Source organism: Paenibacillus macerans, assembly GCF_050565405.1.
Taxonomy (GTDB): Bacteria; Bacillota; Bacilli; order Paenibacillales; family Paenibacillaceae; genus Fontibacillus; species Fontibacillus macerans_B.
Map to the genome: position 1 here is coordinate 1 of NZ_JBNYYG010000011.1, position 115043 is coordinate 115043.

At 54.8% G+C, this 115043-nt stretch carries 108 protein-coding genes, 1 pseudogene and 1 riboswitch (1 of these 110 running past the window's edge); of the genes and pseudogenes, 87 read left to right on the plus strand and 22 right to left on the minus strand.

Annotated features, from left to right (window positions below; all coding sequences use genetic code 11):
- From ACQ4N8_RS09445 to ACQ4N8_RS09505, 13 genes and pseudogenes are all read left to right on the plus strand, one after another.
- Nucleotides 1–818 (plus strand): annotated as a pseudogene (locus ACQ4N8_RS09445) (DNA mismatch repair endonuclease MutL); the annotation flags it as partial.
- 25 nt (nt 819–843) lie between these two features.
- Nucleotides 844–1626 (plus strand): class I SAM-dependent methyltransferase, encoded by a 783-nt coding sequence (locus ACQ4N8_RS09450; protein ID WP_430704101.1) that lies wholly within the window; start codon nt 844–846, stop codon nt 1624–1626.
- Nucleotides 1613–2587, plus strand: a complete 975-nt coding sequence (gene miaA / locus ACQ4N8_RS09455; RefSeq protein WP_430704102.1) for a tRNA (adenosine(37)-N6)-dimethylallyltransferase MiaA — start codon at nt 1613–1615, stop codon at nt 2585–2587. The genes ACQ4N8_RS09450 and miaA overlap by 14 nt, the downstream gene beginning before the upstream one ends.
- A gap of 24 nt (nt 2588–2611) precedes the next feature.
- Nucleotides 2612–2851: an RNA chaperone Hfq gene (gene hfq, locus ACQ4N8_RS09460; protein WP_430704103.1), complete on the plus strand. Its 240-nt coding sequence runs from the start codon at nt 2612–2614 to the stop codon at nt 2849–2851.
- A gap of 285 nt (nt 2852–3136) precedes the next feature.
- On the plus strand, nt 3137–5743 hold the full coding sequence (locus tag ACQ4N8_RS09465; protein WP_430704104.1) for a PBP1A family penicillin-binding protein: 2607 nt from the start codon (nt 3137–3139) through the stop codon (nt 5741–5743).
- A gap of 147 nt (nt 5744–5890) precedes the next feature.
- Nucleotides 5891–6451: a DUF402 domain-containing protein gene (locus tag ACQ4N8_RS09470; protein WP_430704105.1), complete on the plus strand. Its 561-nt coding sequence runs from the start codon at nt 5891–5893 to the stop codon at nt 6449–6451.
- Nucleotides 6452–6456: 5 nt separating this feature from the next.
- Nucleotides 6457–7137, plus strand: a complete 681-nt coding sequence (locus ACQ4N8_RS09475; RefSeq protein ID WP_430704106.1) for a YdcF family protein — start codon at nt 6457–6459, stop codon at nt 7135–7137.
- A gap of 157 nt (nt 7138–7294) precedes the next feature.
- A complete protein-coding gene (locus ACQ4N8_RS09480) occupies nt 7295–8275 on the plus strand; it encodes an AAA family ATPase (RefSeq protein ID WP_430704107.1) in 981 nt (326 codons plus the stop codon).
- Between the two features lie 303 nt (nt 8276–8578).
- Nucleotides 8579–9895 (plus strand): GTPase HflX, encoded by a 1317-nt coding sequence (hflX, locus tag ACQ4N8_RS09485; protein WP_430704108.1) that lies wholly within the window; start codon nt 8579–8581, stop codon nt 9893–9895.
- Nucleotides 9896–9922: 27 nt separating this feature from the next.
- On the plus strand, nt 9923–11176 hold the full coding sequence (locus ACQ4N8_RS09490) for an aminotransferase class I/II-fold pyridoxal phosphate-dependent enzyme (protein WP_430704109.1): 1254 nt from the start codon (nt 9923–9925) through the stop codon (nt 11174–11176).
- A gap of 82 nt (nt 11177–11258) precedes the next feature.
- A complete protein-coding gene (locus ACQ4N8_RS09495) occupies nt 11259–11672 on the plus strand; it encodes a MerR family transcriptional regulator (protein ID WP_430704110.1) in 414 nt (137 codons plus the stop codon).
- A gap of 5 nt (nt 11673–11677) precedes the next feature.
- Nucleotides 11678–13033 carry a type I glutamate--ammonia ligase gene (glnA, locus tag ACQ4N8_RS09500; RefSeq protein WP_430704111.1) on the plus strand — a complete coding sequence of 452 codons (1356 nt, stop codon included), beginning with the start codon at nt 11678–11680 and terminating at the stop codon, nt 13031–13033.
- 158 nt (nt 13034–13191) lie between these two features.
- Nucleotides 13192–13344, plus strand: a complete 153-nt coding sequence (locus ACQ4N8_RS09505) for a hypothetical protein (protein ID WP_430704112.1) — start codon at nt 13192–13194, stop codon at nt 13342–13344.
- 102 nt (nt 13345–13446) lie between these two features.
- On the opposite strand, the gene lexA is transcribed toward ACQ4N8_RS09505, so the two are convergent.
- Nucleotides 13447–14073 (minus strand): transcriptional repressor LexA, encoded by a 627-nt coding sequence (gene lexA, locus ACQ4N8_RS09510; protein WP_430704113.1) that lies wholly within the window; start codon nt 14071–14073, stop codon nt 13447–13449.
- A gap of 267 nt (nt 14074–14340) precedes the next feature.
- Between lexA and ACQ4N8_RS09515 the strand changes: the two genes are divergently transcribed.
- The 21 genes from ACQ4N8_RS09515 to ACQ4N8_RS09615 all read left to right on the plus strand — a co-directional run bounded on the left by ACQ4N8_RS09515 (nt 14341) and on the right by ACQ4N8_RS09615 (nt 36655).
- Entirely contained in the window at nt 14341–14631 is a 291-nt protein-coding gene (locus tag ACQ4N8_RS09515; RefSeq protein WP_430704114.1) for a LysM peptidoglycan-binding domain-containing protein, read from the plus strand.
- Nucleotides 14632–14916: 285 nt separating this feature from the next.
- A complete protein-coding gene (locus ACQ4N8_RS09520) occupies nt 14917–15090 on the plus strand; it encodes a DUF896 domain-containing protein (RefSeq protein WP_430704115.1) in 174 nt (57 codons plus the stop codon).
- Nucleotides 15091–15103: 13 nt separating this feature from the next.
- The gene (locus ACQ4N8_RS09525; RefSeq protein ID WP_430704116.1) at nt 15104–15640 is read left to right on the plus strand and encodes a hypothetical protein; all 537 of its coding nucleotides are present in this window, start codon (nt 15104–15106) and stop codon (nt 15638–15640) included.
- 38 nt (nt 15641–15678) lie between these two features.
- Complete coding sequence (locus ACQ4N8_RS09530; protein WP_430704117.1) at nt 15679–16476, plus strand: HAD family hydrolase; 798 nt, start codon at nt 15679–15681, stop codon at nt 16474–16476.
- 64 nt (nt 16477–16540) lie between these two features.
- Nucleotides 16541–16945: a FixH family protein gene (locus ACQ4N8_RS09535; protein WP_430704118.1), complete on the plus strand. Its 405-nt coding sequence runs from the start codon at nt 16541–16543 to the stop codon at nt 16943–16945.
- A gap of 314 nt (nt 16946–17259) precedes the next feature.
- Nucleotides 17260–20697: a methionine synthase gene (gene metH, locus ACQ4N8_RS09540; protein ID WP_430704119.1), complete on the plus strand. Its 3438-nt coding sequence runs from the start codon at nt 17260–17262 to the stop codon at nt 20695–20697.
- A gap of 87 nt (nt 20698–20784) precedes the next feature.
- Nucleotides 20785–21723, plus strand: a complete 939-nt coding sequence (gene rnz, locus ACQ4N8_RS09545) for a ribonuclease Z (protein ID WP_430704120.1) — start codon at nt 20785–20787, stop codon at nt 21721–21723.
- 224 nt (nt 21724–21947) lie between these two features.
- Nucleotides 21948–22742 carry a TIGR01457 family HAD-type hydrolase gene (locus ACQ4N8_RS09550; protein ID WP_430704121.1) on the plus strand — a complete coding sequence of 265 codons (795 nt, stop codon included), beginning with the start codon at nt 21948–21950 and terminating at the stop codon, nt 22740–22742.
- Between the two features lie 55 nt (nt 22743–22797).
- Complete coding sequence (locus ACQ4N8_RS09555; protein WP_430704122.1) at nt 22798–23616, plus strand: Fpg/Nei family DNA glycosylase; 819 nt, start codon at nt 22798–22800, stop codon at nt 23614–23616.
- A complete protein-coding gene (locus ACQ4N8_RS09560) occupies nt 23606–24460 on the plus strand; it encodes a deoxyribonuclease IV (RefSeq protein ID WP_430704123.1) in 855 nt (284 codons plus the stop codon). Before ACQ4N8_RS09555 ends, ACQ4N8_RS09560 begins: the two co-directional genes overlap by 11 nt.
- 34 nt (nt 24461–24494) lie before the next feature.
- A complete protein-coding gene (locus ACQ4N8_RS09565) occupies nt 24495–25874 on the plus strand; it encodes a cyclic-phosphate processing receiver domain-containing protein (RefSeq protein ID WP_430704124.1) in 1380 nt (459 codons plus the stop codon).
- Between the two features lie 188 nt (nt 25875–26062).
- Complete coding sequence (locus ACQ4N8_RS09570) at nt 26063–27586, plus strand: protein kinase domain-containing protein (protein WP_430704125.1); 1524 nt, start codon at nt 26063–26065, stop codon at nt 27584–27586.
- Between the two features lie 15 nt (nt 27587–27601).
- Complete coding sequence (locus tag ACQ4N8_RS09575) at nt 27602–28573, plus strand: SAF domain-containing protein (RefSeq protein ID WP_430704126.1); 972 nt, start codon at nt 27602–27604, stop codon at nt 28571–28573.
- Between the two features lie 14 nt (nt 28574–28587).
- Nucleotides 28588–29304: a hypothetical protein gene (locus tag ACQ4N8_RS09580; RefSeq protein WP_430704127.1), complete on the plus strand. Its 717-nt coding sequence runs from the start codon at nt 28588–28590 to the stop codon at nt 29302–29304.
- Nucleotides 29301–30143, plus strand: a complete 843-nt coding sequence (locus ACQ4N8_RS09585) for a hypothetical protein (protein ID WP_430704128.1) — start codon at nt 29301–29303, stop codon at nt 30141–30143. Before ACQ4N8_RS09580 ends, ACQ4N8_RS09585 begins: the two co-directional genes overlap by 4 nt.
- A 2-nt stretch (nt 30144–30145) precedes the next feature.
- Nucleotides 30146–32023, plus strand: a complete 1878-nt coding sequence (locus ACQ4N8_RS09590) for an ATPase, T2SS/T4P/T4SS family (protein WP_430704129.1) — start codon at nt 30146–30148, stop codon at nt 32021–32023.
- Nucleotides 32013–34103 carry a hypothetical protein gene (locus ACQ4N8_RS09595; protein ID WP_430704130.1) on the plus strand — a complete coding sequence of 697 codons (2091 nt, stop codon included), beginning with the start codon at nt 32013–32015 and terminating at the stop codon, nt 34101–34103. The genes ACQ4N8_RS09590 and ACQ4N8_RS09595 overlap by 11 nt, the downstream gene beginning before the upstream one ends.
- Before the next feature lie 21 nt (nt 34104–34124).
- Nucleotides 34125–34616: an ABC transporter permease gene (locus ACQ4N8_RS09600; protein WP_430704131.1), complete on the plus strand. Its 492-nt coding sequence runs from the start codon at nt 34125–34127 to the stop codon at nt 34614–34616.
- A 27-nt stretch (nt 34617–34643) separates the two neighbouring features.
- Nucleotides 34644–35102, plus strand: coding sequence for a hypothetical protein (locus tag ACQ4N8_RS09605; protein WP_430704132.1), 459 nt, complete (start codon nt 34644–34646; stop codon nt 35100–35102).
- 19 nt (nt 35103–35121) lie between these two features.
- Nucleotides 35122–35664 carry a hypothetical protein gene (locus ACQ4N8_RS09610; protein WP_430704206.1) on the plus strand — a complete coding sequence of 181 codons (543 nt, stop codon included), beginning with the start codon at nt 35122–35124 and terminating at the stop codon, nt 35662–35664.
- A complete protein-coding gene (locus ACQ4N8_RS09615; RefSeq protein ID WP_430704133.1) occupies nt 35651–36655 on the plus strand; it encodes a hypothetical protein in 1005 nt (334 codons plus the stop codon). Before ACQ4N8_RS09610 ends, ACQ4N8_RS09615 begins: the two co-directional genes overlap by 14 nt.
- A 47-nt stretch (nt 36656–36702) precedes the next feature.
- On the opposite strand, the gene ACQ4N8_RS09620 is transcribed toward ACQ4N8_RS09615, so the two are convergent.
- Nucleotides 36703–37452 (minus strand): SDR family NAD(P)-dependent oxidoreductase, encoded by a 750-nt coding sequence (locus tag ACQ4N8_RS09620; protein ID WP_430704134.1) that lies wholly within the window; start codon nt 37450–37452, stop codon nt 36703–36705.
- Between the two features lie 145 nt (nt 37453–37597).
- Here ACQ4N8_RS09620 and ACQ4N8_RS09625 point away from each other — a divergent pair, with 145 nt between their 5' ends.
- From ACQ4N8_RS09625 to ACQ4N8_RS09635, 3 genes are all read left to right on the plus strand, one after another.
- Nucleotides 37598–38485, plus strand: coding sequence for a LysR family transcriptional regulator (locus ACQ4N8_RS09625; protein WP_430704135.1), 888 nt, complete (start codon nt 37598–37600; stop codon nt 38483–38485).
- A 205-nt stretch (nt 38486–38690) separates the two neighbouring features.
- The gene (locus ACQ4N8_RS09630; protein WP_430704136.1) at nt 38691–39725 is read left to right on the plus strand and encodes a MoeB/ThiF family adenylyltransferase; all 1035 of its coding nucleotides are present in this window, start codon (nt 38691–38693) and stop codon (nt 39723–39725) included.
- A 91-nt stretch (nt 39726–39816) separates the two neighbouring features.
- On the plus strand, nt 39817–40494 hold the full coding sequence (locus ACQ4N8_RS09635; protein WP_430704137.1) for a winged helix-turn-helix transcriptional regulator: 678 nt from the start codon (nt 39817–39819) through the stop codon (nt 40492–40494).
- A 138-nt stretch (nt 40495–40632) separates the two neighbouring features.
- Here the strand turns inward: ACQ4N8_RS09635 and ACQ4N8_RS09640 are convergent, their stop codons facing one another.
- Together ACQ4N8_RS09640 and ACQ4N8_RS09645 are read right to left on the minus strand one after the other, a co-directional pair.
- On the minus strand, nt 40633–41142 hold the full coding sequence (locus tag ACQ4N8_RS09640) for a C40 family peptidase (RefSeq protein WP_430704138.1): 510 nt from the start codon (nt 41140–41142) through the stop codon (nt 40633–40635).
- Nucleotides 41143–41420: 278 nt separating this feature from the next.
- Nucleotides 41421–42062 (minus strand): thiamine diphosphokinase, encoded by a 642-nt coding sequence (locus tag ACQ4N8_RS09645; RefSeq protein WP_430704139.1) that lies wholly within the window; start codon nt 42060–42062, stop codon nt 41421–41423.
- A 139-nt stretch (nt 42063–42201) separates the two neighbouring features.
- On the opposite strand from ACQ4N8_RS09645, the gene ACQ4N8_RS09650 reads away from it, so the two are divergent.
- Nucleotides 42202–42870: a trimeric intracellular cation channel family protein gene (locus ACQ4N8_RS09650; protein WP_430704140.1), complete on the plus strand. Its 669-nt coding sequence runs from the start codon at nt 42202–42204 to the stop codon at nt 42868–42870.
- Between the two features lie 91 nt (nt 42871–42961).
- Here the strand turns inward: ACQ4N8_RS09650 and ACQ4N8_RS09655 are convergent, their stop codons facing one another.
- Nucleotides 42962–43690, minus strand: coding sequence for an alpha/beta hydrolase (locus ACQ4N8_RS09655; RefSeq protein ID WP_430704141.1), 729 nt, complete (start codon nt 43688–43690; stop codon nt 42962–42964).
- A 255-nt stretch (nt 43691–43945) separates the two neighbouring features.
- Between ACQ4N8_RS09655 and pdhA the strand changes: the two genes are divergently transcribed.
- The 5 genes from pdhA to ACQ4N8_RS09680 all read left to right on the plus strand — a co-directional run bounded on the left by pdhA (nt 43946) and on the right by ACQ4N8_RS09680 (nt 49317).
- Nucleotides 43946–45013, plus strand: coding sequence for a pyruvate dehydrogenase (acetyl-transferring) E1 component subunit alpha (pdhA, locus tag ACQ4N8_RS09660; RefSeq protein ID WP_430704142.1), 1068 nt, complete (start codon nt 43946–43948; stop codon nt 45011–45013).
- A gap of 49 nt (nt 45014–45062) precedes the next feature.
- Nucleotides 45063–46043 carry an alpha-ketoacid dehydrogenase subunit beta gene (locus ACQ4N8_RS09665; protein WP_430704143.1) on the plus strand — a complete coding sequence of 327 codons (981 nt, stop codon included), beginning with the start codon at nt 45063–45065 and terminating at the stop codon, nt 46041–46043.
- A 28-nt stretch (nt 46044–46071) separates the two neighbouring features.
- The gene (locus tag ACQ4N8_RS09670) at nt 46072–47373 is read left to right on the plus strand and encodes a dihydrolipoamide acetyltransferase family protein (RefSeq protein ID WP_430704144.1); all 1302 of its coding nucleotides are present in this window, start codon (nt 46072–46074) and stop codon (nt 47371–47373) included.
- A gap of 3 nt (nt 47374–47376) precedes the next feature.
- Nucleotides 47377–48792, plus strand: coding sequence for a dihydrolipoyl dehydrogenase (lpdA, locus tag ACQ4N8_RS09675; RefSeq protein WP_430704145.1), 1416 nt, complete (start codon nt 47377–47379; stop codon nt 48790–48792).
- A 330-nt stretch (nt 48793–49122) separates the two neighbouring features.
- On the plus strand, nt 49123–49317 hold the full coding sequence (locus ACQ4N8_RS09680; protein ID WP_430704146.1) for a hypothetical protein: 195 nt from the start codon (nt 49123–49125) through the stop codon (nt 49315–49317).
- A 399-nt stretch (nt 49318–49716) separates the two neighbouring features.
- On the opposite strand, the gene ACQ4N8_RS09685 is transcribed toward ACQ4N8_RS09680, so the two are convergent.
- From ACQ4N8_RS09685 to ACQ4N8_RS09710, 6 genes are all read right to left on the minus strand, one after another.
- A complete protein-coding gene (locus ACQ4N8_RS09685) occupies nt 49717–50550 on the minus strand; it encodes a class I SAM-dependent methyltransferase (protein WP_430704147.1) in 834 nt (277 codons plus the stop codon).
- Nucleotides 50551–50669: 119 nt separating this feature from the next.
- Nucleotides 50670–51485, minus strand: coding sequence for a hypothetical protein (locus tag ACQ4N8_RS09690; protein WP_430704148.1), 816 nt, complete (start codon nt 51483–51485; stop codon nt 50670–50672).
- A 33-nt stretch (nt 51486–51518) separates the two neighbouring features.
- Nucleotides 51519–52262 carry a helix-turn-helix domain-containing protein gene (locus ACQ4N8_RS09695; protein ID WP_430704149.1) on the minus strand — a complete coding sequence of 248 codons (744 nt, stop codon included), beginning with the start codon at nt 52260–52262 and terminating at the stop codon, nt 51519–51521.
- 26 nt (nt 52263–52288) lie between these two features.
- Entirely contained in the window at nt 52289–53290 is a 1002-nt protein-coding gene (locus ACQ4N8_RS09700; RefSeq protein ID WP_430704207.1) for an ABC transporter substrate-binding protein, read from the minus strand.
- Between the two features lie 178 nt (nt 53291–53468).
- Nucleotides 53469–55985 (minus strand): FAD-dependent oxidoreductase, encoded by a 2517-nt coding sequence (locus ACQ4N8_RS09705; RefSeq protein WP_430704150.1) that lies wholly within the window; start codon nt 55983–55985, stop codon nt 53469–53471.
- Between the two features lie 4 nt (nt 55986–55989).
- Nucleotides 55990–56277, minus strand: coding sequence for an ArsR/SmtB family transcription factor (locus ACQ4N8_RS09710; RefSeq protein ID WP_430704151.1), 288 nt, complete (start codon nt 56275–56277; stop codon nt 55990–55992).
- Nucleotides 56278–56462: 185 nt separating this feature from the next.
- On the opposite strand from ACQ4N8_RS09710, the gene ACQ4N8_RS09715 reads away from it, so the two are divergent.
- A complete protein-coding gene (locus ACQ4N8_RS09715) occupies nt 56463–57401 on the plus strand; it encodes a hypothetical protein (protein ID WP_430704152.1) in 939 nt (312 codons plus the stop codon).
- Nucleotides 57402–57461: 60 nt separating this feature from the next.
- On the opposite strand, the gene ACQ4N8_RS09720 is transcribed toward ACQ4N8_RS09715, so the two are convergent.
- Nucleotides 57462–58235, minus strand: coding sequence for a hypothetical protein (locus ACQ4N8_RS09720; protein WP_430704153.1), 774 nt, complete (start codon nt 58233–58235; stop codon nt 57462–57464).
- Nucleotides 58236–58603: 368 nt separating this feature from the next.
- Between ACQ4N8_RS09720 and ACQ4N8_RS09725 the strand changes: the two genes are divergently transcribed.
- The 11 genes from ACQ4N8_RS09725 (at nt 58604) to ACQ4N8_RS09775 (ending at nt 72317) form a co-directional block, all read left to right on the plus strand.
- Complete coding sequence (locus tag ACQ4N8_RS09725) at nt 58604–60211, plus strand: alkaline phosphatase family protein (protein ID WP_430704154.1); 1608 nt, start codon at nt 58604–58606, stop codon at nt 60209–60211.
- 99 nt (nt 60212–60310) lie between these two features.
- Nucleotides 60311–61105, plus strand: a complete 795-nt coding sequence (gene thyA, locus ACQ4N8_RS09730) for a thymidylate synthase (protein WP_430704155.1) — start codon at nt 60311–60313, stop codon at nt 61103–61105.
- Between the two features lie 26 nt (nt 61106–61131).
- On the plus strand, nt 61132–61620 hold the full coding sequence (locus ACQ4N8_RS09735) for a dihydrofolate reductase (protein ID WP_430704156.1): 489 nt from the start codon (nt 61132–61134) through the stop codon (nt 61618–61620).
- A 169-nt stretch (nt 61621–61789) separates the two neighbouring features.
- Nucleotides 61790–63277 (plus strand): glutamate synthase subunit beta, encoded by a 1488-nt coding sequence (locus ACQ4N8_RS09740; protein ID WP_430704157.1) that lies wholly within the window; start codon nt 61790–61792, stop codon nt 63275–63277.
- 190 nt (nt 63278–63467) lie between these two features.
- On the plus strand, nt 63468–65750 hold the full coding sequence (locus tag ACQ4N8_RS09745) for a DNA topoisomerase 3 (RefSeq protein ID WP_430704158.1): 2283 nt from the start codon (nt 63468–63470) through the stop codon (nt 65748–65750).
- 150 nt (nt 65751–65900) lie between these two features.
- A complete protein-coding gene (locus ACQ4N8_RS09750; RefSeq protein ID WP_430704159.1) occupies nt 65901–66578 on the plus strand; it encodes a response regulator transcription factor in 678 nt (225 codons plus the stop codon).
- Entirely contained in the window at nt 66575–68404 is a 1830-nt protein-coding gene (locus ACQ4N8_RS09755) for a sensor histidine kinase (RefSeq protein WP_430704160.1), read from the plus strand. Before ACQ4N8_RS09750 ends, ACQ4N8_RS09755 begins: the two co-directional genes overlap by 4 nt.
- A 121-nt stretch (nt 68405–68525) precedes the next feature.
- Nucleotides 68526–69206: a GDSL-type esterase/lipase family protein gene (locus ACQ4N8_RS09760; protein ID WP_430704161.1), complete on the plus strand. Its 681-nt coding sequence runs from the start codon at nt 68526–68528 to the stop codon at nt 69204–69206.
- A gap of 49 nt (nt 69207–69255) precedes the next feature.
- A complete protein-coding gene (locus ACQ4N8_RS09765) occupies nt 69256–70662 on the plus strand; it encodes an MBOAT family O-acyltransferase (protein WP_430704162.1) in 1407 nt (468 codons plus the stop codon).
- Nucleotides 70663–70686: 24 nt separating this feature from the next.
- Nucleotides 70687–71823, plus strand: coding sequence for a DHHW family protein (locus ACQ4N8_RS09770; RefSeq protein ID WP_430704163.1), 1137 nt, complete (start codon nt 70687–70689; stop codon nt 71821–71823).
- Nucleotides 71824–71852: 29 nt separating this feature from the next.
- On the plus strand, nt 71853–72317 hold the full coding sequence (locus tag ACQ4N8_RS09775; RefSeq protein ID WP_430704164.1) for a DUF4358 domain-containing protein: 465 nt from the start codon (nt 71853–71855) through the stop codon (nt 72315–72317).
- A gap of 253 nt (nt 72318–72570) precedes the next feature.
- Here ACQ4N8_RS09775 and ACQ4N8_RS09780 read toward each other — a convergent pair whose 3' ends face one another.
- Entirely contained in the window at nt 72571–73338 is a 768-nt protein-coding gene (locus tag ACQ4N8_RS09780) for an HAD family hydrolase (RefSeq protein ID WP_430704165.1), read from the minus strand.
- Nucleotides 73339–73432: 94 nt separating this feature from the next.
- Nucleotides 73433–74350, minus strand: coding sequence for an ArsR/SmtB family transcription factor (locus ACQ4N8_RS09785; RefSeq protein ID WP_430704166.1), 918 nt, complete (start codon nt 74348–74350; stop codon nt 73433–73435).
- A 223-nt stretch (nt 74351–74573) separates the two neighbouring features.
- Here ACQ4N8_RS09785 and ACQ4N8_RS09790 point away from each other — a divergent pair, with 223 nt between their 5' ends.
- The 6 genes from ACQ4N8_RS09790 (at nt 74574) to ACQ4N8_RS09815 (ending at nt 80707) form a co-directional block, all read left to right on the plus strand.
- Entirely contained in the window at nt 74574–75713 is a 1140-nt protein-coding gene (locus tag ACQ4N8_RS09790) for an MFS transporter (RefSeq protein WP_430704208.1), read from the plus strand.
- Between the two features lie 259 nt (nt 75714–75972).
- Nucleotides 75973–76707, plus strand: coding sequence for a phosphonate ABC transporter ATP-binding protein (locus ACQ4N8_RS09795; RefSeq protein ID WP_430704167.1), 735 nt, complete (start codon nt 75973–75975; stop codon nt 76705–76707).
- Between the two features lie 19 nt (nt 76708–76726).
- On the plus strand, nt 76727–77977 hold the full coding sequence (locus ACQ4N8_RS09800) for a hypothetical protein (protein ID WP_430704168.1): 1251 nt from the start codon (nt 76727–76729) through the stop codon (nt 77975–77977).
- Between the two features lie 28 nt (nt 77978–78005).
- On the plus strand, nt 78006–78704 hold the full coding sequence (locus ACQ4N8_RS09805) for a response regulator transcription factor (protein WP_430704169.1): 699 nt from the start codon (nt 78006–78008) through the stop codon (nt 78702–78704).
- Nucleotides 78701–80131 (plus strand): sensor histidine kinase, encoded by a 1431-nt coding sequence (locus ACQ4N8_RS09810; RefSeq protein WP_430704170.1) that lies wholly within the window; start codon nt 78701–78703, stop codon nt 80129–80131. Before ACQ4N8_RS09805 ends, ACQ4N8_RS09810 begins: the two co-directional genes overlap by 4 nt.
- A 33-nt stretch (nt 80132–80164) precedes the next feature.
- Nucleotides 80165–80707: a GNAT family N-acetyltransferase gene (locus ACQ4N8_RS09815; RefSeq protein WP_430704171.1), complete on the plus strand. Its 543-nt coding sequence runs from the start codon at nt 80165–80167 to the stop codon at nt 80705–80707.
- Nucleotides 80708–80783: 76 nt separating this feature from the next.
- On the opposite strand, the gene ACQ4N8_RS09820 is transcribed toward ACQ4N8_RS09815, so the two are convergent.
- Entirely contained in the window at nt 80784–82004 is a 1221-nt protein-coding gene (locus tag ACQ4N8_RS09820; protein WP_430704172.1) for a glucose-1-phosphate adenylyltransferase, read from the minus strand.
- 184 nt (nt 82005–82188) lie between these two features.
- Between ACQ4N8_RS09820 and glgB the strand changes: the two genes are divergently transcribed.
- Nucleotides 82189–84108: a 1,4-alpha-glucan branching protein GlgB gene (glgB, locus tag ACQ4N8_RS09825; RefSeq protein ID WP_430704173.1), complete on the plus strand. Its 1920-nt coding sequence runs from the start codon at nt 82189–82191 to the stop codon at nt 84106–84108.
- Nucleotides 84105–85541, plus strand: coding sequence for a glycogen synthase GlgA (glgA, locus tag ACQ4N8_RS09830; RefSeq protein WP_430704174.1), 1437 nt, complete (start codon nt 84105–84107; stop codon nt 85539–85541). Before glgB ends, glgA begins: the two co-directional genes overlap by 4 nt.
- Before the next feature lie 20 nt (nt 85542–85561).
- On the opposite strand, the gene ACQ4N8_RS09835 is transcribed toward glgA, so the two are convergent.
- Complete coding sequence (locus tag ACQ4N8_RS09835; RefSeq protein WP_430704175.1) at nt 85562–87313, minus strand: alpha-glycosidase; 1752 nt, start codon at nt 87311–87313, stop codon at nt 85562–85564.
- A 276-nt stretch (nt 87314–87589) separates the two neighbouring features.
- Between ACQ4N8_RS09835 and ACQ4N8_RS09840 the strand changes: the two genes are divergently transcribed.
- From ACQ4N8_RS09840 to ACQ4N8_RS09855, 4 genes are all read left to right on the plus strand, one after another.
- Nucleotides 87590–88444: a transporter substrate-binding domain-containing protein gene (locus ACQ4N8_RS09840; protein ID WP_430704176.1), complete on the plus strand. Its 855-nt coding sequence runs from the start codon at nt 87590–87592 to the stop codon at nt 88442–88444.
- Between the two features lie 96 nt (nt 88445–88540).
- The gene (locus tag ACQ4N8_RS09845; RefSeq protein WP_430704177.1) at nt 88541–89203 is read left to right on the plus strand and encodes an amino acid ABC transporter permease; all 663 of its coding nucleotides are present in this window, start codon (nt 88541–88543) and stop codon (nt 89201–89203) included.
- Nucleotides 89190–89912, plus strand: a complete 723-nt coding sequence (locus tag ACQ4N8_RS09850) for an amino acid ABC transporter ATP-binding protein (protein ID WP_430704178.1) — start codon at nt 89190–89192, stop codon at nt 89910–89912. Before ACQ4N8_RS09845 ends, ACQ4N8_RS09850 begins: the two co-directional genes overlap by 14 nt.
- Nucleotides 89913–90090: 178 nt before the next feature.
- Nucleotides 90091–90263, plus strand: a riboswitch (cyclic di-AMP (ydaO/yuaA leader).
- A gap of 9 nt (nt 90264–90272) precedes the next feature.
- A complete protein-coding gene (locus tag ACQ4N8_RS09855) occupies nt 90273–90968 on the plus strand; it encodes a 3D domain-containing protein (protein ID WP_430704179.1) in 696 nt (231 codons plus the stop codon).
- Nucleotides 90969–91016: 48 nt separating this feature from the next.
- Here ACQ4N8_RS09855 and ACQ4N8_RS09860 read toward each other — a convergent pair whose 3' ends face one another.
- Nucleotides 91017–91853, minus strand: a complete 837-nt coding sequence (locus ACQ4N8_RS09860) for a polysaccharide deacetylase family protein (RefSeq protein WP_430704180.1) — start codon at nt 91851–91853, stop codon at nt 91017–91019.
- Nucleotides 91854–92039: 186 nt separating this feature from the next.
- Here ACQ4N8_RS09860 and ACQ4N8_RS09865 point away from each other — a divergent pair, with 186 nt between their 5' ends.
- From ACQ4N8_RS09865 to mobB, 5 genes are read left to right on the plus strand one after another with little or no spacing between them, the layout of a single operon-like run.
- A complete protein-coding gene (locus ACQ4N8_RS09865; RefSeq protein ID WP_430704181.1) occupies nt 92040–92735 on the plus strand; it encodes a dihydroorotate dehydrogenase electron transfer subunit in 696 nt (231 codons plus the stop codon).
- Nucleotides 92732–93664 carry a dihydroorotate dehydrogenase gene (locus ACQ4N8_RS09870; protein WP_430704182.1) on the plus strand — a complete coding sequence of 311 codons (933 nt, stop codon included), beginning with the start codon at nt 92732–92734 and terminating at the stop codon, nt 93662–93664. The genes ACQ4N8_RS09865 and ACQ4N8_RS09870 overlap by 4 nt, the downstream gene beginning before the upstream one ends.
- Nucleotides 93665–93696: 32 nt before the next feature.
- Nucleotides 93697–94044 carry a hypothetical protein gene (locus tag ACQ4N8_RS09875; protein WP_430704183.1) on the plus strand — a complete coding sequence of 116 codons (348 nt, stop codon included), beginning with the start codon at nt 93697–93699 and terminating at the stop codon, nt 94042–94044.
- Nucleotides 94041–95312 carry a molybdopterin molybdotransferase MoeA gene (locus ACQ4N8_RS09880; protein ID WP_430704184.1) on the plus strand — a complete coding sequence of 424 codons (1272 nt, stop codon included), beginning with the start codon at nt 94041–94043 and terminating at the stop codon, nt 95310–95312. The genes ACQ4N8_RS09875 and ACQ4N8_RS09880 overlap by 4 nt, the downstream gene beginning before the upstream one ends.
- A 31-nt stretch (nt 95313–95343) precedes the next feature.
- On the plus strand, nt 95344–95850 hold the full coding sequence (gene mobB / locus ACQ4N8_RS09885) for a molybdopterin-guanine dinucleotide biosynthesis protein B (protein ID WP_430704185.1): 507 nt from the start codon (nt 95344–95346) through the stop codon (nt 95848–95850).
- A gap of 76 nt (nt 95851–95926) precedes the next feature.
- On the opposite strand, the gene xerS is transcribed toward mobB, so the two are convergent.
- The 3 genes from xerS to ACQ4N8_RS09900 are packed head-to-tail and all read right to left on the minus strand — an operon-like array spanning nt 95927 to nt 98194.
- A complete protein-coding gene (gene xerS, locus ACQ4N8_RS09890; RefSeq protein ID WP_430704186.1) occupies nt 95927–97009 on the minus strand; it encodes a tyrosine recombinase XerS in 1083 nt (360 codons plus the stop codon).
- A 33-nt stretch (nt 97010–97042) separates the two neighbouring features.
- On the minus strand, nt 97043–97702 hold the full coding sequence (locus ACQ4N8_RS09895) for a spermine/spermidine synthase (protein ID WP_430704187.1): 660 nt from the start codon (nt 97700–97702) through the stop codon (nt 97043–97045).
- Between the two features lie 54 nt (nt 97703–97756).
- On the minus strand, nt 97757–98194 hold the full coding sequence (locus ACQ4N8_RS09900; RefSeq protein WP_430704188.1) for a MarR family winged helix-turn-helix transcriptional regulator: 438 nt from the start codon (nt 98192–98194) through the stop codon (nt 97757–97759).
- A gap of 165 nt (nt 98195–98359) precedes the next feature.
- Here ACQ4N8_RS09900 and ACQ4N8_RS09905 point away from each other — a divergent pair, with 165 nt between their 5' ends.
- Genes ACQ4N8_RS09905 through ACQ4N8_RS09915 form a run of 3 tightly spaced genes read left to right on the plus strand, consistent with a single transcriptional unit; the run spans nt 98360 to nt 100325 of the window.
- Entirely contained in the window at nt 98360–98815 is a 456-nt protein-coding gene (locus tag ACQ4N8_RS09905) for a CBS domain-containing protein (RefSeq protein ID WP_430704189.1), read from the plus strand.
- Between the two features lie 18 nt (nt 98816–98833).
- Entirely contained in the window at nt 98834–100093 is a 1260-nt protein-coding gene (locus tag ACQ4N8_RS09910) for an MFS transporter (RefSeq protein ID WP_430704190.1), read from the plus strand.
- 55 nt (nt 100094–100148) lie between these two features.
- Nucleotides 100149–100325: a DUF3898 domain-containing protein gene (locus ACQ4N8_RS09915; protein ID WP_430704209.1), complete on the plus strand. Its 177-nt coding sequence runs from the start codon at nt 100149–100151 to the stop codon at nt 100323–100325.
- A 126-nt stretch (nt 100326–100451) separates the two neighbouring features.
- Here ACQ4N8_RS09915 and ACQ4N8_RS09920 read toward each other — a convergent pair whose 3' ends face one another.
- Nucleotides 100452–101378, minus strand: coding sequence for an L-lactate dehydrogenase (locus ACQ4N8_RS09920; RefSeq protein WP_430704191.1), 927 nt, complete (start codon nt 101376–101378; stop codon nt 100452–100454).
- Between the two features lie 310 nt (nt 101379–101688).
- Between ACQ4N8_RS09920 and ACQ4N8_RS09925 the strand changes: the two genes are divergently transcribed.
- The 11 genes from ACQ4N8_RS09925 (at nt 101689) to ACQ4N8_RS09975 (ending at nt 113180) form a co-directional block, all read left to right on the plus strand.
- Complete coding sequence (locus tag ACQ4N8_RS09925) at nt 101689–102516, plus strand: carbohydrate ABC transporter permease (RefSeq protein ID WP_430704210.1); 828 nt, start codon at nt 101689–101691, stop codon at nt 102514–102516.
- A gap of 24 nt (nt 102517–102540) precedes the next feature.
- Nucleotides 102541–103425 carry a carbohydrate ABC transporter permease gene (locus ACQ4N8_RS09930; protein ID WP_430704192.1) on the plus strand — a complete coding sequence of 295 codons (885 nt, stop codon included), beginning with the start codon at nt 102541–102543 and terminating at the stop codon, nt 103423–103425.
- Nucleotides 103426–103442: 17 nt separating this feature from the next.
- Entirely contained in the window at nt 103443–104636 is a 1194-nt protein-coding gene (locus ACQ4N8_RS09935) for an efflux RND transporter periplasmic adaptor subunit (RefSeq protein WP_430704193.1), read from the plus strand.
- Between the two features lie 3 nt (nt 104637–104639).
- Nucleotides 104640–106031: an ABC transporter permease gene (locus ACQ4N8_RS09940; RefSeq protein WP_430704194.1), complete on the plus strand. Its 1392-nt coding sequence runs from the start codon at nt 104640–104642 to the stop codon at nt 106029–106031.
- Nucleotides 106028–107464, plus strand: a complete 1437-nt coding sequence (locus ACQ4N8_RS09945; RefSeq protein ID WP_430704195.1) for an ABC transporter substrate-binding protein — start codon at nt 106028–106030, stop codon at nt 107462–107464. The genes ACQ4N8_RS09940 and ACQ4N8_RS09945 overlap by 4 nt, the downstream gene beginning before the upstream one ends.
- A gap of 138 nt (nt 107465–107602) precedes the next feature.
- Nucleotides 107603–108313, plus strand: a complete 711-nt coding sequence (locus ACQ4N8_RS09950) for a response regulator transcription factor (protein ID WP_430704196.1) — start codon at nt 107603–107605, stop codon at nt 108311–108313.
- The gene (locus ACQ4N8_RS09955) at nt 108286–109653 is read left to right on the plus strand and encodes a sensor histidine kinase (RefSeq protein ID WP_430704197.1); all 1368 of its coding nucleotides are present in this window, start codon (nt 108286–108288) and stop codon (nt 109651–109653) included. Before ACQ4N8_RS09950 ends, ACQ4N8_RS09955 begins: the two co-directional genes overlap by 28 nt.
- Before the next feature lie 162 nt (nt 109654–109815).
- Nucleotides 109816–110787: a polysaccharide deacetylase family protein gene (locus ACQ4N8_RS09960; protein ID WP_430704211.1), complete on the plus strand. Its 972-nt coding sequence runs from the start codon at nt 109816–109818 to the stop codon at nt 110785–110787.
- 69 nt (nt 110788–110856) lie between these two features.
- Nucleotides 110857–112134: a WD40/YVTN/BNR-like repeat-containing protein gene (locus ACQ4N8_RS09965; RefSeq protein WP_430704212.1), complete on the plus strand. Its 1278-nt coding sequence runs from the start codon at nt 110857–110859 to the stop codon at nt 112132–112134.
- Nucleotides 112135–112357: 223 nt separating this feature from the next.
- On the plus strand, nt 112358–112552 hold the full coding sequence (locus ACQ4N8_RS09970; RefSeq protein ID WP_430704198.1) for a hypothetical protein: 195 nt from the start codon (nt 112358–112360) through the stop codon (nt 112550–112552).
- A 208-nt stretch (nt 112553–112760) separates the two neighbouring features.
- Nucleotides 112761–113180, plus strand: coding sequence for a DUF2500 domain-containing protein (locus tag ACQ4N8_RS09975; RefSeq protein ID WP_430704199.1), 420 nt, complete (start codon nt 112761–112763; stop codon nt 113178–113180).
- A gap of 152 nt (nt 113181–113332) precedes the next feature.
- Here the strand turns inward: ACQ4N8_RS09975 and ACQ4N8_RS09980 are convergent, their stop codons facing one another.
- Nucleotides 113333–114658, minus strand: coding sequence for an FAD-dependent oxidoreductase (locus tag ACQ4N8_RS09980; protein WP_430704200.1), 1326 nt, complete (start codon nt 114656–114658; stop codon nt 113333–113335).
- 268 nt (nt 114659–114926) lie between these two features.
- Here ACQ4N8_RS09980 and ACQ4N8_RS09985 point away from each other — a divergent pair, with 268 nt between their 5' ends.
- Nucleotides 114927–115043: the 5' portion of a cell wall hydrolase gene (locus ACQ4N8_RS09985; RefSeq protein ID WP_430704201.1), read on the plus strand. 306 nt of this gene lie beyond the right edge of the window; 117 of the gene's 423 nt are visible here — the first part of the coding sequence; it begins with the start codon at nt 114927–114929; its stop codon lies beyond the right edge, outside the window.

Below are 115043 nucleotides of genomic sequence, written 5' to 3' on the forward strand. Positions count from 1 at the left end.
GATCCGGGGGTCAAGCTTTCGGGCACGCAGAAACGATGCCCGCCTTCGGCCAGCTTCACCCCGGTGATGAAGCCGGTCCAATCAAGCCCGTGGCCAAGCCGCCTAGCGGGCTTGGCCAAAGCGCCGCCGCGTATCACGCCGGCGGCGCAGCCTCGCAGCAGCCGCTGCCGGCGGCGCGGCTGCAGGAGATGCCGGAAGCGCTGTACGGCACGCCTGCGGCGCCGCCGGAGCTTCCGGCGTTTCCCGAGCTGTCCTTGATCGGACAGCATCACGGCACGTACCTGATCGCCCAGAACGAGCAGGGTTTGTATCTGATCGACCAGCACGCCGCGCACGAGCGGGTCAATTACGAATATTATTATGAGAAATTCGGGCATCCGGCCGATGCCTCGCAGGAGCTGCTGCTGCCGATCACGCTGGAATTCACGCCCTCGGACGCCGACAAGCTGCAGGAACGCCTGCATTGGTTCGAGCAGGCCGGCGTCGTTCTCGAGCATTTCGGCGGCGGCACTTTCCGCGTCATCGCCCATCCGTATTGGTTCCCGCAAGGGGAGGAGACGGCGATCATCGAGGAAATGGCCGAATGGGTGCTCAGCGAACGCGCGATCGACCTTGCCAAGCTGCGCGAGGCCTCGTCGACGATGGTATCCTGCAAGGCGTCCATCAAAGCCAATCAGAAGCTGACGCCGGAGGAGGCGAACACGCTGATCCATCGGCTGGCCGCCTGCAAACAGCCGTACACGTGCCCGCACGGACGACCGATTATCGTGTCGTTCTCCACTTACGATTTGGAGAAGCTCTTTAAACGGGTGATGTAACGGCAGCAAACTGGAGGAATTCATCATGTTAATTACTACGGGAGACCACGAGACACCCGTTGCGGTAAAGCGGGCGCGCGAGTTGGCGGGGTTGGCTGGCGCGCCTTACGTTCCGCGCAACCGGACGGCGTTGCCCCGGCTGGCGGAACGCCACGGGGACGGCGACATTCTGGTCGTATTGGAGCAGGGAGCCCGGCTGCACCGCACGGGCCAAGAGCCGATGGCCTTTCACCCGAGCATGGCCTTCGTCCGTGCGAAGCGCTTGTTCAAAGGCGAAAGCGATGCCATGCTTGAGGCGGCGAAGGCCGCTCCCGGGGATGTCATCATCGACGGGACGGCCGGCCTCGGCTCGGACGCCATGGTGTTTGCGATCGCCGCCGGCGCGCAGGGCAAAGTCCTGGCGCTGGAGGATTCGCTTCCGCTGTGGGCGCTCCTGCATGAGGGGCTGGGCCATTACGTTTCCGGTCTGCCGGCATTCGACGAGGCGATGCGCCGCATCGAGACGCTGCATGCCCATCATTTGGACGCGCTGCGGGCCATGCCCGACGACAGCGCGGATATCGTATACTTTGACCCGATGTTTCGCGACCCGATCCAGGAATCCTCTTCGATCTCGCCGCTGCGGGCGTTCGCCAACCCGAACCGTCTGCACCCGGACGCGGTGAAGGAGGCTTGCCGGGTAGCCCGAAAGTCGGTCGTTCTGAAGGAGCAGCGCGGCAGCGGCGAATTCGATCGCCTCGGTTTCGCCGCGAGCGTCCGCTCCCATACCAAAATTGCCTACGGAGTGATTTCGCTTGACCATGAATGAAAAACCGAAGCTGCTGGTGCTGGTCGGACCGACGGCGGTCGGCAAAACGAAACTCAGCATTGAGCTGGCCCGAAGGTTGTCCTGCGAAATCATCTCCGGCGATTCCATGCAGGTGTACCGGGGAATGGACATCGGGACGGCCAAAATTACGGCCGAGGAAATGGACGGCGTTCCCCATCATTTGATCGATGTGCTGGATCCCGGCACGCCATTTTCCGTGGCGTTGTTTCAGGAATGGTGCCGCAAGCTGATTCCGGAGATCCGAGAACGGGGGCATCTTCCCTTTATCGTTGGAGGCACGGGGCTGTACGTCGAATCGGTCTGCTACGAATTCCAATTTACGGAAGCGGGTGCGGACGAGGCGTTTCGAACCCGCGAGCTGGCCTTTGCGGAGGAGAACGGAGCGGAGGCGCTGCATGCCAAACTCGCGGCGGTCGACCCGAAGTCCGCAGGCCGGCTGCATCCGAACGACGTTCGCAGGGTCGTGCGGGCGTTGGAAATCTACCATCTGACGGGAACGACGCTGTCGGATCAACTGGACCGGCAAACCAGGCAATCTCCCTACGAGCTTTGCTTGATCGGTTTGACAATGGACCGTCAAATGCTTTATAACCGTATTGAACGGCGAATCGACGAGATGCTGCGGCTGGGGCTCGTAGAGGAGGTGCGCGGACTTCTCCGCCAAGGATATACCCGCGACCTGGTCTCCATGCAGGGTCTCGGTTACAAAGAAATCGCCGAACACCTGGAGGATGGGCTTCCGCTTCAGGAGGCCGTGGACAAATTGAAAAGGGACACGCGTCGTTTTGCCAAAAGACAGCTCTCCTGGTTCCGCCACATGCAGGATATCCAATGGATCGACGTGGGCGACGGAGAAAATTTTTCCGGGATTTTGGCGGCGGCCCATGCTATAATAGCAGGAAAGTTTCCCGAAGATCTTGAATATAATTCAGAACACTAATTGATTCCTATTGGGGGTACGGCTATGAATAAGACCATTAACATCCAGGATACATTTTTGAACCAATTGCGAAAAGAGAGCATTCCGGTCACCGTATTTTTAACGAACGGCTTTCAAATCCGGGGAACGATCAAGGCATTTGACAACTTTACCATCGTGATCGACAGCGACGGCCGCCAACAAATGGTGTACAAGCACGCGATTTCGACGTTCCAGCCGCAGCGCAACGTCTCGCTGATGCAGGAATCGCAAAACGAGGAGTAAGCCGGTTTGAAACTTTTTTGATTTCGATACGTTAAAGGTATAGGATGGGGAACGGAGCAACCTGAGCAAAGGTTGTTCTTTCTCTTTCCGGGCACTTTTTGCGAGTGCATCAACCCTTAGATGAAGGTTAAATGAAAGTTCAAAAAGTCAGCTTTTCAGCACCAAGAAGGGATGAATTCAAGATTCGATGCCGAAATCCCTCTTCGTGGTTCTACTTCGTGATGGGAAGATGACTTTTTGAACCACCTTTTAAGGCAGACTGGCAGGAAGGGAGTCAGAAAAACCATGGCTAGCAAAAGTCCTTCAAGACTGCAGAGAAGCAGCAAAACGGACAAACACGGAAAATCGCCGAAAGGACCCAAAAAGAGAAGGCTGACGGCCAAGAGAGTCCTCTGGACTTCGTTTTTCACGATTGCGTTTGCGATATTCTGCGCGATCGCCGGTTACATGTACATCACGGTCAGCGGGGAGAAGATCCTGACGGAAAACAAGGATAAGCTGACGGTGTACGAAACGACGAAAGTTTATGACCGAGCCGGGGTATTGATGGGAGAACTCTCCATCGACAAAAGCGAGCCGGTGGAATCGGACCAGATCCCGAAGCTGCTCAAAGAAGCTTTCGTCGCCACCGAAGATAAACGTTTCATGGAGCATAACGGCGTCGATTTATGGTCGATCGGCCGGGCGGCGGTCAAGGATATCGTAGCCCGCTCCCTGGTCGAGGGCGGCAGTACGATTACGCAGCAGCTCGCCAAAAATATTTTCCTGAGCGCGGACAAAACCTTCTTCCGCAAAGCGACGGAAATGTCGATTGCCATGGCGCTGGAGCGCCACAACACGAAAGATGAAATTATAACGTTATATTTGAACCGGATTCCTTTCGGCGGTACGGTATACGGGATCAAAGCGGCTTCGATCCGTTATTTCGGCAAAAGCGATTTGAACCAGCTCGACATTTGGGAAATCGCCACGTTGGCGGCGATGCCCAAAGCGCCTTCGAGATACAATCCGCTCAAAAATCCGGACCTCTCCAAAGAACGGCGCGCCGTCGTGCTCGACCTGATGTATCAGGAGGGCTACATTACGGCGGAGGAGCGGGACGAAGCCAAAGCGGTGGATTACGATTACGAGCCGCCGGAGAAAAACCAAAACTATCTGGCCTTCAAGGATTACGTCGTGGAAGAAGCCGAGGAGAAATTCGGGATGACGGAAGACGAATTGAACCGCGGCGGCTATAAAATCTACACGACGATGGATGCGCAAGCGCAAAAAGCGCTGGAAAAGGCGTTCGCCAACGACGAGTTCTTCGAAAAAAGCAAGGATGACCAGCAGGTACAGGCGTCCATGGTCATCATGAACCATGAGAACGGCAGCCTCGTCGCTTTGCTCGGGGGCCGCGATTACCAGCGCAAGGGCTTCAGCCGGCTGGATAGCCGCCGGCAGCCGGGGTCGGCGTTCAAGCCGATCGTCTCCTACGCGCCGGCGCTGGAGTCGGGGAAATTCGCGCCGAATTCGCAGATCAGCAACGAGAAGCAATGCTTCGGCGAGTATTGTCCGACGAACCTGCACGGGTATTCTCACACGATCAACCTGACGGATGCCTTGACGAAGTCGGAGAATATCCCGGCCGTCTGGCTGCTAAATGAGGTTGGGGTGGGCACCGGCGTGAAGTACGCCAAGGAAATGGGCATCACCATGGACAAGGACGACCGTAACCTGGCAATTGCCCTCGGCGGTCTGACTTACGGCACGAATACGCTGGAAATGGCCGGCGCGTTTAGCGTGTTTGCCAATGGCGGGTCGTATAATCCGCCCTATTCCATCAAATCGATCGTCGATCATGACGGCGTCGAGAAATACAAATACAAAGCACCGAAGCCGAAGCGCGTTCTCAGCGAGCAGACCGCTTATTATATGACTTCGATGATGCAAAATGTCGTTAACGACGGGACCGGGAAACGGGCCAAGCTGGATCGTCCGGTTGCCGGCAAGACGGGGACGACCCAGCACGGGATCCCGGGACTGAAGAGCAGCAAAAACCGCGACGTCTGGTTCGTCGGCTATACGCCGGAATGGACGGGCGCAGTATGGATGGGATATGACAAAGCCGATAAGGACCATCTGCTGAACGGCAGCAGTGGCCAAACGGCCGCTTTGTTCGCCGCAGTCATGAAAGAGGCGCTCAAAGGCGTGCCGGTGAAGCAGTTCCCGGTTCCGCAAAACCTGCAGGACGAGAAGCCGGCAGACGAAACCCCGACCGCGGCGCCGACCGGATTAAGCGCGTCCTATAACGCGGATACGGGAAGCGTATCGCTGAGCTGGAGCGGCGTCGAGCAGACCGATGCGGTGTATCGAATCTACCGCAGGGAAGCTTCCGAGAAGGATTTCACCCATATCATGGATTCCGTCGTGGCGCAGGCGGAGGATATCGGCGTCACGCCGGGTACGGGATATGTCTACTATATTACGGCTTATGATCCGGTGAACGACACCGAAAGCGAACCGTCCAACAACGCCCAGGTGATGATCGATGCTGCGGAGCCGCCTCCGGACAATGAACCATCGGATCCGGGCAACGGCGGTACCCCGGTTGATCCGACTAATCCCGGATTCCCTGGCGACGACGGGCAAAATGGAGGCGGCGGTTCAGGTACTCTGCCGGGCAATGGCCAAGGAAACGGCAACGGCCAAGGCAATGGCAACGGAAACGGCGGCAACAATGGGAACGGCCAAGGAAACGGCGCCGGGAATGACACGGAGCTTCCGCCGATGGACGAGGATGACGGCAGCGGAGGAACCGTGACCCCGCCGATCGAAGACGGCGACGGAGCCGGAAACGGCAGCAACGTTCCGGCCGGTACGACGGATGGGAGCCAGGGCATAGGCGGCTAAAATTTTGTGATCGGATAACACGGATAGGGACCCTCAGTACCGCAAACCGCGGTGTTGAGGGTTCTTTTTACGTCGTTAAAATGACTTTTGTGACTCTCTTTCAAATATGGTAAGCTGGTAGTACATTGTGTTGAAAGGGAACATTTTATGAAGCGAAAATTCGGAGACCGCGCGAATTGGCGCCGCGTGACCCAGCGTCAATTCAAGTCCAAGTATGTGGAGAACGACGTTTTTACGGGTTATGTCACTTCGTACAGCATCTACGCTTTGCGCGACCCGCTATGGAAAACGTACGGGTCGCATACGTTCCGTATCGCCGACAAGGGATTCACCTGGCTGCAGTACTACCCCAAAGGGGCGCATTACGTGGTCACGGCGATGTTTGACGATCAAGGCGAGATCGTGGAATGGTACATCGATATTTGCAAGACGCAAGGGATTACGGATCAGGGAGTTCCCTGGTTTGATGATTTGTATTTGGACATCGTTGTGCTGAAGAACCGCGAGGTGTTTCTGCTGGATGAAGACGAGCTCGATGAAGCGTTGACCAAAGGCCTTATTACGGTAAAAGATTTTGATTTGGCTACGGAGACCGCCCAGGAACTGCTTCATGCCATTAAGGAGCAACGTTTTCCTTACTTTCAGTTGTCTCTGGGACATTTTCGTACCGGGTATATGACTTCGGAGCCATTTCAACCTGGAGGTTAAGGAATATGGTGTTTGCCAAACGGAATCGGACGATCCATTTTGGAGAACCGCGGCGTAAACGATCCGGCATACGGAAGCGTTTGTTTCGCTGGGCATCCATCCTCGTCCTGCTGGGCTTGGGCTGGATGCTGTTTGCGCTTGCGCAAATCGGGAGCATCGAACGAAATCCGTCCGTCGTCACGGAGCTGGCGCAGCCGGCCGACGTCGGCATCGTCCTGGGGGCGGCGATGTGGGGAGACGCTCCCAGCCCGGGACTTCGGGAACGGTTGGAGCAAAGCTTGCAGGACTACGAATCGGGCAAATTCAAGCTGTTTTTGTTAACCGGCGGCCTGGACACGCCAAAATCGAATTTTACCGAAGCGGAGGGCATGGCGATTTATCTGGAGCAACACGGGGTTCCGCGGGACAAGATGCTCCTGGAGAACAAAGCTACCAGCACCTATGAAAATTTAAAATTCAGTCAGGCTATCATGAACGAGCGGGGCTTGACGTCCGCGCTTATCATCACCCACACCTATCACGGCAACCGGTCGCTGGAAATCGCGAAATCGCTCAATTACGCGGATCCCAAGCTTTCCTTGAAGAAATCGGAGGTGTTGAAGCCGATTCCGAATACGTTCCGGGAAATTCTGGCGTATTCCAAATGGAAGCTGGACCAGCTTGCTTTGGCCCTTGGCCTGGAATGATAAAACTTCTAATAAAGGACGGGGAGAGAGAATACATTTAAAAGTGTGTTTTGATGATGGCTTTCTTTTTCAGCCCTATCCCCTTAATAAGATCAAAAACATCGGGTTTTCAGCACCCGAATTTTTTTGATTACCTTTGTAAAGAGGTGATAACTCTATGTCTGGGCGCGTCATGGCTAGAAGCGGCTCCCCCGAGGAGAGACCGTCGCGGCAAATCAACGTGATTCTTCGCAATACCGAACCGCCGGTCGTCTCGCAGACGGTTCCCGATAGCGAACCGCAACCCTCGGCAAAAAGTTTGCCGCAGCAGGGCCTTTTTGCCGAAATTCAAAAGGAATTGGATCATCTGATCGGCTTGGATCATATCAAAGAGTTAATGTACGAGATATATGCGCTTCTGCAAATCGCTTCGATGCGCTCGGAGGCGGGGCTGCTGTCCGGCTCGCAGGTCTATCATATGGTGTTCAAGGGCAACCCGGGGACCGGCAAAACGACGGTAGCGCGTATCGTCGCCAAGATGTTTCAGCGGATGGGCGTGCTTAGCAAAGGGCATTTGATTGAAGTGGAACGGGCCGATTTGGTAGGCGAATACATCGGTCATACGGCGCAAAAGACGCGCGATCTGGTCAAGAAGGCGCTGGGCGGCATTTTGTTCATCGACGAAGCGTACAGCTTGGCCCGCGGCGGCGAGAAGGACTTCGGCAAGGAAGCGATCGATACGTTGGTCAAAGCGATGGAGGATCAGAAAAACCAGTTTATTCTCATCCTCGCCGGGTACTCCGATGAAATGGACTTTTTTCTATCCACCAATCCGGGGCTGCCGTCCCGTTTTCCGATCCAGATGGATTTCCCCGACTATTCGATCGATCAATTGATTCAAATCGCCGAAGGTATGGCCAAGGAACGCGACTATATCCTGATGCCGCAGGCGATACTCAAATTAAAGCAGCATTTGCTGCGGGAGAAGTGCGAAAGCGAGCACGTGTTCAGCAACGCCCGGTATGTCCGCAACGTGATCGAGCGATCCGTCCGCCAACAGGCGGTCCGGCTGCTAAGCCAATACGGCGGCGGTTCTCCGGGCAAGCTGGAGTTAATGACGATCCGTACCGAAGATTTGAAGCTCGACAAAAAGCCGTAGAATCAGGGACAGAGCAGCGGAGGGCCCGGCTGAGTTCAAGATTCGACGTCGACTAAGCTTCATGGAACCGCATCGTGCTGGAAAGCCGTGTTTTTTGATTACCGAATCCAATAAAGATCAAAAAATCGGGTTTTCAGCACCGAGAAGGTTGGATGAAGATTAGGGACAGAGCAGCGGAACGTAGGTAATCCTACGTGAGTAGCGGAGGGCCCGGCTGAGTTCAAGATTCGACGTCGAATAAGCTTCATGGAACCGCATCGTGCTGGAAAGCCGTGTTTTTTGATTACTTTTAAGGAGCAGTGATTGTCGTTGCATGAGACTAGTAACCAACAACCGGACCTAGCCGTATTGGTCAGCCTGATTACCCCGGACACGAAGCAAAGCGGAGTCGACCCGGACTATTCCTTGGCCGAGTTGGTCCAATTGGCGGAGACGGCGGGGGTCGAGGTGGCCGAAACGGTCGTGCAAAACCGCGATAAACCCGATCCGAGATGGTTCGTCGGCAAAGGGAAGGTGCTCGAGCTTCGGAAGATGATCGACGAAATGGGGGCGAATACCGCCATTTTCGATCAGGAGCTATCGGGCGCGCAAGTGCGCAACCTCGAGGAACTGCTGGATGCCAAAATCATCGATCGTACCCAATTGATCCTCGACATTTTTGCTCAGCGGGCCAAGACGCGGGAAGGCATCATCCAGGTGGAACTGGCGCAGCTGACTTATTTGCTGCCGCGTTTAGCCGGGCATGGGAAAAATTTGTCCCGCCTCGGCGGCGGCATCGGGACGCGGGGGCCGGGGGAAAGCAAGCTGGAAACCGACCGCCGGCATATCCGCCGCCGGATCGGCGAGCTGAAGCGCCAGCTGGAGGAGGTTACGCGGCACCGCCAGCTGCATCGGTCGCGCCGGAAGGAAACCGGCGTGGTGCAGATTGCCCTGGTCGGCTACACTAACGCCGGCAAATCGACGCTGCTGAAAGCTTTGACGGCAGCGGACGTGTATATCGAGAACCAACTGTTCGCCACCCTGGATCCGACGACTCGCGTGCTGCCGCTTCCGGGCGGCAGAGAGGTCGTGTTGACCGATACGGTCGGGTTCATTCAGAACCTGCCGCACGACCTCATTGCCGCCTTCCGCGCGACGTTGGAGGAAGCAAATGAGGCAGACCTGATTTTGCATGTCGTCGACGCGTCTTCGCCGATGCGCGAGGAACAGATGGCGGTAGTCGATCGCATCCTGAATGATTTGGGGGCCGGGGGAAAACCGCAAATCACTTTGTTTAACAAAAAGGATATATGTCCGCCCGAAAGGCTGCAGATGCTGCCTTCGGGCGAAGCGTATCTAAAGATCAGCGCGTTCGACGAGCGGGATCTTGCGGCGATTCGCGAAGCCGTTCAGCGAAAGCTGTCGGGGGGTACGAAATCGTTCCGGATTCCTGCCGAACGCGGCGATCTGACCCCTGTTTTGTATCGCGTTGGGGAAGTGGTGGACAAGCAAATGGACGAGGAAGACATGATTTACGAGATCGACGTAAACCAAGCGGATTTCGTCAAGTACGGCTATCCGCTGGCTCCCTTTGCGGTTCGGAAGCAGAACGCCTTCAGCGAAGACACCAAAAGCGAATGATCAGCATAAGGGAGAGGTAACGTAACGATGGTAGTATTTTCGGAAGAAATCGTACATTGGCTGGAAGCAGCCGAAAAGCAAGCGGAAGGCCGGTTTCGGGAGATCGACCGGATCGTTGATCTCAATCAGTGGAAAGTGATCGAAGCCTTTCAACGCCACCAGGTGAGCGATTACCATTTTGCCGGGTCGACGGGGTATGCGTATAACGACCGGGGACGCGAGGTGCTGGATCTCGTATATGCCGATGTATTCGGCGCTGAGGCGGCGCTGGTGCGCCCTCATTTCGCCTCCGGCACGCATACTATTGCGACGGCTTTGTTCGGGGTTTTGCGCCCGGGAGACGAACTGCTCTATATCACGGGCCGTCCATATGATACACTACATAAAGTGATAGGTAAACCGGGGGACGGCAGCGGCTCGCTGCAGGATTTCGGCATTGCCTATAACGAGGTGGCGCTGCTGGCCGATGGAGCGGTAGACTGGGAGGCGGTGAGGGCGAAAATTACCGATAGGACCAAGGTGATCGGCATTCAACGTTCGCGGGGGTATGACTGGAGGGATTCTTTCTCCGTTGCGCAAATCGGCGAGATGGTGCAGCTGGTGAAAGCGATAAAGCCGGATGTCCTCGTGTTCGTCGACAATTGCTACGGCGAATTCACCGAGGAGCGGGAGCCGACGGAGGTCGGGGCGGATTTGATTGCCGGTTCCCTGATCAAAAATCCTGGAGGCGGTTTGGCCGAAACCGGGGGATATATATGCGGACGCGAGGAAATGGTCAAGCTGGCTTCCTATCGGTTGACCGCACCCGGAATCGGAGGCGAAGTCGGGGCCATGCTGGGGACGACCCGGGGAATCTATCAGGGCTTGTTCTTGGCGCCGACGATCGTAGGACAAGCGGTGAAAGGCAGCGTACTGGCTGCGGCATTGTTTGAACGCGCCGGATTTCAGAGCCGGCCCGGTTGGCAAGACAAACGGACGGATTTGATCCAGGCGATCTCGTTCAGCGGCCCTGAGCAGCTGATTGCGTTCGTTCAGGGCATTCAGAGGGCGGCTGCGGTAGACGGGCACGTCGTACCGGAAGCATGGGATATGCCGGGATATGAGCATCCGGTGATCATGGCCGCCGGCACCTTTATCCAAGGCGGTAGCCTGGAGTTGTCCGCCGATGCACCGATCCGCGCGCCGTATATCGCGTATATGCAAGGCGGATTAACGTATTCTCATGTGAAATTCGGCCTTCTCACCGCGCTGCAGACTATGAAGGACCGTAACTTGTTGTGAGTTATCCTAACATATCTATTGACATGTTAGGATAACTCACATATCATAAGGTCATGATAATTAAACTGGAAGGTTGAGAGCGATGAGTGACGAAATTCGCAGAAATATGGCCTTGTTTCCTATTGGTATCGTTATGAAACTTACGGATTTAACGGCAAGACAAATTAGATATTACGAGCAGCATGAATTGATCGTGCCCGCCCGTACTTCGGGAAACCAGCGTATGTTTTCTTTCAATGACGTAGAGCGTTTGCTAGAGATCAAAGGGCTCATCGACAAGGGCGTCAATATCGCGGGCATCAAGCAAGTGATGAATCCGATGACCCGGGAATCGCAAGAAGCGACGGTCATTACGAAGGACACGGAAGAGAAGCGCAAGGAAATGACGGATTCCCAGCTCTACCGCATGCTGAAGCAGCAGTTGGTCACAGGGAGCAATAAGCCGGGTCAAGTTTCTTTGATTCAGGGCGAGTTGTCCCGTTTTTTCAAAAAATAATTTGAATGTTGGGAGAGGTTATCGTGAGCTATACAAGTTACACCAAAGAAGACATTTTGCGTATCGCCAAGGAACAGAACGTTCGTTTCATTCGTTTGCAGTTCACGGACTTGCTGGGTACGATCAAAAACGTGGAAATTCCCGTCAGCCAGCTGGAAAAAGCGCTCGATAACAAGATGATGTTCGACGGTTCCTCCATCGAGGGTTATGTCCGCATTGAGGAATCCGATATGTATCTGTTCCCGGATCTGGATACCTGGGTGATCTTCCCTTGGGTCACCGAGGATCGCGTCGCGCGCCTGATTTGCGACGTCTACATGCCTGACGGCACGCCGTTTGCCGGCGATCCGCGCGGGATTTTGAAAAGGGTGCTGAAGGAAGCCGAAGAAATGGGCTATACGTCGATGAACGTGGGACCGGAACCGGAGTTTTTCCTGTTCAAAACCGATGAAAAAGGCAATCCGACGACCGAACTCAACGACCAAGGCGGATACTTCGACCTGGCGCCGACGGACCTTGGCGAGAACTGCCGCCGCGAAATCGTATTGACGTTGGAGGAAATGGGCTTTGAAATCGAAGCCTCCCACCATGAAGTGGCTCCCGGCCAACACGAGATCGACTTCAAATACGCCAATGCGATCAAAGCGGCCGACCAAATCCAGACGTTCAAGCTGGTCGTCAAAACGATTGCCCGTCAGCACGGTCTGCATGCCACCTTTATGCCGAAACCGTTGTTCGGCGTGAACGGCTCGGGGATGCACTGCCACCAATCGTTGTTCAGAGGCGACGTCAACGCGTTCTATGAAGAAAGCGATGAGCTTGGCTTGAGCCAGGAAGCCCGTTACTATATGGCCGGCATTTTGAAGCATGCCCGCGCATTTGCGGCTATCACGAATCCGACGGTCAATTCTTACAAACGTCTCGTACCCGGTTACGAAGCGCCATGCTACGTGGCTTGGTCTTCGAGCAACCGCAGTCCGATGATCCGCATTCCGGCTTCCCGCGGGCTCAGCACCCGCGTCGAGGTTCGCAACCCGGACCCGGCAGCGAATCCGTACCTGGCTTTGGCGGTTATGTTGAAAGCCGGCCTTGACGGAATCAAAAAGGAGCTGCCGCTCGTTGATCCGGTGGACCGGAACATTTATGTCATGTCCGAAGAGGAGCGGGTGGAAGAAGGCATTCCAAGCCTGCCATCCGATCTGAAGGAAGCGCTTGGCGAACTGCTCCGCAGTGAAATCATCACCGAAGCGTTGGGCGATCATGCCCTGACCCATTTCTTCGAACTGAAGGAAATCGAATGGGACATCTTCCGCACCCAAGTACATCCGTGGGAACGCGATCAATACATGACTTTGTACTAAGCTAGCAACAGCAAAAGCCGCAGGCGCGACGGAGAGTTCTCCGGCCCTGCGGTTTTTTTGCGTCGTACCCGTCCGGTGTGGGATATTTTGGATTCCTGAAAACGCCATGATTTATTCAGATATGGACACCTTATAAAATGATAAGGAGGCTGAATGAGATGGTAACCGAATTGAAAAGATACCAACGTCGGCGGTACCGCATGAAGCAGTGGTGGATATCGGAGCGCGCCGGATTTGGTTGGGGCACCCGCGGGCGTCGGGAAAAAACCGGCTACAACACCATGAAGTTCCCGGATCTCAAATGGGATTAATGAAGATGCTGTCTTGGAAAGCCCAAACAAACAGGACGAAGTTAGTGAGAAAATCACGCTTCGTCCTGTTTGCTTAAGCAGCTATGGAGTTACGGAAGGTAATCAGTGCAAGTCACGGAATAGGCCGACGACTTTGCCAAGAATGCTCACGTGCTTCAAGCGTAAAGGTTCCATGGTTGAATTCTCGGGTTGCAGGCGGATGTGGTCTTTCTCTTTGTAAAAAGTCTTGACCGTCGCCTCGTCGTCTTCCGTCATGGCGACGACGATATCTCCGTTGTTGGCCGTCTGCTGTTGGCGGACGATCACGTAATCCCCGCTATGTATTCCGGCTTCGATCATGCTGTCGCCGACAACGGAAAGCATAAAGATCTCTCCGTCTCCCGCATAATGTTGCGGCAGCGGGAAGTAATCCTCGATATTCTCCGTCGCCGTAATCGGTACGCCTGCGGTTACTTTCCCGACGACGGGAACGCGAGCGACGGTATGCGAAAACAAATTGTAGCTCTCCGACTCTTCTTGGCCGAGCAGCTCGATGGCCCGCGGCTTCGTAGGGTCGCGGCGGATAAAACCCTTCTTCTCCAACCGGTCCAGGTGACCGTGTACGGTAGAACTGGAGGCTAGACCGACGGCTTCGCCGATTTCCCGAACCGAAGGGGGGTAGCCCTTGGCGCGTACTTCATTACGTATGAATTCAAGAATGGCCTGCTGCCTACTTGATACCTTTGACATTGTTCGGATCATCCCCATTTAGTAAGGTTTGGAAAAATTATAACATAGAACTGCCGTTCGTACAAACATTAGTTCTAAAATCGAGCCGCGAACAAAAAAACAGGAACAACCGTTCGAAAAAGTATTGAATCAAACAAGTGTTCGTGTTATATTGAAAACATCAATAAGAACATTTGTTTGGAGTGATGTGAAATGTTAAAGTATGGTACCTATCAAAGCATCTACGATAAACCTTCTTTTCGTCATCCTGCCGGGAGAAGATTACATATGAACGCGTTACAGAGCCGTTTCTCCAAAATCGTCGTATTGCTGGTCATTTTAAGCGTAACCTGCACCGGCATGGTGACGGCATTCGCCGCGTCCTCCGAAGATAAGACACAACCATTGCAGCAGGCGTACGTGGTTGTGATGCCCGGCGATACCCTGTGGGAAATCGCGGTCGCCAATAAGCCGAAGGGACAGGATACGCGGGTTTACGTTCAGAAGCTGATGCGGGCGAACGGGCTGAGCGCAAGCGCGATTCAGGCAGGGGAGACTTTAGTGCTGCCCGCCAAATAAGCCCGAGCCGGTACCTTTATTTAATATGAGCTTAAGAGCTTGTCCGAGGATCAACGACGGAAATCTCCGCCGCCTTGACAAGCTCTTTTTCTCATGTCAAAGTAAGAATTAATGCCCTGTGCAAGGCTTGTTCCGCCCTGCAGGGGTTTACTAGGAATTCAGGTTGCATAGTGTGAGCGTAAGTGCGTGTTCAAAAAGTCGGCTTATCAGCACCGAGAAGGTTGGATGAAGCTAGGGACGAGAGGCTTTTTGAACGACCTCTAAAAGATGAAGCAGGAGGAATTTATGGATATCGATGCTTTGGTAAAGCGGATTAACGAACTGGCCCGCAAGGCTAAATCGGACGGGTTGACGCAGGACGAGATGCTGGAAAGAGCCCAGCTTCGGGAGACGTATCTGCAAAATGTCCGCAAAAATTTTCGTCAGCAGCTCGAATCGATCGAGATTGTAGATAAATAGGGGAGGAACAGGCATGGCTTCGTTTGATCGGAAAGTAGAGCGGAATCAAATCAGAATGAATAAGAAAGGAAAAGGCCCGAATGTGGGTCGGGGGCAAGGCAGCAAAAACCCTCGGGCTACACTTGGCGCCAACGGCGACGGTGATACCTTCAAGGGACGCAACATCATTTTGCCCGCTGCACTCTTTTTACTGGCCTTGTTGTATGCCAGCGTGGGGATCATAGGCAATCCGGAGGAAGTGAACTCCATATTGTATTGGGCGACCATCATCTTGTATATGGTGTTGGCGTTGGCGATTTTTCTCCGCAAGCCATATTTGCGCGTGAACAAGAGCTGGCTGTACACATCGAAGTTCAATCGGGATAAAATGCTCGATGCCGGCAACATTAGCAAAATCCGCATCAGCCGCAGCAAAATCGTGATCGAACCCAAGAGCAGAGAACCTAAATGGGTGTTCTACCGGATGCGCAACCGCTTTGATATTGAAGCGATGGCTACCCGGCTCGAAACGTATGCGTATACCCATCAAGTGAAATTGGAAAAAGAATAAAGCTTCAAAATTTGAGACGAATGGAGAGGGCGGGGACGATGACGATCAAAGCGGTATGTTTTGACCTGGACGATACGTTGCTCTGGGATGAGCGAAGCGTGAGAGAATCTTTTGCGGCCACTTGCGAGAACGCAGCGCGGAAAGCGAACGGGCTCGACCCGGAGAAGCTGGAAGAAGCCGTCCGCCGGGAAGCCAGGGGGTTGTACGAATCGTATGAGACTTACCCTTTTACGACGATGATTGGAATCAATCCGTTCGAAGGGTTGTGGGCGACGTTTGCATCCGGCGAACAACCGGAGTTTCGCCTATTGGAGCAGCTTGCCCCCGTGTATCGCAAGGAATCCTGGCTACGGGGGCTACAGGCCGTGGGCATCGACGATGAGTCGCTGGCCGGGGAATTGGCAGAGCAGTTCGCCCGCGAACGCCGCTCGCGCCCCCATGTGTACGAAGAAACATTTCAGGTGCTTAAGGAACTGCAAGGCAACGTGAAGCTGCTGCTGCTGACGAACGGCTGCCCAGCCCTGCAGCAGGAGAAGCTGGACGGAGTGCCTGAGTTATCGCCTTATTTCGATGAGATCGTCATCTCCGGCAAATTCGGTAAAGGCAAACCGGATCCGTCCATCTTCCGGCATGCCCTGGAGCTCCTGGATATCGAGCCAAGCGAAGGCATCATGGTCGGCGATAAACTGACAACCGACATCAAAGGAGCGCTTAGCGTCGGCATGACGGCCGTTTGGGTCAATCGCGACGGCAAAACGCGCAGCGATGAGATCGTGCCGGATTATGAAATTGCCCATTTATCCGAGCTGCATAGCTTATTGGCTCGGCTAGGTTAAGCTTATACCCGCACTAAGTCGCGAATTTCCGGCCGATGCGCCGCGGAGGGAGGGCTATTTGGTAATGAAGGGAAAAGATTGGCTCGTTGCCGTTTTCGTACTGGCGATTGCCGCACTCGGCGGCTGCGGCCGCAGTGAAACGACTGCCACCCATGACGTGCCGCTGGAACCGATCAAGGTTGTCCTGGAGGTAATGCCCACAACGGTGCCAAGCGGCAGCCCGGTGACGTTCACCGCCAAAGTTACCCATCAGGGCGAAAACGTGGACGATGCGCAAGAGGTCATGTTCGAATTTTGGAATATTGCGGACGAAACAGCCGAACACAGTAAAGTGAAGGTCAAAAGCGCCGGTGACGGCACCTACGTGCTGGAGCACAAGTTTGACGAGCCGGGAACGTACGAAGTGATTTCCCACGTCACAGCCCGCGATCAGCATTCCATGCCGTCCAAGCCGTTTACGGTGGAGTGAACCGGTTATAATAATCGATAAAGCTGCGTGCCCTCGCAATGGGACATGCAGCTTTTTGGTTTAACTTTGGGGGGGGCGAGCGGCCATACCATACTCTAGCGGTCCTATCTTAAGTCGCTTTGGAATGGATCGGAAATTTCCGAACTTTATCAGCGTGCATGACCATTTCGTTCGTGTTTTTAAATCTTATTTCAACCATTGGAATACTACATTTAAAACGTGGTTCATCTCGGTATGTAATTCATAAATTCTCTTTCCATCACCGCTTTATTCTGTTAAACTAAAACTTAACGTTTTACGGGAGGGACATGATCATGAGTAAACCAAGCCTACTCGAAAGAATGAAAGAACGAATATTGATCCTCGACGGGGCCATGGGCACCATGATTCAGCAAGTAGACCTGTCCGCGGCAGATTTCGGCGGCGAGGATCTTGACGGCTGCAACGAAATGCTCGTGCTCACCCGTCCGGATGTGATTCAAGGCATTCATGAGCAGTATCTGGCGGCCGGTGCCGACCTGATCGAGACGAATACGTTTGGCGCGACATCCGTCGTGCTGGCTGAATACGACATCCCGCACAAAGCGCGTGAAATCAATCTTGCCGCAGCCAAGCTGGCGATGGAAGCCGCAGAAAAGTACAGTACGCCGGACCAGCCGAGATACGTGGTTGGCGTGCTCGGGCCAACGACCAAAACGCTGTCCGTCACCGGCGGCGTCACCTTTGACGGATTAACGGAGAGCTACGAAGAGCAAGCCGTTGCCTTGATCGAAGCGGGCGTGGACGCCCTGATGCTGGAAACGTCACAAGATACGCTGAACGTGAAGGCGGGGAGCATCGGGATTACCCGTGCATTCCAACGTACGGGGAGCACGTTGCCGCTGATGATTTCAGGCACGATCGAGCCGATGGGCACGACGCTGGCCGGCCAGAATATCGAAGCTTTTTATATTTCGCTGGAGCATTTGAAGCCGGTCTCCATCGGCTTGAACTGTGCTACCGGCCCCGAATTTATGCGCGACCACATCCGCACGCTGTCCGGCATCGCCAAAGCGGCGGTAAGCTGCCATCCGAATGCCGGTCTCCCGGACGAGAACGGGAACTACCACGAATCCCCGGATTCGCTTGCCCAGAAAATGTCCGCGTTCGCCGAACAAGGGTGGTTGAACATCGCCGGGGGCTGCTGCGGAACGACCCCTGCGCATATCGCCGCTTTGGCGAACACGTTGCGGGCGTATCGGCCGCGAGAGCTTAACGGTGAACATCTTCCCGCGCTGTCGGGGATCGAGCCGGTATATATCGAAGCAGCCAACCGTCCTTATCTGGTCGGGGAGAGAACGAACGTTCTGGGTTCGCGCAAATTCAAACGATTGATCGTGGAAGGCAAATATGAAGAGGCTTCGGAGATCGCCCGGTCCCAGGTGAAGAATGGGGCGCAGGTGGTCGACGTTTGCGTGCAGGATCCGGACCGCGATGAAGCGGAGGATATCCAAAAGTTCCTGGAGTTGGTCGTGAAGAAAGTGAAAGTACCGCTGATGATCGATACGACCGATCCGAAGGTGCTGGATTTGGCATTGACGTATTGTCAGGGCAAATCGATCATTAACTCCATTAACCTTGAGGATGGGGAAGAGAAATTCGAGCGCGTTACGCCGCTCATTCATAAATACGGGGCCGCGGTCGTCGTCGGAACGATCGACGAGCGGGGTCAAGCGATCACGCGGGAGGATAAGCTGGAGGTCGCCAAGCGTTCGCATGAACTGCTCGTGCATAAATACGGCTTAAATCCGGAAGACCTGATTTTTGATCCGCTCGTTTTTCCGGTGGGGACGGGGGACGAACAGTATATCGGTTCCGCCAAGGAAACGATCGAGGGCATTCGCCTGATCAAAGAGGCGCTGCCGGCGGTTCATACCGTGCTGGGCATCAGCAACGTTTCGTTCGGCTTGCCGGAAGCCGGTCGCGAGGTCTTGAATTCGGTGTTCTTGTATGAATGCACGAAAGCTGGTCTCGACTACGCCATCGTGAACACGGAGAAGCTGGAGCGGTACGCGAAAATTCCGGAGGGGGAACGCCGCCTTGCGGAGGAACTGATCTACAATACGAATGACGAGACTTTGGCGGCGTTCGTAGCCGCATTCCGCAATAAAAAGGTGGAGAAGACGGAGAAAGCCGTTCATCTCTCCCTAGAGGAGCGCCTGGCCTCCTATGTAGTGGAAGGCACGAAGGAAGGGCTGCTCCCCGATCTGGAGGAAGCGTTGAAACGGTACAGCGCGCTGGAGATTATCAACGGACCGTTAATGGCCGGGATGGAAGAGGTCGGCCGACTGTTTAACAACAACGAGCTGATCGTCGCCGAGGTGCTGCAAAGCGCCGAGGTCATGAAAGCGTCGGTGGCGTACCTCGAACCGTTCATGGAGAAGAACGAGACCAGCGTCAAAGGGAAGATCTTGCTGGCTACGGTGAAGGGCGATGTCCATGATATCGGCAAAAACCTGGTCGAGATCATTCTGTCCAACAACGGTTACCGGATCGTCAATTTGGGCATAAAAGTACCACCGGAGCGCATCATCGAGGCTTATCGGGAAGAGAAAGCCGATGCGATCGGACTCTCCGGCCTGCTGGTCAAATCGGCGCAGCAGATGGTCATGACGGCGCAGGATTTGCGCAATGCCGGCATCGACGTACCGATTCTCGTGGGGGGGGCCGCTCTCACGCGCAAATTCACGAAAACGCGCATTCGGCCCGAATACGACGGAATGGTGGTTTATGCCAAAGACGCGATGGATGGCCTGGATTTGGCCAACAAGCTCATGGACCCGGCCAGCCGGGAGAAGATGCGCCGGGAGATGGAGGCGGAGAGGGAAGCCGACATCGCGGTCGCCGTCTCCGAGCCGTTGCCGGAGATCACCCGCGTCGAGCGGTCGAACATATCGGCGGATGCGCCGGTTTATCTTCCTCCCGATTTGGATCGGCACGTACTCCGCGATTATCCGATAGGGCACATTACGCCTTATATCAATATGCAAATGCTGCTCGGCCACCATTTGGGCCTGCGCGGTTCGGTGGAACAACTGCTCGCGGCAAAGGACGACAAGGCGATGCAGTTGAAGGAAACCGTGGATCAAATTTTGCTAGAAGCGGTAACAGACGGAATCATCCGCACGCAAGCGACGTATCGCTTCTTCCCGGCGCAATCGTCCGGCAACGATATTTTGATTTACGATCCGGCTGAACCCGGCAAAGTGATCAAACGCTTCAGCTTCCCGAGACAGAAGGTCGAGCCTTACCTTTGCCTGGCGGACTTCCTGAAATCCGTGGACAGCGGGGAGATGGACTACGTCGGTTTCCTGGTCGTCACGGCCGGGCAAGGGGTGCGCGAGCTGTCGGAGAAGTGGAAGGATCAAGGCGACTACCTGCGTTCCCATGTTCTTCAGGCGGTAGCTCTGGAGCTGGCGGAGGCGCTGGCGGAACGGGTGCATCACATCATGCGGGATACGTGGGGATTTCCGGACCCGGCGGATATGACGATGAAGCAGCGGCATGGTGCCCGTTACCAAGGGATACGCGTTTCGTTCGGCTACCCGGCTTGCCCGGATCTCGAGGATCAGCAACTGCTGTTCGACTTAATGCAGCCGGAAGACATCGGCATTGCGCTGACGGAAGGCTTCATGATGGAGCCGGAGGCTTCCGTATCGGCGATGGTGTTTGCTCACCCGCAAGCCCAATATTTTAATGTGGATAAAGCTTAGGAAGCTCCTTGGAAAACCCTCCGAACTTCGGAGGGTTTTGGCAACTCCGTGAGTAAAGCGATTGAAACTAGCGGAAGGACGATAAGCATGGAACTTTATTTCTTGGGAACGAATGCGGGGGTTCCGTCCCTGGAACGAAACGTGACCTCGGTGGCTTTGCGGCTGCTTGAGGAAAGGCGTTCCATTTGGCTGTTCGATTGCGGCGAAGGCACCCAGCATCAGATTCTTAGATCGCCGCTAAAATTAAGCAAACTGGAATATATCTTTATCACGCATTTGCACGGCGACCATTTGTTTGGCCTCCCCGGGCTGATTTCCAGCCGGGCGTACCAGGGCGGTGATTCGCCGCTCGTAATTTACGGGCCGAAAGGGCTGAAAGCCTTCGTGGATACGTCGCTTGCACTCAGCGAATCGCGGATCAATTATAAGCTGGATATCGTGGAGCATAGCGGCGGGGTGCTGTTCGAGGATGATACCTTTCGGGTAGAATCGGCCTTGCTGGAGCACCGGATCGACAGCTACGGATACCGGGTGATCGAAAAGGATTTGCCGGGGAGGCTGGACGCGGCGGTGCTGGAGCGATTCGGCATTCGCCCCGGGCCGCTGTACGGCAAACTCAAACGCGGCGAAAGCGTGGTGACGCCGGGAGGAGAAACGCTGCATGCCAAAGACGTACTCGGAGAACCGAAGGCGGGGCGCATCGTAACGATCCTTGGCGATACGCGTCCTTGCGCGGCCGTGGGAGTGTTAGCCAAGCAGGCCGATGCGCTCGTTCATGAGTCCACATTTTTGCATGAGTTGGCCAAGACGGCGCACGACTACCATCACAGCACGGCAAAGCAAGCGGCGGAAGCCGCCAAGGAGGCCGGCGCGCAGGAGCTGTTGCTGACCCATTTCAGCTCGCGGTACAAGGCGGAAGACCAACTGCAGCGTCTGCAGGAGGAAGCCTCGTCGGTGTTCCCGAACGCGAAGTTGGCCCGCGAGCATGTGCTATATCCCGTGAACCGCCGCTGTCTCCGGAAATAAATTATTTTCCGGGAAAGCGCAGGAAGTGACAGGCCGTTTCAAAGTTTGGCATGCTGAAAAACGGCCGAATACTCACGTTTCGCGAAGGTTCGACGCTTTGCGGCGCTTAGATACACAATTTTGACAAATTTGCGAAGCCGGGCACGGGAAAATTTGCCTGACCTTGTGTTCAGTATGTACAATAATAGGGACATGGCGGAATGGAAAGGATGAATATATTGGCAATGGCTTGGAAGGCCTTTCTAATCGATTTGGACGGGACGCTCTATCATGGCCCCCGGATCATTCCCGGGGCGGATCGGCTAATATCCGCATTGCGGGACGAACGCATCCCTTTTTTGTTCGTGACGAACAATTCCTCCCGTACGCCCGAAGAGGTGGCGCATCATTTGCAGGCGATGGGCATATCGGCCGCAGCCGAAGAGGTGTGCACCTCGGCGGTGGCGGCGGCCGAATACATAGCGCAAGAGCTGCCTGCCTGCCGGGTAGCGGCCATCGGGGAGAACGGCCTGCTGGAGGCGATCAAAGGGGCCGGCCTGACACTGGTTGTGGAACGGCCGGACGTCGTGGTTCAAGGCATCGACCGCAATTTTACATACGCAACATTAACCCGGGCCGCCCGCTGGATTCGAGGCGGTGCCCGTTACGTGCTGACGAACCCCGATTTGCTGCTGCCCTCGCAGGAGGGACTTATGCCGGGGGCGGGTACACTCTCCGCTGCGATCCAAGCGGCGACGGGAACCAAACCCGTCGTGATCGGCAAACCGGCGGCGCCGCTAATGAATTACGCCATTGCCCGTTTGGGTCTGGCCCATTCGGACGTGGCCGTGATCGGGGATAATATGCACACGGACATCGCCGCGGGGGCCCATGCCGGTTGCGGCACGATTTTGGCGCTGACCGGCGTGACGACGGAGGATAATCTGCCGGATTATGTGCACTCCTCCGGGGTAAATCCGGACGTCGTCTGCCGGACGCTTGACGAAGTCACGAATCTGATTAAGCTTCGACATAAATAATAGCCATCTCAAAGGAATGCAGGATCGAACCACATGGACGAAGGGAAGATGAACCATGCCGGAACTGCCGGAAATGGAAAACTATCGAATACAGCTATCGCAACATATTTTGGACATCCCGATGACGGACATCGTCATAAACCGGGAGAAATCGGTCAATTTGGAACCCGAAGCGTTTAGCAGGGAACTGATCGGGCGACAGGTCATTTTTGTGGAGCGGCGGGGCAAACATCTGCTGTTCCATCTCGACAACGGCAAAAGATTACTGCTTCACCTGATGCTGGGCGGGCTTCTGTATCTCGGCTCCAAGGAGGACCGTCCGGATCGCAGCACGCAGGTCGAAATCACTTTCGGGCAAGATTTGACGCTCTATTTCATCGGGCTGCGCCTTGGACACCTGCATTTGCATAGCGCCAAGGAAGCGGAAGAACTGCTGTCCCACCTCGGGCCGGAGCTGCTGGACCGCCGGATGAACGAAGCGCGGTTTATTGCGCTGCTGCGCAAGCGCCGCGGCAGCCTGAAGACGACGCTCGTCAACCAGGACGTCATCGCCGGAATCGGCAACTGTTACGCCGACGAGATCGCTTTCGCCGCGGAACTGCTGCCGATGGCCAAGCTGCACAACCTCAGCGGCGAAGATTTCTCCCGCCTGTATAAGGCGGCGCGTGAGGTGCTTATCGAAGCGACGGAGGCCGGCGGCTATATGGAAATGCCGTTCACCAAGGACGACCGGTTGACCGGCGGAGCAAACGAAACATGCCGGGTGTACGACCGGGAGGGAGAGGTTTGTCCGCGCTGCGGCGATCGCATCGTCAAGTCGGAGATGAACGGGCGCAAGGTGTTTTACAGCCCGGGCTGCCAACATGACCGCTAAGCTGAAGGTTGGGGGACACATGAGCATTCGCGGCGGTTATTTCGGCGCGGCGAAAGCGGCTTTTCAGCTTGGAGCCGGGGCGTTTCAGTATTTTCCCAAAAATCCGCGCAGCCTTGCCGTAAAAAGCTTTGACGCGAGGGATGCGGCGAACTGCCGGGCGTTTTGCGCCGAGCATGGCCTGGTATCGATCGCGCATACGCCGTATCCCAGCAACCTGGCCGTTAGCCAAAGCGCGGAAGCCGAGGCTTACCGGCGGGTGGTGGATTCGCTGCGCAACGATCTGGAGATCGCCGAAGCCTGCGGATCGATGGGAATCGTTGTTCATTTTGGCACATTTAAGTCAGGAAACCCCTTACAAGGTTATCAAAATATTATACAATGTATTAATGATGTGCTCTCCGGCTGGCAGGGCTCGGCTAAGCTGCTGATCGAAAACCAGGCCGGGGATCACGGCGATATGGGCATGACGATCGAAGAGCTGGTGCAGATTCGCAAGTTGTGCCGGGATTCACGGTATATCGGGTTTTGCCTCGATACGTGCCATGCTTTTGCGGCGGGCATGTGGCGGGGCGAAGGGGATGCCGACTTCGCGGCCAAAGCCGAGCAGCTTGGGTTTTGGGATGGCCTTCGCGCCATCCATCTGAACGATTCAAAATACCCGGTATTCTCACGCAAGGACCGTCACGCCCGTGTCGGCCAGGGATATATCGGCGAATCCGGTTTTCGCTGGCTGCTGCAGATCGGCGCTGTCCGGAAGTCACCGCTTATTTTCGAAAGCGAAACCGGGGAAGATGGGACCTATAAAGATGATTTGGAGCAAGTGAGGCGGTGGGTGGAAGCCTAGGCAGCTGAAATACCGCGGGAAAGGAAGAACACTATTGATTCATGTATATATGGACGACTTTCGCCGGTGTCCGCTGGGGTTTACCTTGGCGCGCACCGTCGACGAGTGTCTGGAACTGCTGCGCATGACAGAGGTTGACATCCTATCGCTCGACTACGATATGGGGCCCGATGAACCGACCGGGACGGATGTAGCCGCGGCCATGGTCCGGGAAGGACTCTACCCGCGCGAAATTTATCTCCATACCTCAAGCATATACGGCAAAAAAAGCATGTACGAAATTCTGTATCCGAATCTACCGGAGCAGGTTCAACTAAATAACGGGCCGATTCCGTTCGAACGGCTGGATGACATCGCCCGAAACTGCAAGGTGCCGCCCCATTCCAAATGGATCTGCACGGCGAACCACGGCTTTGCTCCTTATGCCCAGGAAGAGCTGCGCCGCCGCTTCGGCAGCGTCAAAAGCACGGTGCTTCTGCCGGGCGAGGCGTTTGCGGCATCTCTGCAGGCGGTACCGGAAGACGTACATCACCAGCTTCAAAAGGAGCCGCCGGTTTTTTTGCGGCATACCTTTCTGGTGGACTGGGAATGGTGCTCGTTGGAGCGGGAGGACGCCGAGGCCGGCATATGGATTGCGCCGCTGCGCAAGTATTTGATGGCCGATTTCCGGCTGCCCGGAGCGAAGATAGCGGTCCAAGCGCGGAAGACGGAACAATCGCTTTGGGCCGGTACGGCGGCCGAATTAAAGGATCGGCTGCAGGATGAACTGAAGGACGTAGCCGGCGCTCAATTCGTCGTCCGGGACGCGGAATGGATCATCTCCGTGTTTGCCGGCCGGGATCGGATTTATGCCGGAGTAGCGCATCCGCAGGACAATTTGTCCGATTGGAACGGCGGCGCGATCCGCTTCCGCAAGGAAGAGGGGCAAATCTCGCGGGCCAAGTTCAAGCTGCTGGAGGCGGAGGCTGCCTTCGGCATTCCGTTCGCTTCGTTCCGCGAAGCATTGGATATCGGCGCGGCACCGGGCGGATGGACCTCTTTTTTGCTGGAGCGGGGACTGAACGTCACGGCGGTCGATACGGCCAAGCTGCATCCGTCGCTCCTGCCGTCGCGAGCGCTGACGTTCCTGCAGCGGAACGCCAACAGCGTCAAGTTTAAGGAGAATCAATTTGATTTGCTCGTATGCGATATGAGCTGGAGTCCGAAATTGACGGCAAGGCTAGTGACCGACTTGCTGTACGCCTTGGTTCCGGGCGGGACGGTGATCGTAACGGTGAAGCTGTTGACCAAGAAACCGATGGCGCTGATCCAGGAAGTGACCGAGACGTTCCAGGAGGCAAGACTTCAGGTACAGCGGGCGAAACAGCTGTTCCATAACCGCGACGAAATCACCTTGTATATGATTAAATATTAATGTCATAAAATATATAAATCGAAAAAAAGCTTTACATCTGACGCAAACATGCCCTATACTGATTCCAAAATTATACAATGACCGCAAGGGAAAGCATCCCATGTCATCGTCTTCGGCTATATGCCGGAGCGAGGAGGTGAGGGCTTTCCCTTTTTTTGCGCGGTCGGATAAGGAAAGGAGACATGCGGATGCCGTTCGAACCGAAGTTGGTCACGGGCGATTTGCTTGCGGGGCGCTATCGTATGGAACGGATCCTCGGCCAAGGAGGGATGAGCCGGGTTTATCTGGCTTCGGACCTGAAGCTGCCGGGAAAGGTGTGGGCCGTGAAGGAAATCAGGGCGATGCCGGGGGAGCCGTTATCGGTCGCCCAGGAAGCCAGGCTGTTAATTACGTTGAATCACCATCGCCTGCCGCGCATCGTCGATTTCGTCGATACGGATCAGGAAGGTTATGCCTATATCGTGATGGATTACATCGAAGGCGAACCGCTTGACCGTCGCGTTAAGGCACAGGGAGGCCGTTTGTCTCAAGAAGAGTTGACTCGCATAGGACTGCAAATCGTCGAAGGATTGCACTATTTGCACAACCATCGGCCACCGGTGATCCATCGCGACGTGAAGCCGTCCAATTTGCTGATGGACGGCAGCGGGGAGCTTCGCTTCGTCGATTTCGGCATAGCCCGTACCTTCGTGGCGGGACAAGCGGAGGATACCGTCCAGCTTGGGACGGTTGGGTTTGCGTCGCCGGAGCAATACGGGGGACGGCAAAGCGACGGCCGGTCCGACTTGTATTCCCTTGGAGCGGTTTTGCTTTATTTAGGAACCGGCTGCAAACACACCGCTTTGACTGGAGAAGCAGAGAGGGCTTTTCGCCGCAACGGCCATGGCTCGCTGCTTCCGGTGGTGGGCCGTTTGATGCAGACGTTGCCGGAAGCGAGGTTCCCGTCGGCCGAAGCTGTTTTCGAGGCTTTGCGGACGTGCGGAATCCGGCCGCAAGGCCGGGAAGAACGAAGCCATGCGCCGGGAGTCGTTGATGTCACTTCGTCGCGGACGTCGGGCGGACGAACGACGGTTATTGCATTGATGGGCGCGGCTACGGGAGTAGGGACTACCCATACCGCCATTGCGCTGGCCCATGTCCTGGCCCGCGGCTTCAATAAGGTGGCGATCGTCGAGATGGATGCGGGGGCTGCAGCCTTTAACCGCTTGGCTCGCCGGATCGCAGGCGAATCCGCGGCAGCAGCGGGAGGGTTCGCAAGACCGCTTCGCATCGGCGACGTCGATTACGTGAAGCTGTCTTCGCGTTCCGAGTTCATCGCGCTTTTGACCGACGGATACGAATGGATCGTGTGCGACTTCGGCACAGGGCGGAGCAAGGAACAGATGGAGGAGTTTCGGCGTGCGAACCTGTCCTTGATCGTCGGTTCCGGAGCCGCGTGGAGATCCGGGGAGCTCGAAAGCTTCGTCGAATCGACGGTTGGCGCGGGGAGTTTCCCCGGGCACTGGAGGTTCTGCATCCCCATGGCCTCAACCGACGCACTGCGACGACTGCATCGCACGCTGCACACCCGGAGCGTGCACGGGATACCGGCGGAACAAAATCCGTTTGAACCGGGGCCGGAGGCTTCGGCCGCACTGCAGGCAGTTTGCGGAGATCTGTTGCCGCGGCCGAAACGATCCGGCCGGGGATTTCTGGCGAAGCAAAAAATGTAGGAGAGGAAGATGAATATGGCGAGATTAAGGCAGAAAACGAAACATCTGCTCATTGCCGGACTCGCGGGAGCGGCCGCGGCAGGGGTGATCTTCGCGGGGATTATGATGGTGCACGCGAAAGAAGAGCATGCGGCCCGGCAAGCCTTGACGCAGTCTTACGAAGCGGAACTTGCGCGCGTTCGGGAGTCCGCCGTTCGGAAGACGGTTCAGGGGTGGGTGCCGGCCCGGGATATTCCGGCAGGTCATCGGATCGGGGCCGAGGATATGCAGGAGGTGAAGCTGCCGGCGGACAGCGTTCCGGCTGACCTCTTGAAATCGCGGGAAGAGATCGCCGGGAAATACGCCAAAATCGCCCTGCGCCCGCAAACGCTGCTGACGGAGACGCTGATTTATGAAGCGGAGCCGACACCGGACGATCTGCGCTGGCGGGAAATGGCTTTTGTACAGCTTCCCGGCATGCTGAAGGCAAACGATGTCGTCGACATTCGCATTCAGTTCCCTACCGGTCAGGACTATATTCTGCTGTCCAAGAAGAAGGTGGAGGCTTTGGCCGACGGCACGGTAACGGTCACGATCGGCGAGGCGGAAATCCTGTCGCTGTCAAGCGCGATTGTAGACGCCTACCTGCACAAAGCATCCATCTATGCGCTCGCCTATGTCGAGCCGTACCTGCAAAGCAAGCCGGTACCGACCTACCCGGCGAACGAGGCGGTCATGCAGTTGATCAAGAAAGACCCGAATATCGTGCAGCGGGCGGAACATGCGCTCAGCAATGCGGCAAGGGAAGGGCTGGAGAGCGATTTGCTGACGATGTCGCCGCAGCGAGCCGCCGAATTTGCCAGCCGCCAAACGCAAACGCAGGCCTTGCCGATGTCGGTTCCTGACGCTGGATATTCGGATAACGGCGTTCCGGCAGGCGGCATCGTCTCCGGCTCCGGCGGAACACCGGAGGAAGAAGACGGCTTTGTGCTGGAGCCGGTGAAATGAAGGGGGGGCATGTGGTGAAGCGATGGTTGTTTGTGGGCAAAAGCGATAAACGCGACTTGCTGCTCTATCTATGCAGCGTACTGGCTGCCGCGGGATCCAAAGTTTTATTGATCGACGGCACCGATAACGGTAAATATCGCTACTCGATCGGAGGAGGTGACACCCGGCTTCAGATAACGGAGTTTTGCGGCTTTGACGTGGCTGGGGGGCTGCACGCCGTTCCTTCCCTGGATCCGCTATCGGCCGATCCGAGCGACGGCTTGAACATGAGCTACGATTATGAGCTGCATGATCTGGAATCGATGCATGCTCTGACGCCTGAGCTGTTTTCGTCCGCAGAAGAAGTCGTTTGGGCGACCTCGTTCGACCGTTATGAGGTTGAGTCCAGCGCGCAATGGTTTCGGAGTCTGCTGCATATGTGGCCACAGCTTCGCGGGATGACGGTGCGTCCGGTGTATATCCGTACCGTCGACAGTTATTTAAGCTCCGAGTATATCATGGGCTTTATGGACGGCATCCCGCTAGAGTGGCGATCCGGCGAGATCCGAATTCCATGGAGCGAGCTCAATCTGGCGGTACAGTGGGAGAATGACCATGCGCAGCGCTTGCGAATGGGCAGCCTTTCCCGCTCTTATAAGAGAGCGCTGCGTCATCTGCTTCATGAGCTGGCCGGCTGGGAACCGGCGGTTGCAAAAAGGGCGCTGCGCCAGGCCGAAAGGAAACAAGCATGAGCCGGCTCGTTTTTTGGGATGCCGGGCAGGCCGCCGCCGCCGAAGTTGCCGTTGCCTGTGCGGTCACGCTGGGGCTGCATTATCCGCAGCGGGTGCTGCTGGTGAATGAGGGACGGATTGGCTGCGGCGTGGAGGAAGGACTGCGGCCGTCCGGACTCTCCAGCGCCGAGGCCGCCGCCGCGGAACTTGCGGAGCATGGAATCGATGCGCTGCTTCGCCTGTTAAGAAGCCGGCGGCTCTCGCCAGGCAACTTCGCCGACTATACGTTGCCGGTGCTCCAGGGCAGGCTGGACCTGGTCTCCGGGACACGGAACGGCAGCGCGGCACGGGCGGGGGCCGAAGCGGAGGAAATCAACGAACTGCTGCGGACGGCGGAGCTGGCATACGATCTCGTCTTATCCTGCGTTGAAGGCAGACGGCGCTTAAGCGAAGCGCTTAGGACGCTGCAGGGCGGCGATGTGATCGTTGCCGTGGTACCGCAGCGATTGGGGTTGCTGGACGATTTTTTTGCGGAGGTCGCTCCCATTTCGGCCAAACTGGAGCATCGGATATGCCTGGCGATACAGCCTTTTGACCCGAGTTCCCGGTGGAATCTGACCAACCTGAAGCGCCGTTACCGAAGCAGGCTGCCGATGTTCGGCATTCCGTACCATTCCGAATTCGCCGATGCATGGAACGACAGGGAGAGCTTGGCGTTTCTCCGCAAATACAAGCTCCTTTCGAAGCGGGGCGGCTCGCGTGGAGAATTATTGGAGGTTTACCGAGAGATGAGCGGCAAGGTGCTGGAGCTGTCGGGCAAGGCGGATGCTCCCGGATCCGTGAATGGGAAGGGGGCCTAGACATGGACAAGCTGTCAAACGGTTTGGGAATAGCCTTTATTTTGTTGCTGGGCTTGCTTAGTTTATGGCTCAAAGCCCGCACGTCCGAAACACGGGGCATGCCCGCGCGCACGAATGAGGAGAGGTACGCGGTCTCGGCGCTGACGGATTACGTCAAGGACAAGCTGCATGAGCTCAGCCGTTCCCACCGTAATGACTGGGGGTTGAACGAGGAGGCATGGAACCGCAGGATCAAGGCGCGGACGGAGCTGCGCCAGGCGCTGCGGGGCTGTACCTACGGCAATCCGCAGGACAAGCGTTACGTCAAGTTGCATATTCGCGATTTGCTGGCGGGAGATTACGGGATTCGGGAAGAGCAGATCGACCGGATCATCCCTTTTCATCACCGGGAGATGCTGACGGCTCAGGATCGATTCGAAATCGTATTGTACCTTTATAAGGTTCGTCATGGAGCCGACGGATTTTCGCGGATGATCGAGGATTACGGGCTGGATGAGCCAAAACCGCCAAAGTCCGGGAATGGAACGCCGGTCTACGAAATCAGCGGCGAAGACGTCGACCGCGTATTTTATCTGGAGTTTCGTTCGCTTACGTTCCAGGAGAAGATTGATATCGTGGTGCAGCGCGTTTATCAAGCGTATAAAGGGTTTTCGGTCGTGGACGAACTGCGGGAAATGCGCATTGACGGGGTAAGCGGAGGCGTAAGCGGAATACCGGGCGGCTATGCGGACGAGGATTCGGACGAGGAGTATTGGGGGAGAGACGGATTGGCCTTTCGTTTTGACGAGGACGGGGAGAGGGTGACTTACGCTTGGGACAGCGTCTGGGTGTTTTATAAGGGCAAAAGCATCCGCCTCTCCTTCCTGTCGTTTGGCTCGGAAGCCGAACTGAAGCGGGTCTGCCAAAATATTTACAAGTTTAATCTGCCCGGGCAATTATCCGAAGCGAACGGCTATAAGGTGAACGAAATGAAGGACGGTTCGCGGGTGGTGGTTGTCAGGCCGCCGTTCGCGGAGAGTTGGGCTTTTTTCGTCCGCAAGTTTGACGTGAGGAGCGTAGCGCTCGAGCGGCTTATCGAAGGCGGTAACGCCCAACTGCCGGTGCAGCTTCTCGCCTATTTGATGAGGGGCAGCCGAATCACTTCCATCACCGGTTCGCAGGGCTCAGGCAAAACGACGTTGCTGATGGCCATGATCAAGCACATTTATGCCTCGTATACGCTGCGCGTGCAAGAGATGTCCTTTGAGCTGCATTTGCGCCGGCTGTATAGCGGGCGGAACATTCTTAGCTTTCGGGAGACGGAATATGTGAGCGGGCAGGCCGGGCTGGATTTGCAGAAAAAGACCGACGGGACCGTGAATATTCTAGGCGAAGTGGCCACGGACGAGGTTGCGGCCTGGATGATCCAGATGGCCCAGGTCGCCAGCTTGTTCACGTTGTTCACGCATCATGCCAAAACGTTCCGGGACTTGATCGAATCGCTGCGCAACTCGCTGCTTAAGGCCGGAGTCTTTCGCGACGAGCGGGTGGCCGAGCTGCAGGTGGCTTCCGTGATCGATTTCGACGTGCATTTGCGCCGCGATATGACAGGGAAGCGCTACATCGAACGGATCACCGAATGCTGCCGGTTGCCGGCGGCGGGGATTGCACCTGGGAGATCCCTGGACTTGGAGAACGCCGATGGGGTAAACCGATACGCCGCGATGGAGCGAGGATACGAAGAACGGGTGATCGTAGAATACCGGGATGGATCTTATGTGGCCGTGCAGCCGATCTCTTCTGGTTGCCGGGAGGCAATGTCCCGGGAGATGATGCCCGACGACGCCGAGGCTTTCCGCCGTTTCGTCGGCACTTATTGGGGGGAGACGATTGGAGCTTAGGACGATATTGCTGCTTGTCCTTGCGGGATCATTGTTCGTCGGCGCGATCCTGTATGCGGCCAGCCGATTCATCGTTAAGCGGTACGAGGAATCCTGGGTGGGGGATACGGACCGGCTTCTGACCGGCCGACAGCAACTTTTGCCATGGTTAAGCGGCCGCCTATCCGTATGGTTCAATAAATCCTATGCCATCTGGATGAAGGTGCCGCCACTCAGGGGTTATGCGGTTAAAGTACGCCGCCGTCTGGCGACGGTCCACCGCTATAACGAGTTCGAGCTGAGGCGCCGGACGATGCAGTTCGTTTATGGGACGACAGGGCTGTCTGCCGCGGGAATCGCGGTGTTGACGGCGCTAAATCCAAGCTGGATATTTTTCCTCTCGCTGCTCATCGCGGCAGCGGTAATCCAAGGCTTGCTATTGGACGGGTACGTCAACCGGTTGGAGACCAGGTTGCTGGAGCAAATGCTCGACTTCTTTGCTGCCGTCCGTCACGCCTATCAACGCCACGGCATGGTGTACGATGCGATCGACGAAGCCGGCGAGCAGGCGGGCCGCGAAATCGGGGGTCACGCGCACCTGATCGGCGAAGCGCTGGCGGACGTTCGTCCGGACGAAGCGCTGGAGAAATATTATGAAACGGCGCCCAACCGTTTTTTGAAAGCTTTTGCCGGCATCTCCCGGCTGGTGCTGGAATACGGCGACCGGCAACGTAAGCAGGGGTCGTTGTACCTGCGGGGAATTTCGGGATTGACCGGGGAGATCCAGCTTGAGCTTGTCCGAAAGAACCGGCTTGATTACCTGCTCAAAGGCCTAAACGTTATTGCGCTGTTGCCGGTTTTTTTTACGAAGCCCATCGAGGTTTGGGCGCGGAGCCATTTTCCGCTGATGGATCAATTTTATTTAAGCAAAGCGGGCATGGCGATCAAAATCGGGATTTTCCTCACGATATGGATTTGCTATTTGCTGCTGCAAAAGCTGAAAAGCGAGGAGGAAACGGCTTACCGGGCCGGAACGCTCCGAACGCCTTGGGAGGCTGCACTTTATTCGCGTAAAGTCTGGGGGGCTTTGTGCCGGTGGTTTATGCCCGCGCCTCAGTCCATGTTGCATCAACGCTTATCGCAATTGTTGAAGGAAACGAACCATCATTTGCGCGTAGAGTGGTTTCAAGTCAGGCGGCTTTGCGGCTTTGCGGTTTGTTTGCTGTTATTGCTTGGCACGACCGTAACGCTGCATTCGTTGTACCGTCACAACATCATAGCGGAGCCGCCGGCGGGAACGGTCTTTTTCGGAACGGTGCCGGAGGACGTCATAAATGCGGGCCGCCGAGGGGCCGAACTGGATGCCGCGGTCATGCGTAAGGTGGGCATGTCGGGGACAGCCGGGTACGATGCGGTAGCGGAGGCCGCCGCTTCCCTGCTTCGGGCCGGCGGGAAGCCGGGTTCCAGGGAAGAGATTTCCGCTGCCGCCCACCGGGTGATGGACAAGCTTCAGCGCTGGAACGACGAGGTTATGAAATGGTGGGAGGTTGGTCTGGCGCTTCTTGCCGGATTCATCGGCTACTATTCGCCGTTGTGGGCACTACGGTTTCAGCGCTGGATGCGGTTGATGGATATGAAGCACGAGGTCTATCAATTCCAGGCGATGATTGCCATTTTGCGTGAGCTGGAGCGGATCTCGGTGGAGGAAATCCTGGAGTGGCTGGCCTCCTATGCCGTCATTTTCCGCGCGCCGTTGCAGAAATGTACGCTGAACTATGGCCATGGCGCCGAGGAAGCTCTGCAGGAAATGAAACGGGAGGTTGTGCTGGAGGAATTCCAGCGCTTGACGGACAAGCTGCTGCTGGCTTCCGAGAAGATTACGATCGCCGATGCGTTTGACGATCTGGACAGCGATATGTCCTATCATTTCGAACGGCGTCGGCTGGATTACGAAAAATCGCTGGACACGAAGGCGGGGCTAGGGAGAATCATCGGTTTTGCTCCGATGTATTCGCTGGTTTTTGCTTATCTGGTCGTTCCGCTGATCTGGATGAGCTTCGAGCAGATGGGCTTGTATTTTGAACAAATTCAAAAATTGTGATGAAAAAGGGAGGCTACAGGCATGAATAATGCTTCATCGGCTTTAAAGGTAGCGGCCGGTATTTTCTTGACGATCGCTTTGATCACGATCGTGGTGATTTTGTTCGTTTCGGCGCAGGAGGCAACCAAGACGGCGCAAAACAACTTCTCCGACATTCAAACCGAACTGTCGCAGGCTTCGTTTACCGTATATGACGATACGACGATCAGCGGTTCGCAGGTGACCAACGCGCTGCGCAAATTCAGGGATCGGGAGCAATTCGGCATCCAGGTCAAAACGGGCAAAAACAGAGGCGGCGAATGGTACGGGCATGTCCTTAACGTCAGCGCTCCGGTATCCTCGGAGATTTATGGATCGGTCGCAAATCCAAGCTACGCGGATATCAGTAATTCATGGGATGAAACATTAAATCAATACGTCAATCCAAGCGGCAAGTTTAAGGTCCGGGTGGTCAAGGACAGCTCCAACGTGGTTCGAGGATTGTTGTTTACGCAAACTACGGCGATTCCATAAGATGCAAAACGGCGGGGGGGAGTGACGTTGTTTAGCCATGTGAAAAGTATGCTTTGGCTGCTTGTCTCCGTTAGCTTCTGCTTGGCGGCGGCGTTGACGATGCTGGATTTTGCCAATCGTCAGGAGTTGGCGTTCGACGATATGGCAGGGGATGCGCATGGGCAGCGGCATAGCGTATTTACCCGCGGGAATGACCAGGCCGGCGCGGCGGAGCCTTTCCCGGACGATACCGAAGCGTCGGAACAACCGGAGACTTATACCGCACAGGAAATTCTGTACAGCTTACCGGAGTGGGCGAGTACAGGTACAGCGGTCGAAGTGAACGGCACGCCCCTGGCTATCGTCCCTAGAGATGTGACTTCGGAGACACTCGAGCAAAGCCGAAAGCTCGCGATGGCTCTCTTGGATTTGCAGGCCGAATATGTTGTGCGCCGGAATTACGATTCATCCGGAAATATCGCTAACATTTTTTTTACTGGAAAGTAGGTGGGGGTTCGTGAGCAACATGCTGTCCAAGGTTACCGCCGCGTTGCTGGCCGCATTGCTGTTGTTCCTGGTTCCTGCGGTGCAGATCGCGCAGCGGGGAGAAGATATCCGTTATTTGTCGGCCTATCAAGCCTTGATGCAGTTTGCCGATGCGGTCAGAAATAAAGGCTACGTCTCCCCGTCGATGTACGTGGATTTCGTCCGCGAATTGGAAGCTGGCGGAGCGTCGTACGAAGTGGAACTCGAGCACCGCCATAAGAAGTATCATCCCGAGTACGGCGATCCCGCGAACCCCGCCACCTTTCTAAACGACTTCAGCGTGGTATATGATGCGTACTATACTGACGATATATTGCGGGTGTTGTTTCCGCCGGAAGGAAGCGCCGCGGTCGAAGGGGAAGGGGTTTACACCCTGCAGGAAGGGGATTTCTTTGCCGTTGCGGCTGCCGATCGTTCCCGCAGCGCGTGGGATGTTCTTTCCGAGTTCTTGTACGGCGGCGCCGGCAAGGAAGTCCCTGACCGGTTGACCTATGGGGGCATGGTATTAAATGAAGATTACTGATTGGGCCGTGATTTTTGTGCTGATCGTGAGCCCGCTGCTGTGGATCGGCAGCTTGCAGGCGGAGGACGTCCGGGAAGTGAACAGGCTGGAAACCCGTTACACGGCGGCTTTGAGGACGGCAACCCAGGATGCGGGCAACGTGCTGAACAGGAATGAGCTTCAGCAATTCGAAAGCGGGTACGGGTCGGAGAAATGGATGCGAGCCGACAAAGAGCAAGCGCTGGCCGCCTTGTTGAACAGCTTGTATTTGAATTTCGGCGTAGCCGACGATCCGGTAGGACAACAGGCTTTGATGGTTTATATTCCGGCGATCGTCGTTATAGACTATAACGGTTATTTCATTTATTCGGTTGAAGAGACAGCGTCACCCGGCGGGAGCACGGAGGCCCGGCACCGCTGGCGGTCCAAAAAGCCGTTTGTTTATGCCGACTCCTTCGGCAACAGTTTAGGGTTTACGCTGGACCGTTACATTACCGCCTACGATGTGGCTTCGGACCGATGGGTGAGCGGTTTGCAAAACGAGATCAAGTCGCAGGTTTCCATTCCGCTGCTGCAGGATCATGAGCAGTTTGAGGCCGTACGGCGTTCGGTGATCGTGCGGAGCATTGAGGAGGAGCTCGCGGAAGTGATCAACCGCCATAATGCCTATGCCGCCAAGCAAGGGGTCAGCTATACGTTCACGCTTCCTTTCATCCCGCAGGAGGATTGGAACAATACGCTGGACGACGTCGGGATTCTCGTGTTTTTGCAAGGCCTTCCGGTTGGCGTCCGTTATTATAACAATTATGCCCTTGGCGGGGGAAGGGTGGCGAAGTCGTCTCCCGTATGGGGAGCGCTGAATCCGGCCAATGGGCTGAAATATTATTATAACGACGGCTGCCTTCCGGCGCAAAGTCAGGGCAAGCGCATCGAAGAGGTTTTTGCGGATGAGCGGGCCGCCGCCGCAAACGGGTATTTCCCGGCGGATTGCCGGCGATCCGCCAAGAAATAAAAGGAGCAAGGGGGTTTTGTACTCCCTTGCTCTCCATAAAGCGACGATTATTTAAATGAGGCATAACCTTCGTCGGCCATAACCACGCTGCCGTTAATGGCGCTGGCTTCGTCCAAAGTCAGCAGATATACCGTATCGGCGACTTGCTCCGGCAAAGTCAGCTTGTTCCCCATGACTTTGGATTTCATCGAGTCGATCATCCCTTTATCCTTATAACCTTGAATGATCGGCGTATCCACGGCGCCAGGCGCTACGGCAACGACGCGGATACCGTAATCGGCCAACTCCAGGGCTGCGGATTTGGTCATCATGATGATTGCGCCTTTTGAAGCATGGTACGCGAATGTACCGGGGGAGGCGAGGAAGCCGAATACGGAAGCGGTGTTGATGATGATCCCCTTAATGCCGAGTTCCCGCATTTTTTTGCCGGCGGCAATGATGCCGTAGGCGACGCCGTGCTGATTAACGTTAACCACGCTATGATAGTCGCTTATATTTTGATCCAGCACGGGGGTCATTCGGCCGATTCCGGCGTTGTTAAACATGATATCGAGTCTACCGTAGGTCTCTACCGTTTGCTGAACCAGCGCCTCCACGTCTTCAAATTTCGAAACATCCGTTTTGACGAACAGCGCTTCGCCGCCTTTCGCCTTAATCCGATCCACGACGGCTTGTCCGCCCGATTCGTTAAAATCGGCTACGACGACGCGATCTCCTTTAGCCGCAAATTTGTAAGCGGTTTCCTTTCCGATTCCACTGGCTCCCCCTGTGACGATAGCCACTCTGTTTTGCATCATTTGCCCGTCTCCTGCCTTTCTTTGTAATTTGTTAGGTTCTATACTATGATTGTAACAAAAGTCATTGTTAAATAAAATTTATATATAATTATTATCAAATTAGAATTACTTAATAATAGGCGTGATTCTCCGAGGAGGGTGTAAAATGAATCTGGAGCAGCTGGAATACATCGTGGACGTAGCTAAGACCAGGTCTTTGACGAAAACGGCTCAAAACGCCCACGTGACTTTGTCCGCCGTCAGCCAGTCGATTTCATTGCTGGAGTCGGAGCTGGGCCTGCCATTGTTTGTTCGTTCGCGCGGCGTTGGCGCGGTCCCGACGCCGGAGGGACAAGAAATTATCGGCCGTGCCGCCGGTATTCTCGCCAAAATCAACGAGCTGCGGGTCGAAGCCAAGTCGTATAGCGATACGCTTAGCGGCGAGTTGACCATTGCCACGATCCCGGGGCCGATGCATTTGCTGATAGAAGATATCGCCGGCTTTAGAAAGGATTATCCCGAGGTGAAAATCCGCATATTCGAATACGGGCCCCAGGAGATTTTGGACGAGTTGCACCATAACCGCATCGACATCGGATTTATCGCCTTGAACGAACGGCTTCTGCAGCAAAATAAAACAGTGCATTTCGAGAAGCTGTTTACGGGGAAAATGGCGGTGGGCGTGCCCAGGAATTCGCTGCTGGCGCTGGAAAAATCGATCAAGCCGGAGCAACTGGCCGGATACTCGCTGGTGTTGTATGATGATGAGATTATCCGAAGTTATCTTGCCGAGAGATTGGCCCGGTACGGCGAACTGGATATCTTGTTTTGCAGCAACAATATTCAGGCGATACAAAATGCGGTGAAGGAAGGGCTCGCGTTAACCGTCGGGGTAGACTACTCTTTCGACACCGGGGAACAAACGGGGCTTGTGCCGATCGAGCTGGAACTGCTGGATGACGAGCCGGTGCATTACGGTTGGGTCAGCCCGAAAGGAAAACAGGCCAACGCGATTACCAAACGATTTATTCGCCGCTTGCAATATAGGATATGAGCGGTTGTTCAAAAAGTCATCTTTTGATCACGAAGTAGATCAAGTAGCATATTCGACATCGAATCTTGAATTCAGCCGGGCCTTCTGGTGCTCACGTAGGTTCTGCCTACGCTCCGCTCCTCAGTCCCTAGCTTCATCCAACCTTCTCGGTGCTGAAAACCTGACTTTTTGAACACTTAATTTAACGTATGGGGAGCTAATAGGTATGGAGATAAATCATCAAGACCGCTATTCAAGGCAAAAGCTGTTTATTCCCATCGGGAACGAGGGTCAAGACAAGCTGGCGAATGCCAAAGTGTTGATTGTCGGAGCGGGGGCGCTGGGCACGGGGATCGCAGAAACGCTCGTACGTGCCGGAGTAGGGCACCTCATCGTGGCGGACCGCGATTATGTGGAATGGAGCAACCTGCAGCGGCAGCAATTGTTCTCGGAAGCGGACGCAGCCGGCCGCGTACCAAAAGCGATTGCGGCCCGGGAGCGACTTATGGCCATCAACAGCACGGTTCGCATCGACGCCCGCGTGGTGGATGTGGATCCGGAGGAGCTGGAGGAACTGGTTCCCGGCGTGGATTTGATCATGGATGCGACGGACAACTTCGATACTCGGCTGATGATCAACGATATTTCGCAAAAATACAAGATTCCTTGGGTGTACGGCGGATGCGTCGGCAGCTACGGCATTACGTTTACGATCGTGCCGGGCATGACGCCATGCCTGAACTGCCTGCTTGGAACGGTTCCGCTTGGCGGCGATACCTGCGACACGGTTGGTGTAATTCCGCCGGCCGTGCAAATGGTCGTCTCCCATCAGACGACGGAAGCCTTAAAGCTGTTGACCGGACACCCCGAATCGTTGAGGGGAACGTTGTTGACTTTTGATCTGTGGCGTAACGAGCAGACTTCGATCAAAGTAGGCTCGGCCCGAAGGGAAGATTGCCTCTCTTGCGGCCACGGGGCAACTTACCCGTATTTGTCCGCTTCCAGCCATCGGAAAACGGAGGTATTGTGCGGCAGGGAAACGGTGCAGATCCGTCCGGCGGTCAAACGGAAGATCAGGCTTCAGGACATGGCGCAGAAGCTGGGACGGATCCGGGAAGGCCGCGTGGAGATCAATCCGTTCCTGTTGTCGTTTACGATTGGCGATCGCCGGCTCGTGTTATTTGAAGACGGACGTGCCCTGATTCATGGAACGCAGGATCCGTCCGAAGCGAAGACGATCTATGATCGTTATTTAGGCTGAATCGTAAACCCGGGCGGGGCCGGAATGGTTTTGCCGCGGAATGACCATCTTATTAATGGATTGGCATATGCAGGTAAGGTGGTCGTAAGCGATGAAAAGATACGTGCTGCTGGCGCTCGAAGATCCTTCCGAAGGGGAACGAATCAAAACGGGGCTGGAGGAAGCCGGATACGTTATCCACTGGCATCGTAACGCAGTGGAGGTGCTGCGGCATGTGGAGGAAGAGCTGCCGGATCTCGTCCTGCTGGGAACGGATTTGTCGGATGAAGCGGCAGCGGGGCTTCAGGAGCAAATCGGCAGATTCGCCCCGTTTCCGCTGATTTTGCTGCTGCGGGAATGGAATACGGAGGACGTGGTCTCCGGTTTTGCGAATGGCGCTAACGATGTCGTGAACTTCAACATTCCGATGGCCGAGCTGTATGCCAGAATCGGCCATTTGTTGTCGCTCTTTAAACGGTTGGGCGACGGTTCCTTGACGGAGCTCACTTTCGAGGATCTGCGGATGGAACTGAGGAGCCGCAAAGTGTATCGCGATGATGTGGAGGTCAAATTAACACCGAAGGAATTCGACTTACTGCTGTTTCTCATGAAACGGGCCGGCAAGGTATGCGGAAGGGAAATGATTTTGCAGCAGGTCTGGGGCTATGATTTCGCGACGGGTACGAACGTGGTCGATGTTTATATCCGGCATTTGCGCAAAAAAATAGACCGTGGCCATATGCGCAAGCTGCTGCATACGATACGCGGTGCAGGGTACATGCTTGGGTAAAAGCCGAATAACCCGATAGAGAGGCTACCGGGCATCATTTGAAGGATCGACTTGTTTGGAGTTAGGTGAACCTGCGTTCAAAAAGCCGCAAGACGAATTCGGGAAGAGAGGTAACGGCTTTTTGAACGGGCTTGTCCGCTACAGGACGCGGCGAGCTTTCAGGTACGTGTTTTTCCAGTTGCCGGAGTTCAGGTTGGAAATCGTCACGCCCGGTTTGCCGTACGTGTGCAAAATTTTGCCGCTGCCCATGTAAATGGCCACGTGCGTTACGTTTCTGCCATTCGCGCGGCTGCCGCTGGAGAAGAACACCAAATCGCCGGCTTTCAGGTTCGACTTCGATACGGCATAGCCGGCTTTGGCTTGAGCCGCGGAAGTACGAGGCAAGGTAACGCCGTATTTTTTGTAGACATATTTCGTAAACGAGGAGCAGTCAAACACTCGGGTCGTCGAGGTGGAAGCTCCGAATTTATAAGGAGTGCCCATAAATTGCTTTCCGTAATTTACGACTTGCGTTCCTCTCGAAACGGCGGAGCTGGTTGCCGACTGGGCTTGTACAGTTTCAGTCCCACTGGCAAGCAGAGTGCTGAAACCGATGGCGGATGCGAGTCCGACCGTCAATACTTTTTGGAATAGGCTGCGTTTGTTCATGTTGTAATACCTCCAAAGTTCTTGTTTGTTAACCGGTTCGTAATGAAGTATAACAGATTTGTAATCTCCTAAATGATGGTATAATCTCCTAAAAACCTTGCGCCCCAACGCTTTGGAAGCGATTATTAAAAAAACATTAAAGTTTACAGTTTTTTAAGATTAAGAAAATAGTCCTAGAAAATGAAAAGAAAAAACCCTTGAAATATCAAGGGTTTTTCACATATCTCTTTCAATTTAGTTAGCGTTATAAAAGTTACAAATTTGTCTTTATTCTGTAACTAATCCCGGCTTTGAATAATGAGCAGCCAACCACTATCGATCTTCACCGTTCCGACGGAAGCCGTCAATTTGTTGCTGACCGCCAGCGATTGTCCCATTTTCAACGTCGCGTCGTCAAGCGGATACAGGAAGCCATCCAGTGTAATACCGGTCACTTCGGGCGTGAGCGGGAGCAAGGAAACATAGGCATAGCCGCGGTCTTCGATCCGGCAAGTAGATCCGGTCAGCGTTACGTAATTATGGTCATCCCAAATGGCGCAAGCGATTTGATGCTGAACGGCCCGCAGCAGCATTTGGATATTGGCTAGCGTATGGTCCATGCGGGTGCCGATGACCCCGGTCAGGATAATCTCCGCCGGTTGCTGTTGAATGGCCAGATCAAACGCCAGTTCCGTATCGGTCAAATCTTTATGGATCGGGTCGCAAGCGACGACCTCGGCGCATTGCTCTTTAATGAAGGCGAATTCTTCCTCGCTGACCGAGTCGAAATCCCCGACCGCCTTATGCGGTTTGATTCCGTGCTGCACCAGAAACCAAGCGCCCCGGTCGGCTCCAATAATGTAATCGTCCGGGCGGATTTCGTCGATAAAGCATTGATCGATGCGGCCGCCCGCAAAGATAAGAACCCGTCTGTTTTTCATATCCACCGCTTCCTTTCCCAAAAACCCCTTGTTCAAGTAGTATAAATCAGATTTTAGGGTTGCACAATTTCACCCGATGGGCCTAAAATGGGGAAGACAGATAGAAGCTGACAAAGAAAGGCAGAGAAGGACGGGAGAAATGCATATCTTCGATATTTTCAGTATCATCGGGACGATTGCCTTCGCTATGTCGGGTGCTTTCGTGGCGATGGAAGAGGAATATGATATCCTCGGGGTGTTGGTGCTGGGTCTCGTCACGGCTTTCGGCGGCGGGATTATCCGCAATGTGCTGATCGGCGTTCCGGTCACGACGTTATGGGGGCAAGGGGATTTGATTATGCTGGCGGTGCTGGCGGTGTTCGTCGCCTTCGTTCTGCCCATGCCGTGGATTCGACACTGGAAACGAACGGAGGTCCTGTTCGACGCGATCGGCTTGTCGGCTTTTGCGATCCAAGGGGCGCTGTACGCAACGGACATGAAGCACCCGATGAGTGCGGTTCTCGTAGCGGCGGTACTAACGGGCATCGGCGGCGGGATTGTCCGCGATTTGCTGGCCGGACGCAAACCGTTGGTGTTGCGCGACGAGATTTACGCCGTTTGGGCGATGCTGGGCGGACTGGCCATTGGAGTGGGGTGGTTCCGCTCGACGTTGGAGTTGATCGTATTGTTTGCTTCCATCGTTCTATTTCGGATGTTGTCCGTTCATTACAAATGGAAGCTGCCGCGGCGATCGCTCGAAACGGGCGATATCCATATCGGCACGGAACCGAAGGCCGAGCGGGTTATGGTACGGGACCAAACTCCGTAACCGCCGCGTAGGCATTTACAAGAGAGAGGCTGTCCAAAGTAGAGTTTCTACTATTCGAGACAGCCTCTTGATTTCATGATTCCTGAAAGCGCTATTTTAATAAATGAACCAATGCGTCGGGCAACTCCTGCTGCCAAAATCCCCACAAATGCTTGCCGTCCTTCTCGGTGTACGCCACACGGGCGCCGCGTTCCTCCAGCAGCGCTTTGGCTTTGCGGTTCAGCTCGACGAAATTGTAGGTTCCCGTATCCGTGGTGTAGTGATCCTCCTGCAATCCGACGATCATGAAGAGCGATAGATGGGACAAATCGGTTTCCCGCGCCAAGATTTCCAGAGAAGGTCCATAGTAGGCGCCGGACAAGCTGATGATTTTGGAAAACAGTTCCGGATTTTTCATGGCAAGATGAAGCGAGACCGTCGCCCCCAGCGAATCGCCGGCCAGCACTCTTTCGCGAGGTTCGCGGCGAACCGGATATTTACGTTCGATGAAGGGAATAATTTCTTCCGTAAAACAGCGCGTATATGCGTCAAAACGGGTTCCGAACGGAGCGTACTCCTCCGTGCGCACGGCGGTGTTCACTTCGACCCCGACGATGATGAACGGATCGATGCCCTCGTCCAGAATCAACCGGTTGGCGTGCGTGGCAATGCGCCCGAAATTGAAAAACTCTTCCCCGTCCTGACAATAGACGACAGGATAACTGAGGATTTCATTGTACCCGGGAGGGAGGTAAATACGCAGAAAACGTTTTTCCCCCAAGGTGTTGCTTTCGATTTCCTCCTTAATTATGGTGCGTTTCAAATAGCGAGATTCCGTCATGTTTCACACGCTCCCAGCTTTATTGGTTTTGCTTTCGACTCTTGTTTTGGATAGGTTTTACGATGGAAAGGCCTTAAAGATAGCTTTCCACAAATCGGATAGGTGTTATACTATTTTTGGTGAACTGTTACATACACAAAAATAAAAATATAACACAATTATCCTCAATTCCTTTGACTTCTAAGATGTAACAGGAGTATAATAATTCTATAACAGAGGAACAAGATAATCAAATATTTAGTCGAGGTGAAAAAAATGAGCAAGATTCCTTATGAAGTATACACGGAAGAAGTCGAAGCTTTGACCGTGCTTTCGCCGGACGGTGAAATCGTTAACAAAGATAAAGTTCCGGCTCTGACCGACGACCAATTGAAAGAATTGATGTACCGCATGGTATTTACCCGTACTTGGGATGAACGGGCGATTAATTTGGGCCGCCAAGGCCGCCTCGGATTCTATGCTCCGGTCTCCGGACAAGAAGCGACTATGGTCGGCAGCGAATTCGCATTGGACAAAAACGACTTTGTCTGCCCGGGCTACCGCGACATGCCGCAGCTCGTATGGCACGGCCTCCCGCTGTACCAAGCATTCCTGTATTCCCGCGGTCATCAACACGGCGGTCAAATTCCGGAAGGCGTCAATGTACTTATGCCACAAATCATTATCGGCGCGCAAGTTTTGCATGCGATGGGGATCGCGATGGGCTATAAGCTCAAGAAGCAAAAACAAGTAGCCATTACTTATACGGGCGACGGCGGTTCCTCGGAAGGCGATTTCTATGAAGCATTGAACTATGCTGGAGTATTCAAGCTGCCGGTGATTTTCTTCGTGCAAAATAACGGTTATGCCATTACGACGCCGTTCTCGAAACAAACCGCGGCGTTGTCGATCGCTCACAAAGCGGTAGCCGCCGGTATCCGCGGCGTAAAAATCGACGGGATGGACGTATTCGCCGTCATCAGCGCGGTTCAAGAAGCAGCTGAACGCGCCCGTAACGGAGAAGGCGCGACGCTGATCGAAGCGGTAACTTACCGGTTCCGTCCGCACTCCTTGTCCGACGATACTTCCAAATACCGCACGAAAGAAGAAGAAGGCGAGTGGAGCGAAAAAGATCCGATTGCCCGCCTCGCGAAATACTTGGAGAAGAAAGGTCTCTGGACCGATGAAGATACGGCTCGCGTGAAAGAGGAAGCGAAAGCCAAAGTCAACGAGCAAATCAAAAAAGCGGAACAAACGGAAAAAATGACGATTCCAGGCCTGATCGACAGCATGTTCGAACATACGCCGAAGCATCTGGAAGAGCAAAAAGCCGATTTTCAATAAATTGTACGTCTAAATCAGTCTGATCGTTCTAAAGAGGAGGATACAAGCAATGGCACAAATGAATATGAAAGAAGCGATTCGCGACGCAATGCGCGTCGAATTGCAACGCGATCCGAACGTCCTAATTTTCGGCGAAGACGTGGGTAACGTCGGCGGGGTATTCCGGGTAACGGAAGGTTTGCAAAAAGAGTTTGGTGAAGAGCGCGTGATGGATACGCCGCTGGCGGAATCGGCCATCGGCGGCATGGCGGTAGGCCTCGGGATCCAAGGATTTCGTCCGATTGCGGAAATCCAGTTCGTCGGCTTTATTTTCGAAGCCTTGGACCAAATCCTCATCCAAGCGGCCCGCATGCGCTATCGCTCCGGCGGACGTTACCACGCTCCGGTCGTGTTCCGCACGCCGTTTGGCGGCGGGGTTAAAGCGGCTGAGCTGCATACCGACGCTTTGGAAGGCCTGATTGCCCAAACGCCGGGGATCAAGCTGGTCATTCCTTCGAACCCTTATGACGCCAAAGGCTTGCTGATCTCGGCGATTCGCGATAACGATCCGGTATTCTTTATGGAGCACTTGAACCTGTACCATGCGTTCCGCGCCGACGTGCCGGAAGGCGAATACACCGTCGAGTTGGGTAAAGCCAATATCGTTCGCGAAGGCTCCGACGTGACGATCATCGCCTACGGCCTGATGGTGCATACGGCGGTGAAAGCGGCGGAGGAACTGGAGAAAACGAAAGGCATCAAAGCGGAAGTCATCGATTTGCGCACCCTCGTGCCGCTCGATATCGATACGATCGTCGCTTCGGTGAAGAAGACCAACCGCGTCATTATCGTTCAGGAAGCGCAAAGATCGGCCGGCATTGCGGCTGAAGTCATTGCCCAAATCAACGAGAAAGCGATCCTGCACCTGGAAGCTCCGGTTCTTCGCGTAGCGCCGCCGGATACCGTATATCCGTTTGCGCAAATCGAAGACCAATGGCTGCCGTCGCCGGCCCGCGTTATCGAGGGCGTCAATAAAGTTCTAGAATTCTAAATCGAATAAGAAATAGGAGGTCTTTCCTGTGGCAAAGTTTGAATACCGGTTTCCTGAGCTTGGGGAAGGTTTGCATGAAGGCGAAATCATCAAAATGCATATTAAACCAGGCGACAAAGTAACGGACGAAGATATTATCATGGAGGTTCAAAACGACAAAGCGGTCGTGGAAGTGCCTTGTCCGGTGAACGGCACGGTGCAGGAAGTATTCGGCACCGACGGCGCGGTCTTCCGCGTCGGCCAAGTCGTGGCGGTCATCGATGCGGAAGGCGACATTCCGGATCAAGGGGACGCTCCGGCTCATGAAGAACCTGCAGCACCGGCTCCGGCAGAGACGGCACCAGCGGCCAGCGCCGCGGCTCCGGCAGCAGCAGCGGTAGCTCCTGTAGCGCCAAACCGCGAAGTACTGGCAACGCCTAGCGTTCGCAAGTTCGCTCGCGAGCAAGGCATCGACATCGCCCAAGTTCCGGGCAGCGGCAAAGCCGGCAAAATCACTCGCGAAGACGTGGAGGCCTTCAAGAACGGCGGTGCTCCGGCAGCAGCTCCGGCGGCTGGCCAAGACGCGGCAGCACCAGCGGCGGCAGCGGTGGCGGTTCCGGCCGCAGCGCCAACGGCTATCCCGGTCGGCGCGGACGAAGAGCGCGTACCGTTCAAAGGCATCCGCAAAGCAATCGCCAATGCGATGGTCAAATCCGCTTATACGGCACCGCACGTTACGATCATGGACGAAGTGGACGTCACCGAGCTGGTATCGTTCCGTACCCGCATGAAGCCGGTTGCCGAGAAGAAAGGCGTCAAAGTAACCTATCTGCCGTTCATCGTCAAAGCGCTTGTCGCCGCTTCGCGGAAATACCCGGCGCTTAACGCTTCGATCGACGAAGCGAACAACGAAATCGTCTATAAGAAGCATTATGACATCGGGATTGCAACCGATACGGATAACGGCTTGATCGTTCCGGTCATCAAGGACGCCGATCGCAAGAGCATCTGGATGATCGCCGAAGCGATTTCCGACCTGGCTGCACGCGGCCGCGAAGGAAAACTGTCGGCGAACGAAATGAAAGGAAGCACGATTTCGATCTCGAACATCGGCTCCGCCGGCGGCATGTTCTTTACACCGATCATCAACTACCCTGAAGTTGCGATTTTGGGTACGGGCCGGATCAGCGAAAAACCGGTCGTGCGCAACGGTGAAATCGTCGTCGCTCCGGTTATGGCCTTGTCGCTCAGCTTCGACCACCGTCTGATCGACGGCGCAACCGCGCAAAACTTTATGAACTATATCAAACAGCTGCTCGCGAATCCTGAGCTGCTCGTTATGGAGGTGTAATCAATGGTAGTAGGAGATGCTTCTCTTGATATTGATACATTAGTAGTCGGTGCAGGTCCCGGCGGTTACGTGGCGGCCATCCGCGCCGCCCAACTGGGGCAAAAAGTGCTGATCGTGGATAAATCGGAGCTTGGCGGCGTCTGCTTGAACCGCGGATGCATTCCGTCCAAAGCGCTGATCTCGGCAGCCCATCAATACGAGTCCGCGCAGCATGCCGACGCGTTCGGGATTACGGCGGAGAACGTCAAGGTGGACTTCAAGAAAACCCAGGAATTCAAAAGCGGCGTCGTCAACAAAATGACTCAAGGCGTTGCGGGTCTTCTTAAAGGTAACAAAGTGGAAGTATTCAGCGGCGAAGTGATGTTCATCAACGAAAACGAAGCCCGCGCCTTCAATGATCATGAATCGCCGCGCTACCGTTTCAAGCATTGCATTCTGGCTACCGGTTCCCGTCCGATCGAACTGAAGCCTTTCCCGTTCGGCGGCCGCATTTTGTCCTCGACGGAAGCTTTGGAGCTGCAAGAAATTCCTAGCAGCCTGATCGTGATCGGCGGCGGCTACATCGGCGCCGAGCTGGGTCAAATGTTCTCCAAGTTCGGCACGAAAGTAACGATCATCGAGGGCATGGATACCGTGCTGCCTGGCTTCGACAAGGACATGACCCGTCTTGTGGCCAAGAGCATGGCCAAAACCGGCATCGAAATCGTGACGAACGCGAAAGCGGAAAGCGCCGAGCAAACCGACAAGAACGTGACGGTGAAATACTCCGTAAACGGCGAAAGCAAAGAAGTGACCGCCGATTACCTGTTGGTTACAGTAGGACGCCGTCCGAACACCGACGGGGATCTGGGCCTGGAATTGGCCGGCGTGGAATTGACCGACCGCGGCCTGGTCAAAGTCGACCAGCAAGGACGCACCAGCAACCCGAACGTCTTTGCCATCGGCGATATCGTAGCCGGCCCTGCACTGGCGCATAAAGCTTCCTATGAAGGCAAAGTCGCTGCCGAAGCGATTGCCGGACTGCCTTCCGTCGTCGACTACAAAGCGATTCCGGCCGTCGTATTTACCGATCCGGAATGCTCCAGCGTAGGCTACACGGAGACGGAAGCGAAGGAAAAAGGCTTCAAGGTCAAAGCCGGCAAGTTCCCGTTTGCGGGCAACGGCCGCGCGACTTCCCTGAACCAAACGGACGGCTTTATCAAAATCGTCGCCAATGCGGATAACAACGTGGTTCTCGGCGCGCAAATCGTCGGGCTCGAAGCTTCCAACCTGATCGCCGAGCTGGGTCTTGCGGTCGAAATGGGCGCCACGCTGGAAGATATCTCATTAACCATCCACGCTCACCCAACGCTGGGCGAGATCGTGATGGAAACTGCGGAGCTCGTCGAAGGACATCCGATCCACGTGATCTCCCGCTAAGCATGACGTTATGTAACGACCGTTTGTCCCACTCCTCCTGAGAGTGGCTGATTAACTCCTAAGCGGACTTTGGGCAAGACCGATTTAACGGTCTTGCCCTTTTTTTGCATACAACGATGAGATCATGTTGGATCGGGAAAGAAGGCGTGATTCGTTCTATACAAAGAGGTGGCTGAGTCCAAACAAGCTCAAATGTAAAAGTGCAGTAGATAATGAAATATTGACTGGCCAATTAAAACTCGGCAGACTTACAGAATAAGCCTTTATTTATCCCTTATGGATGTATAATAACTATGAGGGATTACCTATCGTTAGGAGGTGGTTTCATTCATGAGAATTTGGGAGCTTGATAGTAACCGAAGCGGTTTTGAAACTGTGGTTTTTGCCAATCGTGAAGTGGATTTTCCTCAATATTTTAAAGGGAAGTTTAATGGCTTTAAAATCGAGGAGTGGGGTGATATTGAAGTGAAAACCCACAAGAAGGCAAGTATAGCGACTCTCCCGATTTTTCCAGCGAAAGAATAGTAGAGAAGAAGTTGAAAGGTTTCAATTTTATCGAGGTATGGAATTCGTCGTCCACTAGCAATATATCATCAAGTGAAGACAAAACCCAATTTGTGAACGTGAAATCAGTGGGGGAGGGTCTTTCCTATCCAGATGCAACCCAACTCGTGTTAGCAGGCAAAGCGATCGCAAGCGGAAAATGGAAACTGCAGAAAGATGGGACGGGAAACATACTTTTGGGAGAGTTGGTGGATGGGGTACATCAATGGATCGATCCTGTATATTACCCGCCTATTTTCTACGAGTTGAAATGGAACGAAGTTGAACTATCAGAGTTATAGGCCTTTGCTTTTTCGATATAGCGCCAGTTCGGTAGTGAGAGGGATGACAGGTTTAGGCTAAAAAAGGCAAGGTCCGAAATTATCGGTCTTGCCCTTTTTTTCTGCCCAGACGCATGCGGTAACAAAACAGGATTTCACGCGTTTCGCCACCGAAAGCTTCTGTTACCTGCTGCCGGAACTGTTCCGCGGCCGTGATTAGCTCGCTTGCGCCCAGCTTTAAAGCGGTTTGCAGTCCGCCTTGGCTGAAAGCAAGATTCGCATACCGGTCCGCATCGCATGATTCCCAATGGTGGTACACGATTTCACGGGAGAAATCAAACAGCTGCGACTCGCGGATTTGCCGTAAATGATCGTCTTTGGGCCATTTATGGGCTTGCTTCTCCGCGCCGGCCAATTCGCCGGCGCGTGTTTCGGCCAGCGCGGTCAGGCGTTCATAGCTCTGTTCAAGCTCCGGCAGGCTAACCGGCGGCCAGTCGCAATCATAGGCGGCAAAGAAGCCGCCGGGCCGAAGAACGCGGGCGAACTCCCGCAACGTGGGCTGCGGGTCCATCCAGTGGAACGATTGGGAGCATGTGATGATATCGACGGTGGAAGTTTCAAACGGCAGTTCGTAAGACAAGCCCTTGACGAATTCTAAGTTAGCGGGTGCGTTTCGCTCATTCCAGTGGTCCACGGCTACGCCGCGCATGTCATCGTTTGGCTCAACGCCAACGATCCGGTCCGCATGCTCCAGCCACACAAAAGAGGAGAGGCCGGTCCCGCAGCCGACATCGGCAACCACCTCCGGGTGCCGGCCCAAATACATCGTAAGGATGTTGACGATTTCCTCCGGGGCCTTGGGGCGATTCCGGTCATACAGCTCGCCGAACCCGCTGAATCGTTCCACATTGTTTTGACGGATCTGCTCGGTCAAGAGAATTCACTCCTTTGGGCGATATTGATTAAGAAAAGGTACTTCGATTATACAATACCTGGGGGAACGAGCGAAAATAAGAATCAGTATGGCTGGCAGCATGCCGGAAACGATCTTCTTCAGGGAGCCGCCGTTGGCGTCCGCAGCAGTTCCGGCAACGCGCCGGGCAGACGATGCCGCGTGTAGGCGTCGTCAAAGTTCCATATGCCCTCACCGACATGAACGAAAGACGCATGCTTGTGCAGCGTTCCGTCTTGTAGCAGCTCTTCGGCGAAGCCGGCGGATCCGGGGTGCCGGCCAACCAGTATAAAGAAACGATCCGCCGCGTATTCTCCCAACCGGTCGGTCTGCACGCGCCGAAAATCCACTCGTTCCCGAATCATGCGTTCGACTTTCTCGCAAGGTCTGAACCCGTCCGGATGATAGACGGTTGCCGGAAGCCCTTGGGACGCCATGACGTACAGGTTTCGTTCGATCAGGATAAAGCAGGTGGCCGTTTGCGTCTCTGCCAGACGATGTTCGGTGCGGATCTGGCGCCACATGGCTCGAACGCTACGCTCATGCTCCCGTATCCATTCCTCGGCTTGCCATTGCCTGCCTACCTGAGCGGCCACCAACTTCAACCGGTCGTTCGTCGTTACGGCGCGATCGATCGACAGCGTAAATGCGATTTGGCCCAATTGATATAGCCGGGCATCGTCCAACGCCCCGCACAAGATCAAGTCGGGCCGATGCGGCGCGATACGTTCTGCGTCGGCATCGGCCCCGATATCGGCTACAGCTTCCAACAACGGCGCAAACACGACTTGATCCCGGATGACGGAGATGGCCGCTGCCTGCGGCGTGACGCCGAGCTGAATCAGATCGCCGAGCATCCGGCCTTCCGTTACAATCCGTTGGGGATGGGCGATTCCTGCAGCACCGGCGGTTCGCACCAATTCGCGTTTGCGGGAGGCAAGCCCGGCATATTATTTGGGTGGGATTCCCATGAATTGACTAAAGCGCCGGCTTAGATAATATTCGTCTTTCAACCCGACGCTTTTGGCGATTTCACGAAGCGGCCCGCCGGTCATCGACAGAAGCTGCTTGGCTTTTTCCATCCGAAGCTCGTTGATGAAATCGAGGGGGCGTTGGCCCGTCAATCGCCGAAACATCGCCTGATACTGCCAACGCCCCATCCCGGACAGCTTCTGTAGCTGGGCGACCGATATCGGTTGGTTAAAATTTTGGCGAATATAATCGATCGTTTGATGAACGGCCCGTTCAACGTCGGAGGGCTTGCGCTCACTGGCGGACAACAGCAACAACAGAAGCTTTTGCAGATGGATATGCTGGGCAAGCGAAGCAGCGAGCGACGTTGCCTCGTGACGAACGCGCAACTGGGCGATGATTTCCGCGGCTTGCGCGGCTGGTTCCAGCGGTATCGAACGGCCGTAAGGAAGACCTTCGACCTTGGTCTGCAGCGGCAACGGGTCGCCGGGCTGATACAGTTGGAAGCTCAGGCAACAGTTCGCGTCCGGGTTTATCGAGCCGTCTGGTTTCCATTCCTGGTGAGGAGCGAGGAGAATGGCGGCATAGTAAAGTTCTTTGCTATCGTGATTCTCCGTAATAAGAAGACGATGGAAGCCGGATGGAGTAACGGATGCCGAACAACCCCGATATTCGAGGTGATAGGGCCATCCGCCGGGATTTGGCATATGAGCGGGGAGCATGCGAAGGGGAACCTCCTTTCGCCGGATTACCCGGCTTCGTTCGTCATAATGGATGCGATTTCGTCCAGGAGCCGGTCCAGCGTAATCGGGTCGTTAAAATTGTATTTGCTATCCAGCGTATACACCCGGCCTTCCCGGACGGCAGGTATTGTCTTCCAAAGGGTGCTTTCGGTCAATTTCGTCCGAGCGGCAACCGTCTCGTCGGCGCTGTCGCTTAAGATGAAAATGTACGTCCCTGCATAATCCGGCAGCACTTCATCGGAAATGTCGGCAAATCGCTCGTTCTGATCGATCAGCTGTCGAACGCCGTCGGAAGGTTTAAAGCCAAGTTGATCGTAAAGCGTCGCGTTCAGCCCTTGATTGCCCATAACGTACATATCTTTGCCTAACAGCAGGAGCGATAAGGCGGTCTCATTGCCCTGCAGATCAAGCTTCTTCTTTACGTCCGCCGCTTTGGCGTCATAGGCGGCAAACCAGGCTGCGGCGGCATCGGCTCGGCCAAGCAATTCCGCGATGCGTCCGACGCGTTCTCGGGTAGGCGTAGCATCATCCGTTCCGACGACGACGGTGGGCGCGATTTTCTCCAGAGATGCCAGTCCGTCGATGTCCCAGTCGTCGAAAAGGATAAGGTCAGGCTCTAAGGATAGTACCTTTTCGGCGGAATAGGGGTAGCCGACATCTTCGATGCCAGCGATCATTTCGGAATAGGCAATCTGGCCGGCGACCACGCTAAGCGATGCGCCGATCGGCTTTACGCCCAGGGCAAGCAGGTCTCCGGGTTTGCTGCCGATATACACGATTTTTTGCGGGTTGGCCGGCATTTCGACTTCGCGGCCTTGAACGTCTATGTAAACACGCGTTACGGGTGCACCGCCTTGAGCCGCCGTTTCTGAAGGATTGTCCTCCGGCTCCGACATCCGGCCGCAAGCCGCCAAAATCATGAATCCGAGCAGAACGGCCGCAAGTCCATCATATTGCTTTTCTTGTACATACGATAACCCCTTCACTTTAAAGATAATGATAATCATTATCAAGATTATATAAACGGCTTTGGATATTGGCAATAGATGAAATGAAGGCCGTTTTTGGACAAAATGCAGGAGATCGGGAGGTTTTGCTTGCAGAAGAGAGGCAACAAAAAAGATCGCCGTCAGCAAACCCTTCCGGGCCCAGGCTGCGGCGATCTTCCTATGAACGAGATCGAACTTAGATAAACAAATTAATGCCCGATTGATCGGCTTTGCCCAAATAATAGCCGACACCGCCGATTTTGACGCCGGCGAGCAGTTCTTCCTGCCGAATGCCCATCACGTCCATGGACATTTGGCAGGCGACGATTTCCACGCCTTGGTCGATAGCGGTTTGCATCAGTTCCTCGAGCGAGGAGACGTTGCCCTTTTTCATCACGCCGCGGATCATTTTCGCGCCCATGCCCAGCATGTTCATGCGGGAGAGGGACAGCTTCCGGCTGCCGCGCGGCATCATCGCGCCGAACATGCGGCCGATGAAGCTTTTGGCGACGGGGACCTTTTCCGGTTTGCGGAGAATGTTCAGACCCCAGAAGGTGAAAAACAAGGTCACCTTTTTGCCGCTGGCCGCCGCGCCGTTGGCGATGATGAAGGAAGCGATCGCCTTATCCAGATCGCCGCTGAACACGACCATAGTGGTGCCTTCCGGGGATGAAACGGGCGTCGCCGATGTTTCGGCGTCACGGTCTGTCCCTTCTTTGCACAGGTAAGCTTCAATGAGGCCGTTCGCGTTTTTGCTGACCTGGATCATGCGGTGTTTGGACATCGTTGCCCAAGCCTGCACATCCTCATAAAAGCCAGGATCGGAAGCGGTCACGTGCAGCACTTGGCCTTCTTGCAATCGATCCATGGTCTGCTTCACTTGAATGAGCGGACCGGGGCAGCATAATCCGCAAGCGTCCAGCTCTGCGTCGGCATGGAGCGCGGCATTATTAGCCGTCTTCTCCGAAGTGTGGGGGGCGTACGCCGGGGCCGTTGACATCGCCGTTGCGGCGATTTCGGGCTGAGCGTCAAGTTTGGGCTGCGTGGTCGCCGCATTCGTCTGATCCGGTTGGTAGTTGGCCATTTGATAAAACTTATAGCCGCCAGTCAAATTACGGACCTTGTAGCCTTTTTGCTGCAGGATCCGCGAAGCGGTGTAACCGCGCAAACCGACTTGGCAATACACCCAAATCTCCTTGGCGGGATCGAGCTCCTGCAGGCGACCGCGGAGTTCATCCACCGGGATCAGCAGGGAACCGGGAATATGGCCATTGGCATGTTCCATTTCGGAGCGGACATCGACCAGCAGCGTAGTTTGTTCATCCCGCGCCGCCAGATCCCGGGGGGCGAATACATGCGTACGCCCGCTAATGATGTTTTCCGCCGTGTACCCGGCCATATTGACCGGATCCTTGGCCGAGGAATAAGGAGGGGCATAAGCCAGCTCCAACTCGGTTAAATCCGTCACCGTTCCGCGGAAGCGTATCACCGCAGCGATATCGTCGATCCGTTTATCGACGCCGTCATAGCCGACCGCTTGCGCGCCAAGCACGGTTCCGTCTTTTTGGAATAGAAGCTTGATCGAGATCGGCGTTGCCCCCGGATAATAAGAAGCATGAGAATTGGGATGAACCACGGATACGTGATAGGGAATTCCTAACCGCTGCAGCGTTTTTTCATTATTTCCGGTTGCGGCACCCGTGAGGCCAAACACTTTGATGATCGAGGTTCCTTGCGATCCCTTATAGGCATTTCCCAATCCGCACACGTTGTCGGCGGCGATTCTGCCTTGTTTATTGGCCGGTCCCGCCAGAGGAATCGCGGTTTTGGTCCCGTTCACGAAATCCGTGACTTCCACGGCATCGCCAACGGCATAAATGCCGCTGAGGTTCGTTTCCAGCTTGTCGTTCACGATAATATGGCCGCGCGGGCCAAACTCCATGCCGGTATCTTTCAGGAAAGCCGTATCTGGCGCAACGCCGATTGCCAATATGACGATATCGGCGGTTAATGTCAACCCGTCCGAGGTTTGCACTTCAATGTTTGTTCCTTGCTCCGCGAAGGACTTTACGGTCTGCGACATCAGCAATTTAACGCCGTGATCTTCCAGCTCTTTGGCCAATACGCCGGCCATTTCGGGATCAAACGGTGCCAAAATTTGCGGGCCGCCTTCGATCAACGTGACGTCCAAGCCGAGTTCCCGAAGGTTCTCCGCCATTTCCACGCCGATAAAACCGCCGCCGATGACGACGGCCGTAGCCGCTCCTTCGTCCACGACCCGGCGTTTGATGCGGTCGGTATCCGGAATGTTCCGCAGGGTATGAATCCGGCTGCTCTCGATGCCGGGCAGGTTAGGGCGAATCGGCTTGGCGCCGGGCGATAGGATTAGCGCGTCATAGCTTTCGGTATATTCGCCGCGCTCTTTACTGCGAACGCGAACCGTTTTGCTGGACGCATCAAGCCCGATCACTTCGCTTTCCGTCCGTACATCGATATTAAACCGTTGATGCATCGCCTCCGGGGTTTGAACCAACAGCTTCGAACGCTCCTTGATCGAGTCGCCGATATAATAGGGGAGTCCGCAGTTGGCGAACGAAATGTACGGGTCCCGTTCAAACATGACGATATGGGCATCCTCATCCAGACGACGAAGCCTTGCGGCTGCGGAAGCTCCTCCGGCAACACCGCCGACGATCAACACTTTTTTGCTCATGATTTCAGTTCTCCTCCTCAAATAAATGGCGAACCAGTTTGGTCACTTTATCATTGGCCAGCTTATAGTTCACTTCCAAACCGCTGCGTTCCGCCTCCACGATGCCTAAGCTGCGCAACTTTTGCAGATGCTGCGATACGGTCGATTGAGGGAGCTCCAAGCATTCTTGCATATAAGTAACGTTGCATTGTTTCTTATCCAGCAAACCTCGTACGATACAGAGACGCACGGGATGGGCTAACGCCTTCAGCATGTCGGCAGCTTCTTGGTAAGCCTTGAAATTGTTATCCATATAGATTCACCTCGATTTCCTAATTATCATTATAACGCAATATTACGATATAGCAATATAGTAACTCACAATTTTACCAAGCAAACATTTTATAAATATCCTTCAGCGGATGGAGCAACATGGGTGCGCTTGGTGAGTTATATACAATGACTAGTCATGCGTTGAAAAAGTCGGGAGGCCTGGTCATGCGAAAATCAAGGAGTCTTTTCCTGCTGCTGGTGGTGCTGCTAACCGGTTGCTTCCAGGATCCGGGAAGTCCGGTCGGGAGCGGGATGAAGGCGGAGCAACAAGTGATCAACGCAGAGGATCGCGAAACTGAAAGTCAAGTCGACTCCGAACAGGAAACTTTAGAACCCCACGAGAAGGGGGGAGAAGCGGACCTAGCCAAGCTGGAAATGATTTTCGGCTTTACGGACGAAACCGGACGACGCCTGATCGCTACGGGGATAGAGAACACGCAAAAGGATTTGTTGTCGCAGTTCGCTTATGCGATCGGGGAGAACGGGAACGTGATATCCGTGAAGTACGAAAATTGGCAGGAGGGGGACGATGCCGGGACGGGACGGGATTTATCCAACAATTTCGATCATTTGGCAGGGCATGTATTTTCGGTCACCGAAGGCAAGGCGCAGCAGAATGAAACGTACTATTTCTTCCATGAGCTCGCCATGCCGCTGGGGTCGCTGCTTGGTATCACGACCGACGGACAGCCGGTAAAGGATGAGACCCTATGGCGAAAGATCGAAACCGACAAGGACAGAAAGCTGCAAAAATTGCTGCACCTCGCTGATATCGCGGGAGATAACGATCTCTATTTGGCTCATTTCGAGCGGACCGGCAATGAACATATGTTTAGTCTGATTTTGAACCGGGAACAAGGGGTTTCGTATCTGGACTTTCCAAAGGTCGCGGAAGATACGAACGGGGTCTGGCGAGTGGATGACCAAGGGGAGGTAGACCAGAACACGTTCTCTTTTCTGTTTGCGGCCAAGTCCTCTGAAAAGGGGATTCTGCTAGGCATGGAATGGAACGGGGCGGAGGGGATCAATACGCTGTTTCTCCACGGCGATGGAGAGCATTTGACCCAGCTCGAAACCCGCTACGGGAGATATACTTCTCCATAATTGCATTGATGCGTTGAGACCTCCGTCCCTCCGGTCTTCCTTTGAACATTTAATGGATACCTACTTCGGCAGCTTGGTAGCGGCGGATGCAAGAGTTTGGGCGATTTTCTTCTCCCATTCATAGACTTTCTTGAGTGAAGCATGTACTTGATTGGTTTGGTCGCTAACCGTTTTTAGCTCCAGCAAAGCACCGACCGCGTCGCCTTGCTTAACGCTGGATTTGTAGCGTTTATCCGCTGCGGAGAGCACTTTGCGGACCGCGGCGATCGTCTTGTTCTCGGCGGTGATTTGCTTCTTTAGCGTCTGCACCGGGATCAAGGCATCCTTGACGATTTTTGCCTTGCCGGCCGTTGCTTTCTTGGCCGCCGCAAGCGCGTCTTTCTTGGCCTTGATCTCCGCGGCCGCTGCGGTGGCCGCCGGCTTCAGTTGATTGCGTTTCAGCTCCAGGAGGTCCGCCGCTTTGTTGTCCTTACGTTTCTTGGCGGCCGTTACTTGCTTGCCCAGCGACGAGTAATTTTCCAGCAAGGCAGCATGCTTGCGCTGCAGCGACTCGCCTTCGGCGGCCAGGCGGTCGAGAAGCGGCCGGTCGATCGCTTTGACTTTAGCGTTGATTGCCGACAATTGCTCATTGTTTCGCTTCCTGAGCGCCGTGATTTCGGCGCTTTCCTGTTTAACCAGCGACTGAACCATCGTAAGACCGTCGTACACGGCATCGATGCCGTCCCAAGCGGCATTCCAGGAGTCGGCGGGTTTGGCTTGAGCCGTACCGCAAAGCAGCAGGACCAGCATGCCAAAGACCAGCAACGACGACCGGAATTTTCTCCATCCATTCATACCTTCAGCTCCCATCTCCAAAAATAATTGCTTCCTAAATAGCACGCAAAAAAGCACATCCAAGAAAAGCGTCGTTAACGCCAATCTTGCGAGGTGCTTCGCTCGCGCGTTCTATTTGGAATTGGTAATAATACTATAACCTTCCAATAATACAATGTCAACCCTTTTCGCGAACTGGCGTTCCTATATTGATTAGCGATTCTCATCATTACTCGTTGGACATTGAAATGGCCAGGATTTGGTTCCGTACGAATTGTTGCGGCGCGAATTGACATACTAAGCCTAAACGTTAAGGCTGGTGAACCATGTTGCGCATTAAGATACCGCTACTCCTGCTAAGATATGGGTTTGCATGGATATGCATCTGCTTGGCGACGGCAAGCTGCCAAAGCCAGCAAACGGCAAAAGACCCAGGTTTGCTTCGTATCCAAGCCGCGTCCGAACAGCATTCCTCCCCGAAAAAGGTCATCTTCCTGCTCGTGGACTCCCTGATGGCACAAGCGATTGACCGGGGAGTCCGGCAGCACGAGCTTCCCGCGTTTCAATATTTAATCGAACACGGCCAGTACTATAAAAATATGGTCAGCACTTTTCCGACGATGTCCGTGAGCATAGACAGCTCGCTGCTTACCGGGCATTATCCTGACGAACATCATCTCCCCGGGCTGACCTGGTACCCCCAAAACGGCAGCAAGGTGATCGGCTACGGCTCTGCGCCGTTGGAGGTGCTGCGCCGGGGAACGAGGCAGGTATTGAACGATACGTTGGTCGAGCTGAACGGACGACATTTGAATCCCGGGTTGCCGACGATCTATGATGACCTGCATCAGCGCGGATTAACCTCCGGATCGGTGAACGCCTTGATGTACCGTGGGCCGAAGGAGAACAATCTCCGGCTGCCGATGCCGCTTAGCGAGCTCGGTGCGCTGCCTAAATCTTTGACGGTAAAAGGGCCGGACTTCCTGACGTTCGGAGCTTTGGCGAACCCGCTGGAAGGAACCCTTTCCTTGCCGGACGGGCCCACGGACCAAATGGGCTTCAACGACCGCTATGCCGTCGAAACCGCCAAACATTTAATTCGGACCAAGCAGTTGCCGGATTTTCTGCTCGTGTATTTGCCCGAACTGGACGGAAAAGTGCATCGAGGCGGCCCGGCCGACCTTCGCGGCATCCGGGAAACGGACCGCCTTTTGCAGGAGCTGCTGCAGGCTTATGGCAGCTATGAGCAGGCGCTCCGCGAAACGATCTTTATCGTGGCCGGAGACAACGGGATGAGTCAGGTGCTGCCCAAAGACCGGAATCCGGTGATCGAACTGCCGAAGCTGCTCAAACGCTATAACATCCTGCCCACGGGAGGAACCGTCAAGCCGGAGACCGAAGTCGCATTGGGCGTAAACGATACGATGGCCTACGTGTACAGCCTGAAGCCGAAGATCTCCTTAACGGAACTGGCCGACGTGCTCCAAGCGGAACAGCGCATCGATATGATCGTCTGGCAGGAAAACGGATGGATTACCTGCGTGAAAGGCGGCTCGAAGGCAACGCTGCGGTTTAAGCCCGGAGGAAGCCTGGCGGATGATTACCGCCAAACGTGGACCGTGGAGGGCGATGACCAGGTCCTCGATTTGAAGCGGAAGGCGGTAGATTCCTCTCATACGAAACTGATGTACGGTAAGTATCCCGATCCCTTGCGGCGCTTGCAAGGAGCGCTCAACTCGCACGAAGGCCGATTTGTGATCGCGACCGCCAAGCCGGGCTATGAGCTGGCTGAAGCGGGCTCGCCGACGCATCCCGGGGGCGGAGCCCACGGCGGGCTGGATCAATCGACTTCGCTGGTCCCGCTGATCATTTGTGGAACGAACGACAAGCCGGAATTTTTACGCATCGTGGATTTGAAGCCGTTTTTGCTAAATCTGCTGAACCCGGGAGAGCGCCGCCCTGACGGAGGGAAAGTAACGCCAAAGCCGGTTCATTGACACGACCTGTTATGTACCTTGTAACGTAGGGGAGTCCATTAGGCAGGGAAGTCTGCTATAATAGGGAAGATTAGACCAATGTTACGGGGTGTTCGCTTAATGAGAAATTATTTGGATTTGCTCGAGGATGTTTTAAAGAACGGAACCGCCAAGGAGGACCGGACCGGCGTCGGGACGCGTTCCGTATTCGGCAGACAGCTCCGCTTCGATTTGAATGAAGGATTCCCGCTTGTAACGACCAAGCGTATCCACCTGAAATCGGTGGTTCACGAGCTGCTGTGGTTTTTGAGAGGCGAAACGAATACCGCTTATCTTAAAGAGCACGGCGTCCGCATTTGGGACGAGTGGGCGGACGAGAACGGCGACCTGGGGCCGGTGTACGGCTCGCAGTGGCGCTCCTGGGAAGCGCCGGACGGGCGGAAGATCGATCAGATTGCCGCCGTGGTAGAAGCGATCAAGAACAATCCGGATTCGCGCCGCCATCTGGTCAGCGCTTGGAATGTGGCCGAAGTCGATCAAATGAAGCTGCCGCCGTGCCATTTCGTGTTTCAATTTTACGTCGCTGACGGCAAGCTGAGCTGCATGCTGACGATGCGCTCCGTGGATACGTTCCTCGGGCTGCCGTTCAACATTGCTAGCTACTCGCTCCTGACGCATATGATCGCCCAGCAATGCAACCTTACGGTCGGCGAGTTTATCTGGTCCGGCGGGGACGTCCACATTTACAATAACCATGTCGAGCAGGTGCAGACCCAGCTGGAACGTGAGCCTTACCCGCTGCCGAAGCTGGTCATCAAACGGAAACCGGATTCCATTTTCGACTATGTGTACGAGGATTTCGAATTCGTCGACTATCAATATCATCCGGCAATCAGAGCGACGGTAGCGGTATAACACGTTATCAAGAAAGGGGCGGAATGATGGGAGTCACGCTGATTTGGGCTATGTCCAAGAATGGGGCGATCGGCCGGAATAATCAACTGCCCTGGAGATTGCCGGCCGATTTGAAATTTTTCAAAGCGCAAACGACCGGCAAAACGATGGTCATGGGCCGAAAAACCTGGGAGTCGATGGGGAGCAAGCCGCTGCCGAACCGCCATAGCGTCGTATTAACCGCAGACGCTTCCTATCAAGCGGAGGGTGCCGATGTTGTGCATTCGGTGGAGGAAGCGCTCAAGTACGCGGAACGCGGAGAACTCATGGTCATCGGCGGAGCGGGCGTGTTTCAGCATTTTCTGCCCTTGGCCGATCGGTTGCTGGTAACCCGGATCGACGAAGAGATCGAAGGAGACGTATTTTTTCCTCACTTCGATTGGGAGAATTTTGAATTAGTGCATGAGGAGCAGGGAGTCCGAGACGAGAAGAACCTTTATGATTACCGTTTTCTGACTTATGAACGCCGAAAATAATGTGATGATAAGTGCAAATTATCATATCATTAATCCATTAATAACATTTTTCCCGAATGCTAACATCAAGATACACTGTTTCGGCATATGAAAAGTATCGAATCGCCATTTTTTTTGACGATCGGCTTTTTCGTTCATTTGATAAGATAACGGATGGGGGAACTTATAGATGTCTACACCAACTGGATTTATGGAGTTCAAACGCGAACTTCCGGGAGACCGGAGCCCGTCCGAACGGGTGAAGGACTGGGAAGAATTTCATAAGCATATGTCCGACGAGGAACTGCGGACCCAAGGCGCGCGCTGCATGGACTGCGGAACGCCGTATTGCCATACGGGCGTGGATATGGCCGGAGGCACGGCGGGCTGCCCGGTGCACAATTTGATTCCCGAGTGGAACAACCTCATTTATCGCGATTTGTGGAAGGACGCCCTGGACCGCCTGCATAAAACGAACAACTTCCCGGAATTCACCGGGCGGGTCTGCCCCGCGCCTTGCGAAGGCTCCTGCACGGTAGGGCTGATCGGACAGCCGGTCACGATCAAGACGATCGAACAGGCCATTATCGATAAAGGGTTCGAGGAAGGCTGGGTCGTTCCCGAACCTCCGGAGAAACGGACAGGCCGTAAAGTTGCCGTCGTCGGTTCGGGCCCGGCCGGACTGGCCTGCGCGGCCCAACTGAACAAAGCGGGCCACGAGGTGACCGTGTATGAACGCTCCGACCGGATCGGCGGCCTCCTGATGTACGGGATTCCTACGATGAAGCTCGATAAGGCGGTCGTGCAGCGCCGCGTGGATCTGCTTGCCGCCGAGGGCGTCAAATTCATCACGAATACGGAAATCGGCAAAGATATCATGGCCCAGCAGCTCGTTGACGAGTTCGACGCGGTCGTGCTGTGCGGCGGGGCGACGAAACCCCGCGAATTCAACATCGAAGGCAGCGGTTTGAACGGCGTGCATTACGCCATGCCTTTCCTGAACGGTACGATCAAGAGTTATCTGGACTCCGGGCTCGCGGACGGGCAATATTTGTCGGCCGAAGGCAAAGACGTTATCGTCATCGGCGGCGGCGACACCGGCTCCGACTGCGTTGCGACGGCACTGCGCCACGGCTGCCGCAGCATCACGCAGTTCGGTACGCACGCCAAAGCGCCGCTGGAGCGCGATCCGATCAATAACCCTTGGCCGCAGTTCCCGAACGTATACACGCTCGACTATGCGCAGGAAGAAGCCAAGGCGCTTTACGGCAGCGACCCGCGCGAGTTTTCGATCATGACGACGCGCTTCGTCGGCGACGAGAACGGCAACTTGAAGGAGTTGCACACCGTCGAGATTCAGCGGATCGTCGACGAGACCGGCCGCAAAATCTACGAGCCGATCCCGGGCACGGAACGCGTCTTCCCGGCGCAAATGGCGCTGATCGCGATCGGATTCGACGGACCGGAATCGACGCTGGCCGACCAGTTAGGGCTCGAAAAAGACCGGCGTACCAACGTAAAGGCGAAATACGGCCAGTTCAAGACGAACGTCGACAAGGTGTTTGCCGCCGGCGACATGCGCCGCGGTCAAAGCCTGGTGGTCTGGGCGATTAACGAAGGCCGGGAAGCGGCCCGCGAAGTGGATAAATATTTGATGGGCTCGACGGTATTGGCTTAAAATGCGGGAACAACCGCTTAAAAGAAACGTAGGACGATGTTTTTTCGATATGGTATAATAGATACTAGCTTACTAGAGCTGCGCGGAGCGCGGCTCTTTTAACATTGTAGAAGTTAAAGTTGTCATCCGATAACTGGATGCTGGCCATCCCGTCGCTAAAGGAATAGAGGAGAAAAAGGGGCGCTTAAGCATGAAAACGCTCGTGATTGCCGAAAAACCGGATATGGGCCGTACGATCGCTGCGGTGATCGAGCCGAAAGCGAAAAATAATCGATCCTATCTGGAGGGGGAGCGCTACATCATTACTTGGGCGATAGGCCATTTGCTGGGCCTAGCCGAGCCGGATGCCTACGACGATCGATACAAACGATGGAATTTCGGGGATTTGCCGATATTGCCGGATCAATTCAAAATTGTACCGAATCCGCGAACCAAAGATCAATTGAAAACGATCGGCGAGTTGGCCAAACGCTGCGACGCGATCGTCAATGCGTGCGACGCCGCGCGAGAAGGGCAGTATATTTTTGCGTTGATCCAGCAGCAGTTAAAATTGACGCAACCCGTTAAACGGCTGTGGATTTCCGACCTGACGAGCGAGAGCATCGCCAAAGGTTTTGCCGAGCTGCACGAAGCGGCGGAGTTCGAAAATTTGACGATGGCCGCCCGGGCGCGCAGCGAAGCGGATTGGCTAATCGGGATGAACGCCACGCGGGCGTTCACGACGAAACACCGGGAGCTGCTGTCGGTAGGACGGGTGCAGACGCCTGTGCTCGCGCTGATTTACGACCGGCAGAAGGAAATCGAAAACTTCGATTCGCTGACCTACTATGAAATTAAGGCGGAGTTCGAGCAGGATACGCGCAAATATACGGGCAGCTGGCAGGGCGATCGGCTGACGGACGGGGAGAAGGCGGCGGCGATCGCCGAGAAGGTCCGCGGCAAGGAAGGGCGGATCACCGAATATGAGGTCAAAGAGACGAAAGAGTATCCTTACAAGCTTTACGATTTAACCCTGCTGCAGCGGGAGGCCAACGCCAAATACGGCTATTCCGCCAAAAAAACGCTGGATATCGCCCAAGCGCTGTACGAGCGGCATAAGGTCATTTCCTATCCGCGGACAAGCTCCAACTACGTGACCGAGCAAAACATCGACGGGATGCATAAGGTGCTGCATATGCTGAAATCGTCCGGTTATCGGGAGCTGGCCGAAGGCGGTAATCCGAAGCTGGTGCACGTAGGCAACAAGGCCGTCTGCAATCCGTCGCGCGTCGAGGACCACCATGCGATCCTGCCGACCTTGAGACGGCCGGGCACTTTGAGCAAAGAGGAGCAAAACGTTTACGACCTGGTGATCCGACGGTTTTTGTCGCATTTCTATCCGGCGGCGGAATACAAGCAGCATACGGTCCTAACCGAGGTGGAGGGAGAAACGTTCAAAACGAACGTGAAGGAACTGCTGTCCCTCGGTTGGAAGGTATGCCTTCCCGGTGACGACGGTACCAAATCCGGCGGGGGCCGCGGCAAGAAAAAGGACGAGGAAGACGATGCGGAAGAGCTGATCAGCGAACCGTTCCAGATCGACCGCGATCGTCCAGTGAATTGCGCAGACGCACAAGCCAAAGAGAAAGCAACGCAGCCGCCGAAGCATTTTACGGAGGGGACCCTGCTCAAGGCCATGGAAAGCGCCGGGAAGCAGTTGGAGAACGAAGAGCTGCGCGAGGTGATGAAAGATGCCGGACTCGGCACGCCGGCCACCCGGGCTGCAACGATCGAGCGGCTGAAGAAGGTCGGCTACATCACGATGCAAGGCAAGAAGATCACCGTCACGCAGAAGGGCCGGACGGCGGTGGAGCTGATCCGCCGCGCGGGCGTCGAGTTGCTCACCTCGCCGGAGATGACCGGCCAATGGGAACGGCGGTTGTATCAAATTTCGAAGGGCGAAGCGGCCCGGGAAAAATTCATGGACAACGTCCGCCGGTTTACGGTCTCGATCATCGATAAGGTGCGCACGCAGCAAAAGGCGGATGCCTCCATGTTCGGCACGGAGGAGGCGGACAAGGGGAGCCGCCGGGGCGGAAGCCGGAACGGCGGCGGCACAACCGGCCGGGGCGCCAGCCCGGACGGCGCAGCGCGCAGCGCTTCGGCCGCCGCGAAACCGGCGGCGTCCGGCGGCTTGCAGCCGCTCGCGCCATGTCCGCGCGAGGGCTGCGGCGGCCAGCTGATCGAAGGCCGCAAAGGATACGGCTGTACGCATTACAAGCAGGGCTGCGGCTTCGTGATTTGGAAGGAATTTACCGGCAAGAAGATTTCGGCTTCGATGCTGAATGCGCTGCTGACCAAAGGTCAGACCCAATTGCTAACGTTCAAACAAGCGGGCGGAGAGGTCAAGGCGAGGATCGCCCTTGCCGACCGCAATACCGGAAAGCTTGCGCTGGAGCAGGCCGACAGTACGGTGTCATCATCCACCTTATAAAGGCATATCTCTTTCAGTGGATACGATGCAGCCTGTTCCCTCGGGGACCGGCTGCATCTTTGCTTTCGCTCGTTGCTCCGGTTGATGTTTCCGGCGAAAACGGGTAGTGTAGGCTTGGGGAATATTTCAACATTATAGAGAGGTAGAACCATGTCGAAAACGATTCTGCTTGTCGAAGACAAGCCTCTTTTACGGGAGATTATTAAAGATTATATGCTGAGTGAAGGATACGGCGTACTGGAAGCCGGCGACGGGAAACAGGCGCTAGCGCTATTCGGGCAGCATGAGGTCCATTTGATCATTCTCGATATCATGCTGCCGGAATTGGACGGGTGGTCGGTATGCCAACGGATCCGCAAGGCGTCGAACGTCCCGATCATCATGCTGACAGCCCGCTCGGATGAGGACGATACGCTGCTCGGATTCGAGCTGGGCGCGGACGATTACGTCGTCAAGCCGTGCAGTCCGCCGATTTTGCTGGCGCGGGCAAAGCGCTTTCTGGAACCCCGCGGCATTCCCGGGCAGGAGAAAGACATGCTGTCGGGCGCCGGGATCGCGCTCCATATCCCTTCCCGCTCCGTGACGATCGACGGGACAGGCTGCAGCCTCACGTACACGGAATTCGAGATTTTAGCCTATCTTATGAAGAATAAAGGAGCGATCGTGACCCGGGAGCATTTGATGGCAAAAATATGGGGCTATGATTTTCCCGGCGATGAACGGACGATCAACAGCCATATGCGCAATTTGCGGGCAAAATTGGGCGACAAGGCCAAATGTATCGTGACGGTCGTGCGAGCCGGCTACAAATTCGAGGAGCAGCCATGATCAAGGGAATCGTCCTCAAGCTGTTTTTGTTGACGACGGCGCTTTGCTTGTTTATTGTCGCGATGATTTTCGCCGCGCAAACCGTGTTTTTCAAACAATTTTATGCGCATCAAAAGGTGGAGGATATCAAAGCCTCCGTCCAAACCTTTGAGCAGGACTATATGAACACCGGCGGGGAAGCGAAGGACGTTGCCGAACTGGAGCAGGAATTTTACCGGAAGCATGACACTTGGATCGCGGCGTTGGACGAAATGGGGAATTTGCTGTACTCCGGCGATTTTGAGATGGAGGTCCAGCTGGAACAGACGGACGACGTCCCCGGCCTTTCCGGCCAAACGCTGACGATTCCACTCTACGCCGTGGCGAATGTGGACGATTTTAGCGCCGACAATCCGCTTTACGCTTTTGGGGGGACGTGGGCCCGGGAAGGCCAGCCGATCGCGATCGAGGGCCTTATGATGAAGGGGCATTTGATTCCGCAGCGGATGGGAAGGAGCGTTTCCCATTTAAGAGAGGAAGGCCGCTTGGAAAATTCCTCTTTGGTCCGCAAGGAATACGAGGTTGTCCCGCGCTTCGGGAGCCCGGAGCAGTATCATGATAAGTACCCTTCGGCGCTGGTTCGGGGAACCATCACGAACCTTCGGCTTCCTGAAGGAGCCGGCGTCACCCGCTACACAAACGGTTTGCTTCTGGAACGGATCAAAGCTTTTCAGGCGGATCTGCTTTACGGAGACTACGACGGGAGCGCGAATGGCGAGGTGATGGATTTCGCGGAGAATGAGGTGAACTACAAACTATTCGTGAAACGCACCGAAGGCCGGACGGGGCAGCCTTCTTACCTCTTCGCCATGACGTCGCTCCAGCCCGTTAGCGAGGCCGCTGCGGTGATGCGGAGCTATTATGGCTATATCGTGGTCGCCGCATTGCTGCTGGCGGTGCTGGCCTCGCTATACTATTCCCGCCGGATTGCCCGGCCGTTGCTGCGCATCAACCGGACCACCAGGCAAATCGCCCGGCTGGACTTCTCCGAGAAATTGCCGGTGAGCGGCAAGGATGAAGTGGGACAGCTGTCCGGCAGCATCAATGAGCTGTCCGAACGGCTGCATGCCCATATCCTGCAGCTGGAGCGGGATATCGAGAAGGAAAAGCAGTTGGAGCATACGCGGAAGGAGTTTATCGCCGGGGTTTCGCACGAGCTGAAGACGCCGCTTAGCGTTATTCAGAGCTGCCTGGCCGTACTTAAAGACGGGGTTGCCGGCCATAAGCGGGACTATTATTTTGCGGCGATGGAAGAAGAAGTGAACGGCATGATTTTGCTGATTGCGGACATGCTGGAGCTGGCGAAATTCGAGTCGGGCACGTATAAAATGAATATGGAGCCGTTCGAAATCGGCAGAGCGATCGAACGGGTTTGCGAGAAGCTTGCTCCGGATATGGCGATCAAACGGTTGCGCCTCTCAACCCGATTGGCACCGGCCGAAGTCGTTGCGAACCGGCACCGCATCGAGCAGGTATTGGTCAATTTCCTGACCAATGCCATTCGTTATACCCCGGAGGGGGAAGCCATCCTCGTTACCGCTGCCCAAGAGGAGGATACCGTCAAGGTAAGCGTCGAAAACCGCGGGGTTCATATCCCGGAGGATGAGCTGGAGAAAGTGTGGGATCGTTTTTACCGCGGGGAGCCTTCCCGAAACGCGACGACCGGCGGAACCGGGCTGGGCCTGGCGATCGCCCAACAAATTTTGGCGCTGCACGGCTTGCCCTATGGCGTGACGAATACGGCGGAAGGAGTTTTGTTTTACTTTTACTTGCGCAAACAAGCGTAGAACTTCGGTTCTGCGCTTTTTTTAATTGATATTGATTCGGTCTGCACCCGATCTGCATTTCTTTTTACTATCCTATCTAAGTGTGCAAGACAGAAAGCCACAAGAGAGGAAAGTGTAGAGAATGAGAAAGATGTTGGGAATGGGGCTGACCGGAATCATCGCCTTATCGCTCGCGGCTTGCGGAGGGCAAAGCGCGAAGCAAGAACCGGGGGCCGGCCAGCCGGCTTCGGCTGATCAAAGGCAAGAAACGACCTTTGCAGATACAACGCAAGACGCGCTCGCCGCGCTGTTCCAAGACAGCGTATTTCTAGGGGATTCCATTACGGAAGGCTTGTCGTATCATGATGTGCTGGATGAACAAAACGTGCTGGCCGGAGCGGGCAAAACAGCGCAATTCGCCATGGAGGACATCGACGAGCTGGCCCGGCGTAACCCGGAGCATATTTTTATCCAATTGGGTTCGGATGACATCTTATGGCCGACGGATAACCCGCAGGAATACGCGATCAAGCATTACACCGGCTTGATCGAAGCGATCAAGAATAAGCTTCCGCAGGCGGGCATCACGGTGTTGTCGGTAACTCCCGCGACGGATGAGGCGCAGGAGAAAGAGCCCCGCTACCAAAATATCCCCGATTTTAACGAAAAACTGAAAGAGATGGCCGCCAAGGAGGAAGTCGCGTTTGCCGATTTGACCCCGGTGGCGACGGACCATCCGGAATTGTACGATACGGACGGCATCCATTTTAAGCCGGAGTTTTATCCGCTGATGCTGGACGCCTTGAAGGACCGGGTGGAGTGACGGTGGCCGTGGTTTTGCGGGAGGACCGCGTGGCTGGGAGGGATGAGCGTTGGTATTTAGCAGCCTGATCTTCCTGTTTCAATTTTTGCCGGCGACGATCCTCGTCTATTATTTATCGCCCAAACGGTTTCGAAACGCAGTTTTGATCGCGGCCAGCCTGGTGTTTTACGCTTGGGGCGAGCCGCTATATATCTTCATCATGCTCTTTTCGACCGTGTTCGACTATGTTAACGGGCTGCTGATCGATAAGTACCGGGAGCGCCGGGCGATCGCCCGAGCCCAGTTCATCGGTTCCATCGCCGTCAATTTAGGCGTGTTGTGCTTCTTCAAATACGCCGGGTTCGCTGTGGACAACCTGAACCAATTATTGCATCTGAACCTGCAGACGGCCGATCTGCCGCTGCCGGTGGGCATCTCCTTCTATACGTTTCAAACGATGTCTTATGTGATCGACGTTTACCGGCGCAAAGTGCCGGCACAGCGCAACCTGATCTCGTTCGGCGCTTACGTGACGATGTTCCCGCAGCTTGTGGCCGGCCCGATCGTCAAATACGGGGATATCGCCCGGCAGCTTGTTTCCCGGCACATGTCGCTCGGCCGGTTTGGCGACGGGGCGGAGCTGTTTATCCGCGGCCTCGCCAAAAAGGTGCTGCTGGCCAACCATATCGGCTTGCTGTGGACGAACGTCAAGGCGGCGCAGCCGGGAGAGCTGAGCGTGCTTTCCGCCTGGCTGGGGATAACGGCGTTTGCGTTGCAAATTTACTTCGACTTCAGCGGATACTCCGACATGGCCCGCGGTCTCGGTAAAATGTTCGGGTTCGATTTTATGAAGAACTTCAATTATCCTTATATATCCCGGAGTATCACGGAATTTTGGCGCAGATGGCATATTTCGCTGGGCTCCTGGTTCCGGGAGTATGTATACATTCCGCTCGGCGGCAACCGGAAAGGGCTGCTAAAGCAGCTGTGCAATCTGCTGGCGGTGTGGTTCTTGACCGGTTTATGGCATGGAGCAAGCTGGAATTTTATCGTGTGGGGTCTTTATTTCGGGTTCCTGGTCACGGCCGAAAAACTGTTTTTATTAAAAAGGCTGCGCCGGCTTCCGCGTTTTGCCGGACATGTCTATACGCTTGTGGCGGTCATCATCGGCTGGGTGTTTTTCGAATACGAAGACCTGGGGACTGCCGCCCATTTCATCGGAACGATGTTTGGGTACGGTGCGCATGGCTTCGCCGATCGGCAGGCGCTTTACGATCTGTTCGCCTATTCCGGCTGGTTGATCTTGCTTGTGCTGTGCGCGTCGCCGTTTCCGCGCCGTGTTTTGCTGAGGTTTCGGCGGAGACGGGCGAAAGCGGGCGCCTTTGCGGCTTTGGGGGCGTACCTGCTGCTGTTGTTTTTATCAACGGCGAATCTCGTCAATGAAACCTATAATCCGTTTTTATATTTCCGTTTTTAGCGGCGGGGAAAGGAGGCGGCGAAATTGATAGGGTATAAAAAGTTGATGGCTGTCCTGTTGCTGGTCTTTATAAACGCGCTGTCGATAGTGGACTTGCTGACGCCGGACCGTAAGTTCTCAGCGACGGAAAACCGGATGCTGGAACCGAATCCGGAATTTTCGCTGCGGCATCTGACGTCAGGAAAGTTTACGGCCAATTACGAGAAATATGTGTCCGACCAATTTCCTTTCCGGGATTTCTGGATCGGCGTGAAATCCGATACGGACCGGGCGATGGGGCAAAAGGAAAGCAACGGGGTTTACCTCGGCAAGGGCGGCTACCTGATTCAACAATTCCAACCGCCGGCTCAAGAGGAGGTGGAGGAGATCGCCGAGGCGATCCGTTCGTTTGACGCTGCGGCACCAGCGCTGCAAACCTACGTGATGCTTGCGCCTACTTCTTTAACAATGAATAAGGACAGACTTCCGGCTTTCGCACCGGCCGGCGAGGAGCTAGTTTATCTGGACAAACTGCGGAATGCGCTCGGCCGCTCCGCGCGCTTTGTCGATGTCTATCCGGCGCTGTATGCCAAACGCCAGGAATATCTTTACTACAAGGCGGATCATCACTGGACGACCTTGGGCGCTTATTACGCTTATCGGGAGTTTTGCAGGCAAATGGGGGTGGTCCCGCATGAAGCGGACGACTTCGATATCCGGCAGGCCACGGATGAATTCTACGGATCTCTGTACTCCCGGAGCGGCTTCAGGCATCTGCGGCCGGACCGAATTGATCTTTGGCTGCCGAAGGAGAAGGACAGTTATTCCGTAGAGTACGTCGACGAGCAGCAGACTGCGGATTCCTTGTATGCGCTGGAGAACCTGAGCAAAAAAGACAAGTATGCCGTGTTTTTGAACGGAAATCATGCGCTAGTGAAAATCATATCGGACCATCCGGCGGGGAAGAAGCTGCTGGTCGTGAAAGACTCGTATGCCAATAGCCTGATTCCTTTTTTGACGGCGCATTTCGGCGAGATCTATGTCGTGGACCTGCGATATTATAGCGAAGATTTGCTTGCGCTGATCCGTGACCAGGAAATTCATGACATGTTGGTGCTTTATAATGTCAATACGTTTTTTTCGGATCCATCCATCAAGAACTTATCGGAGATGATCGAATGAATCGGCAAAATTCATGGAAAAGAAGGTTGATGATCGCATTTCTGGCAGTCGCCGTAACGGCCGGCCTGTTGGCCGGGTGTGCGGGAAGGGAAGGGGAAGCCGTGAACTTGACCGCAATCGATGTCGGGGAACGAATCCGCCAAGCGGCGAACTTGGAGAACATGAAGCAAGGAGATGCCGAGAAACTGCAAAAGTTGTATCATATCTCCGGCGAAGAAATCGCGGATTTTCTGCTCTATACGGCGTCATCAAACGTAGAAGCGGACGAATTGCTGATCGTCCGGCTTAAGGATGAAAGCGAGGCAGACCGCGTCATGGCGAACATCGAGGAAAGAATTGCCGCGCAAACCGCCAAGTTTAAAGACTACCGTCCGGAACAATATTTTCTGCTCGAAAAGCGCGTACTGAAGTCACGCGGCTTGTTTATCCTGTTTGCCGTCTCGGCCGAGGCGGATCAAATGGAGCGGGCTTTCGAGGAGGCGACTAACGCCTAGATCCTGAGGGTGGCTGACTAGAGGCTTCGTGTCTAGGTGTCCCTGCATGCTCCTTTGCACGATTATCCCTTTCGTTCAGGGGGCAGGGGCTTCTTCTCCTGAGCATTTATTTTCTTCTCCTGAGCTTGTCTGTTTCTCTGCTACCTGATCAAACGGGATAATCGTGCAAAGCGTGCGGACAGCAAGTGTTAATCTGCTGCCCACCCCACCGCCCTTCGCCGGATCTCGTTTCCAAATAACAAAACGGACCTGTTTATAAGGTCCGTTTTTGCCTTGTCATCTGATGGATATGGTCGAAAATGATCCGCGGCACTTCCTCGAGCGAAGACACCGTGTGCATGTCCGAATCGCCGTCGTGCTGCAGCTCCACGATGTTATACAGCCATTCGTTCGGAATTTTGATGTATATGGCGTTGATCCCGGCGGAGAGCGCCGGCATCACATCGGTGCGCAGGCTGTTTCCGATCATCCAGGTCCGCGTTCGGTCGAATAAGCGTGAGCGCAAAATTTCCTCCAGCGCTTCCGCGTTTTTGTGGCGGCGGATGTAAATACGGTCCTGGAAGTATTCGGTCAGCTTCATTTGATCGATCTTGCGCTGCTGGATCACCGGTTCGCCGCCCGTATACAAATGCAGCTCATGGCCCTGGCTCCGCAGCAGGTTGAGCGTTTCCACCATGCCGGGGTAGGGCTCGATCGGCTGTTCGTAGACGCTGAGCCCCAGCTTCATCAGCCGATCCTCTTCTTCGGTTAGCGCCTTCCTGCCCGTGATCCGGCTGAAGTAGCGGTAAGTATCCACGAGCGACTGCGGGAAATGCGAGCTGGTAAAACCGATCTGATGCACGCCGGCCACGTCGATTTCCGTTTGCTTGTCGCGAATTTCTTCGTTGGCGATGCCGTTAGCTTTGAACCAGTCGGTCAGCAGGTCGGCAAACTGGTCGAGAATCAGATCGAAATACTTATTGCAGTGGATCAGCGTATCGTCCATATCGAAAATAATCTGTTGCCGTTGTGCGGTCGTCATTTGCGGGTCACTCCTTTTATCCAAAGAAACGCTTGTCTATAAGTATTATCCTACCATAAGCAGAAGCGTCCCGCCAAAAACGAGCGAAGCGGCTCTAGAGCCGGATGTAGGTTTCAAGAAACATCTGCAGCTCGGCCGCGCCGTCAGGACGGATGCTGAATTTCTCCGTATCCTGGGCGAGCAGATGAATGCGCAGCAAGCCGGCTACCCGGAGACGCATCAGATCATGCATCAGCCGCTCTTTCGGTTCGCCGAGATCCTTCAACAGCTCCTGTATCGATTTCGGCTCGTCGGCAACATAGCGGAGCAGACGCAACCGCTGCGGTTCGGCGAGCGCCCGGGTCAAGCGCTTCAAGACCATAGGCGGTTCGTCTTCGTCGATTTCCGGCAGGTCGAGCGGATACTGGATAAACAAGACGTTCTCGTAAAAAACGTATGTATTGATCGGCCGGAAGTGGATCGAAGGGGTCAGGACCACCTGCGAAATCGGTTTGAGCGGCTCCAGCACCAAACCGCCGGAGGCGTATTCGATCAGCGCGGCGATGTCCATTTTTTGCAGTAGCGTATTTTTTTCTAACGCATCTTCTTTCAGCAGCGGATTGAGCTGAGGCTCCGTTTTGCCGAAATAGAGCTGATTCCAGGTTTTGAGCAGGGGGACATAACTGTCGCGGATGCGGACAATATTATCATTAGTCACAGTGGGAATGTAGGATTTAGTCCGCCCAAGAAGCGCCTCCACGGTGATTTCCGCGAGTTCGTTCAAAAAGCGGGGAACCTCATCCGTACCATCCCGTTCCAGGGCCCACACATATAGCACGTCGTAATCACTAAAAGGGAACTTCGCCGCTTCGGCAAACCGTTCCTTCTGGGCCGGCGCGAAGCAGGCCTCGATTTCCTCGACCCATTCCTGCCCTACGTCGAGATTATTAACCCATTTTCGCGTTGTATATATCATAAAGCTGCTGATCAGTTCGTAGACCGGCGATACATCTACTTTCACGTCATAGGCCATGATAATAAACCTCCCAAAAATCATTGCATTCAGATTCATTATGGCTTGTTTGGCCGGGGATTGTCTACTATAATGTTTAGGATTGTTCAGGCAAATCATCAAATGGTGAAAAGTCGTCAAGGTTTTGGCGATTTTTCTTTGCTTTCATAAAGGAGTGCTCAATTTGAATCCGACCGTACCAAGCTTGAAACGTTTTTTTTCGCCGACATCCATATTGATTTCCATGATCGTGATCGCCGGGCTTAGCCAGGGGTTGCTGCTTCCGGTGTTGTCCATCTTTATGGAAGAAAGGGGGATTTCCTCCTCGGTCAATGGCCTGCATGCGGCCGCTTTGTATGTGGGCTCGTTTGCGATGTCGTTAGTGGCGGAGAGGGTGCTGCGGCGGATCGGCTTCAAAAAGCTGATGCTCGGCGGTGTGCTGCTGGTCATGATCGCCTTCCCGTTGTTTCCGCTCGTCGCCGACCTGCGCCTTTGGTTCGTTCTCCGATGGCTCGTCGGGATCGGGGACAGCGCGATCCATTTTACCTCGCAGCTGTGGATCATTTTGTTGTCGCCGCCGGATAAGCGGGGCCGAAACATTTCCATGTACGGGATGTCCTACGGGCTTGGCTTCAGCATCGGGCCGCTGGGCATCCGCTTGCTGGAGTATGGCCAAGCCATACCGTTCCTCATTCTGGCAGGTTTGTTCCTCGCCATCGTTCTCATCGCGATGCGGTATCTTCCGGATCGTTCGCCGGACCCCGTCAAAAAGGAAGCGGACGGAGCCCCGCGCAGAGTTCCGCAGATCTACCGGTTAGCTTGGTTTGCTTTACTGCCTTCGCTGCTGTACGGTTATATGGAAGCGTCCATGAACAGCAATTTTCCGATCTACGGGCTGCGGTCCGGGCTAAGCGCCGCGGAAATCTCGACGCTGCTGCCGTTTTTCGGCATCGGCGGTCTGATCCTGCAACTGCCGTTGGGCATGTTAAGCGACCGGTTTGGACGCAAGAAGGTGTTGATGGCAGCCGGCATCGGCGGCGGCTTGATGTTTCTTGCCGTTCCGCTGGCCGGCAGCCACTTTCTGGCCATCCTGCTGCTGTTTATGGGCGCGGGCGGTTTGGTCGGATCCTTCTTCTCGCTGGGGCTGGCGTATGCGGCTGACCTGCTGCCTCGTCATTTGCTGCCGGTCGCGAACGTTATCGCTTCGTTTCATTTCAATTTCGGCAGCATCGCCGGTCCGAACCTCGGCGGAGCCGCCATGGAGCTGGGAGCCGCTCCATGGCTGTTCGTCTTTCTGGGTTCGGCGTATTTGCTGTTTTCCGTCACGGGTTTGGCCTTTCGGCCCGATTTCGCTAAAAAAAACGCAAATATGAAGATGCTGTAATGGATTTTCGTAGGTTTTTCCAATACACTAAAAGGTAAAGGATCTAGTACTGTTGTTATAGTGCGAGTTCAAAAAGTCAGGTTTTCAGCACCAAGAAGGTTGGATGAAGCTAGGGACTGAATAGCGCAGCGTAGTTTGAGCTACGTGAGCAACGGAAGACCCGGCTGAATTCAAGATTCGATGCCGAAACCGCTTCGTGATCTGCTTCGTGATCAAAAGATGACTTTTTGAACTTCCTCTTAAAAAGGAGAAATCGGACATGATCAGAGTAAACCACCTGTACAAATCGGTGGACGGGAATAAGAAGAAGGTCCTCCGCGACATTTCCGTCCAGTTCGGCACCGGGGAAATGATCGGCGTCGTCGGCGCGAGCGGAAGCGGCAAGAGCATGCTGCTTCGTTGCCTGGCGCTGCGCGAGCGCTGGAACCGCGGAGATTATACATGGGAAGGCGAGAATGTCATCCAGGGCGGAGGGGCCGGTTCGCAGAAATATCGGTCCCGATGCGCTTACCTGGAGCAAAATCCTTCGCTGTATCCCGAAAAAACGACGCTCAAAAACGTGTTGATCGGACAAGCGGGACAAACGCCGCTGCTGCGTCGCCTGACGGGGATGGTCCGGTCGGACGATTACATGGGCGCGATGGACGAGCTGGAGAAGTACGGCCTTCTGGATAAAGCCCATGTCAAGGCCGGCAAGTTGAGCGGGGGCGAACGCCAGCGGGTCGCCATGTGCCGGGCCCTCGTGCACGGGGCGGGGTTTCTTGCCGCGGACGAGCCGGTGATCGGGCTTGATCCGAAATCGGCCGAGCGCGTGCTCGACACGCTGAAGGCGCTCTGCACGGAGCAGGACAAAATCGTGATCGCAGCGATGCCCCTGGAATTAGCGGAACGTTATTGCACCCGGATTTGGGGCATCCACGAAGGCGAACTCAAACTTGACGTCAGCGGACGAAGGCTGACGCCGGAAGATAAACGCCTGATCGATCTGGCATGAAATGAGTGATGGTATGTTCATGAGAAAGTGGGTAGCCGTCTTGGCGGGAAGCTTCCTGTTTCTCGTTATTAGCGGCTGCAATTTTATAAACGACCCGAAATCGTTGATGGAGACGCCGCAGCTCTCCTCCGACAAAGCTTCGCTGATCAGCGTCATCAAAGCGGAGCTGAAGGGAGGGGAGATCATCTCGCCGCGAGACGTCCGCAATATCAGCTCGATCCGAACGCCCGACCTGAACAATGACGGAATCAAGGAGGCGGTCGTATTCTATGAAACGCCGGAAGAAGCGGTGCGGATCCACGGGATGATTCTGGAGCACCAAGGGGATTCCTGGGTGCTTAAGGTGCGTTTCGACGGAGAGGGCCAGGTGCTGGAAACGTTTGACCTGCTGGATATGACCGGGGACGGCAACCTGGACATCATCGCCGGATTTTCCAGCGGAGCCGAGGAACTTCAAAAAGGTTTGACCGTATATACTTACAATGGCAGCGAAGTTGAGAAGGTGTTATCCTTGCCTTACAACTACTTCATGGTTGACGATCTCAACCAGGACGAACAGCCGGATATTACGGTCGTGAACCTGAAGCGCGACCAATTCGCGACAGTGTCGACCTACCAGTATGACGGCTCCTTCAAGGAACTTAGCCATCTGGAGCTCGACGATCCGATCAGCGAATACTATAATGCGGTCAGCGGCAACATTACGCCGGACCTCAAAGGCATCATTCTGGACGCGACGGTCGGGACCCATTCCGCGTTCTCCACGGTCATCGTCATGAAGGACGGCCAGCTCGTGAATTTGTTGCCCTCTCAGGACATGACGCTGAAGGGGTACCCGATTCAGAGCGGCGACGTCAACAACGACGGCATTCTGGAAATCGGCATGCTGGAGAAACCGAAGGGCTGGGAATACATTTCATTCGATGATATACCGTGGTTGTTCTCCTATTATCAATGGGATGAAAAAGAAGGCCTGAAGTTTGTGATGCAGCAATACATGGATATGTCCGGGCGGTTCTATTTCAATTTCCCGAAAGAATGGCGCGGCAATGTGACGATCGATACCAAATCGGATAAGAACGAGCATCTTTGGTTCGTCAAAATCGATACGAATGAGCCGGTGGCGGAAATTCGTTTCTTCTCGCTGGCGGATTGGGAACGGAATAAGGCGGACTGGCAGCTGTTGGCCAGAGACGCCGATAAGGTGATCGGGTTCCTCAGCCATACGGAATTGAAAGTTAATAAAGGCGAGACGGAAATCAAGCGTTAAGCCGTTTTTTTGAAGAGGGGGCTTCAAATTGAGCAAGGTGCTGATTTTGGAGGATGAAGAGTCCATCCGCAGTTTTATCGTCATTAATTTGAAACGCAACGGGTTCGATGTGCTGGAAGCCGCAGACGGCAACGAAGCGTTAAGCAAGCTGCAAAATGTGCCGGACATCGATATCGCGCTGCTGGACGTGATGGTGCCGGGCATCGACGGTTTCGAGGTGTGCCGCCGCATCCGCGAGACCAATGAGCGGATCGGGATTATATTCCTGACGGCCAAGGTGCAGGAGCAGGATAAGGTATATGCCTTGTCCGTCGGGGCAGACGATCACGTCAGCAAGCCGTTCAGTCCAACCGAGCTGATCGCCCGGATCCAATCGCTGCTGCGCCGGGTGAATGTGTACCGCGAGAGCAGCGCCAAGGTGACGTTCACCTCGGGGCCGTTTACGCTGGACCTGATCTCCAAGCAGTTTAAGAAGAACGGGCAGCTGATCGAGCTGACGCCCACCGAATTTTCGCTGATCCAGTATTTTCTGGAGAAGGAGAATACGCCGCTTAGCCGCGATTTGCTGCTGGACCACGTATGGGGCAAGGAATACATGGGCGATCCCAAAATCGTGGACGTGAACATCCGCAGACTGCGGCAAAAAATCGAAAACAACCCGTCCGAACCGGCTTTCCTGCAGACCGTGTGGGGGCACGGTTATAAGTGGAAAGGCGAGGGGCAATGATCAAGAAAGGGATTGGACGGCAGATCGTTTTACACTATTTCATCGTCGTATTCGTAACCTTGTTCATGATAGAGGTCATTTTTACGTTGGCCATCCGCATGTATTATTACGATACGATATATAATCATATGTCCAATCATTCGATGTGGGCTTCGGATTATTTCCAGAAATTCGTACGGTTGAACGCGGAACGGGATCCGGATTATTTTACGGAGATGCTGCGGACCTTCGAGCTCGATAATACCGAGCTGATGATCCTCGACCGAAAAGGCGAGGTCAAGGCGAGCACCAATGCGTTCCAGGCCGATAAGGCGATTCAGACCAGCGACGTCCCGCAAGCCGTGGCCGGCAGCGTAGGCAAGTGGGTCGGGCGGCAGCCGGCGACCGGCGAGCTGGTGATGGCCGTCTCGAGGCCGTTGCAGTTCCAGGGGGAAACGCAGTATATCGTCCGATATGTAACTTCGATGGAATCGATTAACTCCAAGCTGCTCAATCTGACCTTCCTTTCGATTGCCGTGTCCGGGGCAGTATTGGCGCTCGTGACCCTGTTCAGCATCGGACTTGCCAATTCAATCGTTAAGCCCATTAATAATATTCGCGACGTCTCGGCGCAGATGGCCCGGGGCAAGTTCGACGCCAGGATCAAGGGCAATTACCGTTACGAGCTTGGCGAGCTCGCCTCCACGTTGAATTATATGGCTGAGGAAATCGTACGCAGCAACCAGATCAAGGACGATTTCATCTCCTCGATTTCGCACGAGCTGCGCACGCCGCTGACCGGCATTAAAGGCTGGAGCGAAACGCTGACCTCCGGCGGCTTCGATCCGGAAGAAACGAAGATCGGCATGGGCATCATCGCCAAAGAAACCGACCGCTTGATCGGGCTGGTCGAGGAAATTCTCGACTTCTCCAAGCTGCAGCATAACGAAATGAAGCTGGTGATGGGCGAGGTGAACCTGAAGGAATTGCTCCAGGAAACGATGCTTAACGTTTGGGCCAAGGCGGAACACAAGAACATCCAGCTGAAGCTGGAAGATAAAACCGACGGCAACGCCATCATCAGCGGCGACGGCAACCGGCTGAAGCAAGTATTTCTTAACTTGGTGGACAACGCGATCAAGTTCTCCCATGAACAGAGCTGGATACATCTGGTCATCAGCCGCAAACCGGACGGGCGCGCGCTCGTTGAGGTGATCGATACGGGGATCGGGATCAGCGAGGAGTATTTGAACAAAGTGAAGGACCGTTTCTTCCAAGTCAACCACCAAGGCGGCGGCACGGGGCTTGGTCTCGCAATCAGCCAACAGTTGGTCGAGCTGCACCAAGGGATCATGGACATTCAAAGCGAGTTGGGCGTGGGCACGACGGTTTCGGTGACGCTCCCGATGCTGGAGAATGCTGACCATCAGTCCACTAACGAAGCTTAGCGTCATTAATAGAAACAGAGAGAGGGAATCGGGTTGAACAAGCCGATCGATACGCTGGAGGCGGCTGGCATTACGCTTACCGTTTCCCTGGCGGGAGAAGAGGATTTGGAAATGATACGCCAAATGCTGATAGAGGCCGCCGACTGGATGCAGGAGAACGGCGTCAAGCAGTGGAATCCGCAGCAATTTACGCCGGAGCTGATCCGTTCCTATTATGAAGAGCGGGACATTTACCTGCTCCATGCCTCGGGAGAACCGGCCGCGATGTTTACGCTGCAGGATTCGGACCCGGATTATTGGGGAGAGCTGAACGTGCCGGGATACAGCTATTTACACAGGCTGACGATACGGCTTCCTTACCGGGGCAAGGGACTTGGAGGCCGGATTTTGCGCTGGGCGGCAAAGCGCTCCAAGGTCCTTGGCCGAACCGGCCTCAGGCTGGATTGTTGGAACCAAAACCTGAAGCTGAATCAGCTTTATCAAGGATTCGGTTTTGTTCCGCAGGGAACGGGCCGGTTGAATGAGCGTGAGTTTCATTTGTATCAACTGGAGCATAGCCTGTACTTGCAAAGCTAGGATTGTCCAAAAACGGAAAAAGGGGCTGCCTCGAAAGATCATCCATGGAGGCAGCCCCTTCTTGTTCAGGGTGAGATTAGGAAGGGAATCCTTCGGCTCGCAGCCGAGGCGCGTTTTCGTAGACCTCCTGCAGCAAACGGGAGGGTTGCGGGCGCAGAACCGGCTTCGCTGCCACGGTTTCGTACGGCCCGACCACGGAGATATCGAAGGCGCTGCCTTTGATCACCGTGCCGTCTTTGATGACGGCGCCTTCGCCGATGATGGCTCGTTCAATGAGGACGTTCTTGCCGATCCTGGCCCCGGGCATCACGACGCTGTCCTTGATTCTGGCATTCCGCCCGATTTCGGTTCCGCTAAAAATAACCGAGCGTTCCGCATAACCTTCCAGCAGGCAGTGATCATGGATGAGGGAGCATTGCGATTGTACGCCGCGTTTTTTGACCAGACCCAAATTAACCGACGGCTCGCGGGTGTACATCGGCCAATGCACATTGTGGAGCTTCCATTCGGAAGAATCGGCGAGCAAATCCATATGCGCTTCCCACAGACTGTGCACGGTTCCTACATCGCGCCAATAACCCTTGAATTGGTAGGCATGCAGCGGCTCCGTGCCGCCCAGCATCCTTGGAATCACGTCCTTGCCGAAATCATGGCTGGAGCTCGGGTCTTCGGCATCTTCCATCAACTGCTGCTTTAAATAATCCCAATCAAACAAATAGATCCCCATGGAGGCCAGGTTGCTTGCCGGCTGCTTTGGTTTCTCGGCAAATTCCGTGATGCGGCTCAATTCGTCCGTCGACATCACGCCGAACCGATGCGCTTCTTCCCATGGCACCGGCATGACCGAAATCGTGGCTTTAGCCCGGTGGCCGAGATGAAAATCGAGCATTTGCCGGTAATCCATATGGTAAATATGGTCTCCGGAAAGGATAAGGACGTATTTGGGCGAATAACCGTCTACAAATGCCATGTTCTTGTAAATGGCATCTGCCGTTCCCGCATATTCCTCCACGCCGGCCTGGAATGACGGCAGTAGGGAGATCCCGCCGCTTTCCGAGCGGGGCAGCCTCCAGGGCTCGCCTTCCCCGATATGCTCGTGGAGCGAAGCTGCTTCGTACTGGGTGAGCACGCCGATCGTATCGATCCCGGAATTCACGCAATTGCTGAGAGGAAAATCGATGATCCGGTAATGTCCGCCGAAAGGCACGGCCGGTTTCGCCTGCTTGGCTGTAAGCGGGGACAATCTTCGTCCTTCCCCACCCGCAAGAAGCATAGCAATACAGTCCTTTTTCCTCATTTTCGTTTCCCTCCCGTATGTTTTTGTCTGTGTAGCACATACACTAAAGGATATAATGTAGTTGAATTAAATTATGGAAATCGGAAGAAAATATTACTTCATTTCATTAAAATTACTGAAATATTTTTATTTTTTGGTTGTTACAGCTTGTTTCTTTACATATTCATGTAAGGTGGTGATTCAAATGCCCGGATCAGACCCGGTTCCTGCCGTATCCGAGGAGGATATTTATCTGTTCCGTGAAGGGACGCTGTACCAAAGCTACCGCACGTTCGGCGCTCATCTTACCGTCGAAAAGGGACAACTTGGCGTCCGTTTCACCGTTTGGGCCCCGAATGCGCGCCAAGTCTCCGTCGTGGCCGACTGGAACGGTTGGCAGGGGGACCGCGATGTATTATATAAGATACCCGATTCGGGGATTTGGACTCGTTTTTTCCCGAACGTCGAGGATGGAACTTTTTACAAATTCGCGATTGCGGCTCCGGACGGAACCCAAGCGCTAAAAGCCGACCCGTATGCCTTTTATGCCGAAATCAGGCCTAAAACCGCTTCGATCGTCACCGCTTTGGACGGTTATGCTTGGAGCGATGACGTTTGGGTTCGCGGCCGCAGCACGCCGTATCAGAGGCCGATGAACATCTATGAGCTGCATTTCGGCACCTGGCGGCAGCGGGCTGACGGAACGTTTTTTACATACCGGGAAATGGCCGATTTATTGATTCCCTATATCACGGAGATGGGGTATACCCATATTGAAATCATGCCGTTATGCGAGCATCCGTACGATTTATCTTGGGGGTATCAGGCTACCGGTTATTTTGCCCCAACAAGCCGGTACGGTAAACCTCAGGATCTGATGTATTTTGTGGATCGTTGTCATCGGGCAGGCATCGGCGTGCTGCTCGATTGGGTTCCCGGCCATTTCACGAAGGACGCGCATGGGCTTCGCCAATTCGACGGCACGCCGCTTTATGAATACGCCGACCCGGCCAAGGCGGAAAAACCGGGGTGGGGAACGCTCAGCTTCGACTTCGGCAAGCCTGAGGTCAGGTCGTTCCTCATTTCCAGCGCGCTTTACTGGCTGGAGATTTACCATTTTGACGGCCTCCGCGTGGATGCGGTAACCAGCATGCTCCGGCTCGATTTCGAGAAACCGGCATGGGAAGCTGCGCGCAATGAACACGGGGGCGCGGAGAACCTTGAGGCCATTGCCTTTCTGAGGCAATTGAATGCGGCCGTGTTCCGATATTTCCCGCAGGCCTTGATGATGGCCGAGGAATCCAGCGCTTGGCCGATGGTGACGGCCCCCGCGCATGACGGAGGACTGGGCTTCAACTACAAGTGGAACATGGGTTGGATGAACGATACGTTGGATTATGTCGAAACCCCTTTTGCCGGCCGGCCGGAACGCCATCATTTGTTAACCTTTCCGATTTGGTACGCCTATTCGGAAAATTTCACGCTCCCGTTGTCCCATGACGAAGTCGTGCACGGCAAGAAGTCGCTTTTGGATAAAATGCCGGGAACCTATGAACAAAAATTTGCCGGATTGCGGCTGCTGCTCGGGTATCAGATGACCTCCCCGGGGAAAAAACTGATATTTATGGGCAGCGAATACGGCCAATTTATCGAATGGCGGGATCAAGGGGAGCTGGATTGGTTTTTGCTCGAGTACGAGGCTCATGGCAACATGCAACGCTACACCGCTGCCTTGAACCGGTTCTACTTGCGGGAGCGGGCACTCTGGGAGCTGGATCACGCGCCGGAAGGTTACCAATGGATCAACCCGGATGACAGTGGGCAAAGCGTCATTAGTTACTTGCGAAAAGGCAAAAGGACGAAAGATATGCTGCTGGTATTGCTTAATTTTCAGCCGGCGGAACGCCAGGTTTACCGTGTAGGCGTCCCGTTGCCGGGGCGATACGAGCGGGTATTCGCCAGCGAAGACGAAGCCTTTGGCGGTGCCGGCTGCCTTGGCGCGGGAGCGTTAATCAGCGAGAAAACGGCGTGGCATAGGCAAGCCCACAGCCTCGTTGTCACGCTTCCTCCGCTAAGCATGACGGTCTGGAAGCGACAGGAGCCGAATAGGAGGGGGAAGCGATGAACATATTGTTTACGGCAGCCGAAGCGGCGCCATTCATCAAAACCGGAGGCTTGGCCGATGTCATCGGAGCGCTGCCGAAGGCGCTGATCGATGCGGGTCACGATGTCCGTATCATGCTGCCGAAATACCGCGAGATTCCGTCCGTCTACACGGAGCGGCTGGAACGCATCGGAGATCTGGAGGTTCCCGTAGGGTGGCGGCAGAAATACGGCGGCGTGGCGTACATGAACTGGGAAGGCATCCCCGTCTATATGCTGGATAACGAAGACTACTTCGGCCGCGAAGGGGTATATGGACATTGGGACGACGGCGAGCGTTTTGCCTTCCTGGACCGGGCCGTGCTCGAGCTGCTGCCGCTAACGGGGTTCCGTCCCGATATCATTCACTGCCACGACTGGCATACGGCGATGATTCCTCTGCTGCTGCGCGAGCATTATCAAGATCTCCCGTTCTACCAAGGGATCCGTACGGTGTATACGGTTCACAATCTGCTGTATCAGGGCATTTTTCCCGAAGGCGTGCTGAGGGATTTGCTCGACTTGCCCTGGAAGTACTTCACGCCGGAGGGCGTGGAATACTATGGCAACGTCAGCTTCATGAAAGCGGGGCTGGTCTATGCGGATCACGTAACGACGGTAAGTCCGACCTATGCCGAGGAAATCAAAACGGAGCATTACGGCTATGGGATGGACGGTTTGCTGCGTTCGCTGGGCGGGCGGTTATCCGGCATCGTCAACGGCATCGACACGAAGCTGTACAATCCCGGAACCGATCTGGAGCTCTTTGCCCGCTACAGCGGCAGCCTGGCGCAGAAGCAGGCCAACAAGCTCGTGCTCCAGCGCGAGCTGGGGCTGCCGGAAGCGCCGCACATTCCGCTCATTTCGATGGTCACCCGGCTGGTCGAGCCGAAGGGGCTGGATCTCGTAACCCGCGTGCTGGACGAATGGCTGCATTTCGACGACGTGCAATTCGTGCTGCTCGGTACGGGCGACCGCGCTTACGAAGATTGGTTCCGCGAGGCCGCATCCCGCCATCCTGAAAAGCTGGCGGCGCAAATCAGATTCAGCGACGCGTTGTCCCGCCGAATCTATGCCGGCAGTGATTTGTTTCTGATGCCGTCGCGATTCGAGCCTTGCGGTATCAGCCAACTGCTGGCGCTGCGCTACGGAACGATACCGGTGGTACGGGAAACCGGCGGTCTGAACGATACCGTGCAGGCCTACAACGAGTTCACCGGCGAAGGAAACGGGTTTACGTTCCGCAATTACAACGCGCATGACTTGCTTCATACGCTGCGCCGGGCGGTCTCTTTCTACCGCCGTCCGGCGCAGTGGAGCCGGATCGTGGAGACGGCTTTTTCCGGGGATTACAGCTGGAACGCATCCGCCCGACAATATATCGAGATTTACCAACGGCTAAAGGGTAGATCATAAGCCGTCAAACGGATTCGCCGTCATCCTCCTTTGACCTGACGGTACAAAATCCGATACCCGAAGGCATCGAGCGAAATGTTCATGGTGCCTTGGACCGGCTGGACCTTTTCCTCGGTCAGGGCATCGCGCCAATCGCTTGTTTGCATCGGATGGGACAACGTGCAGGCCTTCGGCGTATTGTTCATCCAGACCGTAAAATGCCGGTTCTCGTCCAGACGCTCATACACGAGGCAGGGGTCGCCGGGTTCCGCATGCAGAAACCGAAACCGTCCCTGCCGCAAGGCGGGATTTTTTTTGCGCAATGAGATCATCAGCTTGTAGAAGTCGTACAGCTCGCGATCCTGCTTGGCCGGGTCCCATTCCATGCATTTGCGGCAGTCCGGATCCCCATCGCCGGTCAACCCGATTTCGTCGCCGTAGAACACGCAGGGGGTACCGATATAAGTGAACAGAAAAACGACGCACAGCTTCAGCTTGCGCTTGTCGCCGCCGACCCGCGTGAGCAGGCGAGGGGTGTCGTGGCTGCACAGCATATTAAAGACGACTTCGTTGGTTTGGTGCGGGTACCGCATAATCAGCGAGCCCATTTCGTCGGAGAAAGCCGCTCCGTCCGCGCCGCCGGTAAAAAACTCCAGCACCTTGTCGGCGAATGGATAATTCATCACCGAGTCGAACTGGTCACCCAGCAGCCAATTCAGCGAATCGCTCCAGACTTCGCCGATCAGGTAGGCCTCCGGATTCGCTTGCTTGACGACCCGCCGGAACTCGCGCCAAAAATGATGATCGACCTCGTTGGCCACGTCCAGCCGCCACCCGTCCAGTTTAATCTCCTTGATCCAATATTCGGCTACGCCGAGAAGGTAGGCTTTCAGTTCCGGATTGGCCGTGTTGAATTTAGGCATATTGGCAAAAAAGCCGAACGTATCATAAGAAGGGATCCCGTTTTGCACGGCAGGCGGGAACCGGTTGATATGGAACCAGCCGGCATAACGCGAGGCTTCCCCGTTCTTCAGGACGTCCTGGAACGGCGGGAACTGCTCGCCGCAATGGTTGAACACCGCGTCGAGCACCACGCGAATGCCGCGTTCGTGGCAGGTTTCCACGAGCCTTTTTAGCAGGGCGTTATCGCCGAAGTGGGGATCGACTTTTTTATAATCCGCAATGTCGTATTTGTGATTGGAAGGCGCAACGAACAAGGGCGTCAAATAAATCGCCGTGATGCCCAGGTCGGTCAAATCGTCCAAATGATCCAAAATTCCCTGCAAATCGCCGCCGAAAAAATTATCCCGGGTCGGCTTGCCTCCCCAAGCTTCCGCCGGCTTCGGATCGTTGGACGGATCCCCGTTGGCGAAACGCTCCGGCATAATTTGATAAAACACCGCTTGCTTCGCCCACTCCGGCACCCGAACCACTTCGCTTTCGTGGATGTACGGGAACTCGTAGCATTCGCCCGGGGGAGAGGGAGGTTCCGATTGAATGCCAGTATCCAGCATATACACGGTTTCCGTTCCGGAGGTGAGCTTAAACGCATACGAGAGGCGTTTCGATTTGGGACGCACGGCGATTTCCCAATAATCAAACATGCGGTCATGCGCGGCGATCTCCATCGGGAACTCCTGATAGGTACCCGGCCAGTCGTATTTGTCGCCGGTCATGGCGTAAACGCGCTCCACATCGTTTCGTTTGGTTCGTACGCGGATATGGATCGTGGCCGGGTCGTAAGCATAAGCCCATTTATCCCGGGGAACATGGTAGAGCGCTTCAAGCAGCACGGACGGTGCCTCCTTTTCGTAAGTTCAATAATCGACCTGTTGTTCCATTATTCCCAATCACCACGCAGACCATGAACCCTCGAAGGAAACATAAATATTCAAATTATTGACCAAAGTATTATAAATGAAGGTTTGAACAAAGCCGGATATGAGGTAAGTGTGAACATATCATGAATGCTATGAAAATTGTTTTGCATATATATGCAATCTGATTTATAATTAGCCCAGTAATCATCTCAGATCGAAAATAAGCCAAGAAGAACAGGAGAGAAATCCATGAAAAAATGGGGTATATTAGTAATAGCCGTCATGATGGTAACGCTAATGCTGGCCGCTTGCGGACAGGAAAAAAATAACAGCGGAAATACCGCGGACAACGCCGGCCAAGCGGCGAATCAGAACGAAACCCAAGGCAGCGGTGGAGAGCAAACCGATGCGGGCAAAAAGCTGGTCGTGGGCATGAGCGCCGACTTCCCGCCGTACGAGTTCCACATTAAAAACGACCAAGGCGAAGATGAAATCGTAGGTTTTGACGTGGAGATCGCCAAGGAAATCGCCAAAGATTTGGGTGCCGAGCTAGAAATCAAGGACTTGAAATTCGATACCCTGCTGAACGAGCTGTCGAGCGGCCGGGTGGATCTGGTCATTTCGGGGTTGAGCCCAACACCGGATCGCGCTAAACAAATCGACATGTCGAAAATTTACTACAAAGCCGAGCAAGCCGTAGTTACCCGTGAAGCGGACAAAGATAAATTCGGCACGATGGAATCGCTGGAAGGCGCCAAAATCGGCGTTCAGCAAGGATCGATCCAAGAGGAAATGGCCAAGGAAATCCCGAACGCCAAACTGACTTCGCTGGGCAAAATCAACGATATTATTATGCAGTTGAATACCAACCGCGTGGATGCGGCCATTCTGGAAGGTCCCGTCGCGGAATCGTTCGTGAAAAACGTCAAAGGCCTGGTGATCACGGATGCCAAACCGGTGACCGAAGACGAAGGTTACGTGATCGGGATTAAGAAAGGCAATCAGGAGCTGTTGGATCAAGTGAACGCGACGCTGGACCGCCTGATCGGCGACGGCAGCATCGATCGATTCGTTGCCGATGCGAGCGCACTGGCCGAGAAATAATCACGGACTTCATCTGCAGAAAATAGCGAAGCCCATTCGCTATTTTCTGTTTTTTTGCGTAAAGGTTTGAGGTAAACGAGGAGGAATGAAGGCCTTATGGATTTGATTTCGATGTTTATGGAATACCGGAGCTATTTTCTGGCCGGCATACAGTATACGCTGCTGCTCGCGGCTATCAGCGTGTTTTGCGGCTTTATCCTGGGACTGGTTATCGCGCTGCTGCGCATGTCGTCTTGGGGGATCGTCCGTTTTCTCGGCCATGCCTGGGTCGAGTTTCTGCGCGGCACGCCGATGATGGTTCAGCTGTTGATCATTCACTACGGGTTTGCGTTCATATTTGACGTCAACTTCACGCCGATCCAGTCCGGCGCGATTACGCTGTCGATCAACAGCTCGGCCTATTTGGCGGAAATTTTCCGCGCCGGCATTCAAGGTGTGGACCGCGGGCAGGGGGAAGCCGCCCGTTCCCTCGGGATGACCAAAGGGATGGCCATGCGGCACATCGTCATCCCCCAAGCGATCAAATCGGTGCTTCCCGCGATCGGCAACGAGTTCATCACGATCATCAAAGAGTCGTCCATCGTCTCGATCATCGGCACGGCCGAGTTGATTTACCAGGCGCAGTCGGTCGTTACCATTACGTACGACGGCATGACGCCTTACCTGATCATCGCCATCATGTACTTTATTTTGACATTCACCTTGTCCCGCATTTTGGGCGTGTTCGAAAGGAAGTTGAAGACCAGTGATCACCGTTAAAGGCTTGCATAAAAAATTCGGCCAGCTGCATATTTTGCGGGGCATCGACCTGGAAATTTCCAAAGGCGAGGTCGTCGTCGTCATCGGTCCGAGCGGCTCGGGGAAAAGCACGTTCCTGCGCTGCCTGAACCTGCTGGAGGTACCTAGCGAAGGCGAGATCGCGTTCGAAGGCGAATCGATTACCGGCAAGGGGCACAACATCAACAAAACCCGCGAGAAGATGGGGATGGTGTTCCAGCATTTCAACCTGTTTCCGCACAAAACCGTCATCGACAACATTACGCTTGCACCGATCCGCGTGAAAAAGCTCGACAAAGGCAAAGCCGAAGCGATCGCGATGGACCTGCTCCGCACGGTCGGTCTCGAGGACAAGCGGGACGCTTATCCGGCGCAGTTGTCCGGCGGCCAGAAGCAGCGGATCGCCATCGCCCGCGCTTTGGCCATGGAGCCGCACGTCATGCTGTTCGACGAGCCGACGTCGGCGCTGGATCCGGAAATGGTCGGCGAGGTGCTCGACGTCATGAAGAAGCTGGCGGAGCGGGGGATGACGATGGTTATCGTTACCCATGAGATGGGGTTTGCGCGCGAGGTCGGCGACCGCATTTTGTTCATGGATCAAGGCGTCATCCTCGAGCAAGGCACGCCGCAACAGGTATTCGGCGCGCCGCAGCATCAGCGCACGCAGGATTTTTTGAGCAAAGTGTTATAGGGTTTACGATTAAGCCGTCCGGGAGTTTCCGGGCGGTTTTTTTGACATTCAACGACAGCGAACGTGCGGCCCCGTTTTACACGGTTTTTACGATGGAACACAAAAATGTAACCAGTCATACCAACGGTTTGCGCCGATTGGTCGGAATTTCCTGCTCTATTGGTTACAAAATTGTGATATATTCAATAAGCCGAAACCTGCTCCGAGCAGGTGCGGGGGACGATATGCGAAAACGGTCCGTCAGATAAGGTTAACCGTTTTCTTGGGGTGAAGCGCGCCCAGGGCGCGCCGGGAACGATCCTTTTTTTCCGAATCCGACAACTAACTCCGCAGGCGCATCGAAAAGGAGGGTAATATCCATTGGAAAGACGCATCTGGTCGAAAATTGCAAAATCGGCGATTGTCGCCGCAAGTTTAACGGTCGTCCTGCAGACGGCAACGGTACATGCTGACGCGATTCATCAAGCTAAGGAAGGGGATACGTTTTACCTTCTCTCGCAGCAATACGGGGTAGATTTGAACCAATTGATGAAAGCTAACCCAAAGATCAAGCCTACCAATATCTATGAAGGCCTGGAAATCAGAATACCGGGTGCGGAAACGCGCGCGATGTCAATAGCCTCCGCCGATTCCGCGAAGTCGCTAGGCACAACAGCCGTAAAGGCTAAGGCCGCTTCAAAGCTGAGCGTCATGTCTGCGGACAACGTCGTGGAAGCATGGGGCAAAACCTTTAATTATTCGCGTACGATTGACGTAAAGGCCTCCGCCTATACCGCGGCAGCCAGCGAAAATGGGAAATGGGGCGCGGTCGATTATTTCGGCAACCCGCTCAAGCTGGGTACGATCGCGGTTGATCCGAGTGTGATTCCGATGGGGACGAAGGTTCTCGTTACCGGGCACAGCCACGACGGCTTGCCGAAACAGGCTTTCGTAGCCACGGCGAGCGACCAGGGAGGCGCGATCAAGGGCAAACGGATCGATATTTTCATTCCGGGCAGCGCCCAATCCGCCAAAACGTTCGGTTATCAGGATGTTACCCTATACGTCTTGAAATAAAAGCAACAAAAGAAGCAAGAGCTCCCTTCGCGGGAGCTCTTTGTTGTTTTATCGGTATTTCGTCGTTTGCAGCAGCTCGGACAGGTCGACGAAATGATAGCCCTGAGCCCTTAAAGCCGCGATGATTTCGGGCAAGGCCTGAATCGTTCCGCTCAGATCGGAACCGACGCCGCCACCGGCATGATGAAGAATGATCGCCCCGGGACCGACGGCATTGACCACGTTCGCTTTGACCTTCGCTTTGTCCAGGCCTTTCCAATCCAAGGAATCGACGTTCCAGTTGACGATTTTATAGCCGTTTTTCTTCGCCCACTGGACCTGCTCTTCCTTGATCTCGCCGTAGGGCGGGCGAATCAGCTTGGGCCTGTAGCCGATGGTTCGCTGAATAACCTTCTCCGTCCGCAGGATTTCGGTTTGGAACTGTTTAACGGAGCGGTTGCGAAAGGAGGGATGACTAAAGGAGTGATTGCCTACGAGATGGCCTTCGTTATGTATCCGTCGCAGCAAACCGGGAAACTTCTTGGCTCGGGCACCAACGACGAAAAAGGTCGCTTTCACGCCCTCTCGGCTGAGCGCATCCAGTACTTGGGGGGTAAATCTCGGATCCGGGCCGTCGTCGAACGTAAGCGCCACTTGTTTGACTTCCGGACCGCGAAACTTGAACGTTTCCGAGTATTTGCGCCGCAACTCCCCCAAATCGGCCGGCTTGGAGGCAGCCTGAACCGAATCGTCCGCATCGGCAGGCGTCGGCGATGCGAAAGCAGCCGAAGCCGTCGGGGAAGCGGAAATGAGAGAATCGACGGAGATGAATCCGGAACCGCCAAGCTGACCTAAAGCGAGCGCAACGGTGAGGACAAACATGATCTTTTTCATGAAGTTAGGCAAAACTGCTCCTCCTTAGATGACGATACTTACTCCTATCAGTTATATCCAATCCGCCTGAAATTATAAAATCGGAAAAATCCGGTTAGCCGAGGATTCCTCGAAAGAAACGGTGTGAAAAAGATCACAGACGAATCGTCCCGAAAAATTGCATTCTGTGATGAAGCAGAAGTAGGAAGAGGTGGATCCATGGCAACAGTGATTAGCAATCAGCAGGTCGCGCAAGGGGTGTTCAGGTTAAGTGCGCAAGGGCGGTTTTCGGGCAAAATGGGGCAGTTCTACATGCTTCGCGCCGGAGAGCGGTATCCGTTACTGTCCCGGCCGATCAGCATCTTCGATTTGGCGGAGGACCGGATCGACTTTTTATATTTAGTGGCGGGCGAAGGGACCGCGTTATTATCCCGGTTAAAGCCCGGAGATGCGTTGGCGCTGGATGGACCTTTCGGCAACGGCTTTCCCGAGCTCGCGGGGAAAACGGCTTTCGTAGGCGGAGGGATCGGGATCGCTCCGTTTTTTTATGCGCTGAAAGAGGCGCCGGAAGCCGACGTATACCTCGGCTTTAGCCGCGAGGCTTACATGGTTGAAGAATTCCGGCAAGCGGCCGGGGGGCCGGTGGTGGTTGATGTCGGCGGATCGATCCTGGACAAACTGGATTTCCATGCCTACGATACGATCATTGCGTGCGGGCCGCATCCGATGCTGCATGCGGTGCAGCGCATGCAGGCAGAGGCGGGAAGCCGCGCGAAGGTGTATGTATCGCTGGAGAACCGGATGGCCTGCGGCATCGGCGCTTGCCTCGTTTGCAGCGTCAAATGCCGGGACGGTCGCAAGAAGGCTTGCGCGGACGGTCCCGTATTTCTGGCGGAGGAGGTCGTGTTCGAATGATGGATTTATCTTGCAGCATCGCCGGCGTGCCTTTCAAGAATCCGATCGTAATGGCTTCCGGTACGTTTGGGTTCGGCAAAGAGTACGGAGCATTATATGATATCAATCGGTTGGGCGGCTTGTCCGGCAAAGGTTTGACTTTGCATGCGAAGGCCGGGAATGACGGCATCCGGGTGTGGGAGACGGCGTCCGGGATGCTGAACAGCGTCGGCTTGGAGAATCCCGGCGTCGCCGCGTTCCTGCGGGAGGAATGCCCGCGTTGGGAGCGGCTGGACCTTGCGCGCATCGTCAATTTGGGCGGCAACACGATCGAGGAATACGTCGAAGGCGCCCGCTTGATCGACGAGGATGCCGCGGTGCGTAAGCGGGAGGGACGCCAGGCCGTCGATATGATCGAACTCAACATCTCCTGTCCGAACGTGAAGGCGGGTGGCATGGCTTACGGGATCAAGACGGAAATCGCCCGCGAGGTCGTGCGCCAGGTACGCTTGGCTACGACACTGCCGCTGGTCGTCAAGCTGTCGCCAAATGCCGAAGACATCGTCGACATGGCCGTCATGTGCCAGGAAGAGGGCGCCGACGGGGTATCGCTGATCAATACGTTTTCGGCGATGAAAATCGATATCCGCAAGCGGCGCAGCGTGTTCGACAACCGGTACGCCGGACTGTCGGGGCCGGCGATCAAGCCGATCGCCTTACGGATGGTGCATCAGGTTTGCCGCGCCGTCACGTTTCCGGTCATGGGCATGGGCGGCATCGGCAGCGCGGAGGACATCCTCGAATTTATCATGGCCGGCGCAGCCGTCGTTCAGGTAGGTACCCATAACTTCGTGAATTTGCGCGCCGGAGAACAACTGATCGGCGAACTGGAAGCGCTGATGCGACGGGAAGGCATCCACACTTTGGACGAAATCCGCGGAATCCTGTAAAATAAAGGCATAGCTTTATTTAAGGGGGCTGCATGTTGTTATTTGATGATATTAAGCTGGAAGCGATCCCGGTAGGTCGCGATCTTCTATTGCTCGTCACCGGCGGCGTAGCCCATATTGGGGCCGCATCGACCTCTTTTCCGTCGGGCGAAGGCGCCGAAGTACAAACCTCGGCCGTGCCGGGGCATAAGGAGCATACGCTGAGCGAAGATTTTGCCCGGCGTGCCGCCGTAGCGCTCGACCGAACCGTTACCGTGGTCATGGGCATCCACTACGATGATTTGAACAAGGAAGAGATTCTCTCCATCTCCCGCCATACATCCGAGTTGCTGGACCGGTATTTGCGAGACCAGCGGACCGATGGAGGGACAAAATCATGACGACGACATCGGCTCAAGATAAATTTCGCCGCAAGGCGCTGCAGGTGAAGGAAGCGCAGGAGATGATTTTGCCCTACGCCGTTCGACTGCAGTCCGAAATTGTAGCATTGCCGGACGCCTTTGGGCGGGTCCTGGCCGAACCGGTTGCGGCCCCGCATCCGTATCCGCACTTTCGCCGCTCGGGCATGGACGGCTTCGCCATTCTCAGCGCGGATACCGCAGATTGCCGGGCGGATCATCCGGTCCTGTTGGAGGTCGTGGACGAAATCCCCTGCGGCTCCTTGCCGAACGTCAAGCTGGGGCCCGGGAAGGCCGCGCGCATCATGACCGGGGCCAAAGTGCCGGATGAAGCGGATGCGGTGGTCATGTTCGAGATGACCGAAACGGTGAAGCAGGAGGGGAAGACGTACATCCGCCTGATCCGGGAAATTGAAACAGGCAAGAACATTACCCCGGTCGGATTGGAGTTAGCCGCAGGCGATGTCATTCTGGAGCCCGGGCGGAAGCTTTCGGCCGGCGAAATTTCCGTGCTCGCCACGTTTGGCCTGCACCGGGTTTCGGTGATGAAGCGGCCCCGGATCGCCGTCTTCTCCACAGGCTCGGAGCTGCTGCGGATCGATGAGCCTCTGCAGGACGGGAGAATCCGCAATAGCAACACGTATATGCTGCTCAGCCAAATCCGCGAAGCGGGCGGCGAGCCTTACATCTTCGAGGCGATCGAAGATGATCTCGCCCAGGCCAAAGCGCGGGTGGAAGCCGCTTTCGCCGAATACGATGCGGTGGTCACGACGGGCGGCGTGTCCGTCGGAGACTTTGACATTATGGCCGATCTGGTATCGGGCAGCGGCGTGGACATGCTGTTCAACAAGGTTACGATGCGGCCGGGCAGCGTGACGACGGCCGCCGTCAAGGACGGGAAGCTGCTGTTTGCGCTGTCGGGCAACCCGGGAGCCTGCTTTGTCGGCTTCGAGCTGTTCGTACGGCCGGCAATCGGCCGGATGCTCGGGATCCCGCAGCCGTTCCTGCCCGAATTGACTGCTGAGCTCGGACGGCCTTACGGCAAGATCAACAACTTTACCCGGTTCGTCCGCGGCCGCCTCGAAGTTCGCGAAGGGAAGTTATATGCTTATCCGGCGGAGCTGGATGAGTCGGGCGTCATGATCACGATTAAGGATAGCGACGCGTTGATCGTCATTCCTCCGGCCAATGAAGGCAAAGAGGCGGGGGAAAGCGTGACCGTGCTGAAGCTGCCGGGAGGCGCCGTCTAGCAAGGCGCTTGGCAGGAAGGAGGAACCTTCAATGGCACCCGTTATTCAATTTGTAGGCTATAAGAACAGCGGCAAAACAACGTTAATCGGCCGACTGCTGGAATTATTCAACGGCATGAATATTCGTGTGGCCGTCATCAAACATGATCTGCACGGGTTCGACGCCGACCGGGAAGGGACGGATTCGTTTCGCCACCGGCAAGCCGGGGCTGCTGCGGCCGCGGTCACCTCGCCGTGGCGAACGGCGATCATCGAAGAACGGGAGACGCCGCTCGAGGACTTGATCCGCCATTTTGCGGACTACGATTTAATCCTGGTCGAGGGGTTTAAGCAGGAGCCTTATCCGAAAATGGTGCTGCTCCGCTCTGCGGAGGACGAATCGCTCATTCGGGAGCTGCAGCAAGTATGCGCGGTCGTGCAAAAGGAAGCTCACGGCAGCATCCCCGAGCATGCGGACCATGGGGCTGCCGGACCGATTCGGTTCCAAAGGGACGAGATTGAGCGGATCGCACGGTATATCGGGCAGAACTTTCTGTAACAAACGCAAAGAGGATTTCCCGCATAATATGCAGGGAAGTCCTCTCTTTGGTATGCCAAGAAATTGAGACCGAGGCTTAACCGCCGGCCCGGCGTTCGATGGCCTCAGACATCGTTTTGTCGGTCAGATGCGCATACACCTCAGTCGTTTCCGTCGAAGCGTGGCCGAGTTGCTCCTTCGTCTTGTAGATGTCGTTCTGCAAATAGTAATCCGTCGCAAAGGAATGCCGCAGCTTATGTACGGTGAGATAAGGCTTGCCGAACCGTTTGGCGTATTTGATGATCATCGCCTGAATGGCTCGTTTGGTCATGCGTTTGCCTTCTTTTTGCCCGTTGGGGACGGCGACGAACAGCGCTTTCTCCCGTTTTGGCGTATGATACCGCGTCTGGCGCAGCGTCAAGTAACTGGCGAGATCATCCTTGGATTGCTCCCGGAAATAAACCGGGGTTTTGAACGTCTCGTCGTTGTTCCCTTTGCGGTACACGTATATGAGCTTATTGGCCAGATCCAAATCGTTTACGTTCAGGTTCACGAGCTCGGAAACGCGCAGCCCGGAATTCAGGATCAGACTGACGATGCAGGCATCGCGCTCCTTGTTTAGCTCATAGGCGTACAAAGCCTGCTTATTGTCCGCGATATCCCGGCCGTAGCCCTCGGCGATATAGGCGATAAACTCCAGAAGCTCGTCCTCCTCGAGGATTTTGCCCTTGAGCTTGGCCGCCGTATCCTTGGGTTTATGAATGCGCTTGATTTCCACTTTAGCCATGATGTTGCGCTTCAGCAGCGGATAAAAGTTCTCGTCCTCGGCAATTTGGCTTAAGTAGTGAAACAGAGAGCGCAAGGACGACATTTTTCGCGATACCGTGATTTTGGAGTTCGTGCCTTGCGTTCGAGTCGTCAAATGCAAGCGATAACCGATCACACTCTCCATATGTAGCGTTTCCAGCTCCAGCAGCGTGATCCGGGCGTTCGATTGCGCCGCCGACAAGCCTTCCGCCCGGAGCCAGCCGAAGAATTGCTCGTAATCCCGTACGTACTCCAGCAGCGTGGAGGGGGACAGGTCGGGCAGCTTATAATCGATGAATTGCTGGACGAACCACGGCATTTGAATCGTTTTTTCGTCGAGTTTCTTGCGGTCGATTCCTTTTTGGATATTCAAGTGCCAAGCACCTCCGATCCCGATGGATTTCCATTATGGGCGCACCAGAAAAATATAATCCGGTTCGCCATGGCTTTGCGGGACTTCGCCGATGTCCACGTTACCGAAAAAAGCTTGCAGCCGCGCGGCAAAATCGGGCGAGGGAGTCGCGCTCCAAAACGTGATGCATCCTCCGGCCTTCAGCCGGCCGCGTAAAGCCGCCAAGCCGGTTGAATCATAGAGGGAGGCGTTGCCGTCGATTACGTTCCAGTCCGGACCATTATCGATATCCAGGCAGATCAAATCGAACGTTTCTTCCGTTTCCCGCAGCCAGGCGACGAGATCGGCATGAATCAGCCGCGTTTTGCCATGGGCCAGCGCATGATCGGACACCGGAGCCAGGAAGGAGCGGTTCCATTCGATGACCTTGGCTTCGATCTCCACGACGGTGACCTCGCGTACCCGCGGGTCGCGCAAAGCCTCCTGCAGCGAGAAGCCGACGCCCAGCCCGCCGATCAGCACTTGATCCGGCTCAGGGACCTGCTGCAAAGCGCGGCGGACGAGCAAACGCTCCGATTCGCCGTTATAGGTGGCCATCAGAAACGTTCCGTTGCTGATGATTTCGTAGTACTCGCCGCGCCGCTGCAGCTGAATTTCACCGCGGGGCGTCACGGCCCGTTCCATAATTTGGGCGGGATGATCCGCATGATTCATGATGTTCCCCTCCTTATTAAGTGTACGTAATAAATATTATGTTAACTTGGATGATTAGCGATCGGCCTGTTTGATGATGGCTTGATTGAATTTTTGCAAAAGCGAAGCGAATAATGCCGTTTCCTCTTCCGGCCAATCGTCGATCAGCTCTTGAATCCGATTGATCCTCCCTTGCTTATACGCATGATATTCGTTCGCCCCAAGCTCGGTCGTTTCCAGGAAATAAGCCCGGCGATCGTCCGGATCCGGCTTGCGCCGCACATAACCCTTATGCTCCAGGGAAGCGGCTTGGCGGCTGACGGTTGAAATATCGAGTTGAAATTCGTCGGCTAACGCCTTTACGCCAACCGAGCCGTAAGCGATAATTTGATGTAACAGCAAGTAAGCGGAACGATCCAAATTTCCGGTTTTCTTGGCTGCGGTGACGGTGGTGATCCGGCGGTATAAGATGGCCATTTGCAACTCTATCGTTTCCAGCGATTTTTGATCCATATTGGAATACCTCACAGCCTGTTTTGATATGATTATCGTACCATAAGGCTAGGGGAATTTAAAAGAAACCCAGGCGGGAAGCGCATTGGCGCTTCAGTATCCCGCGGCGGGAGATTGACAAAATCTTAAGTAGTTGTATAATACAATTACATGAGGGGGATATGCATGCAAGCGCATGAAATTATGATCAAGCAGGTTTATAAAGTAAAAGAAAGCGACACGGTACGCTCCGTCATCGAGCGATTCATCGAACACCGCATCAGCGGGCTGCCGGTCGTCAATGAACGAAACGAAATTGTGTCGTATATCAGCGACGGCGATATCATGCGCTACATCGGCAAACACCGCGACGTGGTCGTGGATTCCATTTATTACGTAGCCGTCTTTCAAGGGGACCATGAGGCCTTTGAAGAACGGGCGCAAAGGTTGCTGGACCTGAACGTCAAAGAGATCGGCAAGAAGAAAGTGTACAAAGTTTCATGGGATGAAGAAATTGAGAACATCGCGGCGATCCTGGGCAAGAAGCAAATCAAGAAGCTCCCGGTCGAACGTAACGGAGTGCTAGTCGGAATCATTAGCCGGGGAGATGTGATCAGACATTCATTTAAATCTTTATTGTAACAAGCGAAAGGAGTCGTCATGTCATCATCTACATCTAAACCCGCATCTTATCGAGCAACGCAAACGAATACGTCAGGCCAAACGGAGCTTGGCGAAACCGGTCTATTAAAACAACCCAAAGCCGTTTGGGCTGTTTTTTTTGCCTCGATCATCGCTTTTATGGGGCTGGGGCTCGTCGATCCGATCCTGCCGGCGATCGCCCAAAACCTGAACGCTTCCGCAAGCGAAGTCACTTTGCTGTTTACCAGCTATAACGCCGTGATGGCGGTTGCCATGCTGATCACCGGAGCGGTTTCCTCGCGGATCGGCATGAAATGGACGCTGCTCGCCGGAATCGTCGTGATCGCCATCTTCTCCGCATTGGGCGGCATGGCCGGCGACGTATGGACGATCATCGGACTGCGCGGCGGCTGGGGACTGGGCAACGCCCTGTTCGTGGCGACCGCGCTGTCCGCGATCGTCACCCTGTCGGGAAGCGGGACCGCCAAAGCGGTGATCCTGTACGAGGCCGCGGTTGGGCTCGGCATCTCGGTCGGTCCGCTCGTCGGCGGTTGGCTCGGCGCCATTTCATGGCGAGGGCCGTTCCTTGGCGTCGCTTCGCTGATGGTCGTCGCGTTTATCGGCCTCAGCCTGCTAATGCCTGCAGCAACCTCCGCAGAAGGCACGAAGCCGGCGCGCATGTCTATCCTCGCTCCGTTCCGGGCGATGCGTCACCGCTCCCTCGTCGTGTTCGGATTAACCGCCTGCTTTTATAACTTCGGCTTTTTTACGCTGATGGCCTATGCGCCGTTCGTGATGGGGCTGGATGAACATGGGCTCGGGTATGTCTTCCTGGCTTGGGGTATCCTGCTTGCGATTACTTCGGTCGTTACCGCACCGAAACTCCAGCAAAGGTTCGGGACGGTCAAATCGATGTGCGCCATGCTGGTTATGTTTGCGCTCGTGTTGTTGGCCATGGGGATCTGGACGGACACGCAGTGGGTCATCATCGCCGCCGTCATTGTTGCCGGAGCGTTGCTTGGAAACAACAATACCTTGATCACCACGGGCGTGATGAACGCTTCTCCCGTCGAACGATCAACGGCGTCCGCGGCCTACAGCTTCCTGCGTTTTCTCGGCGGTGCGGTTGCTCCGTTCCTGGCGGGCAAGCTGGCCGAATGGTACAATCCGCATGTGCCGTTTATCGTAGGGGCCGGATTCGTACTGCTGGCCGTGTTGTTTATTGCGGCCAACCACAAGCATGTCAAGCATGTCGATGGGGTGGAATCCAGCCACTAATCCGGCACGAAACATCTTATAGGCATCGTTTGCCCGGAGCTTTTGCAGCGACCAGATCCACATCGCCCGCTTGAGCGGGCGGTATGCCGTGATCTTGGAGGGCAGCTCCTTTACGTTCGACAAAGCGTTCTCGCCGGTGGTGCTGCTGCAGCCGGAAGCATTCGAGGTCGCCGCGCAGCGCTTGCTGGACAAGATGGTGGAGGAAGAGGACGATGATGCGCCGCCGTTCTAAGACACCGCACTAATTTTAATGACATGAAATAATATAATTCATCGAGTTAATTAGATTGAAAAACGCCCAGTTACGCTGTAATTTCCAGCGTCTGGGCGTTTTTGATGAGAATGTTTAATTTCCGAATCAAAGCTCCAGCTTGGCGATCTCGGATTTCAGCTTATTGGCGGAAGCGTGGAACTGAGTCAGTTCCTCGTCGCTCAATTGCAAATCCAGAACCTGACGGACGCCGGTGCGGTCGACGATGCTTGGCACGCCGAGGTAAACGTCGGAGACGCCGTTGTAATCGGTCAGCAGCGTCGAAACGTTCAGGACAGAGCCTTCATTTTGCAGGATGGAGACGATGATCCGGTCGAGCGCGAGCGCAATCGCGTACGAAGTCGCCCCTTTGGCATTAATGATTTCGTAAGCGGCGTTTTTCGTATTGTTGAAGATCTCTTCGCGATCCTCGTCGGAAAATTCCAGCCCGATCCCGGCCACGTTGGCCAAGCTCCACAGCGGTAATTCCGAATCGCCGTGTTCGCCGATAATGTGCGCGTGGATGCTGCGTGGGTTGATCTTCTTGTTATGCCCGATCAAGTAACGGAAACGCGCGCTGTCGAGCAAGGTCCCGGAGCCGATGACCCGGTTGGACGGAAAGCCGCTTTTCTTCAGCGTGACATACGATAAAATATCGACCGGGTTGGTCGCTACCAGGATAATGCCATGATCGTTGTATTTTACGATATTCTGAACAATGCTGTCGAAAATGCCGGCATTCCGCTTGAGCAGATCGATTCTCGTTTCCCCCGGACGCTGCGAGGCACCTGCGGCGATCACGATCACGTCGGCATCGGCGCAATCGCTGTAATCGCCGGCCCAAATCTTGACCCCGCCGGTAAACGGCAAGCCGTGGTTCATATCCAGCGCTTCGCCGAGAGCTTTCTCCTTATTGGCATCGATCAGCACGAGCTCGGAAATCCGTTCTCTCAGCAAGAGCGTATAAGCCGTCGTGGCGCCTACGGCTCCCGTTCCGATAATCACGACCCGGCTGGAACGCAGTTTGTTTTTCATCTTTTCATCTCCTCAAGTTATTCTCTAGCCCTTAGGTTACGCCATTGCCGGTGAAATAACCCTTCATGCCGCAACTGGCAGGCAAAACCAGTCTCGCGCCAAAACGCCGCGATATGTATTTTTCCCCAATTTCATTGTACCCGAAAGATACTCCTAATTTAAAGTAAAATGTGGAATATTCAGTTTTAAAGGAGATTTGAACGGAAACCGACTTCTAAGCGACTTCTAATTTTCGCGTGGCAGAATAGGTCTGCGGAAAGGAGGAATCAATGTGCTAAAAGGATGGCGACGTAAGGAAGGACTCACGGCGATGCTGTTTCTGCTTCCCAGCCTGGCCGGATTCGCGGTCTTTTTTCTGATCCCGTTTGCCATGGGCTTTTACTACTCGCTGATGGACAGCCCGGTCAACGGTTCGTTTGCCGGACTGGCGAATTACCGTGATCTGCTGGGCAATCCCGTATTCCGGCGCGCGGCGGCCAACACTTTTATCTTCACGGCGATCTGCGTACCGCTCAATATGCTGCTATCGCTAGGTCTGGCCATGCTGCTGAACCGCAAGCTACCGTTTCGCTCCATGTTCCGGATCTCGTTCCTCAGTCCGCTCGTCGTGCCGGTGGCTTCCGTGGTTTTGGTGTGGCAAGCGCTGTTTGATCTGCATGGCACGCTGAACGGATGGCTTGCACACTACGGAATGGAGACCAGGGATTGGATGGAGAGCGGAGCGGCGATGTCGGTTGTCATGATCGTCTATTTGTGGAAAAACATCGGCTATAACATGGTGCTGCTGCTGGCGGGTTTGCAAAACATTCCGGCCGACTATTACGAAGCCGCGTCCATCGATGGTGCGGGGAAATTCCGGCAGTGGCGGTCGATCACGCTGATTTATTTAACCCCGACGGCCTTTTTCGTATTCATCATGTCGATCATTAACTCGTTTAAGGTATTTCGGGAGACGTACCTGATTGCAGGCGATTATCCGGATTCCAGCATCTACATGCTTCAGCACTACATGAACAACATGTTTAAATCACTGGATTATCAGAAGCTGACTTCGGCGGCTTTTTTAATGGCGCTGGCCATCATGCTTTTGGTGTGGATCCTGTTCCTGACGGAACGCCGGATCGCGAAGTCGCTGTAGCTACATGGAAAGGAGACAATCGGCATGGGTTATACCCGCATGCTCAGGCAATCCGCCGTGGTCCTGCTGCTCATCGTATTGACGGCGTTATTCCTGTACCCGTTGCTGCTGACCTTTGCCAATTCGTTCATGACGGAAAGCGAGATTGCGGCGAATTATGCCCCGCTTGCCGGAGGCGAAGCGGCTCAGGCGGAAGGCGGAGATAACAGCGAATATGCGCGCATGAAATGGATCCCGCAACGCGTCGCTCTGTCGCAGTATTACGATGTGTTGATCGGCAGGCCGCAATTTCTGTTTATGTTTTGGAACTCCGTGAAAATCACGGCACCGATCATCGCGGGCCAGATCGCCGTTGCCGCACTCGCTGCCTACGCTTTCGCTCACCTGCGTTTCCGCTTCCGCGAGCCGCTGTTTTTTATGTACATCGTGACGATGCTGATGCCGTTCCAGGTGACGCTGGTCCCGAACTTCATCATCGCCGACCGGCTGGGGCTGCTCGGGTCCAGTGGAGCGATCATATTTCCGGGCATCTTCAGCGCCTTTGGCGTGTTCCTGCTGCGGCAGTTCATGATGTTCGTGCCTTACAGCTACATCGAAGCGGCCCGCGTGGACGGAGCCGGCCATCTGTATATTTTCACCCGGGTCGTGTTGCCGATGTGCGGCACCGGGGTAGCGGCGCTGTCTATTCTCGTGTTTATCGATAACTGGAACATGGTGGAGCAGCCGCTGATTTTTTTGAACGAAGCCATTCAGCAGCCGTTGTCGGTCTATTTATCGGTCATCGGCGAAGGGGAACGCGGCATCGCTTTTGCCGCCTCGGCCATCTACATGCTGCCGCTGCTGCTGATTGCCCTGTATGCCGAGCAGTATTTGGTGGAAGGCATTCAGCTTTCCGGAATTAAAGGATAGTTTCGTAGGAGGAAACCATGAAAGACTCAACCCTAGCCCTAAACGATTGGGAAGGAGCCCAAAAAAAGGGCATCCGCCGGGCGATATGGACCTTTGTCCTCGTCATGGGCGCGTTAACCTTCTTCTCCAACTCTTTATTGAACTTGTCTTTGGCCGAAGTTACGGTCCAGCGAGCGCAGCAGGGGACCCTGTCGCATGAGGTGACGGGCTCCGGGATTGTGGAGGCGGTGGAAATAGCAGATATCTATGTCGAAACAAATTGGTCGGTGAGCGAGGTGAACGTCGACATCGGCGATTCGGTGGAGGCCGGGCAAGAATTGGGCCGCATGGAAACCCGGGATGCGGAGGATGCGCTCAAAGACAACCAGGCGAGGTACGAGCAAAAAAGACTAGTCATCGAAAAGCTGCAGGAGAGCTATCAGGATGCCGTGCGGAGCGGCGGAGAAGCCGCATTGTCCACCATTTCCCGCGATATCGACAGCGCCAAGCTGGACTTGGAGATTTTGGCTCGGCAAATCGCCAAGTTGCAGCGAGATCTGGCCGAATTTTCTAGGCTAACCGCACCGGTTTCAGGTATCGTCACCGAAGTGAATGCAGTCAAAGGGGCGCCCGTGTCTTCCGGGAAAGCGGCCGTCCGCATCGCCGAGCTTGCCCGGGGACTTCAACTGACGGCAACCATCGATGAAAGCAAAGCCCCGTATGTGGAGGTTGGGGACGAAGCGGAGATCCTGTTCAGTGCCCTAAACAACGCGCGGATTCCCGCAAAAGTGACCGAGATACGCGATGCCTCGCTTTCAAGCGGGCAAGGCGAAGGGGCCGGAACGTCCGGCCCATCCGGTTCAACCGGCAAGACGGGAAAAGTCGTTACGTTTTCGCTCTCCGACGACCGGCTTAAAGGCGGGGAAACCGGAGAATTTTCGCTCGTCAAGCAGACGGACATGTTCCGGACCCTTCTGCCGAACGAAGCTGTTCGGGAGGACGACAATGGACCCTATATTTTGCTGCTGCAGGAGAAAAAAGGTCCGCTGGGCAGCGAATACGTATTGCAACGGGCGTCGGTTCAAACCGGTGACAGCGATGATCGGCTCACTTCGATCACCAACGGCGTGACGCCGCTCGATCAAGTGGTCGTATCCAGCAGCAAGCCGGTGGCGGAAGGAGACCGGGTACTGGCCGCAACCGATGATGATGCGGAGGAAGGAGGCGGTTAAGCGATGCAGCGATCCAGACTGGCCCCATGGCTGGTTTTTGGCGGAGTGTTATGCCTGCTGGTTGCGATCGGAGGCATCTCCTCCGTCCTAGGCGATTGGGAGCAGACGGGCGGTCAGCAACGGCTCAATGCGCTGACGGTCAATCTGGACCGAACGGCAGCCGTCAGCGCCGCCGATGCCACGGGGCTGACCTTAGAAGAAGCCGAAGCCTTGGCTGAGCAGTGGGAACCGCAGGCGACCGCGTATTCGAGCCGGGCTCAAACCTCAGCGCGATATCAAAACAGCTCCGCAAGCTGCACCGTGATCGGCGTAAATGAGCAGTACCGCAATTTTAACAGCCTGCCTATGCTCAGCGGTTCGATGATCGGCCAGACCTCCGTAACGGAGAACAGCCGCGTAGCGGTCATTAGCTCTTGGCTGGCCGAGCAGTTGTATCGTTCCAATCGGGTAGTGGGCAAGCAACTGGAACTGTTTGGGACGACCTTTACGATCACCGGCGTATATGCCGGGGAAGAAACCCTTTTGAAGCGGATGGCCGAGGATGGTATTCCCGACGTGCTGATTCCCGTCACGACTTTTTTGAGCATCCAGCCCGACGCATCGATTGAAACGGTACAGCTTGCGGTCGGACCCGCCGTTGCGGTCGGCAGAGAAGACCAAGTCTCGGCGGCACTTGGGGCCGTCGGGAAAAATCCGGCGTTGTTTCGCATCGCGAACCGGGGCATCAACCTTACGCAGGCCGCGCAGCTTAAGTCGCTGCTGCTGTTCGGTTGCGGCATCATTGCCTTGGTCCAATTGATTCGGTTGGTGTTGCGCCATGTTAAGGCGGCTGCCCGCCAACTGAAACGCAGGCTGCTCACCAATCACTGGCCGGAAGCGCTGCGCATGGAAAGGGCTTATTTGCTTAAAACGTTATCCGTTATCATCACTGTCCTGATCTTCATGGTTGCGCTTTGGTCTTCGATTGCGTTTCGATTATCCCTTTTGCCGGATTGGGTGCCGGAACGACTGATTGATGTTTCCTTTTATTTCGAGCATCTTCAGGCAATATGGCAACAGCAAACGCTGCAAGCCGGTTATGTTCCTTCCGCGCCGGAACAACTTGATGCCGCGGCCGCTCGCCTTGTCGGCTGGCTGTTCCTGGGAGGAGGCTTGCTTGGGCTACCGCTGCTTCTGCTCGGTATCCGGTTGTGGCAAGCGGAACGAATGCCGGCATACGCTCAACTGCAACGATTGTCGTATTATCTGCCGCCGGCCGTGTTGATTACCTTCGCTCTTATTAGCTGGGCCGGGTGGGATTTTCGCCTGAATCAGAAGGAGATTATCGTACCCGGTATGTTTTTTCTCGTCTCTATCTTCAATTTCAATGAATCCAAAGGAGTGGATATTTCATGATGTTAACGATTACTGTTAAAAAAGGGTTGATTGCCGCATCCCTCATCTCATTAATCGCGCTAAGCGCTTGCTCGGGAGGAACCCAAAGTCCGGCTGCGGAAGGGGACATACCGAGCGAAGGGGCTGCCTCGGGCTCCGCCGGAAAGCAAGTCGCCGTCACCTTATCGGTTATGACCTCCGACCGTTTCCTTCAGCTGGCCGAGCAGAAATTCGAGGAGCAGCATCCGAACATCGACATCCAAATCAAGGAATATGCTGCTGCGCCCGACGCCACGGGAAAGGGCGGCAAAAACATGATGGTTACGAAAAACCCGGACCCGCAAACCGTGGAAAAATACGTCGGTTCGGTAGGCGCGGAGCTCATGAGCGGCAAAGCATCCGATATCATCGTCATGAATGGCTTGCCGTACAAGAAATACGCCGATAAAAACCTGCTCGTCAATCTGGGCGATCTGATGAGCCAGGACGCTTCCTTCCCATTAGACAACTATTATGCGGGAATGTTCGAGGCAATGGAATATAACGGGGCATTATATACCGTTCCGGCCAAAGTGGAGTTGAATATGTGGCTTGGGGATCAAGCCGTGCTCGGGAACGAATCGATCGACGACAGCGAGTGGACCTGGGCGGATTTTAAAAGCTTAGCGCAACAATGGTTGACCGACGCCAACAATGACGGTCAGCCTGACCGCTATCCGCTGGGCAATATCGAGCCGGCCCAATTGATGACGCTGATGCTGAACAGCAGCTTTGCCAAATTCGTCGACACGGCCGGCAAGGAGTCCCGTTTCGATTCGCCGGAGTTCGTCGATATGCTGGAGCTGGCAAAGTCGCTGTATGACGAACAGATTATTTTCACGGAGAGCACGGATAATACCAGCGTCGTTATCCAGCCCAAAGCGAAAATGATGGGGTATTTGGATATGTACATGATGCCAAAAATGTCTTACGAAGGAAATGCGGCTTATTATGATCTGCCATCCGAAAACGAGCAAAGGGGGTTGCTCTTCTCGTCCTCCATGCCGCTAGCGATCAACAGCAAATCGGAACATACGGAGGAAGCGTGGGAATTCGTGAAATTCCTACTGTCCGACGAAATGCAATCGGCCAGCGAGTTGGGCGGATTCGCCGTCAATAAGACCGGCGCCAAGGCGCAATTGGAAAGTTTGAAACATTTGGGCGAGGGGAACGGCAACGGGAAAAAGACGATGCTCAACATCAACGGGAAAGCGGCAAACATGGAGCCGGCAACCGACGAGGATATCGCGCGGATCGAGCAGGTGCTTAACAAACCGATGCTGTACGCTGAAAGCGATCCTAAAATAACGGCGATCGTCTCGGCGGAAACCGCGGCGTTCTTTCAAGGTCAGAAATCGGCGGAAGAAGCCGCCAATGTGATCCAGAATAAAGTCAGCACGTATCTGCTTGAATAGCTGGCAGTACGTTCGTCCGGAGCGAAAACGCCTATTTCCTGAAGGAAAAGGCGTTTTCGCCTTTTTAAGCTCTTTTTCATGTTAAGGGATTATACTGAATCCTATATTAGGGTTAACGCAACGATACGGGAGGAACCCATGAAAATACTCGTAGTGGAAGACGATGTCCATATGCTCAAAACGCTAAAAAACCTGTTCGAGGAAGAAGGGTATCAGGTAGACCTTGCCGCGTGCGGTGAAGAAGGCTGCTATATGGCCGAACAGGACATTTACGACTTGCTGGTGCTGGATATGATGCTGCCGGGCATGGATGGGCTGAAGATCGTCCGCCGCAGCCGGGCCAAACAGGTACGTGCGCCGATCTTGTTTCTCACCGCGCGGGACAACGTGGAGGATATGGTCAAGGGGCTTGACATCGGGGCCGACGACTATATGACGAAGCCGTTTGAGGTGCCGGAGCTGTTCGCCCGTGTCCGAGCGCTGCTGCGCCGGCGAGCTCCGTTCGATCGAGAGGGCAGCCTGATATACCACAAGCTCGCGTTGAATACGCGGACCAAGGAAGCATCCATCGCGGGGGAGAAACTGGAGCTAACACAAAAGGAGTTCGAACTGCTGGAATATCTGCTGCAAAACCGCGAGCAAATTTTGACCAAGGAACAAATCTGCTCCCGCGTGTGGGGCCTGGATTCCGATGTCGGCCTCAATATCGTCGAGGTCTACGTCTACTATGTGCGCAGAAAATTAAAACCGTTTGGTTACGATCACATCATCCACACGGTTCGAAACGTGGGGTACATACTAAAGGAGAATGATCGTTCATTATGTTCAACAGCACCCGTAACCGGCTGACCGTCTTGAACGCTTCGGTATTTTTTATTATCCTGACCGTTATAGGTTTGATCGTGTACATTCAGCTTCGACATCATTTGTTTGCCAAAGTCGATGAATCGCTGGTACTCAAAATCTCGCAAAACAACCAGGTTTTCTACTCTATGTCCGAAACGAAGAAAGAAATGCCGCTCGATGAGAACTACAAAAAGGGGAACAAAATGCTCATCCAGGTTCAGGGGATTGATCCTCGCGTTTTTCTGGTGCTTTGGGATGAACAGGGGAACGCCTTGCCGATCCTTGCCTCAACGGAGAAGCAAAAGGCGGTGGATGCATTCAAGGCCTATCGGGATATGCCGACGCCATCGACGGTGAAGGTGGACGGGCATTATTACCGGATTTATTCCATAGATTATGAGCGGCCGGTTTCCCTGAATATGAAAATACAGGAAAAGCAAGCAAACGGCGGGCTCATCGATATCCCGAATCTTCTGGAAGGCACGCCTTCAAGGTTTGTGTCCGTCCAAGCGATCAGCATCGTCGACTCGGAGCAAAACATGCTCCGGCAGTTGCTGATCCTGATTGTGTTCGGAATTTTTACCGGCGGGGCGCTGACGGTGTTGGCCGGATTATACCTGGCCAATAAAGCGCTGGAGCCGATTCGGAAGTCTTGGGACAAGCAGCAGCGGTTTGTCGCCGATGCGTCGCATGAACTGCGAATGCCGTTATCGATTATCCGGGCCAACGCAGAGTTCGTGTTCCGCCATCCCGACCGGTCGATTCTACAGATGAGCGAACCGCTTTCCATGGTGCTGGCCGAATCGAAGCGAATGGGAAAGCTGACGGATCAGCTCCTGACGTTGGCTAGAGCGGATTCCAACCAGGAGGAGTTGCTCGTAAAGCCGCTACCGCTCGCCGATGTGATTATCGAAGCCTTGCGCAAGTTCGCAACGCTTGCAGAGCTGAAGCAGATCTCCTTGCACGCCGATTTGGAAGAACGGATCGGCGTGCTGGCGGATCGGGAGCGTCTACAGCAGCTTCTCGTCATTTTGCTGGATAACAGCATAAAGTTTACGGCCGAGAAGGGAACGATCCGCGTCACGTCGCAACGAAAGGGCCACCGTGCCGAGCTTACCGTGGCCGATACCGGAGCCGGTATCCCGGCGGCCGATCTGCCGCACATTTTTGACCGTTTTTATCGGGGAGATAAAGCACGGGACCGCAGCCAAGGGGGAACCGGCCTGGGTCTGGCGATCGCCAAATGGATCGTGGATAAGCACGGCGGAACTATCGCGGCCGCGAGTAAGCCGGGAAGCGGGACGACGATCACGATATCGCTGCCATTGAGCGAAAAACAATAGACCCCCAAAGATATTTAACAAAATATATGTTATGTAAACCAAATAGACGAATCGCTCAGTTGTTATGACTTTGTAACCAACGATTAACTATTCTGTAAGGACGAAACTCTCGCTTTATATTATTCTAGTAAATAGATGAAGAGAGAGGATACCGTGATCGTTATGTCGCCTTATGTAGGTCGAAGTGAAAAGCATGCCGCCTCCAAGCGCTCAAGCTCGCGGCGGTTGAACATCGTCATTGCCTCGGCAGTATTTCTATCCGCGGCTTCCCTGGCGTTAACCGTACTGGCTGTAGCTCCGCTCATCCAGAAGCAACGGCCACCGGTTCACTCCGCCGAGGTCGTCCCGGCAAAACTGGCGTCGGCCGGCGGAGGGACCGCGTCGGACCAAGCTCCCGGCAACCGGCAAGAAGCGGGGAAGACGCCCCCAACCCAATCTGAAGCCGGGACGGGTTCACCGTCTCCGGATCCGATGCAAAAGGAAAACGCAGCGCAACCCCCGCAGAAAAAGGTTCCGCAAACGCAAAAAGTCGTCTATCTGACGTTTGACGACGGTCCGGGCAAATATACGAGGCCGATATTGGACATCCTGGATCGCTATCAAATCCATGGTACGTTTTTTATGATCGGAAACCAATTATCCGCCAATAAACAAGCGGTGAAGGATGCGGCGAAGGCCGGCCATTATGTCGGGCTGCACAGCATGAGCCACAGCAAGAAAAAATTGTACGATGCCGGTGATTCGGCCAATTTCCTGAAAGAGTTCACGCAGGAGCAGCAGTTGGTCGAGAAGCTGACGGGGACCGCCCCGACCTTGATACGGGCTCCGTACGGAAGCAAGCCGGAGATCGACGAGAAGTTCCGCGGCGACATTGCCGAAGCCGGCTTTAAAATGTGGGACTGGACCGTCGACTCCAAGGATTGGAAGCATCCGGACGATCCGGGCATGATTTTGAAGGAAGTCAAGCGCCAGATCCACCGGGATACCGAAGTCATATTGCTGCACGAAAAAGCGCAAACGGCGGAAATTTTGCCTCAAGTGATCGAATATTTGCAGGCGAAAGGATACGCTTTTGCCGTATATAAACCCGCCCAACATATTACCGTCAATTTCGGCAACGACTCTCGGCTGTAAGGGCTTCTGCCGGCTATGTTATACTAGACGTACAACTTGAATCAGAAAGCGAGGTTGTTCGGTTTGAGAATGTGGCGCAAGTTCGCCGGACCGGCTCTTGTGTTCGCCTTGCTCCTGACGGCCTGCACGTCCGAACCGCCTCCGGCTCCAACCGCGGCGTTGCAGGACGAACCTCCGGAGGAGGGGCAGACGATTACCGTCATTAATCGGGATGGAGCCGAGAACCAGGGGAAGCCCGCTGCAACTCCGGCTGAAGAGGGACAGAACCAATACCAAATCCAGACCCGGTTGACCGATTTCCAGTTGCTCAGCGCGACGACCGGAATCGCCTGGGGTTGCACCCGCAATGAGCTAAGGCTCTATATTACCCAGGACAACGGGAAAACGTGGGCAAACATTTCTCCCGCCGCCTCCGTGCATTTTCCAGCCACTCCGCAATACGGCAAAGATATCTTCTTCATCGATCTGAATCACGGCTGGATCGTGCGCAATTCGGCAGGTTCCGGAGATACGATCGTGCTGCGGACAACGGATGGGGGAACTACCTGGAAAGTCGCCTCTTTTCCCGAGACCGTTAAGGTGACGGCGATGTTTTTTGCCGATCAAAGCAATGGTTGGGTGCTCTCCGGGGCCGGGGGAGACTCCAGGGCCCTGTTTACCACGGATAATGGCGGAATGAGCTTTGAAGCCTTAATTGGAGGAGAGAATGCGAGCAGTCTGTTCACGTCGGAAAGACCGGTTTCGGTCATCCCCCTTACAGACGCGTCCATGGCGTTCACGAATTCGCAGCAAGGCTTCGTCAGCGAAATCAAAGATCAGATTCCGGCGTTATACGTCACGCAGGACGGCGGCTTGACCTGGTCGGCAAACGAGCAATACTTTAACCTGGACAAGTATAAAACCTGCGACCGGTTTACGCTGGGCAAGGTCTCTTTTTTCTCCGGCAATAAACGCGAGGGGTGGATTCCGATCGGCTGCAGCCGGGGGAACTCGACCAAATTTAACGGTTATTTCACCGAAGATGCCGGGAAGACCTGGACGATGGTTCCTTTCAAGTTATCTTGGCAGACCGGCATGAACGAAGAGTTTGCCCCGACCTTTCTTAACGATCAGGAAGGTTGGACGATTCTGGATTCCACGGTTTATTATACGTCGGATCAGGGGAACAGCTGGGATGCGTTGCCCGAAAGCAAGAAGCTGCAACAAATTATGGCGGATTACCCCGAAATCGTGAAGCTGCAGTTTTTCTCCTCGCGCGTCGGATGGCTGCTCGTAGCCAAGGAGGATCAACAGCGTTCGTTGCTCCTGCAGACCCAGGACGGGGGCCGAAGCTGGCATGTGCTTTAGTCAAACAGCGGAATTTCGCACAGAGAAAGAACTTAGCATGGCACTCGTTGTCATGCTTTTTGCATAATGAGAAAAAAACGTGTGACGTTCATCATATTGTGAAATTTATCACGTGTGCTATTCGGACTTTGTGATATATTTAACTTGTAAGAAAGATCAGCATCAAACCCGCAGTAAAAATAAATGGAGCGGCGCTCCAAACCAACGATAGGAGTGGAATCTCATGAAAACGACAGCTCAAGAAACCGTAACCCGCAACTACCTTCAGTTCTGCTACACCTGCGAAGACGCTCATCTGTGTACGAGCGAAGAAGCGTGCAAAGCTTGCTGGGCGGAGAAAGGCCTTGACGAAGAATTCGAGATGGAAGCCGATGGCGCCGAAGAAACCCGTCAATTGTTGTTCGCCTACTATGCTTAATGCCAAGAATCCAAACGCATCCTGCGATTAACCTCCGTTCCGAACTCAGGAACCGGGGGTTATTTTGTTTGGACGGCAAAATCTTGGACAAGAGTAGCATATTTTCTGGATGTGGTGAATATCAAGTTTTATTTCGGACGGCATATACTTAAGAAAGAAAGGGGAGGACGATAATAGGGAGCTACCTCTTTTAAGGAGGGAGAGATCGATGCAGTCTTGGACAGAAATGTTCGGAGTGATGGAAACGGCCTTGCCGGTATTGTTCGTCGTGATCGCGGGCATCATCCTGATTTCGGCGGCAGGCGGGCTCCTGCGAGCCTTGGGCGGCAACCGGCAACCCGTACTCAGCGTAAGCTCCGTGATTGTCGGCAAACGGACCGAGGTGACCCATCGTCATGATACCGATACGTCGGTCAACCGTTCGGACACGAAGTATTACTTAACGTTCGAGGTGGAGAGCGGGGATCGGCTGGAGTTTGCCGTCACTGGGCTGGAGTACGGCCAATGCGCGGAAGGCGATGAAGGCAAGCTGACGTTCCAGGGCCGCCGTTATCATGGCTTCGAGCGTGCCGGCAGAACGTATCGCACCGAGTTGCAAGATTACCGCAAGTCGCACAGCTCCGGTTAACGGGACTTCCGTCCGAATGCCAAACCCAAAAACCAGGAAAGGAAGGTTAGGTTGGAACAGGGCAAACAACAAAAAACAGAAGCGTAACGGCAGCCGTAGGTGACAGGCTAATCGACCAGCGCTTCTGTTTTTTTGTTATGAAATCCTTGAAATCAATGGGATAAAGCCCTAATGTCCGCTTTCTCTTCAAGCAACGCCTGAGCGACCGCCCGGCCGCTCGAGAAGGCGCGTTCCGCAAGTTCTCCTTTGCCTTGGCAGCCATCGCCGCAGAAATAAAACGGTACCCCTTCGAGGCGGTTCGGCAGCAGTTTGTTGCTGTGGATATTTTTGACGCTCGCGACCATCGCCTTCTTGGAAACCCGCTTGACCTCAACGAACTCGCGCCAATTCGGATAATGCGTGTCGAACAAGGCTTCCATTTGCTGCGTTTTGCTCTCCAGGTATTGCTTCTTCTGCTCCTCGTCGGAAAAATCGTCGTTCAAGTAGGCGATCCCTTGCAGAAGCTGGCCGTGCACCGGAGCTACCGTGTAATCCGTCGCGGAAACGTCGCTGATAAATATTTTGTGGTCCATATCGCTAATGTAATGGAAAGGACGGGCGACTACTTTAGAGAAGCCGACGTCGTATACGAGCACTTCCGTGGAAGTGCTGTCCTTGTAAGGCTCCAGCGAAGGCATCCAAGGCGTGTTCTCCACCAGCTTGACGACTTGTTGTACCGGCATCGCCAGAACAACCTGGTCAAAGACCAGCTGCTGCCGGGTTTTGGTGTTCAATACGAATTTGCCGCCTTCCATCGAAATCGATTCGACCGGCTCCTTGAGAGCGATATCCCAATTTTCATTGTTGTCGATCTTCTCGATCAATTGATCGGTGATCGTTGCCCAACTTCCCAGAATATAGTTAACCGGGCGATGGGAAAGAAACAGGTTGTGATAGTAGTCGGCGATGACTTCGCCGGATACCTTTCGCGCTTCCTCCGGCGTCACGAAGAAATTGGAGCAGACCAGGTGCTCCCAGAGCTCCTTCACATCGGGCGATGCATGCGAATGATCCAGGTAATCCCCTAAGGTTCGATGGCGCTTCAATTGATGGATGTTGCCGATGATCGCGGCGATTTCGCCGACGAATCGCACTTTTTCCATCGTGGACAGTACATCCGTTTTCAGGATGTTGACGAAGTCGAGCGGGGCAGGGGTCAAGCGTCCGTGTTTGGTGTACACGACCTTGCGTTTATCGACCTGCTTGCTCTGGAACTTCAGATGGAGCTCTTCTTCCATGGAATGGAGCGTATGTCTGTCGATTCCGTATACCGCATGTGCTCCGTAATTCAGAGTAAATCCCGATTTCTCATAAGTAAAAGCCCGGCCGCCGAGCTGCGGACTCCGTTCGAACACCGTACCGGACGTATCGTCGCGGTCCGATAGATACGCAGCAGCCGTAAGCCCGGCGAGGCCGCCGCCAATTATCGCGATTCTCATGTGGGAACCTCCTAAAAGGTGTTAATGAAGCCAAGCGTTTTATAAAGAAATAAGCAGTTACGTATAAAAAACCTTTATTCATCTACAGTATATGCTATTCGTGTAAGCGCGTCCATAGAAATAGACACGAAATGTTCATACTTGTAATCGGATTCACAAAGAAAAGAGAGTCCGGGCTATTGACACCGAATTATTTCCAGCGCCAAGCACCAAGATAGGCGCCTGCACATAAGATATAGCGTTCAGCAGGGAGGAAGGAGGAACGAGATTGGCTGTCATCAAAGCAAACTCCGAAGACGTGAGGCTGCTCGCGCGGCTGATGCGCGCGGAGGCGGAAGGCGAAGGGGAGCAAGGCATGCTGATGGTCGGCAATGTCGGCGTGAAT

What these genes read in the sequence shown, in the direction of transcription:
- ACQ4N8_RS09450 (WP_430704101.1), top strand. Translation starts at nt 844, where the DNA reads ATGTTAATTACTACGGGAGACCACGAGACACCCGTTGCGGTAAAGCGG.
- hfq (WP_430704103.1), top strand. Translation starts at nt 2,612, where the DNA reads ATGAATAAGACCATTAACATCCAGGATACATTTTTGAACCAATTGCGA.
- ACQ4N8_RS09465 (WP_430704104.1), top strand. Translation starts at nt 3,137, where the DNA reads ATGGCTAGCAAAAGTCCTTCAAGACTGCAGAGAAGCAGCAAAACGGAC.
- ACQ4N8_RS09470 (WP_430704105.1), top strand. Translation starts at nt 5,891, where the DNA reads ATGAAGCGAAAATTCGGAGACCGCGCGAATTGGCGCCGCGTGACCCAG.
- ACQ4N8_RS09475 (WP_430704106.1), top strand. Translation starts at nt 6,457, where the DNA reads ATGGTGTTTGCCAAACGGAATCGGACGATCCATTTTGGAGAACCGCGG.
- ACQ4N8_RS09480 (WP_430704107.1), top strand. Translation starts at nt 7,295, where the DNA reads ATGTCTGGGCGCGTCATGGCTAGAAGCGGCTCCCCCGAGGAGAGACCG.
- ACQ4N8_RS09490 (WP_430704109.1), top strand. Translation starts at nt 9,923, where the DNA reads ATGGTAGTATTTTCGGAAGAAATCGTACATTGGCTGGAAGCAGCCGAA.
- ACQ4N8_RS09495 (WP_430704110.1), top strand. Translation starts at nt 11,259, where the DNA reads ATGAGTGACGAAATTCGCAGAAATATGGCCTTGTTTCCTATTGGTATC.
- glnA (WP_430704111.1), top strand. Translation starts at nt 11,678, where the DNA reads ATGTTGGGAGAGGTTATCGTGAGCTATACAAGTTACACCAAAGAAGAC.
- ACQ4N8_RS09505 (WP_430704112.1), top strand. Translation starts at nt 13,192, where the DNA reads ATGGTAACCGAATTGAAAAGATACCAACGTCGGCGGTACCGCATGAAG.
- lexA (WP_430704113.1), bottom strand. Translation starts at nt 14,073, where the DNA reads ATGTCAAAGGTATCAAGTAGGCAGCAGGCCATTCTTGAATTCATACGT.
- ACQ4N8_RS09515 (WP_430704114.1), top strand. Translation starts at nt 14,341, where the DNA reads ATGAACGCGTTACAGAGCCGTTTCTCCAAAATCGTCGTATTGCTGGTC.
- ACQ4N8_RS09520 (WP_430704115.1), top strand. Translation starts at nt 14,917, where the DNA reads ATGGATATCGATGCTTTGGTAAAGCGGATTAACGAACTGGCCCGCAAG.
- ACQ4N8_RS09525 (WP_430704116.1), top strand. Translation starts at nt 15,104, where the DNA reads ATGGCTTCGTTTGATCGGAAAGTAGAGCGGAATCAAATCAGAATGAAT.
- ACQ4N8_RS09530 (WP_430704117.1), top strand. Translation starts at nt 15,679, where the DNA reads ATGACGATCAAAGCGGTATGTTTTGACCTGGACGATACGTTGCTCTGG.
- ACQ4N8_RS09535 (WP_430704118.1), top strand. Translation starts at nt 16,541, where the DNA reads ATGAAGGGAAAAGATTGGCTCGTTGCCGTTTTCGTACTGGCGATTGCC.
- metH (WP_430704119.1), top strand. Translation starts at nt 17,260, where the DNA reads ATGAGTAAACCAAGCCTACTCGAAAGAATGAAAGAACGAATATTGATC.
- rnz (WP_430704120.1), top strand. Translation starts at nt 20,785, where the DNA reads ATGGAACTTTATTTCTTGGGAACGAATGCGGGGGTTCCGTCCCTGGAA.
- ACQ4N8_RS09550 (WP_430704121.1), top strand. Translation starts at nt 21,948, where the DNA reads ATGGCTTGGAAGGCCTTTCTAATCGATTTGGACGGGACGCTCTATCAT.
- ACQ4N8_RS09555 (WP_430704122.1), top strand. Translation starts at nt 22,798, where the DNA reads ATGCCGGAACTGCCGGAAATGGAAAACTATCGAATACAGCTATCGCAA.
- ACQ4N8_RS09560 (WP_430704123.1), top strand. Translation starts at nt 23,606, where the DNA reads ATGACCGCTAAGCTGAAGGTTGGGGGACACATGAGCATTCGCGGCGGT.
- ACQ4N8_RS09570 (WP_430704125.1), top strand. Translation starts at nt 26,063, where the DNA reads ATGCCGTTCGAACCGAAGTTGGTCACGGGCGATTTGCTTGCGGGGCGC.
- ACQ4N8_RS09575 (WP_430704126.1), top strand. Translation starts at nt 27,602, where the DNA reads ATGGCGAGATTAAGGCAGAAAACGAAACATCTGCTCATTGCCGGACTC.
- ACQ4N8_RS09585 (WP_430704128.1), top strand. Translation starts at nt 29,301, where the DNA reads ATGAGCCGGCTCGTTTTTTGGGATGCCGGGCAGGCCGCCGCCGCCGAA.
- ACQ4N8_RS09590 (WP_430704129.1), top strand. Translation starts at nt 30,146, where the DNA reads ATGGACAAGCTGTCAAACGGTTTGGGAATAGCCTTTATTTTGTTGCTG.
- ACQ4N8_RS09600 (WP_430704131.1), top strand. Translation starts at nt 34,125, where the DNA reads ATGAATAATGCTTCATCGGCTTTAAAGGTAGCGGCCGGTATTTTCTTG.
- ACQ4N8_RS09610 (WP_430704206.1), top strand. Translation starts at nt 35,122, where the DNA reads ATGCTGTCCAAGGTTACCGCCGCGTTGCTGGCCGCATTGCTGTTGTTC.
- ACQ4N8_RS09615 (WP_430704133.1), top strand. Translation starts at nt 35,651, where the DNA reads ATGAAGATTACTGATTGGGCCGTGATTTTTGTGCTGATCGTGAGCCCG.
- ACQ4N8_RS09620 (WP_430704134.1), bottom strand. Translation starts at nt 37,452, where the DNA reads ATGATGCAAAACAGAGTGGCTATCGTCACAGGGGGAGCCAGTGGAATC.
- ACQ4N8_RS09625 (WP_430704135.1), top strand. Translation starts at nt 37,598, where the DNA reads ATGAATCTGGAGCAGCTGGAATACATCGTGGACGTAGCTAAGACCAGG.
- ACQ4N8_RS09630 (WP_430704136.1), top strand. Translation starts at nt 38,691, where the DNA reads ATGGAGATAAATCATCAAGACCGCTATTCAAGGCAAAAGCTGTTTATT.
- ACQ4N8_RS09635 (WP_430704137.1), top strand. Translation starts at nt 39,817, where the DNA reads ATGAAAAGATACGTGCTGCTGGCGCTCGAAGATCCTTCCGAAGGGGAA.
- ACQ4N8_RS09640 (WP_430704138.1), bottom strand. Translation starts at nt 41,142, where the DNA reads ATGAACAAACGCAGCCTATTCCAAAAAGTATTGACGGTCGGACTCGCA.
- ACQ4N8_RS09645 (WP_430704139.1), bottom strand. Translation starts at nt 42,062, where the DNA reads ATGAAAAACAGACGGGTTCTTATCTTTGCGGGCGGCCGCATCGATCAA.
- ACQ4N8_RS09650 (WP_430704140.1), top strand. Translation starts at nt 42,202, where the DNA reads ATGCATATCTTCGATATTTTCAGTATCATCGGGACGATTGCCTTCGCT.
- ACQ4N8_RS09655 (WP_430704141.1), bottom strand. Translation starts at nt 43,690, where the DNA reads ATGACGGAATCTCGCTATTTGAAACGCACCATAATTAAGGAGGAAATC.
- pdhA (WP_430704142.1), top strand. Translation starts at nt 43,946, where the DNA reads ATGAGCAAGATTCCTTATGAAGTATACACGGAAGAAGTCGAAGCTTTG.
- ACQ4N8_RS09665 (WP_430704143.1), top strand. Translation starts at nt 45,063, where the DNA reads ATGGCACAAATGAATATGAAAGAAGCGATTCGCGACGCAATGCGCGTC.
- lpdA (WP_430704145.1), top strand. Translation starts at nt 47,377, where the DNA reads ATGGTAGTAGGAGATGCTTCTCTTGATATTGATACATTAGTAGTCGGT.
- ACQ4N8_RS09680 (WP_430704146.1), top strand. Translation starts at nt 49,123, where the DNA reads ATGAGAATTTGGGAGCTTGATAGTAACCGAAGCGGTTTTGAAACTGTG.
- ACQ4N8_RS09695 (WP_430704149.1), bottom strand. Translation starts at nt 52,262, where the DNA reads ATGCTCCCCGCTCATATGCCAAATCCCGGCGGATGGCCCTATCACCTC.
- ACQ4N8_RS09700 (WP_430704207.1), bottom strand. Translation starts at nt 53,290, where the DNA reads ATGATTATCATTATCTTTAAAGTGAAGGGGTTATCGTATGTACAAGAA.
- ACQ4N8_RS09705 (WP_430704150.1), bottom strand. Translation starts at nt 55,985, where the DNA reads ATGAGCAAAAAAGTGTTGATCGTCGGCGGTGTTGCCGGAGGAGCTTCC.
- ACQ4N8_RS09710 (WP_430704151.1), bottom strand. Translation starts at nt 56,277, where the DNA reads ATGGATAACAATTTCAAGGCTTACCAAGAAGCTGCCGACATGCTGAAG.
- ACQ4N8_RS09715 (WP_430704152.1), top strand. Translation starts at nt 56,463, where the DNA reads ATGCGAAAATCAAGGAGTCTTTTCCTGCTGCTGGTGGTGCTGCTAACC.
- ACQ4N8_RS09720 (WP_430704153.1), bottom strand. Translation starts at nt 58,235, where the DNA reads ATGAATGGATGGAGAAAATTCCGGTCGTCGTTGCTGGTCTTTGGCATG.
- thyA (WP_430704155.1), top strand. Translation starts at nt 60,311, where the DNA reads ATGAGAAATTATTTGGATTTGCTCGAGGATGTTTTAAAGAACGGAACC.
- ACQ4N8_RS09735 (WP_430704156.1), top strand. Translation starts at nt 61,132, where the DNA reads ATGGGAGTCACGCTGATTTGGGCTATGTCCAAGAATGGGGCGATCGGC.
- ACQ4N8_RS09740 (WP_430704157.1), top strand. Translation starts at nt 61,790, where the DNA reads ATGTCTACACCAACTGGATTTATGGAGTTCAAACGCGAACTTCCGGGA.
- ACQ4N8_RS09745 (WP_430704158.1), top strand. Translation starts at nt 63,468, where the DNA reads ATGAAAACGCTCGTGATTGCCGAAAAACCGGATATGGGCCGTACGATC.
- ACQ4N8_RS09750 (WP_430704159.1), top strand. Translation starts at nt 65,901, where the DNA reads ATGTCGAAAACGATTCTGCTTGTCGAAGACAAGCCTCTTTTACGGGAG.
- ACQ4N8_RS09755 (WP_430704160.1), top strand. Translation starts at nt 66,575, where the DNA reads ATGATCAAGGGAATCGTCCTCAAGCTGTTTTTGTTGACGACGGCGCTT.
- ACQ4N8_RS09760 (WP_430704161.1), top strand. Translation starts at nt 68,526, where the DNA reads ATGAGAAAGATGTTGGGAATGGGGCTGACCGGAATCATCGCCTTATCG.
- ACQ4N8_RS09775 (WP_430704164.1), top strand. Translation starts at nt 71,853, where the DNA reads ATGATCGCATTTCTGGCAGTCGCCGTAACGGCCGGCCTGTTGGCCGGG.
- ACQ4N8_RS09780 (WP_430704165.1), bottom strand. Translation starts at nt 73,338, where the DNA reads ATGACGACCGCACAACGGCAACAGATTATTTTCGATATGGACGATACG.
- ACQ4N8_RS09785 (WP_430704166.1), bottom strand. Translation starts at nt 74,350, where the DNA reads ATGGCCTATGACGTGAAAGTAGATGTATCGCCGGTCTACGAACTGATC.
- ACQ4N8_RS09790 (WP_430704208.1), top strand. Translation starts at nt 74,574, where the DNA reads ATGATCGTGATCGCCGGGCTTAGCCAGGGGTTGCTGCTTCCGGTGTTG.
- ACQ4N8_RS09795 (WP_430704167.1), top strand. Translation starts at nt 75,973, where the DNA reads ATGATCAGAGTAAACCACCTGTACAAATCGGTGGACGGGAATAAGAAG.
- ACQ4N8_RS09800 (WP_430704168.1), top strand. Translation starts at nt 76,727, where the DNA reads ATGAGAAAGTGGGTAGCCGTCTTGGCGGGAAGCTTCCTGTTTCTCGTT.
- ACQ4N8_RS09810 (WP_430704170.1), top strand. Translation starts at nt 78,701, where the DNA reads ATGATCAAGAAAGGGATTGGACGGCAGATCGTTTTACACTATTTCATC.
- ACQ4N8_RS09820 (WP_430704172.1), bottom strand. Translation starts at nt 82,004, where the DNA reads ATGAGGAAAAAGGACTGTATTGCTATGCTTCTTGCGGGTGGGGAAGGA.
- glgB (WP_430704173.1), top strand. Translation starts at nt 82,189, where the DNA reads ATGCCCGGATCAGACCCGGTTCCTGCCGTATCCGAGGAGGATATTTAT.
- glgA (WP_430704174.1), top strand. Translation starts at nt 84,105, where the DNA reads ATGAACATATTGTTTACGGCAGCCGAAGCGGCGCCATTCATCAAAACC.
- ACQ4N8_RS09840 (WP_430704176.1), top strand. Translation starts at nt 87,590, where the DNA reads ATGAAAAAATGGGGTATATTAGTAATAGCCGTCATGATGGTAACGCTA.
- ACQ4N8_RS09845 (WP_430704177.1), top strand. Translation starts at nt 88,541, where the DNA reads ATGGATTTGATTTCGATGTTTATGGAATACCGGAGCTATTTTCTGGCC.
- ACQ4N8_RS09865 (WP_430704181.1), top strand. Translation starts at nt 92,040, where the DNA reads ATGGCAACAGTGATTAGCAATCAGCAGGTCGCGCAAGGGGTGTTCAGG.
- ACQ4N8_RS09870 (WP_430704182.1), top strand. Translation starts at nt 92,732, where the DNA reads ATGATGGATTTATCTTGCAGCATCGCCGGCGTGCCTTTCAAGAATCCG.
- ACQ4N8_RS09875 (WP_430704183.1), top strand. Translation starts at nt 93,697, where the DNA reads ATGTTGTTATTTGATGATATTAAGCTGGAAGCGATCCCGGTAGGTCGC.
- ACQ4N8_RS09880 (WP_430704184.1), top strand. Translation starts at nt 94,041, where the DNA reads ATGACGACGACATCGGCTCAAGATAAATTTCGCCGCAAGGCGCTGCAG.
- mobB (WP_430704185.1), top strand. Translation starts at nt 95,344, where the DNA reads ATGGCACCCGTTATTCAATTTGTAGGCTATAAGAACAGCGGCAAAACA.
- ACQ4N8_RS09895 (WP_430704187.1), bottom strand. Translation starts at nt 97,702, where the DNA reads ATGAATCATGCGGATCATCCCGCCCAAATTATGGAACGGGCCGTGACG.
- ACQ4N8_RS09900 (WP_430704188.1), bottom strand. Translation starts at nt 98,194, where the DNA reads ATGGATCAAAAATCGCTGGAAACGATAGAGTTGCAAATGGCCATCTTA.
- ACQ4N8_RS09905 (WP_430704189.1), top strand. Translation starts at nt 98,360, where the DNA reads ATGCAAGCGCATGAAATTATGATCAAGCAGGTTTATAAAGTAAAAGAA.
- ACQ4N8_RS09910 (WP_430704190.1), top strand. Translation starts at nt 98,834, where the DNA reads ATGTCATCATCTACATCTAAACCCGCATCTTATCGAGCAACGCAAACG.
- ACQ4N8_RS09920 (WP_430704191.1), bottom strand. Translation starts at nt 101,378, where the DNA reads ATGAAAAACAAACTGCGTTCCAGCCGGGTCGTGATTATCGGAACGGGA.
- ACQ4N8_RS09925 (WP_430704210.1), top strand. Translation starts at nt 101,689, where the DNA reads ATGCTGTTTCTGCTTCCCAGCCTGGCCGGATTCGCGGTCTTTTTTCTG.
- ACQ4N8_RS09930 (WP_430704192.1), top strand. Translation starts at nt 102,541, where the DNA reads ATGGGTTATACCCGCATGCTCAGGCAATCCGCCGTGGTCCTGCTGCTC.
- ACQ4N8_RS09935 (WP_430704193.1), top strand. Translation starts at nt 103,443, where the DNA reads ATGAAAGACTCAACCCTAGCCCTAAACGATTGGGAAGGAGCCCAAAAA.
- ACQ4N8_RS09940 (WP_430704194.1), top strand. Translation starts at nt 104,640, where the DNA reads ATGCAGCGATCCAGACTGGCCCCATGGCTGGTTTTTGGCGGAGTGTTA.
- ACQ4N8_RS09945 (WP_430704195.1), top strand. Translation starts at nt 106,028, where the DNA reads ATGATGTTAACGATTACTGTTAAAAAAGGGTTGATTGCCGCATCCCTC.
- ACQ4N8_RS09950 (WP_430704196.1), top strand. Translation starts at nt 107,603, where the DNA reads ATGAAAATACTCGTAGTGGAAGACGATGTCCATATGCTCAAAACGCTA.
- ACQ4N8_RS09955 (WP_430704197.1), top strand. Translation starts at nt 108,286, where the DNA reads ATGTTCAACAGCACCCGTAACCGGCTGACCGTCTTGAACGCTTCGGTA.
- ACQ4N8_RS09960 (WP_430704211.1), top strand. Translation starts at nt 109,816, where the DNA reads ATGTCGCCTTATGTAGGTCGAAGTGAAAAGCATGCCGCCTCCAAGCGC.
- ACQ4N8_RS09965 (WP_430704212.1), top strand. Translation starts at nt 110,857, where the DNA reads ATGTGGCGCAAGTTCGCCGGACCGGCTCTTGTGTTCGCCTTGCTCCTG.
- ACQ4N8_RS09970 (WP_430704198.1), top strand. Translation starts at nt 112,358, where the DNA reads ATGAAAACGACAGCTCAAGAAACCGTAACCCGCAACTACCTTCAGTTC.
- ACQ4N8_RS09975 (WP_430704199.1), top strand. Translation starts at nt 112,761, where the DNA reads ATGCAGTCTTGGACAGAAATGTTCGGAGTGATGGAAACGGCCTTGCCG.
- ACQ4N8_RS09980 (WP_430704200.1), bottom strand. Translation starts at nt 114,658, where the DNA reads ATGAGAATCGCGATAATTGGCGGCGGCCTCGCCGGGCTTACGGCTGCT.